The organism is Streptomyces iranensis (assembly GCF_017874715.1).
In the GTDB taxonomy this organism is placed as follows: Bacteria; Actinomycetota; Actinomycetes; order Streptomycetales; family Streptomycetaceae; genus Streptomyces; species Streptomyces iranensis.
Genome location: NZ_JAGGLR010000005.1, coordinates 170,489 through 285,831, shown reverse-complemented (window position 1 = coordinate 285,831; position 115,343 = coordinate 170,489). Strand labels below are relative to the sequence as shown.

Annotated in this window: 63 protein-coding genes, 1 tRNA gene and 2 pseudogenes (2 of these 66 running past the window's edge); 24 read left to right on the top strand and 42 right to left on the bottom strand. The window is 71.6% G+C overall.

The genetic code is table 11. The features are described from left to right. The 5 genes in view from J2Z30_RS11245 to J2Z30_RS11225 are tightly spaced (at most 46 nt apart) and all read right to left on the bottom strand, a layout consistent with a single transcriptional unit that may run on beyond the window. Nucleotides 1-409, bottom strand: partial view of a DNA-3-methyladenine glycosylase I gene (locus tag J2Z30_RS11245; RefSeq protein ID WP_044568848.1) — the 5' portion only. The gene continues 152 nt to the left of window position 1, outside the view; only the first 409 of its 561 coding nucleotides appear in the window; the start codon lies at nt 407-409; the stop codon falls past the left edge of the window. After that, nucleotides 406-1,887, bottom strand: a complete 1,482-nt coding sequence (zwf, locus tag J2Z30_RS11240; protein WP_044568849.1) for a glucose-6-phosphate dehydrogenase — start codon at nt 1,885-1,887, stop codon at nt 406-408. Before zwf ends, J2Z30_RS11245 begins: the two co-directional genes overlap by 4 nt. Further along, nucleotides 1,884-2,918: a phosphogluconate dehydrogenase (NAD(+)-dependent, decarboxylating) gene (gene gnd / locus J2Z30_RS11235; RefSeq protein ID WP_044568850.1), complete on the bottom strand. Its 1,035-nt coding sequence runs from the start codon at nt 2,916-2,918 to the stop codon at nt 1,884-1,886. The genes zwf and gnd overlap by 4 nt, the downstream gene beginning before the upstream one ends. 27 nt (nt 2,919-2,945) lie before the next feature. Further along, nucleotides 2,946-4,994, bottom strand: a complete 2,049-nt coding sequence (tkt, locus tag J2Z30_RS11230; RefSeq protein WP_044568851.1) for a transketolase — start codon at nt 4,992-4,994, stop codon at nt 2,946-2,948. 46 nt (nt 4,995-5,040) lie between these two features. Next, nucleotides 5,041-6,438 (bottom strand): FAD-dependent oxidoreductase, encoded by a 1,398-nt coding sequence (locus J2Z30_RS11225; protein WP_044568853.1) that lies wholly within the window; start codon nt 6,436-6,438, stop codon nt 5,041-5,043. 142 nt (nt 6,439-6,580) lie between these two features. Here J2Z30_RS11225 and J2Z30_RS11220 point away from each other — a divergent pair, with 142 nt between their 5' ends. Further along, nucleotides 6,581-7,255, top strand: coding sequence for an HAD family hydrolase (locus tag J2Z30_RS11220; RefSeq protein WP_044568854.1), 675 nt, complete (start codon nt 6,581-6,583; stop codon nt 7,253-7,255). Here the strand turns inward: J2Z30_RS11220 and J2Z30_RS11215 are convergent. Continuing rightward, nucleotides 7,221-7,694, bottom strand: a complete 474-nt coding sequence (locus J2Z30_RS11215; protein ID WP_245387860.1) for a winged helix-turn-helix transcriptional regulator — start codon at nt 7,692-7,694, stop codon at nt 7,221-7,223. The two genes, J2Z30_RS11220 and J2Z30_RS11215, sit on opposite strands and share 35 nt — an antisense overlap. A gap of 195 nt (nt 7,695-7,889) precedes the next feature. Between J2Z30_RS11215 and J2Z30_RS11210 the strand changes: the two genes are divergently transcribed. The 3 genes from J2Z30_RS11210 to J2Z30_RS11200 all read left to right on the top strand — a co-directional run bounded on the left by J2Z30_RS11210 (nt 7,890) and on the right by J2Z30_RS11200 (nt 11,537). Beyond that, on the top strand, nt 7,890-8,750 hold the full coding sequence (locus J2Z30_RS11210; RefSeq protein WP_044568856.1) for an SDR family oxidoreductase: 861 nt from the start codon (nt 7,890-7,892) through the stop codon (nt 8,748-8,750). A gap of 175 nt (nt 8,751-8,925) precedes the next feature. Further along, on the top strand, nt 8,926-10,416 hold the full coding sequence (locus J2Z30_RS11205) for a sensor histidine kinase (protein WP_044568858.1): 1,491 nt from the start codon (nt 8,926-8,928) through the stop codon (nt 10,414-10,416). 125 nt (nt 10,417-10,541) lie between these two features. Further along, on the top strand, nt 10,542-11,537 hold the full coding sequence (locus J2Z30_RS11200; protein ID WP_308279910.1) for a LacI family DNA-binding transcriptional regulator: 996 nt from the start codon (nt 10,542-10,544) through the stop codon (nt 11,535-11,537). Between the two features lie 31 nt (nt 11,538-11,568). Here J2Z30_RS11200 and J2Z30_RS11195 read toward each other — a convergent pair whose 3' ends face one another. After that, nucleotides 11,569-12,486, bottom strand: coding sequence for a LysR family transcriptional regulator (locus J2Z30_RS11195; RefSeq protein ID WP_044568862.1), 918 nt, complete (start codon nt 12,484-12,486; stop codon nt 11,569-11,571). 41 nt (nt 12,487-12,527) lie between these two features. Between J2Z30_RS11195 and J2Z30_RS11190 the strand changes: the two genes are divergently transcribed. Both J2Z30_RS11190 and J2Z30_RS11185 read left to right on the top strand, forming a co-directional pair. Next, nucleotides 12,528-13,499: an EamA family transporter gene (locus J2Z30_RS11190; protein WP_078956548.1), complete on the top strand. Its 972-nt coding sequence runs from the start codon at nt 12,528-12,530 to the stop codon at nt 13,497-13,499. Continuing rightward, nucleotides 13,496-14,128, top strand: a complete 633-nt coding sequence (locus J2Z30_RS11185; RefSeq protein WP_044568864.1) for an NAD(P)-dependent oxidoreductase — start codon at nt 13,496-13,498, stop codon at nt 14,126-14,128. The genes J2Z30_RS11190 and J2Z30_RS11185 overlap by 4 nt, the downstream gene beginning before the upstream one ends. 308 nt (nt 14,129-14,436) lie before the next feature. Here J2Z30_RS11185 and J2Z30_RS11180 read toward each other — a convergent pair whose 3' ends face one another. Then, on the bottom strand, nt 14,437-16,332 hold the full coding sequence (locus J2Z30_RS11180; protein ID WP_044568865.1) for an amidohydrolase: 1,896 nt from the start codon (nt 16,330-16,332) through the stop codon (nt 14,437-14,439). Between the two features lie 141 nt (nt 16,333-16,473). Then, on the bottom strand, nt 16,474-17,712 hold the full coding sequence (locus tag J2Z30_RS11175) for an Acg family FMN-binding oxidoreductase (RefSeq protein WP_078956549.1): 1,239 nt from the start codon (nt 17,710-17,712) through the stop codon (nt 16,474-16,476). A gap of 252 nt (nt 17,713-17,964) precedes the next feature. Between J2Z30_RS11175 and J2Z30_RS11170 the strand changes: the two genes are divergently transcribed. Then, on the top strand, nt 17,965-18,639 hold the full coding sequence (locus tag J2Z30_RS11170) for a CBS domain-containing protein (RefSeq protein WP_044568866.1): 675 nt from the start codon (nt 17,965-17,967) through the stop codon (nt 18,637-18,639). Between the two features lie 29 nt (nt 18,640-18,668). Continuing rightward, nucleotides 18,669-19,535, top strand: coding sequence for a universal stress protein (locus tag J2Z30_RS11165; protein WP_245387859.1), 867 nt, complete (start codon nt 18,669-18,671; stop codon nt 19,533-19,535). A gap of 26 nt (nt 19,536-19,561) precedes the next feature. On the opposite strand, the gene J2Z30_RS11160 is transcribed toward J2Z30_RS11165, so the two are convergent. From J2Z30_RS11160 to J2Z30_RS11130, 7 genes are all read right to left on the bottom strand, one after another. Then, nucleotides 19,562-20,695, bottom strand: a complete 1,134-nt coding sequence (locus J2Z30_RS11160; RefSeq protein ID WP_044581199.1) for an enolase C-terminal domain-like protein — start codon at nt 20,693-20,695, stop codon at nt 19,562-19,564. Nucleotides 20,696-20,705: 10 nt separating this feature from the next. Further along, nucleotides 20,706-23,771 carry an FAD-binding and (Fe-S)-binding domain-containing protein gene (locus tag J2Z30_RS11155; protein ID WP_044568867.1) on the bottom strand — a complete coding sequence of 1,022 codons (3,066 nt, stop codon included), beginning with the start codon at nt 23,769-23,771 and terminating at the stop codon, nt 20,706-20,708. Between the two features lie 20 nt (nt 23,772-23,791). After that, entirely contained in the window at nt 23,792-25,594 is a 1,803-nt protein-coding gene (locus tag J2Z30_RS11150; protein WP_044568868.1) for a thiamine pyrophosphate-requiring protein, read from the bottom strand. 109 nt (nt 25,595-25,703) lie between these two features. Beyond that, nucleotides 25,704-26,465: a class I SAM-dependent methyltransferase gene (locus tag J2Z30_RS11145; RefSeq protein ID WP_044568870.1), complete on the bottom strand. Its 762-nt coding sequence runs from the start codon at nt 26,463-26,465 to the stop codon at nt 25,704-25,706. Between the two features lie 10 nt (nt 26,466-26,475). Beyond that, nucleotides 26,476-27,291, bottom strand: a complete 816-nt coding sequence (locus J2Z30_RS11140) for a MerR family transcriptional regulator (RefSeq protein WP_044568873.1) — start codon at nt 27,289-27,291, stop codon at nt 26,476-26,478. A 37-nt stretch (nt 27,292-27,328) separates the two neighbouring features. Further along, nucleotides 27,329-28,138 (bottom strand): alpha/beta fold hydrolase, encoded by an 810-nt coding sequence (locus J2Z30_RS11135; RefSeq protein WP_245387857.1) that lies wholly within the window; start codon nt 28,136-28,138, stop codon nt 27,329-27,331. 157 nt (nt 28,139-28,295) lie between these two features. Continuing rightward, complete coding sequence (locus J2Z30_RS11130) at nt 28,296-30,572, bottom strand: serine/threonine-protein kinase (protein WP_044568875.1); 2,277 nt, start codon at nt 30,570-30,572, stop codon at nt 28,296-28,298. 179 nt (nt 30,573-30,751) lie between these two features. Between J2Z30_RS11130 and J2Z30_RS11125 the strand changes: the two genes are divergently transcribed. The 8 genes from J2Z30_RS11125 (at nt 30,752) to J2Z30_RS11090 (ending at nt 41,396) form a co-directional block, all read left to right on the top strand. Then, entirely contained in the window at nt 30,752-32,059 is a 1,308-nt protein-coding gene (locus tag J2Z30_RS11125) for an ATP-grasp domain-containing protein (RefSeq protein WP_308279909.1), read from the top strand. Between the two features lie 173 nt (nt 32,060-32,232). Further along, nucleotides 32,233-34,272 carry a CocE/NonD family hydrolase gene (locus tag J2Z30_RS11120; RefSeq protein ID WP_044568878.1) on the top strand — a complete coding sequence of 680 codons (2,040 nt, stop codon included), beginning with the start codon at nt 32,233-32,235 and terminating at the stop codon, nt 34,270-34,272. A 78-nt stretch (nt 34,273-34,350) separates the two neighbouring features. Continuing rightward, entirely contained in the window at nt 34,351-35,004 is a 654-nt protein-coding gene (locus J2Z30_RS11115; RefSeq protein WP_044568879.1) for a HemK2/MTQ2 family protein methyltransferase, read from the top strand. A 37-nt stretch (nt 35,005-35,041) separates the two neighbouring features. Beyond that, nucleotides 35,042-35,215, top strand: coding sequence for a CDGSH iron-sulfur domain-containing protein (locus J2Z30_RS11110; RefSeq protein WP_078957277.1), 174 nt, complete (start codon nt 35,042-35,044; stop codon nt 35,213-35,215). A 144-nt stretch (nt 35,216-35,359) separates the two neighbouring features. Continuing rightward, nucleotides 35,360-36,397, top strand: a complete 1,038-nt coding sequence (locus tag J2Z30_RS11105) for a Ppx/GppA family phosphatase (protein WP_308279908.1) — start codon at nt 35,360-35,362, stop codon at nt 36,395-36,397. 62 nt (nt 36,398-36,459) lie between these two features. After that, nucleotides 36,460-37,377, top strand: a complete 918-nt coding sequence (locus J2Z30_RS11100; protein WP_044568881.1) for a DMT family transporter — start codon at nt 36,460-36,462, stop codon at nt 37,375-37,377. 96 nt (nt 37,378-37,473) lie between these two features. Next, the gene (locus J2Z30_RS11095; RefSeq protein ID WP_044568884.1) at nt 37,474-39,819 is read left to right on the top strand and encodes a glycoside hydrolase family 65 protein; all 2,346 of its coding nucleotides are present in this window, start codon (nt 37,474-37,476) and stop codon (nt 39,817-39,819) included. 113 nt (nt 39,820-39,932) lie between these two features. Continuing rightward, a complete protein-coding gene (locus J2Z30_RS11090; protein ID WP_078956551.1) occupies nt 39,933-41,396 on the top strand; it encodes an MFS transporter in 1,464 nt (487 codons plus the stop codon). Between the two features lie 52 nt (nt 41,397-41,448). Here J2Z30_RS11090 and J2Z30_RS11085 read toward each other — a convergent pair whose 3' ends face one another. Further along, a complete protein-coding gene (locus tag J2Z30_RS11085; protein ID WP_044568885.1) occupies nt 41,449-42,138 on the bottom strand; it encodes a M24 family metallopeptidase in 690 nt (229 codons plus the stop codon). A gap of 129 nt (nt 42,139-42,267) precedes the next feature. Between J2Z30_RS11085 and J2Z30_RS49465 the strand changes: the two are divergent. Continuing rightward, nucleotides 42,268-42,665: pseudogene (locus J2Z30_RS49465) on the top strand (ANTAR domain-containing protein); the annotation flags it as partial. Between the two features lie 48 nt (nt 42,666-42,713). Here J2Z30_RS49465 and J2Z30_RS11080 read toward each other — a convergent pair. The 8 genes and pseudogenes from J2Z30_RS11080 to J2Z30_RS11045 all read right to left on the bottom strand — a co-directional run bounded on the left by J2Z30_RS11080 (nt 42,714) and on the right by J2Z30_RS11045 (nt 47,551). After that, complete coding sequence (locus J2Z30_RS11080) at nt 42,714-43,481, bottom strand: alpha/beta fold hydrolase (RefSeq protein ID WP_044568887.1); 768 nt, start codon at nt 43,479-43,481, stop codon at nt 42,714-42,716. Beyond that, entirely contained in the window at nt 43,481-43,858 is a 378-nt protein-coding gene (locus J2Z30_RS11075; protein ID WP_044568889.1) for a DUF1330 domain-containing protein, read from the bottom strand. The genes J2Z30_RS11080 and J2Z30_RS11075 overlap by 1 nt, the downstream gene beginning before the upstream one ends. A gap of 81 nt (nt 43,859-43,939) precedes the next feature. Continuing rightward, nucleotides 43,940-45,235 carry a PP2C family protein-serine/threonine phosphatase gene (locus J2Z30_RS11070; RefSeq protein WP_245387856.1) on the bottom strand — a complete coding sequence of 432 codons (1,296 nt, stop codon included), beginning with the start codon at nt 45,233-45,235 and terminating at the stop codon, nt 43,940-43,942. Between the two features lie 91 nt (nt 45,236-45,326). Further along, nucleotides 45,327-45,701 carry a fluoride efflux transporter CrcB gene (gene crcB / locus J2Z30_RS11065; RefSeq protein ID WP_044568891.1) on the bottom strand — a complete coding sequence of 125 codons (375 nt, stop codon included), beginning with the start codon at nt 45,699-45,701 and terminating at the stop codon, nt 45,327-45,329. After that, the gene (locus J2Z30_RS11060; protein ID WP_044568892.1) at nt 45,698-46,045 is read right to left on the bottom strand and encodes a DUF190 domain-containing protein; all 348 of its coding nucleotides are present in this window, start codon (nt 46,043-46,045) and stop codon (nt 45,698-45,700) included. Before J2Z30_RS11060 ends, crcB (J2Z30_RS11065) begins: the two co-directional genes overlap by 4 nt. After that, nucleotides 46,042-46,476 carry a fluoride efflux transporter CrcB gene (gene crcB / locus J2Z30_RS11055; protein WP_044581202.1) on the bottom strand — a complete coding sequence of 145 codons (435 nt, stop codon included), beginning with the start codon at nt 46,474-46,476 and terminating at the stop codon, nt 46,042-46,044. The genes J2Z30_RS11060 and crcB (J2Z30_RS11055) overlap by 4 nt, the downstream gene beginning before the upstream one ends. 312 nt (nt 46,477-46,788) lie before the next feature. Continuing rightward, nucleotides 46,789-46,914: pseudogene (locus tag J2Z30_RS11050) on the bottom strand (hypothetical protein); the annotation flags it as partial. Nucleotides 46,915-47,152: 238 nt separating this feature from the next. Further along, entirely contained in the window at nt 47,153-47,551 is a 399-nt protein-coding gene (locus J2Z30_RS11045) for a winged helix-turn-helix transcriptional regulator (RefSeq protein ID WP_044568894.1), read from the bottom strand. A gap of 116 nt (nt 47,552-47,667) precedes the next feature. Between J2Z30_RS11045 and J2Z30_RS11040 the strand changes: the two genes are divergently transcribed. Then, entirely contained in the window at nt 47,668-48,306 is a 639-nt protein-coding gene (locus J2Z30_RS11040) for an NAD(P)-dependent oxidoreductase (RefSeq protein WP_044568895.1), read from the top strand. A gap of 196 nt (nt 48,307-48,502) precedes the next feature. Here the strand turns inward: J2Z30_RS11040 and J2Z30_RS11035 are convergent, their stop codons facing one another. From J2Z30_RS11035 to J2Z30_RS11000, 8 genes are read right to left on the bottom strand one after another with little or no spacing between them, the layout of a single operon-like run. Further along, on the bottom strand, nt 48,503-49,165 hold the full coding sequence (locus J2Z30_RS11035) for an O-methyltransferase (protein WP_044581203.1): 663 nt from the start codon (nt 49,163-49,165) through the stop codon (nt 48,503-48,505). A 55-nt stretch (nt 49,166-49,220) separates the two neighbouring features. Continuing rightward, entirely contained in the window at nt 49,221-54,545 is a 5,325-nt protein-coding gene (locus J2Z30_RS11030; RefSeq protein WP_044568896.1) for a type I polyketide synthase, read from the bottom strand. Beyond that, nucleotides 54,545-59,884: an SDR family NAD(P)-dependent oxidoreductase gene (locus J2Z30_RS11025; RefSeq protein ID WP_372453268.1), complete on the bottom strand. Its 5,340-nt coding sequence runs from the start codon at nt 59,882-59,884 to the stop codon at nt 54,545-54,547. Before J2Z30_RS11025 ends, J2Z30_RS11030 begins: the two co-directional genes overlap by 1 nt. A 48-nt stretch (nt 59,885-59,932) precedes the next feature. Further along, nucleotides 59,933-66,421 carry a type I polyketide synthase gene (locus J2Z30_RS11020; RefSeq protein ID WP_044568897.1) on the bottom strand — a complete coding sequence of 2,163 codons (6,489 nt, stop codon included), beginning with the start codon at nt 66,419-66,421 and terminating at the stop codon, nt 59,933-59,935. Continuing rightward, nucleotides 66,418-83,322, bottom strand: a complete 16,905-nt coding sequence (locus tag J2Z30_RS11015) for a type I polyketide synthase (protein WP_044568899.1) — start codon at nt 83,320-83,322, stop codon at nt 66,418-66,420. The genes J2Z30_RS11020 and J2Z30_RS11015 overlap by 4 nt, the downstream gene beginning before the upstream one ends. Next, nucleotides 83,319-83,912 (bottom strand): nuclear transport factor 2 family protein, encoded by a 594-nt coding sequence (locus J2Z30_RS11010; RefSeq protein WP_044568900.1) that lies wholly within the window; start codon nt 83,910-83,912, stop codon nt 83,319-83,321. Before J2Z30_RS11010 ends, J2Z30_RS11015 begins: the two co-directional genes overlap by 4 nt. Next, on the bottom strand, nt 83,909-89,296 hold the full coding sequence (locus J2Z30_RS11005) for an SDR family NAD(P)-dependent oxidoreductase (RefSeq protein WP_052701294.1): 5,388 nt from the start codon (nt 89,294-89,296) through the stop codon (nt 83,909-83,911). Before J2Z30_RS11005 ends, J2Z30_RS11010 begins: the two co-directional genes overlap by 4 nt. Nucleotides 89,297-89,331: 35 nt before the next feature. Next, nucleotides 89,332-94,293: a type I polyketide synthase gene (locus J2Z30_RS11000; RefSeq protein ID WP_372453267.1), complete on the bottom strand. Its 4,962-nt coding sequence runs from the start codon at nt 94,291-94,293 to the stop codon at nt 89,332-89,334. A gap of 380 nt (nt 94,294-94,673) precedes the next feature. On the opposite strand from J2Z30_RS11000, the gene J2Z30_RS10995 reads away from it, so the two are divergent. Genes J2Z30_RS10995 through J2Z30_RS10980 form a run of 4 tightly spaced genes read left to right on the top strand, consistent with a single transcriptional unit; the run spans nt 94,674 to nt 98,085 of the window. Beyond that, on the top strand, nt 94,674-95,540 hold the full coding sequence (locus tag J2Z30_RS10995) for a 3-hydroxyacyl-CoA dehydrogenase family protein (protein ID WP_044568901.1): 867 nt from the start codon (nt 94,674-94,676) through the stop codon (nt 95,538-95,540). Further along, the gene (locus J2Z30_RS10990) at nt 95,537-95,812 is read left to right on the top strand and encodes an acyl carrier protein (RefSeq protein ID WP_044568903.1); all 276 of its coding nucleotides are present in this window, start codon (nt 95,537-95,539) and stop codon (nt 95,810-95,812) included. The genes J2Z30_RS10995 and J2Z30_RS10990 overlap by 4 nt, the downstream gene beginning before the upstream one ends. Continuing rightward, nucleotides 95,805-96,926 carry an acyl-CoA dehydrogenase family protein gene (locus J2Z30_RS10985; protein ID WP_044581207.1) on the top strand — a complete coding sequence of 374 codons (1,122 nt, stop codon included), beginning with the start codon at nt 95,805-95,807 and terminating at the stop codon, nt 96,924-96,926. Before J2Z30_RS10990 ends, J2Z30_RS10985 begins: the two co-directional genes overlap by 8 nt. Continuing rightward, a complete protein-coding gene (locus J2Z30_RS10980; protein ID WP_078956553.1) occupies nt 96,919-98,085 on the top strand; it encodes an HAD-IIIC family phosphatase in 1,167 nt (388 codons plus the stop codon). The genes J2Z30_RS10985 and J2Z30_RS10980 overlap by 8 nt, the downstream gene beginning before the upstream one ends. Nucleotides 98,086-98,099: 14 nt before the next feature. Here the strand turns inward: J2Z30_RS10980 and J2Z30_RS10975 are convergent, their stop codons facing one another. The 3 genes from J2Z30_RS10975 to J2Z30_RS10965 form a co-directional block, all read right to left on the bottom strand. Beyond that, nucleotides 98,100-98,492 carry a hypothetical protein gene (locus J2Z30_RS10975; RefSeq protein ID WP_209468640.1) on the bottom strand — a complete coding sequence of 131 codons (393 nt, stop codon included), beginning with the start codon at nt 98,490-98,492 and terminating at the stop codon, nt 98,100-98,102. 1,298 nt (nt 98,493-99,790) lie between these two features. Continuing rightward, nucleotides 99,791-104,056: a caspase family protein gene (locus J2Z30_RS10970; protein ID WP_209468639.1), complete on the bottom strand. Its 4,266-nt coding sequence runs from the start codon at nt 104,054-104,056 to the stop codon at nt 99,791-99,793. Between the two features lie 10 nt (nt 104,057-104,066). Beyond that, nucleotides 104,067-104,921, bottom strand: coding sequence for a lipase family protein (locus J2Z30_RS10965; RefSeq protein WP_209468638.1), 855 nt, complete (start codon nt 104,919-104,921; stop codon nt 104,067-104,069). A gap of 121 nt (nt 104,922-105,042) precedes the next feature. On the opposite strand from J2Z30_RS10965, the gene J2Z30_RS10960 reads away from it, so the two are divergent. Further along, on the top strand, nt 105,043-105,339 hold the full coding sequence (locus J2Z30_RS10960; protein ID WP_044568905.1) for a 3'-5' exonuclease: 297 nt from the start codon (nt 105,043-105,045) through the stop codon (nt 105,337-105,339). 14 nt (nt 105,340-105,353) lie between these two features. Here the strand turns inward: J2Z30_RS10960 and J2Z30_RS49460 are convergent, their stop codons facing one another. Continuing rightward, nucleotides 105,354-105,635 carry a hypothetical protein gene (locus J2Z30_RS49460; RefSeq protein WP_245387855.1) on the bottom strand — a complete coding sequence of 94 codons (282 nt, stop codon included), beginning with the start codon at nt 105,633-105,635 and terminating at the stop codon, nt 105,354-105,356. A 137-nt stretch (nt 105,636-105,772) separates the two neighbouring features. Then, nucleotides 105,773-108,871: an AfsR/SARP family transcriptional regulator gene (locus J2Z30_RS10950; RefSeq protein WP_372453266.1), complete on the bottom strand. Its 3,099-nt coding sequence runs from the start codon at nt 108,869-108,871 to the stop codon at nt 105,773-105,775. Nucleotides 108,872-109,252: 381 nt separating this feature from the next. Here J2Z30_RS10950 and J2Z30_RS51320 point away from each other — a divergent pair, with 381 nt between their 5' ends. Continuing rightward, nucleotides 109,253-111,313 carry a tetratricopeptide repeat protein gene (locus J2Z30_RS51320; protein WP_052701297.1) on the top strand — a complete coding sequence of 687 codons (2,061 nt, stop codon included), beginning with the start codon at nt 109,253-109,255 and terminating at the stop codon, nt 111,311-111,313. A gap of 15 nt (nt 111,314-111,328) precedes the next feature. On the opposite strand, the gene J2Z30_RS10940 is transcribed toward J2Z30_RS51320, so the two are convergent. The 4 genes from J2Z30_RS10940 to sucD all read right to left on the bottom strand — a co-directional run. Beyond that, nucleotides 111,329-112,252 carry a carbohydrate kinase family protein gene (locus J2Z30_RS10940; protein ID WP_044568914.1) on the bottom strand — a complete coding sequence of 308 codons (924 nt, stop codon included), beginning with the start codon at nt 112,250-112,252 and terminating at the stop codon, nt 111,329-111,331. A gap of 685 nt (nt 112,253-112,937) precedes the next feature. Continuing rightward, nucleotides 112,938-113,022: transfer RNA gene (locus J2Z30_RS10935), tRNA-Leu, on the bottom strand. Nucleotides 113,023-113,156: 134 nt separating this feature from the next. Then, on the bottom strand, nt 113,157-114,701 hold the full coding sequence (locus J2Z30_RS10930; protein WP_044568915.1) for an aldehyde dehydrogenase family protein: 1,545 nt from the start codon (nt 114,699-114,701) through the stop codon (nt 113,157-113,159). Between the two features lie 172 nt (nt 114,702-114,873). Then, nucleotides 114,874-115,343, bottom strand: the 3' portion of a protein-coding gene (gene sucD / locus J2Z30_RS10925; RefSeq protein WP_044568916.1) for a succinate--CoA ligase subunit alpha. 427 nt of this gene lie beyond the right edge of the window; the window shows 470 of its 897 coding nt (coding positions 428-897); the start codon falls outside the window, past its right edge; the stop codon is at nt 114,874-114,876.

The window sequence follows — 115,343 nt, the reverse complement described above, 5'->3', positions numbered from 1 at the left end:
GCCCGTCGCCGGGCGCCGGGTGGTTCACGATCGGTGTGCCCTTCACCCAGTCCCACAGATAGGTGTCGAACGAGCCGAAGGCTGCCCGCACTTGGAGGAAGGCGCGGGCGTTCGTCACCGTCGAGGCGATCTTGAGTCGGTTGCGGATGATGCCGTCGTCGGCGACCAGCTCGTCCAGCTTCGACTGGCCGTAGGAGGCGATGACCGTGGGATCGAACCCGTCGAGGGCGCGGCGGTAGTTCTCCCGCTTGTTCAGGACGGTCGCCCAGGAGAGCCCCGCCTGGGCGCCCTCCAGGAGCAGCATTTCGAACAAGTGCTGATCGTCGCGCGAGGGGCGGCCCCACTCCGTGTCGTGGTACGCCCCCATCGCCGCGGAGCTCAGCGCCCATGGGCAGCGAGGATCGGTCATGTGCCGGTTCCGGGCGTCCCGGACGTACCGGATGTCCCGGGCAGGATCTCGGCGGCGTCCGGCAGATACCACGGGTAGGGCGCGATCAGTTCGCCGACGGCCGGTTCGGGGCCCCAGGAGCCGGGGGCGTAGGGCTGGACCGGCGGGGGGTTCTCCAGGAGGGGGGTCGACGCGGCCCAGATGTGTTCGATGCCGCCTGCCCGGGTGAACAGCGACTGATCGCCCAGCATGGCGTCCAGGATGAGGCGTTCGTAGCCCTCGAGCCCGTTCTCCTCGCAGAACGACCCGGCGTAGCCGAAGGCCATCGTGGCCGGTTCGAGCCGCATCGCGGGGCCGGGCTCCTTGGTGAGGAAGCGGGCGGCGATCCACCCGGGGTCCCCGAAGTCGATCACGATCTTGTTGCCCCGGTTCCGCTCCTGGCCGGCGAGGTCGGTGGGGAACATCCGCAGGGGCGGTTCGCGCAGTCCGAGGGTGATCACCTGGCGGCGCTGTGCGAGGTTCTTGCCGGAGCGCAGATGGAACGGGACCCCGGCCCAGCGCCAATTGTCCACCTCCACCCGCAGCGCGGCGAACGTCTCGGTCGTCGAATCGGGGGCCACACCGGGTTCGTCGCGGTAGCCCTCGTACTGGCCGCGCACGACATCCCCGGGCTCGATGGGGCGCAGCGCCTCGAAGACCTTGTCCTTCTCGTCGCGCAACGGCCCGGCGGCGAGCGAGACCGGTGGATCCATCGCCACGATGCCGAGCACCTGGATCAGATGGGTGACGATCATGTCCCGGAAGGCTCCGGTGCCCTCGTAGAAGTGGGCACGGCCCTCCAGGCCGAGCGTCTCGGGCACATCGATCTGCACATAACTGATGTGGTCCCGGTTCCAGTTGGGCTCGAACATGCCGTTGGCGAACCGGAGGGCGAGGATGTTGTCCACCGACTCCTTGCCGAGGAAGTGATCGATGCGGAAGACCCGGGATTCGTCGAAGACGGCGTTGATCGTCTCGTTGAGCGCTCGCGCCGACGCCAGATCGGTGCCGAAGGGCTTCTCCACGATCACCTTCGCGTTCTCGGCCAGGTCCGTGTCGCCGAGCATGCCGATGGTGGACGCGAACGCCGAGGGCGGAATGGCCAGGTGGAACAGTCTGCGGGACGGCCCGCCGAGGGAGTCCTCCGCCGCCCGTACGGCCGCGAGCAGCGGGCCGGGATCCTCGGGGTCGGCGGCGCCGAACGACAGCGACTCCTCGAAGGACTTCCACACCGGCCCGGTCGGCTTGGACCGTCCGAAGGCGGCGACCGCGTCATGGGCGTGGGTGCGGAACGCGTCGTCGCTCATCGCGGACCGGTGCGGGGCCGAGCCCACGATGCGGTAGCCGTCGGGCAGCAGGCCCGCGGCGGCGAGGTGGAACAGCCCGGGGAGCAGCTTGCGCTTGGCGAGGTCGCCGGTGGCGCCGAAGAGCACGATCACATGGTCGTCCGGTGCCGTCATCGCCCGCTCCTCTTCTCGGCGTGTCCGCCGAACTCGCTGCGCATGGCGGACAGCGCCCGGTCGGCGAACTCGCCGAGGCCCCGGGACTGGAAGCGGTCGGTGAGCGCCGTGCTGATCACGGCGGCGGGCACGCCCTCGTCGATCGCGGCCCGTACCGTCCAGCGCCCTTCGCCGGAGTCCGAGACGCGCCCGGTGAACTCGTCCAGCTGCGGCGACCGGGCCAGCGCGTCGGCGGTGAGGTCGACGAGCCAGGAGCCCACGACCGAGCCGCGGCGCCACACCTCGGCCACCTCGCCGACGTCGATCTCGTACTGGTACGCCTCCGGCTCGCGCAGCGGGGTGGTCTCCGCGTCGGCGGCGCGCTTGCGCAGCCCGGCGTCCGCGTGGTCGATGATGCTGAGCCCCTCGGCGATCGCGGCCATCATGCCGTACTCGACCCCGTTGTGGACCATCTTCACGAAGTGGCCGGCTCCGTTCGGACCGCAGTGGAGATAGCCTTCGGGCGCTGTCCCGTCGCCGTGTCTGCTCGGTGTCGGCTCGGCGGAGCCGGTGCCGGGCGCGATGGTGCGGAAGATGGGGTCGAGCCGGGCGACGGGCCCGTCCTCGCCGCCGATCATCAGACAGTAGCCGCGCTCAAGTCCCCAGACTCCGCCGGAGGTTCCGCAGTCCAGGTAGTGGATGCGGTGCGGGACGAGCTGTGCCGCGCGGGTGATGTCGTCGCGGTAGTAGGAGTTGCCACCGTCGATGATGGCGTCGTCCGGGTCGAGGAGCTCGGCGAGCTGGTCGAGGGTGGGCTGTACGACGGCGGCGGGCAGCATGAGCCACACGGCCCGTGGCGGCTCCAGCTTCGCCACCAGGTCGCCGAGCGAGCGGGCGGCGACGGCGCCCTCGCCCTCCATTTCCTGTACGGCGCTTTCGTTGACGTCGTAGACCACACAGCGGTGGCCGTCGCGCATCAGCCGGCGTACGAGGTTCGCGCCCATCCGGCCGAGCCCGATCATGCCGAGCTGCATGGGGGTGTCGGTAGCCATGTGCTCTCCTGTCGCGTCGTTGCCCGCTCAGCCCGGGGCCACCAGCTCGCGCGCCACCTGCGCGACGCGCTCGGGGGTGAATCCGAACTTCGTGAGCAGCTGTTTGAGGGGTGCGGAGGCGCCGAAGGTGTGCATTCCCACCACGGCCCCGTCCGCGCCGACGTACCGGTCCCAGCCGAACGTGGAGGCCTCCTCCACCGCGACCCTGCGCGTGACCGCGGGCGGCAGCACCTGGTCGCGGTACTCGCGCGGCTGACGGTCGAACAGCTCCCAGCACGGCATGCTCACCACCCGGGACGCGATGCCCCCGGCGGTGAGCTCCTCGTGCGCGGCCAGGGCCAGCGCCACCTCGGAGCCGGTGGCGAGCAGGATCACCTCGGGCTCGCCCCGGTCCGCGTCCGCCAGGACGTAGGCGCCCCACGCGACACCGGTGGCCGCCCCGAGCCGGGCGCGGTCGAGGGTGGGCAGGGGCTGGCGGGAGAGGACCAGCGCGGCCGGCGCCCGGCGGAGGCCGGCGACCACCCGCCACGTCTCGGCGACCTCGTTCGCGTCGGCGGGGCGGAACACCAGCAGTCCGGGCATGGCGCGCAGCCCCGCGAGCTGCTCGACGGGCTGGTGAGTGGGTCCGTCCTCGCCGACCCCGATGGAGTCGTGGGTGAAGATGTGCACGGTGGGGATCTCCATCAGCGCCGAGAGGCGAATGGCCGCCTTGGCGTAGTCGGAGAAGATCAGGAACCCGGACCAGTACGGTCGGAGCTTCGTCAGCGCCATCCCATTGGCCACCGCGGCGGCCGCGTGCTCCCGGACGCCGAAGTGCAGATTGCGCCCGGCGTGGTCATACGGCTGGAAGTCGCCCGCACCGCCGAAGGTGAGGCGGGTCTTGGTCGACGGCGCCAGGTCGGCGGATCCGCCGAGCAGCCAGGGCACCGCCTTGGCCACCGCGTTCAGCACCTGGCCCGAGGAGTCGCGGCTCGCCAGGCCCTTCGGATCGGCCGGGAAGGTGGGCAGCGCGGTCTCCCAGCCGTCCGGCAGCTCACGGCGCTGGATCCGCTCCAACTCGTCGGCCAGCTCGGGGTATGCGCCGCGGTAGGCGTCGAACGTCTTCTCCCAGTGGCTGCGCAGCTGGCCACCGCGTGCGCCGATGCCCCGTGCGAACCAGTCGGGCACACCGTCGGGGATGTGGAAGTCGGCGTCGGGTGGCAGGCCGAGGGCGCGCTTGGTGGCCTTGACCCCCTCCGGCCCGAACGGTGACCCGTGTGCTTTCGGTGAGTCCTCGACCGGCGAGCCGTACCCGATGTGGCTGTGGACGAGGATCAGGGTCGGGCGCGCGGCCTCGGCGCGGAAGGAGTGGAAGGCGCGGCCGATCCGGCCGAGGTCGCCTGCGTCGGCCACGGTGGTCACGTTCCAGCCGTAGGCCAGGAAGCGCGCGGCGACGTCCTCGGTGAAGGCGATGTCGGTGTGGCCCTCGATGGTGACCCGGTTGGAGTCGTAGATCCAGCACAGATTGGACAGCTGCAGATGTCCGGCGAGCGAGGCCGCCTCGGAGGAGACGCCCTCCATCATGCAGCCGTCCCCGGCGAGCGCGTACACATCGAAGTCGAAGAGCGTGAAGTCGTCGCGGTTGTACCTCGCCGCCAGCCACTGACCGGCGATCGCCATGCCGACGGAGGTGGCGACGCCCTGACCGAGCGGCCCGGTGGTCGTCTCCACGCCGCTCGTCCACCGGTACTCGGGGTGGCCGGGGCACCGCGAGTCGAGCTGCCGGAAGGACTTCAGATCGTCGAGGGTCACCGCCGGACGGCCCAGCACCTCGTACTCGGGGTCGACCGTACGCACGCCGGTCAGGTGCAGCAGCGACCAGAGCAGGGCGGAGGCATGGCCCTCGGAGAGCACGAAGCGGTCGCGGTTCGGCCAGATGGGATCGGCGGGATCGAAGCGCAGAAACCGCTGCCACAGTGTGTATGCGACGGGCGCCATCCCCATGGGCGTTCCGGGGTGCCCCGAATGCGCCTTCTGGACCGCGTCCATGCACAGTCCGCGGATCGTGTTCACCGACAGCGTGTCCAGGTCGGTCATGGCGACGCCGCCCTCCGTGCGCTCGATGGATGTCTGCGAAGCCTCGCTATGTGTCGGATCGGACGATCGTCGCGAGGACGTCATTGAAGGCCTCGGTGGAGGTGGGGTGGGTGTAGACGGCGTTGCGGAGCTCGGCCGCCCGGATGCCGTGGCGCATGGCGAGCGCGACGGTGTTGATGATTTCCTGCGCGTCCACGCTGAGCAGGGCGGCGCCCAGGATCTCGTCGGTCTCGGCGTCGAGCACGAACTTCATCACCCCACGGGTGTCCTCGACGATGTACGCACGCGGCATGGCGACGATCTCGGCGACCGGCTGGCTCGCGACCTTCACCCGGTGCCCGGCCGCGCGGGCCTGTTTCTCGGTGAGCCCGACGGTGGCCAGCGGCGGGGTGATGAAGACGGTGTGCGGGATGGCGACCCGGTCGTCGGTGGAGCGCTTGCCCTCGCCGAGCAGCTGGTCGAGGACGATACGGCTGTCGTCGAGGGAGATATAGGTGAACTGCGGGCCGCCGTTGACATCTCCGAGGGCGAAGATGTGCGGCCGGCTGGTGCGCAGATGCTCATCGACCTCGACCGCGCCGCGCTCGGTGGTGCGCACACCGGCGGCGTCCAGCGCCAGATCGCGGGTGGCCGGTGCGCGGCCGGTGGCGGCCAGGACGGCGTCGGCTTCCAGCGTGTGCTGTTGGCCGTCCGTCTCGTAGACGACGGTCGCGGATGCTTCGCCGTCCCGGATTTCGGTGACGTCGGCCCCCGTGACGATCTCGATGCGCTCCTCCACCAGGATGCTCTCGGCGACGGCGGCAACGTCGTCATCCACCAGGCCGAACACCTTCGGGGCCGCCTCGAGCACGGTGATCTCGGAGCCGAACTGCCCGTAGATGGAGGCGAATTCGAGGCCGAGGTAGCCGCCGCCGATGATCGCCAGCCGTTCCGGAAGGATGGTGGAGTCGATCAGTTCGGTGCTGGTGACGGTGTACTGGCTGGTCCGCAGGCCGGGGATGTCGAGGACGATCGGCTCCGATCCGGTGTTGATGAGGATCGTCTCCGCGGTGATCGTCAGGGGGCCGTCGGCGGTCTCGACGCGCACGGTGTGCGGATCGGTGAACGCGGCGGTCCCGGTGATCACCGATACGGTGTCCATGCCGTTCAGCCCGTCGTAGTTGTCACCGCGGAACTGCTTCGTCAGCGCCTGCACCTCGCCGACGGAGCGCTCGTACCACTCCTGGGGCACATCCTCCGGCCGGCGCTTGCGGGAGTGGTGGACCAGTGCCTTGGTCGGCACACAGCCGACATTCGGGCAGGTGCCGCCGTACATCCGTGCCGACCGCTCGACCAGCACCACGCGCTTGCCGAGTCCACCCATCGTGGCGGCCACCGTCTTGCCGCCCTTGCCGAAACCGATCACCAGCACGTCGGCTGGCAGGCTGCGGTTGGTGGTGCCCATGGTCGCTTCCCTTCTCGGCCCTGCGGGGGGGGGTGCCGGCTCCTTCATTTCAACGGCACCACCAACACCGCGGCCCCGCAACTGGCCGCCCCCGGTACCACCGCGCACCCTGGAAGCAGGCGGAACCGGAGGAGAAGGTGTGATGGCCGGACCGACAGCAGTGCTCTTCGACATCGACGAAACCCTGGTCCACACCGGAGGCTCGGGGGCCCGGAGTTGGGCCTGGGCCTTCGACCGGTTGTACGGCGTGGCCGCCGACATCGGAGAACACACTTCGGCCGGGGAGACGGATCCGCAGGTCGGCCGGGAGACGTTCCGGGCCGTGCTCGGCCGCGAGCCCGGTCACGATGAGATGGCCCGCCTGTACGCGGCGTATCTGTGGCATCTCTCGGAGGACATCCGGACCTCGGAGGGGTATCGCGTCATGGACGGTGTCGAAGACACCCTGCGGCGGATCACGGACGCGGGGATCATCCTCGGGCTCATCTCCGGCGCGATGGAGGGCGCGGCCCGGATCAAGATGGAACCGGGCGGGCTGGGCCGCTATTTCGTGTTCGGCGCCTACGGCTCGGACTCCCCGGACCGGGCGGAGATCACCCGCCTGGCGATGGCGAAGGCCGCCCGGCTGCATGGACACGATCTGGGCCGCTCCGATGTCTACGTGGTCGGGGACACACCTCGTGACATCGAGGCCGGGCACGCCGCGAACGCGACGGCGGTGGGGGTCGCGAGCGGCCACTACTCCGCGGCGGAGCTGCGGGCCGCGGAGGCCGACCATGTGCTTACCTCGCTGACCGAGCCGTTCCCGCACACATGAAAACGGCGTACGAACGAGCGGGGCCGTGACGCCGCCCCCGGCTCAGCCTTGTGCGGCGGCGTCCTTCTCCCGGTCGTAGGCGGCCCGCGCCGCCAGCACCTCGTCCATGTGACGCGTCGACCAGTTCTTTCAACGCCACCAACGGCTCGCGCAGCGTGGCGCCCAGTTCGGTGATCTCGTACTCGACCCGCGGCGGGATCTCCGGATGGACGGTCCGCCGGACCAGCCCGTCCCGCTCCAGCGCGCGCAGCGTCTGCGTGAGCATCTTCTCGCTCACCCCGTCCAGCTTCCGGCGCAGTGCCGTGTACCGCCTGGTGCCGGATTCCGCCAGTTCACCGAGGACGAGGACGGTCCACTTGTCGCCGATACGGTCCAGGACCTCACGGGACGGACAGCCGCCCGCGTACGGGTCCCATTCGGTGCGCGGTGGATTCGCCATGCCGTGTTCTCCTCCGCCTCGTCCGCTCTCACCGGAGCTGGCAGCATACCGATGCCCTGGTGACTCTCCATAGGAGAGTAGCCCCACCAAAAAGTGGTCACTTCCCAATGGGGAGCCGCTCCGGTGTACTTCTGACGGGGCGTTCGAGCCCCCGTTGAACCAGGTGAAACACGTACCGGAAACAGGAGTACAGACATGTCCATCGCCGTTACCGGAGCCACCGGCCAGCTCGGCCGCCTCGTCGTGGAGGACCTGCTGCGCCGTGGAGTAGCGGCACACGACATCATCGCCACCGGGCGGAACACCGACCGGCTGGCCGATCTGGCCGAGCGCGGCGTCCACGTGCGGCAGGCCGACTTCACCGACCCCACCGGCCTCACCGAGGCGTTCAAGGGGGCCCGGAAGGTTCTGCTCGTGTCGACGACCACCGTCGGTGAGCGGTTCGACAACCACACCCGCGCCATCGACGCGGCCGCGCTTGCCGGTGCCGAACTGATCGCGTACACCAGCACGCTCAACGCGCACACCGCGAGCATGATCCTCGCCGACGCCCATGCGAGGACCGAGCGGTATCTGCGCGACAGCGGTGTGCCCGGGGTCGTTCTGCGCAACGGCTGGTACCTGGAGAACTACACCTCCCAGATCCCGCTCTATCTGCGGTCCGGAGTCGTGCCCGGCAGTGCCGGTGCCGGGCGGGTCAGCGCCGCGTCGCGACGCGACTACGCGGAGGCCGCGGCCACCGTCCTGACCGCCGAAGGGCATGCGGGCTCCGTGTACGAACTGGGCGGGGACACCGCCTTCTCCCTCGCGGAGCTGGCCACCGCGCTGTCCGCCGCCACCGGCCAGGAGGTGGTCTACGGCGACCTCCCCGCCGAGCGGTTCCGCAGCGCGCTGCTCGACGCCGGGCTGCCCGCCGAACTGGCCGAGGTGCTCGCCGACTCGGACCTCGGGCTGAAGCGCGGTGAGCTCTTCACCGACTCCCCGGATCTGAGCCGTCTGATCGGTCGGCCCACGACCACCCTCACCGACGCGCTCACCGGGGCTCTCGGCTCCTGACAGCGGGGCCACCGCGGCGGCGGTCGCCGGTGCCGCGCCGGTTCGGTGTGGAGACACCGGCCATGTCGATGCTTTGATCTGTTCCTCGGACGGACGCGTTCGACCGCCGCGGAACAGAGGTGTGCATGGCAGGCAACGACGGACTGCCCGGGGAAACGTCATCCGGGGAGGCGCCATGAGGCTGTCCACCCGCATCGCGCTCGCGGTCGGCGTGAGCGTGCCGCTGCTGGTGCTGGCCTCCGGCTGGCTGCTGCTGCATCTGGTCGGCGACGACCTGCGCGCACACCAGAACTCACAGTTGCGCGCTCGCGCCACGGTCGTCGCCAAGAACGCCAAGGCGTTCCTCGATGTCGCCGGCACCGGCCATCCGGTCATGGAGGAGGCCCGGCAGCGGCGGCTGGTCAACTCCGCGCGGGACGTGGGCATCCGGCTGACCGCGCCCGGGGGCACGATCTCGGCCGGGCCGCAGCCCGATCCGTTCCCCTCGCTGCCCGGCAACGCCCCGAAGCCGACCACCGTGACCTCCGATGACACGGACTGGCTGGTCGTGTCGCTGCGTGTCGGTGCCGCGAAGGAGGGCACCGCGCCGAATCTGTGGCTGTTCTCGCCGGACACCGCCGAGGAGGAGCTGGCGCTGGTGCGCCAACGGGTCGTGTTGGGGGCGCTGTTGGCCGCGCCCCTGGCCGGGGCCACCACCTGGGCCATCGTGGCACGGGCGGTCCTGCCGCTGCGGCGGTTGCAGCGGCGAACCAGCGGCCTGGACCCGAGGACCAGCACCGTACGCCTGGAGCACACGCCGACCCGTATCGGCGAGGTCGACGACCTGGCGTACACGCTGCAGACCGTGCTCGCCCGCTACGACGAGCAGGTCGAACGCACCGGGGAGGCGCTCGCCACCGCCCGCGCGTTCGCCGCGACCGCGTCCCACGAGCTGCGCACCCCGCTGATGAGCATGCGCACCAACATCGACATCCTCGCCGACCACCCCGGCCTGGACGCCGTGGACCGGGCGGAAGTACTCGACGACCTGGGCCGCGAACACACCCGGCTGCTGGGGTTGCTGGTGATGCTCAGGGCACTCGCGCAGGGCGACCTGGTCGAGGCGGACGCGTTCACGTCGCTGGACCTCACGGAGGTGCTCGACGCGTCCGTCTCCGGCCTGCGGCGCACCCACCCGGACGCCGAGGTGTCGGTGCGCACCACCCCGGGGCTGCTGGTGCACGGCTGGGAGGAGGGGCTGCGCTCGGCGGTGGACAACCTGCTGACCAACGCCTGGACCCATGGCCGCGCCACCGACGGCACGGCCCACGTCGAGGTGACCCTGCGCCACTCCGGCGACCCGCGGCAGCCGCTCGCCGTGCTCACCGTGGACGACCACGGCCCCGGCATCCCACCCGAGCGCCGCGAGGAGGTCTTCCAGCGCTTCCGGCGTGGCACGGACAGCCCCGGCTCCGGTCTCGGCCTGACCCTGGTCGCCCAGCAGATCGCCCTGCACCGGGGCCGGATCGACGTACTGGACCGGCCCGACGGACACCCCGGCACACGCTTCGAGGTGCGGCTGCCGGTCACCGGCGTCCGGGACGTGGAGAGCACTCTGCCGCTGCTGCCCCGGGACTGGCTGACCGGCCGCCACCCGCTGCCGACGAGGTCCGATACGCGGGTGTGAGGAACGTTCGCCGGGACTAGGGGCCTTCCGACGGACCTCCGCGGCGTCGCGACGCCCGGCGCGGACGGTGGCCATTGCAGTGCTCCCTGCGCCCGGGGCGGGTGCGTCCGGCTATTCTGCCGGACGTGTCGAGGGTGACGATCGGGGATGTGGCACGGGCGGCGGAGGTGTCGACCGCGACGGTGTCCTACGTGCTCAACGGCACGGGCCGGGTCTCGGAGGCGACGCGGGCCCGGGTGAGGGCGGTGGCCGGTGCGCTCGGTTACGGCCCGGTGGGGAGCGGCGGACGCACCCTGGGGCTCGCGGTGACCGCTCATGGCGACAGCGCGTGGGACTTCGCGAGCGTGCCGTATTTCGCCCAGGCCATCAGCGCGGCCACCGTCGCCGCGCATCGGCGTGGCTATGCGCTGATGGCGATGCCCTCGGGCCCTGCCGGGCACATGTGGCGCACCCTCCCGGCCGCCGGGGTGGTGGTGCTGGACAGTCCGACCGGCGACCCCGTGGTGCGGCTGCTGCGCGCTCGCGGTCTGCCCTTGGTGTTCGACGGCCGTCCCGACGATCTGCGGGCGCGGGAGACCTGGGTCGACAACGACCACGAGGCCATGACCCGCCGAGTCCTGGAGCATCTGGCCGGGCAGGGCGCGGAGCGGATCGCGCTGATCGCCGGGCCCACCCAGGAGTACTACAGCCGCGCGAGCGCGACGGCCTACCGGCGGTGGTGTTCGCAGGCCGGTGTGCGGCCGTGCGTGGTCCCGTTCGACGAGGACGACCTCACGGGACGGGGTCTGGACGCCCTGCTGACCGCGGAGGGCGGGCCGGACGCGGTGTTCGGCCTGTACGACCCGTGCGGCCGTCAGATCCTGGCGGCGGCCGCGCGGTGCGGGCTTTCGGTGCCGGAGGACCTGATGGTGGTGTGCGGCAGCGAGGATCCGGCCTACGGGCGCACGGCGCCGCCCGTGTCGACGGTGTCGCTGGCCCCCGAGGAGGCCGGAACGGCGGCTGTCGACGCGCTGGTGACCCTGGTGGAGGATCCGCCGCACACACCGCCGCCCGTGGTGCTCGGGACTCGTCTGGTGGTTCGTACGTCCTCGACGCGCCGATCCCGCCGGCAGGCATCATGAGGGCGGGGCGGCCCGGGTCCCGTCGCGTGCGTCAGGATTCCGTGGGCGCGATGTCCAGCGCGGTGAGGAAGGCGGTCGCCGCCGGTGTGCGGCTGAAGCGGCTCCAGATGATGTACTCGACGCGGGCCGGTGCGTCGGCGACCTCGATGGTGACGACGCCCGCCAGATGAGGCGCGTAGGCGGTGGGAAGCATCGCCACGCCGAGTCCCGGGCCGACGAGCCGGGCGATGAAATCCGCGCTGGTCACTTCGAAGGCCACGTCACGGGTGAGTCCGGCGGCTTCGAAGGCCAGGTCGGACTGGGCGCGTCCGGCGGTCCCCGCGGGGAGGTCCACGAACACCTCGGAGGAGAGCCTGCGCAGATCGACCTGTGCTTCCTCGGCGAGGGGATGGTCCGGCGCGACCACGGCGACGAGCCGGTCACGCGCGAGTTCATGGGCGCCGACACCTCGCGGGCGGGCGGTGGTCGGCAGGCCGAGGAACGCCACGTCGAGGGCGCCTTCCCTGACCTGCTCGACGAGGTCGTCGCTCGCGCCCACCCGCAGGCTGATGCGCACACGCGGATACCGCTCGCGGAAGTCGCGCAGCGCGCCCGGGATGTCGACCGCGGTGACGGTGGGGATCAGGCCCACGGCGAGCCGTCCGCGTACCTCCCCGACGGCCGCGGCGACCTCTGCAGCCGCGCGCTCGGCGGCGTCCAGGCACTGGCGGGCGGCCGGGAGGAAGGCCGCACCGGCCGGTGTCAGCCGCACCCGGCGGCTGGTGCGCTCGAAGAGTCTCGCGCCCAACTCCTTTTCCAGACGGGCGATTTGGTGGCTGAGGGCGGACTGGACGACCAGACACCGTTCCGCGGCGCGCGTGAAGCTGTTCGTCTCGGCGACGGCGACGACGTACCGCATCTGCTGAAGCTTGGATCCATCGTGGATCGAGATCGATGAGGTGACAAACATGTGTTGGACTCATCAATGGTCCCGGGACGAGACTCCGGGGCATGACACGGCACACCACAGAAGTGGTTTCCGGCGGGGCCGGCGGTGTCCGCCACGGAAACCTGCCACGCACCGCCCTGACGGCGCTCGCTCCCTCGGTGTGGGGCACGACATATGTCGTCACCACCGAGCTGCTTCCCGAGGGACATCCGCTCTTCGCGGGGTTCCTGCGCGCGTTGCCCGCCGGCCTGATCGCGCTGGCCCTCACCCGGACGCTGCCGCGCGGCGCCTGGTGGGGGAAGGCCGCGGCGCTCGGCGTGCTGAACATCGGGCTGTTCCTCCCGCTGCTGTTCGTCGCGGCCGAACGTCTGCCGGGTGGCGTGGCCGCCACCTTGGCGGCGGCCCAGCCGCTGGTCGTGGCCGTCCTGGCGGTCACCGTGCTCCATGAGCGCTTTTCGCTGTGGCGCCTCCTGTGGGGTATGACGGGCGTCGTCGGCGTCGGTCTTGTGGTGATCGGGCCGAACGCGGCGCTCGACACCGCCGGGGTCGTGGCGGGCCTCGCGGGCGCCGTCACGATGGCGCTCGGCGTGACGCTCACCAAGCGCTGGGGGCGCCCCGCCGGGGTCGGTGCCACCACCTTCGCCGGGTGGCAACTCACCGCGGGAGGGCTCTTCCTGCTGCCGCTCACCTTCCTCGCCGAGGGGGCGCCTCCCGCGATCGACCTGCCCGCCGCGCTCGGCTACCTCTGGCTGGGGCTGGTCGGCGGTCTGATCACCTACGCCCTGTGGTTCCAGGGCATCACCAGCCTGCCCGTGGCCTCGGTCGCGGTTCTCGCCCTGCTCTCACCGCTGGTGGCCGCCGTTCTCGGCGCCATCGTGCTCGACCAGACGCTCGGCCCGATCCAGCTCGTGGGATTCGCGCTCTCGCTCGCCGCGATCGTCGCGGGACAGCTTCCGCCGCGCACCCGCACCCGCACCCGCACCCGGACGCCCGAACACGACTCCGTCTCCGCCCCGGAAGGGACACCTCGATGAAGATCGCCGTCGTCGGAGCCGCCGGCATGGTCGGCTCGCGTGTCGTCAACGAAGCCGTGAGCCGGGGCCATGACCTCGTCGCGGTGTTCCGCAAGGAGCCGACGGCCGCGCCGCCTCCCGGAGTGATCGCCGTGCGGGGCGACGCCAACGACCCCGACCACATGAGCCGGCTGTTCGCCGGCACCGACGCGATCGTGGCCGCGACCCGCCCCGCCCCCGGTCACGAGGACACCGCCGTCGGGACCACGACGGCTCTGCTCACCGCGGCCGAGACGGCCCGGACACGCATCCTCGTCGTCGGTGGCGCCGCGCCCCTGCGGAACCCGGGCCACCCCGACCGGCTCGTCCTCGACAGCCCGGAGTACGTCCCGGAGCCCTTCCGCGCCATCGCCGCCGCCAGCGCCGCGCAGCTGGACGTCTGCCGGGCCCACTCGGCGGACTGGACCTATCTCAGCCCGCCCGCCCTCCTCGAGCCCGGACACCGCACCGGAAAGTACCGGCGCGGCACCACGACCCTGATCACCACCGCCGACGGCGCGTCCCGCGTCTCGGCCGAAGACCTCGCCGTGGCGGTCCTCGACGAACTCGAAATCCCCGGCGAGGACACGCACTTCACCGTCGGCTACTAGGGGGTGGGCGACGGTACGCGTACGCCTGCGGCGGGCCACGCGGCGGAGCCGCATGTCGATGCTTTCCCCTCCCCGCCCCTTCCCACAACTGGGGCTCCGCCCCAGACCCCGCTCCTCAAACTCCCCCAGCTACCGCTGGGAGGTGCCCCCTGGAAGGGCTGGAAGACGGGGCTCCGCCCCGAGCCCGGGGTCCAGGGGCGGAGCCCCTGCCACGCGGCGGAGCCGCATATCGACGCCGCGGGAAGGGGCGGGGAGGGGCAAACCGCCGGACACCCCGTAGCGGGTCGGGCGAAGGACGGCGACGGCCGTCAGCGGTGGCAGCCACAGGCGGCGTGACGGCCGTGCACGGTGGCGAGGGAGGCGGGCCGGGCCGCCGGGAACGACGTGGCGGCCGCCTCGGCGCCGGGCCGGTCCGCGTCCCAGACGCGCCTGCCGCCCACCAGCGTCAGACGGACCTCGGTGCCGGTGATGTCCTTGACCGGCACCCGGGTCACATCCCGGTCGAGCACGATCACATCGGCGGCCCGGCCCGGGGTGAGCACACCGGTCTCGTGGTCGATACGGAGCTGATGAGCCGAGCCCGCCGTGTGCATCCGCAGGCTGGTGGAGCGGCTGACGCCCTCCCGCTCCGGGTACAGCGCCCCGTCCTCGCCCTCCCGGTCGATCGCGGTGCGGATCTGGTTGAACGAGTCGAGGGGGTCCACCGGCCAGTCCGATCCCCCGGCCAGCGCCGCGCCGTGCCGCTCCAGGCTGCGCGCCGGATACATCAGCCGGTGGCGGTCCGGGCCGATGTAGGGCAGGAGGGCGTCCATCGTCCACACATTGCGCATCGCCCACTGCAACTGCATGCAGGCGACCACGCCCAGCGGTGCGAAGCGCCGGTAGTCGTCCGGGTGCACCAGTTGCAGATGGGCGATGGTGTGCCGGTTGCCACGGCGCCCGTTGGCGCGTACCGCCGCCTGGTAGCCGTCCAGCGCGGTGCGCACCGCACGGTCGCCGATCGCGTGTGCGTGCAACTGCCACCCGGCCCGGTCCAGTACGGTCGCCAGCCGCCCGTACTCGGTGGCGGTGGCGTACAAGTCCCCCCGGTTGTCGGTGGGTTCGCCGTCGCCGTCGAGGTACGGCTCCAGCAGCGCGGCGGTCTGCGCGGGGTGCTCGATCACGCCGTCGAGGAAGACCTTCGCCGTCCCGAAGCACAGGCCCGGCACCTGTCCGTACGCCGTGCGCTGTTCGTCGACGTGGGCCAGCGCGGCTTTCGGGTCGCGGACGAGGTCGATGTCCAGGCGCAGCGCGGGGATCACCCGCTGCGGCAGCCGGTCGGAGGCGGCCAGGTCGGCGTAGGCACGCAGTCCATCGGTCTCGGTGGCCGCGTCCATGTACGTGGTGATGCCGTTGGACGCCGCCCGGCGGAGGGCCTTCGCCGCGGCGGCCAGCGCCTTGCCCTTGTCCGGTGGCGGAATCACCGCCGCGACGATGTCCTGCGCGGTGTCCTTCAGCAACCCGGACGGTGCTCCGGCCGCGTCATGGACGATATGCCCACCGGCCGGATCCGGGGTGCTCGCCGTGATCTTCGCCAGCTCCAGGGCCCGCTGGTTGACCCACATGTTGTGGGCGTCCGAGCCCTTGAGCGCGATCGGCCGGCGGGTCGGCAGCGCGTCCAGGACGCGGTGGTGGGTCTCGGTCCCGGCCGGCAGGGCCACCGGGTTCCAGTCCTCCACCACCAGCCATCCATCGGGCTCCTGGTCCTTGCTCGCGTTCAGGAAACCGGTGAGCTTCGCCCGGAGCGCGGCGACGGTGTACGTCTCATTGCCCAGGGACGGGTTGAGCGAGCGCCACCCGGCCTCCAGGCAGTGGGCATGGGCGTCGATGATCCCCGCCATGACGGTGCCGCCGCGGGCGTCGACGAACTCCGTGTCCCTCCCGGCCAGGCGCCGCACCACGGACGCCGGGCCGACCGCGAGGATCCTTCCGTCCCCTCCCACGGCGAGGGCCTCCTGCTGCGGCACATACGGCAGCCCGGTCAGCACCCGCCCACCGTGGATGATCGTCGCGGCCGGACGACGGGAGCCGGACGGACGACGGGAGCCGGACGGACGACGGCCGGAGGCCGCGAACGCGGCGGAGGGGGCCGGCCCGAGTGCGCCCGCGACACCCACCGCGCCCGCGGCCGACAGAAGACGACGACGCGCCAGGTCAAGGCTCATGCTCACTCCCTGAGTGTGATGAGGTGTGACGCGTCAGCCTTGGTGATTAAGCCCTTAAGCACCAGCCGCCCAGCACTGCCGATATGGCCCGTGGACGGGGGTCTCCACAACGGATTTCGCGGCGGGCCGTCGCGGCCGGGGCTATGGCTCGATGTCCAGGACGTCGTGGACCGGCCGCCGCGGGGTCTGCCTGCCCCGGGGGCCGTACCCCAGCCGCAGCACCATCTGCACATGGGCCATGGCCGATGTCGGGTCGCGAAGTGGCCAGCGCAGGTCGTGCCATTCGAGGGCCTGGGTGACGAACGAGGCGGACAGTCCCGCCAGGGTGGCGCGCAGCAGCACCCGCTCCACCGCCTGGCCGGTGCGCAGCCAGTCCACGATCCGGTCGCGGGAGGTGCTCAGCAACACCAGGTGGGGGAAGGTCTCGAAGTCGGCGGCCGGGCGGCCGGGGATGGACTTGCCGCCCGCGAAGTCACGTACCGGGACCTTGCCGATCCGGCGGCGGGGCCCGAAGGCGTACTCCGGCACGCCTTCGGTGGCCGGCCGCGTGTCGTCCGTGGTGCGGGTGAAGCGGGCCAGGTCCGCGGCGACGCCCGGGTCGGTGAGGTTGCGGGCCTCGGCCTCCAGCGCCAGGTCCACGACGTACTGGAGATGCCAGCCGGAGACGAAGGACAGCGAAACGTGCTCCCGGTGCGCGGCGTCGACGAGGGCGCTCCGCACGGACGCGGGGATCTCGGTCTCGGCGAAGGGGTACCGGCTGGTGTGGCGGGTGCGCACGGCCGGGTACAGGGCGGCCGGATCGGCCTCGTCGCCGAGCGGGCGGGTCAGTGTCACGGAGGCCAGCAGCATCGGGTCCACGGGGTCGGGCAGCAGCCGGGTCGCCGCCTCCCAGCCCTCGTGCGCCACCGCGACCCGCAGGTTCATCAAGGCGGCGCCACAGCCGATGTGCAGGGCGCGGAGCTCGGGGTCGGAGTGCGGCAGGGCGCCGCGCAGGTCGGCCCTGAGACGGAAGACGCGGCTGCGCCGGGAGTACTCGAACCGCCAGGGCTGGGCGTTGTGCATCGAGGGCGCGGCCGTGGCGTCTTCCACCAACGACATGACCACCGCTTCGGAGAGCGAACGAGCGCCGCTGTGTGTCGTCGCGGAGCCGCGGCGGCCCGTCTCCTCCCGCTGGGGTTCCGGTTCGTCCCCGGTGGGGTGAATGTGTGCGTCCGGGCCGGGGAACACAAGGGTGATCCGGTCCGAGTCCGACCACCGCACGTCATAGGGAGGTGTCCCGTCGTCATGGTGGAGTCCGACGATCTCACCGTCCCGTTCGGTGGCACCGGTGGTGGGGCTCTCGACAATCAGTTGGTCGCCGACATGGGCACGCATCGACATCCCGCCTCTCCTGCCTGACGTCGTCCACTGTGACACCGCCGGTGAGCGGTGTCCTGGGGGCGGAACGCCCTCGACCGAGGGGCCGGATGGCCCCGTGGTGGGCCGTGTGGCCGGGAGAGGGAGCCATGAGGCTCATTCGGCGGCGCGGGCGGGCCGGCAGGCTCGGAGGAGGAGCCGGGCTCGACGAGGGAGCCGGGCTCCGCGACGGAGACACCGGCCGGCCCGCCGCGAGCGTGCGAGAGGAGTCGGAACATGCACCACAGAACGGTCGGAGACCTCATGACACGCCCGGTGGTCCGGGCGCCCCGTGACATGCCGTTCAAGGAACTCGTGGCGCTGCTCGCGGAGAGCGATGTCACCGCCGTGCCGGTCGTGGACGGTTCGGGACGCCCGATCGGCCTGGTGTCCGAGGGCGATCCGCTGCGCAAGTCGTCCGGCCGGGCGGACCCCTCCGGCCTGCTGCCGGTCCCGCGTCTGGAGGCGTGGGAGCGCGCGAAGGCGGAGGGGGCGAGGGCGGAGGAGCTGATGTCGGCGCCCGTCGTGTGTGCGCGTCCGGAGTGGACGGTCGTCGAGGCGGCCCGGGTGATGTCGGACCGGGGCGTCAAGCGGCTTCCCGTGGTGGACGAGACCGACAAGCTGCTCGGCATCGTCAGCCGTGGCGATCTGCTGCGGGTGTTCCTGCGCCACGACGACGCGATCCGCGACGAGATCGAAAGGGATCTGCTGCTGCGGACCCTGCGGCCGGCGCCCTCTGCCGTGACGGTCGACGTGACCGAGGGCGAGGTCACGCTGGACGGATCGGTCGAGGCCAGGAGCCTGGTGCCGGTCATCGTGCGGCTCTGCCGGGGCGTGGACGGGGTGGTCTCGGTCACCGAGCACATCGCCTACGGCACCGATGACACCGGCGGCTCCGCCCTGGCCGCGTGAAACCCGGAAACCCGGCGGGAGGCACTGCCATGGAACAAGCCGTCATGGAACAAGTGGTCACCGTTGGTCTCGACGGCTCGGCCGAGAGCCTGGCCGCCGCGCACTGGGCCGCCGACGAGGCGGAGCGGCGTGAGCTGGCGCTGCGCCTGACGCACGCCTGGATCCTGCTGTGCCCGCTCACACCCGACAGCCCCGCGGCGGACGACCAGAACTACTGGTCGAAGCGGATCGTGCACGACGCGCACACCGAGCTGGTCCGTGACCATCCGAAGCTGACCATCATCGAGGATCTGGTGGCGGACGAGCCCGGGACGGCCCTGCTCGACGCGGCGGCGCACTCCCGCATGCTGGTGCTCGGATCGCGGGGGCTGGACCGGGTGGCCAGCTTCTTCCTCGGTGACATCGGGCTGCACACCATCGTCCGCGCGGAGCGGCCGGTGGTGCTGATGCGCGCGGGGCGGGAAGCGAATGGACACGGGCGGCGTGTGGTCGTGGGCCTGAGCCTGCACGGCCCGCAGGACAACCTCCTGGAGTTCGCCTACGTCACCGCGTTCACCCGCGACGTTCCCCTGCACGCCGTCCACGGCCGAAGGCCCGACCGGGCCCACACCGCCGCCGGGGGCGATGGCATGGCCCGGGACACCATGGACCGGGCGCGGCGGGAGCTGGACGAGGTGCTGCGGCCGTGGCGGGAGAAGTTCCCCCGGGTGCGGGTCATCGACGAGATCCGGCTGGAGAGCCCGGCCCGCGCCGTCGTCCAGGCCGCGGCCGACAGCGCCCTGCTGGTGGTCGGACGGCGGAAGCACCCACCCGCGCTGGGGCCCCGCCTGGGGTCCGTGGTGCAGGCGGCGGTGCACCACGCGAACTGTCCGGTGGCCGTCGTCCCGCATGAATGAGTGTGCTCGACGTCTTGTGGTGCGGCTCAGGCCACCCGATACGGCCGGGCCCGTTCGCTGTTCAGCGTAAGCCCCAGCCCGGACGCTCCGTCGTGGCCCGGGGTGAGGCCGCCACCGTCGGGCGCGAGGACGCCGTCGAACAGAAGGCGCTCGACGCGCACATGGTCGTGGAACCACTCCAGGTGGCGCAGATTGGGCACGGACGCGGCGGCGTGGGCGTGGGCGTGTGGGGCGCAGTGGCCGGAGATCTGAAGGCCCTGGCCGTGGGCGAGGGCGGCGGCGCGCAGCCAGACGGTGATGCCGCCGCAGCGGGTGACATCGGCCTGGAGGCAGTCCACGGCACCGGCGGCGAGCATATGCGCGAAGTAGGGCAGGGTGTAGCCGTATTCACCGGCTGTGACCTCCATCGGGACCCGGTCGCGGACGGTGGCGAGGGTGGTGAGGTGGTCGGAGGAGACGGGTTCCTCGAACCAGGTCACACCGTGGTCGGCGAGCGTGTCGGCAATGCGTACGGCCTGTTTGGCGGCGTAGCCGCCGTTGGCGTCCACGTAAAGCGCGGTCGTGTCGCCGATGCTCGCACGGGCCTCGGCGACGCGTTTCCGGTCGCGGTCCTCGCACCGCCCCCACGACTCGCCGATTTTGATTTTGACGCGCGGGATGCCCGCTTCCTCGGTCCAGCCGCGCAGTTGCCGGTCCTGCTGCCCGGCGTCGTACGTGGTGAAGCCGCCGCTGCCGTACACGGGCACCTCGTCCCGCGCCCTGCCCAGGAGGTGGACGAGGGGCAGGTCGAGCAGGCGGGCCTTGCAGTCCCACAGGGCGATGTCCACGGCGGCGATGGCCTGTGCGGCCACGCCGGGCAGTCCGGCGTTGCGCACGGCGCGGTGCATGGCCTCGTTCGCACGTGGCACATCGAGGGCCGGGGTGCCGGTGACCACGTCGGCGAGCAGATCGTCGACGACCAGGGCCGTGGCGGCGGGGGCGTAGGTGTAGCCGAGTCCGGTGACCTGGCCGCACCGGACGGTGGCGAGGACGAGGGTGGTGCTGTCCCAGCCGAGGGTGGCGTCGGCCTCGGGGGCGTCGGTGGGCACCGTGTAGACGGCGCTGTTCACCCCGTCCACGACGTGCTCGCCCGCGCCTCCCGCCACGACGCGCCCCGTCACCACCGTGCGGTCACCTTCCCCCGTGGCGCGTGCGTCGCGAGGCGGCGCGGCCGGCCCCCGCCGCGGCTCCCGCCACGGCCGTCGCCGTGAGGGCGGCGGCACCGGCGGCGGTCGCCCAGCGGGCCGTGCGCGAGGGCGGGGCCGCGCGCTGTGCGAGGCGTTCGGGGCGCTCGCTGGGCAGGGTGGTGTCAAGGCCCAGGGCCAGCGCCTCGGCCAGATGGAGGGCCCCGCGGCCGGTGTCGCCCTGCTCGATCTGGGTGCGGCAGCTGAAGCCGTCCGCGAGCAGCAGGCTGCCGGGGGCGGCCGCACGCACGGCGGGCAGCACGCCCTGTTCCGCGATGGCCATCGAGACCTCGTGGTGGCCGCGTTCGAAGCCGAAGTTTCCGGCCAGGCCGCAGCAGCCCTCGTCCAGGACGTCGGTGACGAGATGGGCGCGGCGCATCAGTTCGCGGTCCGCGTCGTCCTTCATGATGGCGTGCTGATGGCAGTGGGTCTGGACGACGGCCTGCCGACTGAGCGCGGGTGGCCGCCAGCCGTCGGGGGCGTGGTGGACGAGGTGTTCGGCGAAGGTGCGGAACTGCCCGGCCAGCCGCCGCACCTCCTGGTCGGCGGGCATCAGTTCGGGTGCGTCGGCCCGGAACACCGCGGTGCAGGAGGGTTCGAGGCCGATGACCGGGGTGCCCGCCTCGAGGTAGGGCCGCAGCACCCGCAGCGTACGCCGCAACACCCGCTTCGCCGTGGCCAGTTGCCCGGTGGAGATCCAGGTCAGACCGCAGCACACGGGCTCGGTCGGTACGGCGACCCGGAAACCGGCGTCCGCCAGCACCCGGACGGCCGAGATGGCGACCGAGGGGTGGAAGTAGGTGCTGAAGGTGTCGGGCCACACCACCACGGTCCGCGGATCGGCCGGGTCCGGCTCCTCGGTGGCGCGGGCGCGCCACCACTGGAGGAAGGACCGCGGTGCGAACACCGGCGCCTGGCGCGCGCCGTCCACACCGGCCAGCCGCTTGCCGAGACCGGCCACACCCGGCGCCCGTGCCACGGTGTTGACCAGCGAGGGCGCTATACGGGAGAGCCGGGCCCACACCGGCAGCCACCCCATGGAGTAGTGCGCCGCGGGGCGCGGGCGGCCCGCGTAGTGGTGGGCGAGGAACTCGGCCTTGAGCGTCGCCATGTCGACACCGGTCGGGCAGTCGGACTTGCAGCCCTTGCACGCAAGGCACAGGTCCAGGGCGTCACGGACCTCGGTCGAGCGCCAGCCGTCGGTGACGGCGGAGTCCGGGTGGCCGTCGAGCATCTCGAACAGCAGCCGGGCCCGGCCGCGGGTGGAGTGCTCCTCCTCGTTGGTGGCCCGGTACGACGGGCACATCACGGCGCCGTGGTGGCCGCGGCAGTTGCCGATGCCGACACAGCGCATGACCGCGCGGGTGAAGGAGTGGTCGTCGTCGGGGTAGCCGAAGTGCGTGTCGGGGGTGGCCGGCCGCCACCCCGGGCCCAGGCGCAGCTGACCGTCGACCGGATTCGGGCCGGTGACCTTGCCGGGGTTCATCCGGTTCTCCGGGTCGAACACCGCCTTCACCTCGCCGAACGCGGTCACCAGGCGCTCACCGAACATCCGGGTGAGCAGTTCGCCCCGCGCCTGCCCGTCCCCGTGCTCGCCGGACAGCGAGCCGCCGTACGAGACCACCAGGTCGGCGGCGCGCTCCAGGAAGCGGCGGAAGTCGGCCACGCCGTCGGCGGTCTTCATCCCGAACGGGATGCGGGTGTGCACACAGCCCTGCCCGAAGTGGCCGTACAGCGACGGATGGTCGTAGCCGAACTCCGCGAACAGATCCTTGAGATCGCGCAGATAGTCCCCCAGGCGCTCGGGCGGGACGGCGGAGTCCTCCCAGCCCTCCCAGGTCTCCCGGTCGTCCGGCGGGCGCGCGGTCACCCCGAGGCCCGCCTCGCGGGCCCTGAGCATCCGCTGCTCGCGCCGGGGGTCGTCGGAGAAGGCCACCGTGGCGTCCTGCTCGTCCCGCCCCACCGAGCGCAGCAGCGCGTGCGCCTGCTCGTCGGCGTCCTCCTGAGTGTCCCCGCCGAACTGCAGCATCAGCCAACTGCCGCCATCAGGGAGGGAGTTGAGGGATTCGAGGTAGGCGTGCTCCTCGCGCATCAGCTGGGCCATCCGCCCGTCGAGGGCCTCCAGTTCGCCGGGGGTGCAGTGCTCCAGGAGCCGGGGCACGTCGTCGGCGGCGGTACAGATGTCGTCGTAGCCGAGCACCAGCAGCGACTGGTACGGGGGCACCGGCACCAGGTCCACTTCGGCGCGCACCACCGTCACCAGCGTGCCCTCGCTGCCCACCAGGGCTCGGGCCACGTCGAAGCCGTTCTCCGGCAGCAGTGAGTCCAGGTTGTAGCCGGAGACCCGGCGCGGAATCTTCGGGTAGCCGCGCCGGATGTCCGCGAGGTACTCGGCGACGACGCGGTCCAGCCCGTCGTAGATCTCGGCCCGGCGGCCGCCCTCCGCCGCGATCCGCGCCCGCTCGGCCTTGGACGTCGGCCCCACCCACATGCGCACGCCGTCGTAGGTGAGGATCTCCAGGCGGCGCACGTTGTCCACGGTCTTGCCGTACGCCTGTGCCGAGGCGCCGCACGAGTTGTTGCCGATCATGCCGCCCAGCGCACAGTGGCTGTGCGTGGACGGCTTCGGCCCGAACTGCAGCTTGTGGTCGGCCAGTTGGCGGTTGAGCTCGTCCAGCACCAGCCCCGGCTCCACCACACAGGTACGCGCCTCGGGATCCACCGAGACCAGGGCGTGGCAGTACTTGCTCCAGTCGATCACCACGGCGGTGTTGGTGCACTGACCGGCCAGGCTGGTGCCGCCACCCCGGGACGACACGGGCGCGCCGAAGCGGGCGCACACCTCCACCGCCCGCGCCCCGGCCTCCACACTGCGCGGGACGACGATGCCGATGGGCACCTGGCGGTAGTTGGAGCCGTCCGTGGCGTACGCGCCCCGGCTGCCCGCGTCAAACCTGACCTCGGCATCCACCTCCGCACGCAGCGCCCCCTCCAGCCCGTTCGCGGTACGCATGCCGCGCTTCCCCCCTTCCGTCAGGCGTGCCCGCGTCCCGGCAGGCGCTCGGCGTACTGGGCGACCTTCTGCCGGATGCCCCGGTGGGCGATTCCGGCCAGCTCGGGATCGTGCAGCGCGGCCTTCACGGTCTTCTTCGCCATGGGGACCATGAGATGGGGCGGGATCGGGGCGATCTCCTGGTCGACCATGAACTCCAGGACGACCGGGCGGTCACTGGCCAGCGCCTCGTCCCAGGCCCTGCCGACCTTCTTCGGGGACTCGCAGCGGATCCCCCGCAGCCCCAGCAGCTCGGCGTACGCCCCGTAGGGGATGTCGGGGATGACCTGGGAGGCGGGGTACTTCGGGTCCCCGGCCATGGCGCGCTGCTCCCAGGTGACCTGGTTGAGGTCCTGGTTGTTGAAGACGCAGAAGACGAGCGGCGGGCCGCCCGCCAGCCGGTCCATATAGCGCTTGACGGTGATCATCTCGTTCATGCCGTTCATCTGGAAGGCACCGTCTCCCACGAAGGCGATCACCGGGCGGGTGGGATGGGCGAAGCGCGCCGCGATCGCGTACGGCACCCCGGGGCCCATGGTGGCCAGCGTCCCGGACAGCGAGGCGTCCATTCCGCCGCGCAGCCTCAGATGGCGCGCCCACCAGTTGGTGGCCGATCCGGAGTCGGCGGTCAGGATCGCCCGGTCCGGCAGCCGCGAGGAGAGCTCGGCGGCCACCGACTGGGGGTTGATGGTGTCCCCGAAGTGCTGCCCGGCCCAGGTGTCGCAGATGGTGAGCCACTCCCGCACGTCCTTCTCGACCTTCTTCCGCCAGGCCCGCTTCTCCTTGCGCCGCAGCAGTGGGAGGAGCGCCTTGAGGGTCTCCTTCGCGTCGCCCACCAGATGGGCGTCCATGGGGTAGCGCATACCGATCATGCGGCCGTCGATGTCGATCTCGACGCCGCGCGCCTGCCCCTCGTCCGGCAGCCACTCGGAGTACGGAAAGCTGGTGCCGATCAGGAAGAGGGTGTCGCACTCCTTGATCATCTTGTCGCTGGCGGTGCTGCCCAGCAGACCGATCGGCCCGGTCACATAGGGCAGGTCGTCGGGGAGGACATCCCGGCCCAGCAGCGCCTTGGCCACCCCGGCGCCCAGCAGCTCCGCCACTCCGACGACCTCGCCCGCGGCATCGGCCGCGCCCTGGCCGACGAGGATGGCGACCCTCTCGCCCTCGTTGAGGACATCGGCGGCGCGGCGGAGCTCATCGGGGTCGGGCAGGACGCGGGGGCGGCTCCAGCCCACGCTGGAGAACACCGATCCGTGCGCCTTGGGCGGGGAGGGCTGGGCGTCCTCCTCCTGGATGTCGTTGGGGATCACGATGGTCGCCACGCCACGAGTGGTCAGCGCGGTCTTGAAGGCACGGTCGATGACATGCCGTGCCTGGCCCGGGTGGGTGACCATCTCGCAGTACTCGGAGACGTCGTCGAACAGCCGGTCCAGATGGATTTCCTGCTGGTAGTGCGAGCCCAGGCTGAGCCGCTTCTGCTGGCCCACGATGGCGACCACCGGCTGGTGGTCCAGCTTGGCGTCGTACAGGCCGTTGAGCAGGTGGACGGCGCCGGGCCCCGAGGTGGCGGCGCAGACTCCGACCTCGCCGGTGAACTTGGCGTGGCCGCAGGCCATGAACGCGGCCATCTCCTCGTGCCGGACCTGGATGAACTCGGGGTCGCCCGTGGCGCGGTCGAACGCCCCGAGCAGACCGTTGATCCCGTCCCCCGGATAGCCGAAGACCCGCGCCACCCCCCACTCCCGCAGCCGAGCCAGTACGAAATCCGATACCTGAGCCACGGCACCTCCTCGGTAGTGCTGCATGAAGCACCTCACAGGAGTAGCCGCCGACCGGGCCGGTAAACGTGGCGCGCACGGGCCGTGGCCGGGCGGGGCACCCGGGCGCTGGTCAGGGACGGGCGGCCACCAGCAGGTCCACCAGATAGGTCTCCTCCACCTTCTCGTCCGGGAAGAGCTCGCGCAGGCGGCCGCGCTCGGCGGTGAGAAACGCCTGGGTGCCTGCCTCGCCGAGGACGAGGAACGCCGAGTGGCTGGTGATGTTGGCCAGGTGGGTGTCGAGGGAGACGACGCGGCTCCAGCGCACATGGCGGCGTGTGACGTCGAGATCGGAGAGGCCCGCGAGCCGGGCGGCGCGGCTGTCGTCCGCACCCACCTGGGGGGTCGACGTCACACCGGAGTGGGCCGCGACGCGCTCGGCCTGGGCGGCGATCCACGGCACGTCGAAGGCGGTGGTGTTCCACCAGACCGCCAGCGCGCCACCCGGGCGCAGCACGCGCAGCGCCTCAGGCACCGACCGGTCGGTGTCGGTCCAGTGCCAGGACTGCGCATACGTGATCAGGTCGCGGGAGGCGTCGGCGAGGGGCAGGGCGTCACCGTCGCCCCGGACGATCGGCACGTCCGGAAGCGTCCGGCGGAACTGGGCCGCCATGCCCGCGCCCGGTTCGACGGCGATCACATCGGCGCCGCGCTCGCGCAGGACGGCGGTGGCGATTCCGGTGCCCGCGCCCACGTCGGCGACGCGGGCGCCCGCGAGGGGACGTCCGGCGAGCTCCTCGACGGCGTCGAAGAGGGCGGGCGGGTAGGAGGGGCGGTTCGCGCCGTACTGGGCGGCGGCCGCGTTGAACGAATGGGCACGCGAGGTGGCGGTCATCCGCCCATCCTCACCCGTCCGGCCCCTTCTGCCGAGCCCCCCTTGGTCCGGCCGCAGCCCGGCCGACGCGCCCGACCTTGGTCCAGCCGGTCCAGCCCCGCCGCCTCAGCAGCTCGATCAGCCGGCGGGCCGACGGCATGGTGTCGAACGCGTGGGTGTCCATCACCCTGACCAGCGGTGGCTCGATCTCGGCATCGTCGATGTAGTCCTCGCCCCGCTCCTCGGCCATCCCCGTGAGGTAGCCGGCCAGCTCGTCGGCCAGCGACTCCAGCCGAGGGTCGTCGTCGGCGCGGTCGAGCGCCTGGCCCAGGGTGCGGTAGAAGCCGATGAACCGCGGGTCGGCGATCTGCTCCCGCTTGCGCGCCATCCACTCCGGGACCCGCTCGGGTGCGTGCGCGGCCAGCGGGATCCAGCCGTCGCGCTCCACCTGGACGATCCGTTCGTCGACCCCGAGCGCCCGCAGCCGGTCGAGAAACTCCACCACCTCCGGGGGCAGCGCCAGGCTGTCCCCGGCGGCGAGGCGGGCGATTCGCGCGCGGTGCCGCTGCCGCTCCCGGATCTCCGCCCGCAGCCGCTGGTCGATCTCCGCGACCGCCGCGGCGAACTCCTCCTCACCGGCCCGGAGCAACTGCCGTACGCGTGCCAGCGGAACCCCGGCCTCGGCGAGGGTCCGGATCCTGATCAGCTCGACGACGGCGTCGGCGCCGTACCGCCGATAGCCGGAGTGGTCCCGCTCCGGCTCGGGCAGCAGCCCCTTGGCGTGGTAGTGCCGCACCGCGCGCACCGTCACTCCGGCGTACGACGCCAGCTCGCCGATGGTCAGCATCGGACCAGTCTCCTGGAAGTCGCTTATGAAGCCACCTCTATGAAGACACCTCGTCGGCCGGGTGGTGCCGGATGATCTCCGCGATCTCCCGGGCGTGGGTGAAGACCAGCCGGTGGCCGGTGTCGAACCAGGTCGCGGAGGTGTCCGGCCGCTCGTGCACAAGCCGGTCGACGCCCGCGCGCCAGAGCCGGTTGTGCCGGGGCGCGCGCCCTTCTGTGCTGTCGCCCGCGATCGCGGCCGACATGATCATGTGGATCGGGCGGTCGACCTTCCGGTACCGGTCGAGGATTCCGGCCCGCACCATATCCATCTCCACCTGCAGACCGAGGATGTCCTGGGGGCTGAGCAGCACCTGCCGCGCGGTGCCCCTGGCCCGCTCGATCTCCCGCCACATGGCCGGGTCCTCCGCCATCGCGCGGAACTCCGGCAGATCGGCGTCGGTGATGAACGGTTCGGGCAGCGGGTTGGCCCCGTCGATGAGGACCAGCCCGGCAACGGCGTCAGGGCGCTCGGAAGCGTAGTGCACGGCCAGGTCCGCGCCCAGCGAGTAGCCCACGAGCACGGGCGGCGAGGGCAGATCGAGGCGCCCCGGCTCCGCCAGCACGGCGAAGAGATCGCTCCGAAACGCGTCGAAGGAGTACCGGTCGGCGGCGGAGGCGAGGCCGTGGCCCCGGAGGTCGAAGGCCACCACGTCGTGGTCGCGCCGCAGGAGTTCGATCAGCTCGCGCAGATCGGCCTGGGTGGAGTTGAGGCCGGGGCACAGGACCAGCGGCCGTCCCCGGCCGCCACGGGACACCGGGATCGTGACGCCGTCGTGGTGGACCGTGAAGTGCTGCGTCGTCGTCATGCCGACCATGCTGCGGGGTTGCCCCTGCGTCAGGGTCAACCGCCACGTGGCTGGGGCTTCGCCCCTGGACCCCGGGGTCTGGGGCGGAGCCCCAGTTTCGGGAAGGGGCGGGGAGGGGAGCAGCCCGCCGCAGGCGTACGCGTACCGTCGGACACCCCTAGCGCGCCCGGTACGGGTTCTTCCACAGGTACACCCTGCGGTGCTCGCTGTCGTTGCCCGCGATCAGCCGACCGTCCTTGCTGAAGACGACCTCCTGCATCACATTGGCTGCCCCCTCCGCGCTGCTCGACAGGATGGCGCGTGGTTTGCGGGTGGCCACGTTCCACAGCAACAGTCCGTATTCGGAGGGGGTGGCGAGCGTCTTGCCGTCCGGGCTGAAGGCCAGGTGGTTGACCTCCGACGCGACGAGGGAGTCGCTGAGGGTGGCTCGCTGATGGCCGGTCTTCGCATCCCACAGCCGCACCTTGCCGTCGTAGCTGCCGGTGGCGATTGTCCTGTCGTCCGGGCTGAACGCCAGGCTCAGGACTCCTTGCGCGGGGGAGATGGTGACCCGTGGATCGCCCTGGCCGTAAGGTTCCGGATCGCGGTGTGCCACGTCCCACAGCCGCACCGAGTGTTCCGGGGTGATGTTGCTGTCGGAGTCGTCGCTCGCGGAGGCCAGCGTCCGGCCGTCCGGGCTGAAGGCCACGCCCGTGACTTTGGCCTCCTGGTCGTAGTAAGCGAGTATCTCGTCCTTCTTGCGGCTGTTGGTGTCCCACAGGAACACCGAACCGGCCTGAGTGCCGGTGGAGAACAGCTTGCCATCCGGGCTGAAGGCCACCCTTTCGCCGCCGTTGACGCCGTCGAGGAGGCGAATCTGCCGGTGCTTGGCCACGTCCCACATGGCCAGCCAGCCGGTCATATTGGTGGCGGCGAGGGTCTTGCCGTCGGGGCTGAACGTCACCTCGCGGGTCTGGAACCCGCTGTCGGGTCCCGTGAAGGTGGTGCGTGGCTTACGGCCGGCGACATCCCACAGCCGCACCTTCCCCTCGGAGTTGCCGGTGGCGAGCGTCTTGCCGTCCGGGCTGAACGCCAGGCCCTCGGCCGTCCTGGCCCGGCCGGTGGGGCCGAGGGAGGCCGTGGGCCCGATCGAGCGATAGGGGAGGCTGGGGCCGCGGTCGGGGGAAGAGCCGGGGAGATAGACGGCGATCAGGACGACGGCGAGGACGAGGATCCCGACCCCGCTGAGCAGGACGGGCAGCCCCGGGGCGGGCGTGGTGAGCGGGTCCGGGACCGGCGGGTTCGGTGAGGTGTCCGCGCCCGGTGGGGTCGCGGGACCGCTGGGGGCGGCGGCCCGCGCCGGGTCGTGCGCGGCCGGAGCGGACGGCGGCGGTACGGGGGCGGCGGGCCCCGACCCTCGCGGCGGCAGTGATGTGCGTGTCTCGTCGTCGGGCGAGCCGGGGGTGTTGGGCGAACCAGGGGCGCCCCGCGCGCCGGGTGTCCCACGCTCGGGCCCCGCCGGTGACACCACGGTACGGGTGTGGGCGTCGGCGATACCCGTCGTGTCGGCCCGGCCGCACCGCTCGATGACCTGGGCCGGGGTCGGCCGCCGCGCCGGGTCCTTCTCCAGGCAGTGGGCGGCGATGGCCCGCAGAGGCTCGGGGCAGCCGTCGAGGTCGGGATCCTGCTCCAGGATGCGGTAGATGACGCTGTGGTCGGAGCCGCCGCCGAAGGCGAGCCGTCCGGTGGCGGCGAAACCGGCGATCACGCCGAGGGCGAACACATCACCGGCCTCGGTGACGTCCTGCCCCCTGATGTATTCGGGCGCCATGTAGGCGGGCGTTCCGGTGCGCATCCCGGTGGCGGTCACCGCGGTGACATCCGCCGCTCGGGCGATACCGAAGTCGATGACCTTCGGTCCCTCGGCGGTGAGGATGATGTTGGAGGGCTTCAGGTCACGGTGGATCACATCGGCGGCGTGGATGGACTGCAGGGCCTCGGCCACCCTGGCGACCAGCCCCAGCGCCGCGTCGGCCGACAGCGGCCCGCTCTCGGCGACCGCGTGCTGGAGGGACGGCCCGGGTACGTACGCCGTGGCCAGCCAGGGCTCTTCGGCCCGCAGATCCGCGTCCACGACCGGCACGGTGTAGAGGCCCTGGACCCGCCGGGCCGCGGCGACTTCCTGCTCGAAGCGCTTGCGGAACGACGCGTCGCCCGCGTATTCGCGGTGGACGACCTTGACCGCCACCGCGCTGCCGGCCGGTGTACGCGCCAGGTAGACGCGGCCCATTCCCCCGGCGCCCAGCACCGCCTCCAGCCGGTACTTACCGGCCGTGGCGGGATCGGCGGCCCCCAAGGGGCGGTGTGGTGGCGGAGCCGTCGGCCACCCGGGTCGCTGTCCCGCCCCAACGGGTGGAACCGCCAATCGACCATGGTCATGGTCCGGTCGGGACATGTTCCCCGTCACCCCGTCTCTCGCCGTTCGAGCGAGCGACAGCGTAAACGAACCCACCACCCCGTAACAGCTCCCCCCACTCGCAGGCGTCCTCGCATCGGATGGCCCGTCAGGGTTGGCGGCCCGCAGACGGGTACTCAGGACGCCGGAAAATGTCGGCGCAGGGAGGGAACACGCCCGTGGACGAGAAGAACATCTTTGTGATCGGCCTGGACGAGGCCAACGTGCCCATCCTGGAAAGCGGGCCCGGTGCCGGCCGGTTCCGGTTCCACCACCTGCTCACGGTCGAGGATCTGCAGAGCGGCGAGGTGTCCGTTGCGGACCTGATCGCGAAGGCGGAAGGTGTTCTGGACGCCTTTGAGGGCAGCATCGACGCGATCGTCGGCTACTGGGACTTCCCGGTGAGCACACTCGTGCCGATTCTCGGCGAGCGCTACGGCACGCGCAGCACCAGCCTGGAGTCGGTGGTCAAGTGCGAGCACAAGTACTGGAGCCGGCTGGAGCAGCGGAAGGCGATCGACGAGCATCCGCCGTTCGGCCGGGTGGATCTGGAGGCGCGGGACCCGCGGCCGCCGGAGGGCGTCCGCTTCCCGATGTGGCTCAAGCCGGCCCTCGCGTACTCCTCGGAACTGGCCTTCTCGGTCAAGGACGAGGAGGAGTTCCGTACCGCGGTGAGCCGGATCCGTGAGGGGATCGGCCGCGTCGGCAAGCCCTTCGACGCCGTCCTCGAACGGCTCGAGCTCCCGCCGGAGATGGATGGTGTCGGCGGTCAGGTGTGCCTCGCGGAGGAGGCGCTGAGCGGGGTGCAGGTCGCCGTGGAGGGCTATGTCCACCAGGGCGAGGTCACCGTCTACGGTGTGCTGGACTCCATCGACTACCCCGACAGCTCGTCCTTTCTGCGCCACCAGTACCCCTCCGCGCTGCCCGAGCCCGTGATCCGGCGGCTGCATGACGTCTCGCGGCGGGTGATGCGGCAGATCGGCATGGACGGGGCGACGTTCAGCATCGAGTACTTCTACGACGCCGCCACGGACGAGATCAACCTCCTGGAGATCAACCCCCGGCACTCCCAGTCGCACGCCGAACTCTTCGCCTATGTCGACGGGGTGCCCAACCACCACCGCATGCTGAGCCTGGCCCTCGGCGAGGATCCCGCCCTGCCGTACCGCGAGGGCCCCTACGCGATGGCCGCCAAGTGGTACTACCGGTGGTTCGCCGACGGTGTGGTCCATGACGCCCCCGTCGACGAGGAGATCGAGCGCGTCGAGCGCGAGATCCCGGGCGTACGGATCGATGTGGTGCCCGAGGAGGGACAGCGGCTGTCGCAGATGGAGCAGCAGGACAGCTACAGCTTCGAACTCGCGCACATCTTCACCGGCGGGGACAGCGAGGAGGACCTGCGCGAGAAGTACGACCGCTGTGTCGCCGCCCTGAACCTCCTCTTCGACGCCACCGCCCCGGGCGCCCGGCGGGAGCAGCACGGCTGAGCCCCGACCGCCCGACCGCCCCGACCGCCCACGGACGCGACCGGCGCCACGGACACCGCCGGTGTGCCGGTCGCGTCCGTGGGCACCCGTGCACCCCTGCCAACAGGACCGCCACCAAGGCCACCACCATGGCCGCCACCATGGCCACCGCCAGGGAAGGAGCATGTCGGCCTATGCGCCTCGTGAGCAATCTGCCGTGCGCCACGAAGGAAGAGGAACACATCACCATCCCCATGTCCGACGGCGTTCGGCTGTCGGCACGCATCTGGCGTCCCACCTCGTCGGACGAGGAGCCGGTGCCCGCGGTGCTGGAGTACATCCCCTACCGCAAACGGGATCTGACCTCCGTGCGCGACTCCGTCCACCACCCCTACATCGCCGGTCACGGCTACGCCTGTGTCCGCGTCGACCTGCGGGGCACCGGGGAGTCGGAGGGGGTGCTGACGGACGAATACCTGGGGCAGGAGCAGACGGACGCCGAGGAGATCCTGGCGTGGCTGGCCGAGCAGCCCTGGTGCGACGGCGCCACCGGCATGATGGGCATCTCCTGGGGCGCCTTCGCCGCCCTTCAGGTGGCCGCCCGGCGGCCACCGAGCCTGCGCGCCATCGTCATCGCCTCCTTCACCGACGACCGGTACGCCGATGACATGCACTACATGGGCGGCGCGCTGCTGTCCGACAACCTCGCCGAGGCGGGCACCATGTTCGCCTACGCCACCTGCCCGCCGGACCCGGCGGTGGTCGGCGAGCGCTGGCGCGGGATGTGGCACGAGCGGCTGGAGAACGCCCGCCCCTGGGTGGTGGAGTGGCTGCGCCACCAGCGCCGCGACGACTACTGGCGGCATGCCTCGGTGTGCGAGGACTACCAGGCCGTGCGGTGCCCCGTGCTGGCCTCCAGCGGCTGGGCGGACGGCTACTCCAACGCCGTGACCCGGCTGCTCGGCAATCTGGACGTACCGCGCAAGGGCCTGATCGGGCCGTGGTCGCACAAGTACCCGCACCTGGGCGAGCCGGGGCCGGCCATCGGCTATCTCCAGGAGGTGGTCCGGTGGTGGGACCACTGGCTGAAGGGCGTGGACAACGGCGTCATGGACGGGCCCATGCTGTGGACGTGGATGCAGGACAGCGTGCCACCGTCCACCGCCTACGAGGAGCGCCCCGGCCGCTGGATCGCCGAACCCCGGTGGCCTTCCCCCAACGTCGAGCCGGTGGTGCACCCGCTCACCGGATATCGCATCGCCGACCCCGGTGACATACCTCCCGGCCAGGAGCCGCGGGGTGAGCCGCTGACCGTCCAATCGCCGCTGTCCGTCGGCCAGTTCGCGGGTAAGTGGGCCTCGTACAACGCGCCTCCGGATCTGCCGTACGACCAGCGGGAGGAGGACGGCGGTTCGCTGGTGTTCCAGACCGATCCGCTCACCGAGCGGGTGGAGATCCTCGGCTCGCCCTCCGTCGAACTGGAGCTGTCGGCCAGTGAACCGGTCGCCATGGTCGCCGCCCGGCTCTCCGATGTGGCTCCGGACGGCCGCGCCACCCGGATCACCTACGGTCTGCTCAACATCGCCCACCGCGGGACCATCGGCGACCCCGAACCGCTGGAGCCCGGCCGGCGCTACCGCGCCCGGGTGCGGCTCAATGGCGTGGCCCAGGCGTTCCCGCCCGGCCACCGCATCCGGTTGTCGCTCTCCACGTCGTACTGGCCGCTCGCCTGGCCCCCGCCCCGGCCGGCGCTGCTGACCGTGTACGAGGCCGACAGCGCCCTCACGCTGCCGCTGCGCCGGGCCTCCGCGGACGAGGACCAGGCCCAGCGCGCGTTCGGGGAGCCAGAGGGCACGCCGCCCGCCGCCACCACCCGGATCACGCCCCACGAGGAGCGCTGGGACGTCAAACGCGATCTGGTCGGCTACCGGTCCGAGCTGGAGATCGTCAAGGACGCGGGCACCCTGCGCTTCGACGACATCGGGCTGGACGTCGGCCGCCGGGCGTACGAGCGTTATACGGCGGTCGCGGACGACTTCACCTCGGTCGGTGGCGAGTCGACCTGGACCATGCGCTTCCACCGCGACGACTGGGATGTGCGGGTGGTGACGAGCACGGTGCTGCGCTCCAGCGAAACGGATTTCTTCGTGGACGCCACCCTGGACGGCTACGAGGGCGACCGGCGGGTCTTCTCGCGCACCTGGAACGAGACGCTGCCCCGGGACGGCCTGTGACTCCGCTCGGACACGGCCTGTGGCTCCTCTCGGACATCGCACGCGCACGTCACCCCCTGCCGGGGGTACTCGCCGCTGATGGTCTTCAAGACGCCTCCAGGTGTGTACGCCCCGCAGGACGACACATGGCTGTTGTCCGAGGCCCTGCTGCGGGAGGACATCACGGCCGGCACGGCGGTGCTGGACGTGGGGACCGGCAGCGGAGCCCTGGCCCTCGCCGCGGCCGGACGCGGCGCGGCCCAGGTGACCGCGGTCGATGTCTCACCGCTCGCCGTGGGCGCCACATGGCTGCGCGCCCGCCTCAAAGGGCTGCCGGTGCGTGTCCTCCAGGGCGACTTGCTGACGCCGGTCGCCGACCGCGGGTTCGATCTCATCGTCGCCAATCCGCCGTATGTGCCGGTGGCGGGGCGGCGGATCCGCCGGGGCCGTGGCGTGGCCTGGCGGGCCGGTGGAGACGGGCGGGCGGTGGTCGACCGGATCTGCCGCGACGCGCCGCCCCTGCTGCGCCCCGGCGGTGTGCTGCTCCTGGTGCACTCGGGGCTGTGCGGCCCGGATCGTACGGTGGAGCGGTTGGCGGCGGCGGGGCTGCGGACGGCCGTGGCCGACCGCCGCACGATCCCCTTCGGGCCGGTGCTGCGCGAGCAGGCCCCCTGGCTGGAGGCCCACGGGCTGATCGCCCCGGGCGAGACGAAGGAAGAGCTGGTGGTGATCCGTGCCGAACGACAATTGTGATCACGCGGTGAGCGTGCGGATCGGGACCGATGGCCCGATGCTGATCGAGGGACCGGTCGAGGTCACCCTGCCCGATGGCGGCGTGGTGCGCTCCGACCGCTTCACGGCGGCCGTGTGCCTGTGCGGCCGCAGCGCGCGCTACCCGTGGTGCGACACCAGCCACCGCCGCAGACCGCCGAGGTCACGGCGCGGAGCGGACTCGGAGCAGTAGCCCCGGAGCGGGCCCGGAGCGGGCTCGGAGCAGACTCGGAGCGGGCCCGTAAGTGCGGACCACCGCCGGATCTCCGGACAGCGCGCGGTCCTCCGACGTCTGGAATACGTCACGTGGGGGCACTCATCACGGATGCGCTGTGGAGTGCTCGACATCGGATCCCGTACCGTCCATCTCAAGATCGCCGACCTTTTTCCCGGTAGCCCCCCGGAGCCGGTGGCCTCGTGGAAACAGCCGGTGCGCCTGGCCGACGCGACCGATCGCCAGGGGGTGATCCCCCGCGAGGCGATCCGGTCCCTGGTCGGCGCCGTCACCGCGAGTGCCGCGGCCGCGTCCGCCCACCACGTCGACCACCTGATCCCCTTCGCCACCTCGGCGGTGCGGGACGCGACCAACCGGGACGCGGTGCTCGACGAGATCGAGGCCGCCACCGGTATCCGCGCGGGTTTCATGAGCGGCGTGGAGGAGGCACGGCTGACGTTCAGGGCGGTGCGCGGCTGGCTCGGCTGGTCGGCGGGGCGGATACTGCTGCTCGACATCGGCGGTGGCTCCCTGGAGATCGCCTGCGGAAGCGGCACGGACCCCGCTCTCGCCATCTCCCTCCCGCTGGGAGCCGACCGGCTCACCCGCCACCATCTGCCCGATGCCACGCCGGTGAAGAAGCGGGACGTCAAGGCGTTGCGCCGGCACGTACGCGCCACCCTGGGCCAGAGCACCGCCGAACTGCGCGCACAGCCCGCGCCCCTCTCCTGCGTCGCCACGTCCAGGACGTTCGCCCAGCTGGCCCGCCTCGCCGGAACCCCACAGCCCGGCAGCGGTCGGCCCACGGTCCACAGTCTCAGCCGTAAGGAGCTGGTGCCCTGGGTGTCACGGCTCGCGGGCAAGACGGACCGGCAGCGAGCGAAGCTGCGCGGAATCTCCGCCTCCAGGGCGCGTCAAAGCCTGGCCGGTGCCATCGTCGCGGAGGCCGCCATGGAGGTCATGGCGGTGAAACGGCTCACCATCTGCCCATGGGCCTTGCGCGAGGGCGTTCTGCTCGACCGTCTCTCCCACCTCGAGAGCAAACATTCGGAGCTCATGACCGCGCCGTTCACGACCACGCCGTTCGTGACCACGCCATTCATGACCACGCCGTTCGTGACCACGCCGCGCGCCATCCACGCGCTCCCCCAGGAGGCGTAACCTGGCCGAAGGGCCGAGGGAGCGCACCGCGACGAAGAAGCGCGTACCCGGGAGTGGTGCCCATGGTGACGATCGCACTGTCGATCATGTTCGCTCTGCTCGCGGCCGCCAGCAATGCGCTCGGAACGGTATTGCAGCGGCGCGCGGCGCTCACCGTTCCCGCGTCACGGTCATTGCGCCTCGGGCTGATCCGCGACCTTGTGCACACTCCCGTCTGGTTCGGCGGAATGCTCGGCGTCGTCTTCGCCGCCCTCTTTCAAGCGCTCGCTCTGGCCACCGGATCACTGGCCGCCGTACAGCCCATTTTCATTCTTGAACTCCCCCTCGCCCTGGTGATCGGAGGAATGGTCTTTCATGTCGGGCTGTCACGGAAGGCATGGCTCTGTGTGGTCTGCATCGTCGCCGGACTGGCGCTGGTCCTCCTCTCGCTGGCTCCCACCGGAGGGCGCGAACAGGTGCCCGGGATCTGGTGGCTGCCCGCGCTCGCGGTCACCGGAGGGATCGGGGCCGCCCTCGTGCTCACCGGTCTGCGGCGCCCCGCCGGTCTGATGCGTGCGGCCTCGCTCGCGGCGGCGGCGGCCATCGGAAACGCCGTCACCGCGGCATTGGTGAAGTCGGCCATGAACATCCTCTCCGCTCAGGGCGCCGTCGCCTTCTTCACCGCATGGCAGACGTACGGCTTCGCGGCCGTCGGCGCCTTTTCGCTGTTCCTGCTCGGCGTGGCCATGCAAGGGGGCCCGCTCATCGGCTCGCAGCCCGCTCTGACGCTGGGCGACGCCTCGGTGAGTTTCTGTCTCGGTGTGACGCTCTACGGAGAGCAGCCCCGCGCCGGATTCTGGCTCGTACCGGCACTGATGGGATTGGGTGTGCTCCTCTACGGAATCCTCGGGCTGTCCCACACTCGCTGCCTCGCCCAGTGCCTCGACCCGAGCCGGGATGAGTCCGACGCCATGGGGCAGCCCGCCACGGCGCGCGGGTGATTTCGCCGGTAGAATCGTCAATACGGCGAAGTTGGGCATCCCGGACACAGCGCGCGGCGTGGCATCGGACCTCTACGAGCTGCTGGAGGATCGCAAGTGATCAGCCATCATGCCTATGCCGTCGAGCCCTGGTGTCTGCGCGAGACCGAGCTCAACCTGGACGTACTGGCCCAGAGCGAATCCGTCTTCTCCGTGTCCAACGGGCATGTCGGCTGGCGCGGCAACCTCGACGAGGGCGAGCCGCACGCCCTGCCCGGCAGCTATCTCAACGGTGTGCACGAGCAGCATCCGCTGCCGTACGCGGAGGGCGGATACGGATTTCCCGAGTCCGGCCAGACGGTCATCAACGTGACCAACGGCAAGCTCATCCGGCTGCTGGTCGACGACGAACCGTTCGACCTGCGCTACGGGCGGTTGCGCTCCCATGAGCGGGTGCTCGATCTGCGTACCGGACTGCTCCACCGCGTCTGCGAGTGGATCTCGCCGGTCGGCAAGGCGGTACGGGTGCGCTCCACCAGGATGATCTCCTTCAGCCAGCGCGCCATCGCCGCGGTCGCCTACGAAGTGGAGCCGCTGGACGACCGGACGAACGTGGTCGTGCAGTCGGAGCTCGTCGCCAATGAGCAACTGCCCACGCTCAGCGGCGATCCCCGGGTCGGCGCCGCCCTGGAGTCATGTCTGCTGCCCGAGGAGAACTTCGCGCTCGACCTGCGGCTGCGCCTGGTGCACCGTACGGCGGCGAGCGGGCAGCGGGTCGCGGCCGCCGCCGACCATGTGGTGCGGGGCCCCGGATCCACCCGTACCTCCAGCGAGAGCACGGACGACGTGGGCCGCGTGACCGTCACCGCGGTGCTCGACCCCGGCGAGCGGCTGCGGGTCGAGAAGTTCGTGGCGTACGGCTGGTCCGGATTCCGCTCGCTGCCGGCCGTCCGGGACCAGGTCGAGGCCGCGCTCAGCGGTGCGCGCAACACCGGCTGGCAGGGCCTGGCCGATCAGCAGCGCGAGTTCCTCGACGGCTTCTGGCACCACTCCGACATCGAGGTCGACGGGGACGCGGAGATCCAGCAGGCCGTGCGCTTCGCCCTCTTCCACGTACTCCAGGCGGGCACCCGGGCCGAACAGCGGGCGATCCCGGCCAAGGGCCTGACCGGCTCCGGCTACGACGGACACGCCTTCTGGGACACCGAGGCGTTCGTGCTGCCGCTGCTCACCTACACCTCGCCGAACTGCGTCGCCGAGGCCCTGCACTGGCGGCAGAACACCCTGCCCGCGGCGCGCGAGCGCGCCCGGCAGCTCGGACTGCGGGGTGCGGCCTTTCCGTGGCGCACGATCGACGGCGCGGAGTGCTCCGGGTACTGGCCGGCCGGCACCGCGGCCTTCCACATCAACGCGGATATCGCGGCGGCCGTCGTGCGCTACGTCCGGGCCTCCGGCGACACCGACTTCGAGCGGCGGACCGGGGTGGAGCTGCTGGTGGAGACGGCCCGGCTGTGGCATTCCCTCGGCCATCACGACTCCGGGGGCCGCTTCCACATCGACGGCGTCACCGGCCCCGACGAGTACAGCGCGCTCGCGAACGACAACGCGTACACCAACCTCATGGCCCGCGCGAATCTGCGGGCCGCCGCCGACGTGGCCGAGCGCCACGCGGCGGAGGCCGCGGCGCTCGGTGTCGACGAGGCGGAGGCCGCCGCATGGCGCGACGCCGCCAGGGCGATGTCCGTGCCGTACGTCGACGCGCTGGGCCTCCATGAGCAGTCGGCGGGCTACACCGGGCTCGACGTATGGGACTTCAAGGGCACGCCACCCGAGCACTATCCGCTGATGCTGCACTTCCCGTACTTCGACCTGTACCGGAAACAGGTGGTCAAACAGGCGGACCTGGTGCTGGCGATGTTCCTGTGCGGCGATGCCTTCGAACCCGACCAGAAGGCGCGGAACTTCGCCTACTACGAGCCGCTGACCGTCCGGGACTCCTCGCTGTCGGCCTGTGTGCAGTGTGTGATGGCCGCCGAAGTGGGCCATCTGCGCCTGGCCTACGACTACTTGGGCGAGGCCGCGCTGATGGACCTGGCCGATCTGGAGAAGAACACCCGCGACGGGCTGCACATCGCCTCCCTGGCAGGCACCTGGGTCGGACTGGTCGCCGGTTTCGGCGGCCTGCGCGACCACGGGGACGTCCTGTACTTCGCGCCCCGGCTTCCCGAGAGCCTCCACCGGCTGGCCTTCTCGCTGCGGGTCCGGCAGAGCTGTCTGCGGGTCGACATCACGGGCTCGCAGGTCACCTATGCGTTGCGGCACGGCGACCCCGTCCGGATCAGCCACGGCGGCGAGGTCATCACCCTCTCCAAGGACGCCCCGCAGACCCGCCCGCTCGACCCGCCCACCGCCCTCCCCGAGCCCGCCCAGCCACCGGGCCGGCGTCCGGCACCACGCCGCTGACGCCCGAGCAGTGAACTGACGGCCCGCAGCGCCGCGTCCGAATCCCGCCAGCACCACGGTGGCCGTTCGCCCAGGATGGTCGGCAGCCGACCAGTGAGGACGGTCTCGTCAATATGCGTCGTTCTGCCGCGCCACGGCCCGAAGCCGTACCGGATCGGGCCCCTCTTCCCGGGACTCCGTCGCAAGGGGCCCGGCCCTGGCCGCTGCTGGCGGTGTTGCTGGCCGCGCAGTGCATCGCCAACGTGGACACCGCCATCGCCAACGTCGCGGTGCCGTCCATCCAAGCCGATCTCGGTGCCTCCGGTGGTGAGGCCGGTCTCGTGATCTCGGGCTATGTGGTCGCCTTCGCGGTGCTGCTCGTCACCGGGGCGCGGCTGGGAGCGTCGCACGGCCACCGCCGCGTCTTCATACTGGGGATGGCCGTGTTCACGGCGGCCTCGCTCGCCTGCGCCGCCGCCTCGGACCCCGTCGTGCTGATCGTCGCCAGGGTCGTCCAGGGCTCGGGAAGCGCGCTGATGGTTCCCCAAGTGCTCAGTGGCATCCAGTTGCACTTCGCCGGCCGGGACCGGATCCGGGCCATGGGCTACTACGCCATCGCCCTGTCCGGCGGCGCCGTCGTGGGGCAGAGTCTCGGTGGCGTGATGATCGCGGCCGACATCCACGGAATGGGCTGGCGCCCCATCTTCCTGATCAACGTCCCGCTGGGGCTGCTGCTCATCGGGGCGGCGCTGCGCTTGATGCCCGCCGACGACACCTCTGGCCGGACGCGACAGCTCGACCTGCGGGGCATGCTGGTCCTGTCGATGGCCGTCATGCTGCTCATCGTGCCGCTGATGCTCGGCATGGATCGCGGGTGGCCGGTCTGGACATGGCTGTGTCTCGGGGCGAGTGTGCCGGTGTTCGTGGTGTTCGGACGGGGCCAGCGGCGGCTGTCCGCCGCCGGAGGACGGCCGCTGATCGCCGAGCGGGTGGTCCGGGAACCGGCCGTGCGCTGGTCCCTCGTGGCACACGGGGTGACCACCATGACCTACTGCGCACTGCTGTTCGTGCTGGCGCTCTACCTCCAGGACGGCCTCGGACGCGGACCCGCGTACGCCGGGATGGCGATGGTCTCGTGGGTCGCCGCGTTCGGCACCGCCGGTCCCCTCCTGGCCCGCCTACCGCAGAGCAGCAGGTCGATCCCCGCGCTGGGCTGCCTCGTCCTCGCGGTCGCCTACACCTCGGTGTGCGTCTACCTCCTGACCGGCCACCGCACCGGACCGATGCTGTTCGCGCTGCTGGGCGTCGGCGGACTCGGGCTCGGCATCAGCTCCAACTCCCTCATCAGCCTCATGACGTTCACCCTGCCCAACCGCTACGCCGCCGACCTCTCCGGCGTCATCAGCACCAACGGCCAGCTGTGCGGGGCACTCGGCGTCGCGGTCCTGGGCAGCGGATACCTGGCCCTGGCCCAGAGCCATTCGCTCCCCCACGCGGCGCGAGCGCTCGAGGCGGTCCTGCTCGCCTCCGCGGCGCTCTCCTCGCTCGCCGCGGCGGCGGCGCACAGAGCCACGCGCGCCGCGAAGGCCGGTGCATAACGGCTGTGGGCCGGTGCGTAACGGGGACGATCGGCGCGCCGCCGGGGACCGATCACAAGGTGAGCAGTTCCTCGTGGAATCCGCCGAACCCCCGCTCCCGGTCGATGAGGTGGATCTCCAGGATCCAGTGGCAGCGGCGCCCGGTCTTGTCGATGCGCCGCAGCGGTGTGCCGTTGGCAGGCGTGATGTACGACTCCATGTCCGCGCCGTCGATGGTCTCGTGCGGGAACTCCCCGACCAGGTGCCCCGCGTGCCAGCCGCCCAGCTCCCAGCCGGCCTCGGCGGCCAGGCGGCCGACCTCGGCGTGCAGCCGCTCGCCGATGATCTCCGGGTCGCCCTCGAAGAAGGCCTTCCCCGCGGCGAACACCCTGGGCAGATCGTCCCGCAGCCGGTGCTTGACCGGGTCATCGCCGAGGACGAACGTCCTTCCGAAGTCGGCCTCGTACTCTTCGAAGATCGGCCCGAAGTCGGCGAACGCGATGTCATCCGTACCGATCACCCGGTCCGGCGGATTCTCCCGGTACGGCAGGAGGGTGTTCGGCCCCGAGCGCACGATCCGCTTGTGCCAGTGCCGGGTCGTACCGAACATCTCGTTCGCCAGGTCCCGGATCCGGTCGCTGACCGCCCGCTCCTCCACCCCGGGCGCCACCAGCCCGCGCTCCTCGATCTCCGCGAAGAGCCGCACGGCCTTGGCCTGGGCATCCACCAACCGTGCCGCGCGTGTGCCTTCATCGTCAGCCATGGGGCCGAACGTAGCCATCCGGATCACTTCCGGCAACGCGATACCTGCCCACCGGCCGCTGCTGTGCGGGGGTGCTCGCGCACGGGTTCCACGGTGCGCGAAGTGGTACCCGTGCGGGCGTAAGAGGCCATGCCGCGTCGTCCGAGACCGACGTCAGGCGGTGGTCGCGACGGCCGCGACATCACGCAGTGGCTGCTGGATACCGACTCACTCGAAGACTTCCTGCAGACACCGGCCGACGCGTCCCTGGAATCGTCCCGCGCCCAGGGCGCCGGCCTCACGCCGCAGCGGGACGGCCGGCCCCTGACCGTGGTCAGCTCCGGTACCGCGGCACCGGAGCTGGACGAGAAGCAGTACGGCCAGGACGACGGCCCCTGTCACTCGCCGCTCAGGCGACCGGTGCCATCGCTCTGGCCCAGCGCATCGCCGACACCCAGGAATTCGCCGGTCAGCTGCAAGACGCCATGACGCACCGCAGCGTCATCGACCAGGCTCTCGGCGTCATCATGGGCCAGCGCCGGTGCACCGAGCTGATCACCAACCTCACCGGCAGGCCCCCCACCGCGTCCATGCCGCTACCCGTGGTCCAAGGACGCCCAGAAGCGGGTGAGCACCTCGGCACCACGGCGCGGGTCATGCGTCATCCACCAGTGGCCCAGCCCGTCCAGGACCTCCACCCGGGCACCGGCCCGGCGCGCACCGCGGCGTCGCTGCTCGACGGTCCCGACCACGTGGTCCTCGGTGGCGAGCAACACGAGCCCCGGCCGCCGGGCCGCGTTCTCCAGGTCCCGGCCGAGTTCATCCATCACCGGCCGCGTGGCGGAGGTGTAGAGCGCGATCACGGCCCGGCCCATCGCCTCGTTCTGGCCCTGGGCGACCCGCTCGGCCACCGCCTCGCCCATCCCCCGCTCGACGAGCGTCGCGATCCGCTGATCGAGGGGCGCGCCGAAGCGTGCGGCCACATCGGCTTCGCCGACTCCCGGGGTCTGCCATCGCTGGGCGAGCTCATGCCAGACGTAGTCGGGATCGTAGACCCCGATCGTGTCGCTGACCCAGCTGCGTACGAGGTCCGGGCGGCTCATCACCGCGTTGAGGACGTGTCCGCCGCCCCAGTCGTGGCCCACCAGGTCGACGGGCTCGGCGAAACCTGTCAGCTCGCCGATCAGCCAGTCGCGATACTCCCGGACGGTCGCCCCGAACCCGGCCGGCAGCGGCGCGCCGAACCCGGGCGGGGACAGCCGGATCAGGTCGGCCGGAGCCGTACCGGCGGCCTCCAACTCGGCGAGCAGGAGATCCCAGACGGCCGCCGTCTCGGGATTGCCGTGCACGAAGACCGCGGGCATCAGGCCACACCGCCCTGGAGCGGCACGGTCGGCTGAAGGACCGACTCCACCAGCGCCTCGGAGCGGAGATGGGCCACCGCCCGATAGTCGGGGTCACGGGCCATGTCGGCGAACGCCTGGCGGCTGGGGTAGCGCACCAGGAGCACCGCGTCCCATGCCTGCCCGTCCTCGGCGACCAAGGCCCGGCCCCCGTCCCCCAGGTACTCCACCCGCAATCCGTACCGTGCGTGGATCTCCTGGCCCAGCGCCTCCGTGTAGCGCTGGTAACTCTCGCGGCCACCGTCCGGACGGAACCGCAGCAGGTTCAGCATCACCACGGGGCCGCCGGGGTCCTCGGCCAGCAGCACATCGAGGGCCCGTTCATCCATTTCGATCATCAAAACCTCCCTCAGGATGAAGAGCAGCGTATAAACTTGTTGGCCAACACGCAAGTTAATTGAGGGGAGAGGGCGGTCGGTTCAGGGGGCGCGCAGGGCCAGGACGGCGATGTCGTCGTGCTGGTCATCGCTCAACCGGGTGAGCAGTTCGTCGCGGAAGACGCCCAGCGGTTCGCGGGCGAGCATGGCCGCGTGCTGGCGCAGCCGTGTCAGGCCACGGCCGATGTCCTCGCCGGGGCGCTCGATGAGGCCGTCGGTGTAGAGGAGCAGGGTGGCACCGTGGGGCAGGGCGATGGTCGCCGTCGTTCGTTCGAGTGCGGGGTCGACCCCCAGGATGGGGGCATGGCCTTCTTCCAGGAGGAGGGTGCGGCCGTCGGGCTGGGCGAGCAGGGGCGGAAGGTGACCGGCGTTGGTCCAGTGCAGTCGCCACGCCCCCTCGGTGGGTGTCTCGATGCGGGCGATGACGGCTGTGACCAGTTCGATGCTGGTCAGACCCAGCATCACCGTGTCCAGGCGGCTCATGATTCCGGCCGGGTCGTCACCGCTGTCGTAGGCGAGCGCGCGCAGCATGTTGCGCAGCTGTCCCATGCGGACGGCGGCCGCCAGGTCATGGCCGACCACGTCCCCGATGGCGAGGATCGCCGAGCCGTCGGGGAGCGGGAAGGCGTCGTACCAGTCGCCGCCCACCTCGGCCCGCTCGCGGGCGGCCACGTAGCTGGCGGCGAGCCTGAGGTGGGCCAGGCCGGTCAGGTCCGGCAGAAGGGAGAGCTGGAGCTGCTCGGCGGTGTACTGCTGCAACGCGTACAGACGTGCGTTGTCCAGCGCGAGACCCGCACGGTGTCCCAGGTCGGCGGCGAGGGTCCGCTCCTGCTCGTCGAAGGGGACGGCCGGGGCACGGCGGAGGAAGGTGAGTGCGCCCAGTGCCTGCCGTCGCACGCGCATGGGCACGATCAGCGCGGTCTCGGCGCCGAGGGTGCGGTACAAGCCCCGCTGAGCGGCGAGGAAGGAGTCGTCCGGATCGGGCGCGCCGAAGTCGGTCACCACCACAGGTCCCGCGCCACGCAACACCTTCGCCAGGGCGGCGGCCGAGTCGTCCGGCCCTGGCACAAACCCGCCGGGCACCACGCGCAGCGCTCGCTCGGGGTCTCGGTCCGTGACCGTGAGACGGCGCACTCCGTCGCCCTCGACCAGGTCGACGGCGCAGGCGTCGGCCAGGTGCGGTACGACCAGCCGGGCCAGCCGGCGCAGCGACTCCTCCGCGTCCAGGCCCGAGGCCAACGCGCGGCTCGCCTCGGAGAGCAGACGCAGCCGGGCCGCGGCGATCTCCGGTGCGGACTCTCCGGATGGTCCTGTCGGCTGTCGGGGCTCCCGCTTCATCACGCTCCTCCCAGGTGTCCCTGTCGAGCAGCCTCCGCTCTCAGTTTGGGCGCCCGGTCGGCGGATGTCCCGCTACCGGCCGGGGGAAGTGTTACCTCCACAGGACCTGGGCGAGTGCTGTCCCGGTGAACGCCGCTCCCACTCCGGCCACCACGCTTCCCACCACGTTCGCCGCCGCGAAGAAGGCCGCGCCTTCCTCGGCCAGGCGCAGCGTCTCGTAGGAGAAGGTGGAATACGTCGTCAGAGCGCCGCACAGCCCGGTGCCGACCAGCAGCTGGACCTGCGCGGAGGCCGCTCCGGCAGCAACCGCGCCGGTGAGCAGGCCCAGGAGCAAACAGCCGATGACGTTGACGACGAAGGTGCCCCAGGGGAAGACGGCGTCGTACCGGGACTGGATCGTGCGGTCGGTGAGATAGCGAAGCGGGGCCCCGACCATCGCGCCCGCGAGCACCAACAGCCAGTTCACAGAGTTCCCTTTGCCCGTCCTGTGTAGCGGATGACTTCGACCGCGTCGAGGATCACCTGGCCCTCGCCCGCCAACTGGTCCAGTTGCGGCAGGAAGGCGCGGATCCTCTCCTCGCTGTCGACGATGACGATCGCCACCGGCAGGTCCTCACCGAGTGACAGCGGGTGGGAGGTGTGGATGAGTGAGGAGGCGCCAATCCCCTCGCAGCCGCGGAAGACCGAGGCGCCGGCCAGCCCGGCGCTGTGTGCCCGGTGCACAATCTCAGTGAACAGGGGCTTGTGATGCCAGGTGTCGTGCTCCCCGATGAAAATCGTCAGACGCAGCGCGCTGCCGGCCGGCCTCATCGCTGCCTCCGCTCGATCACCCGGCGTGTGCATGCCGCCGCGAGCCACACCGAGGCCAGGGCCGTCAGCAGCGTCCCCGCCAGATACTCCAGGCCCGTGTGTGCCTGGCCGTCGTCGACCAAGTGCTGGATGTCCACCGCGTAGGTGGAGAAGGTGGTGAACCCGCCCAGCACTCCGGTGCCGAAGAAGGGGCGCACCAGTCGGTGCACCGCCCACACGTCGGTGATGACCACCATGAACACGCCGATGACCGCGCAGCCGATGGCGTTGACCGCCAGCGTGGTCCATGGGAAGGCACCCGCGGAAGTTGGCCACAGGAGCGACGCTCCGTAGCGGGCTGAGGCGCCCAGGCCGCCGCCGAGCGCCACCGCCGCCACAATTGCCCTCTGCCCGCGCGGCGCATGCCGTCGTATGGGGGCAGAGAGATCCATATCGGGATCGGTGAGTTCGCTCACCACTCCGGTCCGGGCATGTCCCACGTAAGTCTCCTACTCGCTCAAGGGCGCCCTGGAGGTACCGGGCGCGCGTCATCGCAAGTAGGGACCGTTGGCGGCATCGTCGCCGCGGTTGGGTGCGGTGGGCCCCACTACCGCGCGGCAGCATGCGCAAGGACGGCTGCCGCAGACAACCAGAATACAGGCGCCGTCGGCGGCCGCGGCACCGAGGTCAGGGAGAGCAGGGCGGCGGGCGCCTGCTGCCCGACCGCTCGCTGGTCGTCGGCGCGGTCGGAATAGACCTGCCGATCAGCGCATTGGCAGCCCGTACGGGAGCGCGGTGGGCGCGGTGTCGGCGATGTCGGTCAGCCGGTTGTATTTCCCGATGCGTTCGCCGCGCGCCGGGGCGCCGGACTTGATCTGGCCGCAGCCGGTGCGCTTCGGTGAGCCCCATCACCGGGATACCGGATGTGCGTGGCGGGCTGGTCGGTGGCGCGCTCGCGGGAGGCGTCGATCTCGGCGTACGCCTTCTCGCGGCCTTCCCAGTGCGAGCCAAGGGGCGTCCCGGGACCCGCGTGTGGCTCATCCGGCGGTATCGGCGCCCTGGTCCGGGATCAGCCCCGCCAGCTCCCCGAGAAGTTGGCGCAGGTCGGCTTGGCTCGTTCTTGAACGATCAGTTACCTCTGGTGCCTTGGCCAGGGCTACGGCGCTCGTACGACTCCCTCGCGTCGAGCAGCTCGTCCCAGTGCGCGGCTGCCCACGCACACGCCACGTCCATCGGCTCCAGCATGCTGCGGCCCAGTGGCGTCAGCGCGTACTCCACTCGCGGTGCCGGGTCGGCGTGCACCGTGCGTGACACGAGCCCGTCGCGTTCCAGTCCGCGCAGCGACTGCGTCAGCACCTTCGGAGTGACCCGGCGCAGCGGCACGCGGAGTTGGGAGAAGCGGCGCGGGCCGTCCTGGAGGCAGCGGATGATCAGGGCCGCCCACTTGTCCCCGAAGCGGAAGGGCAGCAGTGCGGACGGGCACAGCTCGTCGAACATGTCGGGGGGCAGCGGCTGCCGGTGCGTCATGCTGGTCTCCTGCCTCGCGCTGGTGGTCAGCGGTATCCAGGTTCAGTGGTATCCAGGTGGTAACTGCCCTCACGGGTACTTTCCGGAGCATCGACTCACCGGGAGGTATTCCGAAGATGAGCAGGATCGTGATTTTCGGCGCGGGCGGCCGGGCCGGCCGACAGGCCGTCGCCGAGGCGCGTCGGCGTGGTCACGAGGTCACCGCGGTGGTACGCGAACCCTCGCGCTACAGCGGCCTGGCGGACGGTGGCGTACGGATCGCAGCTGGTGACGTCACCGACGCGGCGGACGTCGCCGCCCTCGCTGACGGCCATGACGCCGCGATCAACGTGGCCGCGGTGTACGGCGCGGGCACCGACCCGGACGCATTCTTCAGGAGCGCAGCGCACGCACTCGTCAAGGGCCTGAGCCAAGCCGGAGTGGACAGACTCATCGCTGTCGGACTCTCCGCACTGCTGCCGGCCCCGGATGGGACCCGGCTGCTGGACACACCCGGCTTCCCCGCGGAGTTTCGGCCCTTCTGCCTGGCCCACGCCGCCGGTCTGGAGATCCTCCATACCCAGGGCGGCGCACTGGACTGGCTGTATGTGAGCCCGGCCGGCGACTTCGACCACGAGGGCGAGCGCACCGGCCACTACCGCACGTGCGAACAGGGCGACATGGCAGCCCGAATTTCCTACGCCGACTTCGCCCTCGTCCTGCTCGACGAAACCGAGACTCCGCGGCACCGACGGAGCCACCTGGCCGTGACATAGCGACACACGGCGATCTACGAGCCCGGAAAACAGCTCGTGCGGGCCGAGGCGACGCTCGACCCGCACAAGTTGCGGAAGGAACGTGGCCTATGGCCCGCGTCGATCTCCTGCTGCTTCACCCAGTTCCGCGGACGAGGGGAACGGTGTGTTCCCACTCTGCCGGATGGCGCGGCCGAACGCATGAGCGACGGTCCGGTCACCTCTTGCGGGCCAGGGTGACACCGTCGGCCATGGGCAGCATCGCCAGGTCCACCCGCTCGTCGTGCAGGAGGACGGCGTTCAGTTCGCGCACGGCGACGGTGTCCGCGTCGCGCGCGGCCTCGTCCAGGACACGGCCGAAGAAGACCGTGTTGTCCAGCACGATCAGCCCGCCCGGACGCACCAGCCGCAGTGCCTTCTCGTAGTAGAGGGGGTAACCGGCCTTGTCGGCGTCGATGAAGACCAAGTCCGCGCCGTCGGGGCCGAGTTCGCTCAGCAGGGTGGTCAGGATCTCTGCCGCCGGGCCGATGCGGGCCTCGATCCGCTCGGCGACTGCGGCGCGCTTCCAGTACGGTTCGGCGATCATCGGCCATTTCCCGGAGATGTCCACCGTGATCAGACGCCCGTGTGCGGGCAGGGCGCGTGCCATGCAGAGCGTGCTGTAACCGGTGAAGGTCCCGATCTCGACGACCGTCCTCGCCCCCGTCAGCGCGACCAGCAGGGCGAGGAACTGGGCTTCCTCCGCCATGACCTGCATGGCCTGGCCCATGGGCAGTTGGGCGGTTTCGTGTCGCAGGCCGCTGAGGATCTCGTCGTCCCTCAGCGACACCGTCCTCACGTAGTCCAGCAGGGTGGACGAGAACTCCGTTTGCTGTGCCATGTTCATCCCATCCGTCAGGCGGCGGTCGGGGCTCCGGCCCGGCGCGCCTGACTTCTCATTGCCGGTCGGGCAGTGCGAACTTGCTGTCGATGAGGTCGAGTACCTCCTGCGCCGACGCGTCGGCGAGGTCCAGGCCGGACGCCTGGCGTTGCCCCAGGTCCGACAGAAGACGGCGCAGACGGCTGCTGACCTGCGCCGTGGTCTCGTCGTCCGGTGCCAGAGCGGGCGTCAGGGACTCCAGACGGTCCAGCGCCTCCAGGACCGGCTGAACGGGGGTCGGGGGTTCGGTCAGCGTGTCGAGGTGCGTGGCGACTTCGGCTGCGGTGGGCTGGTCGAAGATCAGTGTCGGCGAAAGCCGCAGCCCGGTCGCGGCGTTCAGCCGGTTGCGCAGTTCGATCGCCATCAGCGAGTCGAAGCCCAGGTCGCTGAAGGCCCGTTCGGCGCTCACCGACTCCGGCCCGGGATGCCCCAGCACCTCGGCCGCCAAAGAGCGCACCACGTCCAGCAGCGCGCGCCGGCGCTCCGCCTGCGGCAGCCCGGTCAACCGGTGCAGCACCCTCGGGGGTTCGGACGTACGGCGCGGTGCCCTCCGGACGACCAGTTCGCGCATCAGCGGCGGCACGGTCCCGGCGGCGGCCAGGTCGAAACGTGCCGGCACCAGCAGTGCGTCGTCCATGCTGAGCGCGGCGTCGAGCAGCGCGAGCCCCTCCTGCGGCGACAGGGCCGCGGCGCCCGTCCTGGCCAGTCTGGTCCGGTCGGTCTCGCTCATCGCCGCGGTCATCCCGAGGGCACCGCCCCACATGCCCCAGGCCAGTGACTGGCCCGGCAGGCCCTGCGCCCGGCGCCGCGCCGCCAGGCCGTCGAGCACCGCGTTCGCAGCGGCGTAGGCGCCCTGGCCGGGGTTGCCCATGATCCCGGCCGCCGAGGAGAACATCACGAAGAAGGACACGGGCTGGTCCTCGGTCAGCTCGTGCAAGGCCTGCGCGGCGGTCGACTTGGAGCGCATCACCTGCTCGATGCGCTGCGGGGTGAGCGACTCGATCACCGCGTCGTCGAGTACGCCCGCCGCGTGGATCACACCGCCGACACGGATGCCGGCCAGCGCCTGGGCCAGGGCGTCACGGTCCGAGACGTCCACGGCGGCCACGCGCGCCCCCAGTTCGGCGGCCAGGTCCGCGGCTCCCTCGGCGGCCATTCCCCGGCGGCTGAGCAGCAGGAGCTTCCGGACACCGCATGCGGTCGCCAGGTGGCGGGCCACGAGAGCGCCGAGTCCGCCCGTGCCGCCGGTGATCACCACCGTCGTGTCCGGGTCCGCCAGGGGTTCGGGTGGGGTGAGCGGTGCGGCGGCCGCGGCCCGGACCAGTCTCGGCGCCAGCATCCGGCCCGCGCGGACCGCGATCTGGGTCTCACCCGCGGCAGCGGCGCCCAGCAGCGCCGTGTCGTCGTGCGTGCCGTCGGTGTCCACGAGCAGGAAACGGCCTGGGTGTTCGGACTGTGCCGAGCGCACCAGGCCCCACACTCCCGCGCCCGCCAGATCGCTGACGTCCTCGCCCGGGGTCACCGCCACCGCCGCACCGGTCATGATCACCAGCCGCTCGTGCGCGGGCCGATCGCCGGCCAGCCACTCCTTCAGCAGCCCAAGCACCCGGCCGGCCTCGGCAGGCTCCGAGCCCCCGCCGCAACGGCGTACGACGAGAGAAACGCCGGAGGTATCGCCGGATGTCGTCGCCGGGCGCCAGTCGAGCGTGAACATCGCCTGGTCGGCAAGCGGTGCGGCGCCCAGTGCGCCGGGCACCACGGGCCGTACGGCCAGCGACTCGACGCAGACGACCGGGCTGCCCCTCTCATCGCTCGCCTCCAGGGTCAACGCGTCCTGGCCCGCACGGGCCAGCCGCACGCGCAGCACGGAGGAGCCGGTGGCGTGCACCGAGACCCCGCTCCACGCGAACGGCAGCCCGCCCCGGTCGTCGGCCGCCCGCAGGAACACCGACGCGTGAAGGGCCGCGTCCAGGAGGGCGGGATGCAAGCTGTGTGAAGCGCCGTCGTCGACACTCACCTCGGCGTACACGGCGTCGTCCGTCCGCCATGCCGAGCGCAGCCCCTGGAAGGCCGGGCCGTAGTCGTAGCCCTGCTCGTACAGACTCTCGTAGGTGCCGGCGAGGGGGATCTCGGTGGCGCCCGGGGGCGGCCAGTGGGCCGTGCCCTGGTTCGGTGTGGTTTCCCGGTCCGACAGGGCGCCTGACGCGTGGCAGGTCCAGTCGGGGCGTTCTGGTGTGCGGGCGTACACCTTCACCGGGCGGGCGCCCTGCGTATCGGCCGGGTCCAGGACGACCTGGAGGTCGACCTCGCTTTCCTCGGGCATGGGCAAGGGCGCCTGGACGGTCAGTTCCGCCAGCACCGGGCAGCCGGCCAGCGCTCCGGCCGTGACCGCGAGGTCCACGAAGCCGGCACCGGGGAACAGGACCACGCCGCCGAAGGCGTGATCGGCCAGCCACGGCTGGGCGTGCCGGTCCAGCCGGCCGGTCACCACCAGCCGACCGGAGTCCGGTGACTCGACCATGTGGTGAAGGATGCCGTGGTCGAGAGCGTCGGCGGTGCGGTGCGCGTGCCGGCCGCGCACGGCCGCGGCGGGCCAGTACCGCTTGGGCTGGAAGGCGTACGTGGGCAGTGGTACGCGGCGTCCGGCACCGGCGAGCCAGGCCGGCCAGTCCACCGTCGCTCCCTGCACGTACAGGCTGCTCAGCGCGGTGAGCAGCGCCGTCGGCTCGGCGAGGTGCTTGCGCAGTACGGGCACCCACGGCACGGCCGACCGCGCCATGGGTGCGAGGACGGCGTCGGGCCCGATCTCCACGCAGCGTGCGACGCCCTGGGTGGTGAGGCTGTCCACGCAGTCGCCGAATCTGACCGTTTCACGGATGTTCGCAGTCCAGTAGTCGGGTGAGCACAGCTCGGCCGGCGTCACGGGTGTGCCGGTGACGGCGGACACGAACGGGATGGCCGGCGGGGCGAAGGCCACTGTCCGCGCCACGGCCCGGAACTGGGTGAGCATTCCGGCGACCAGGGGCGAGTGGAAGGCGTGGCTCACCGCCAGGCGTTTCGTGCGGATGCCGTCGGCGGCCAGTCGGGCGGCGGCCGCGAGGACGGGCTCCTCGGGGCCGGAGAGGACCACAGCGTCCGGTCCGTTCACCGCGGCAAGGGCGACCTGCTCGTTCAGGAAGGGCAGCACCGCCGATTCCCCGGACCCTACCGACACCATCGCCCCGCCGGCGGGCAGCGCCTGCATCAGCCGGGCCCTGGCGGCCACCAGCATGGCGGCGTCGGGCAGGGACAGCACCCCGGCTGTGTGCGCGGCGGCGACTTCGCCGACGGAGTGGCCGAGGACGACGTCCGGCCGTACTCCCAGGGACCGCAGCAGCGCGGTCAGCGCCGTCTCCACGGCGAACAGTCCGGTCTGGGCGAACTCGGTCTGCTCCAGCAGGTGCGCGGTGTCTCCCCAGATCACCTCGCGCAGCGAGCGGGACAGATACCGGTCCAGTTCGGCGCTCACCTCGTCGAACGCCGCGGCGAACACCGGGAAGGCCTCGTACAGTTCCCGGCCCATGCCCAGGCGCTGCGAGCCCTGGCCGGTGAAAGCGAACGCCGTGGGCCCGTCGGACGCAGCCGCTGCGACGCTCGTACCCGGGGTGGTGTCGCCTGTGGCGAGCGCGGCGAGGCCGGACAGCAGTTCCGCGCGGTCCTTGCCGGTCACCACCGCGCGGTGGTTGAGCACGGAGCGGGTGGTGAGGGAGAGGGCCACGTCGACGGGACGCAGGCCGACGCCGTCGCCGTCCTGGAGGTGCGACAGGAGGCGGCCGGCCTGTGCGCGCAGGGCCTGTGGGGTGTGCCCGGACAGCGGCCAGGGGACGGCCGCAGGATGGGCGTTCGACGATGCGGCCGGTCCGGCCCCGGACCCGGGCTCCGGGGCCGGCTCCGGCTCCGGCTCCGGCTCCGGCTCCGGCTCCGGCTCTTCGACGATGACATGGGCATTGGTGCCACTCACACCGAACCCGGAGACCCCTGCCCGCCGGGGCCGCCCGCCCCGGGGCCAGTCCCTGGCCCCGGTCAGCAGTTCCACGGCTCCTGCCGACCAGTCGACCAGGTGGCTCGGCCGGTCGACGTGCAGGGTGGCGGGCAGGACTCCGTGCCGCATCGCCAGCACCATCTTGATCACCCCGGCCACACCCGCGGCGGCCTGTGCATGACCGAGGTTGGACTTGACCGAGCCCAGGAGCAACGGCCGGTCACGGCCCTGACCATAGGTCGCCAGCAACGCCTGTGCCTCGATGGGATCACCGAGCCGCGTGCCCGTGCCATGGGCCTCCACGGCGTCCACCTCGGACGGTTCCAGCCCGGCGCCGGCCAGGGCCTGCTGGATGACCCGCTGCTGGGAAGGGCCGTTGGGCGCGGAGAAGCCGCTGCTCGCACCGTCCTGGTTGACCGCGCTGCCGCGTACGACCGCGAGCACGGGGTGCCGGTTGCGGCGGGCGTCCGAGAGCCGTTCGACCAGGAGGAGGCCGACGCCTTCGGACCACCCCGTGCCGTCCGCCGCGTCGGCGAACGACTTGCACCGGCCGTCCGCCGCCAGGCCTCGCTGCCGGCTGAACTCGATGAACGGCCGGGGGTCGGCCATGACCGTCACGCCGCCGGCCAGGGCGAGCGTGCACTCCTCGCGCCGCAGGGCCTGGCCGGCCAGGTGCAAGGCCACCAGCGACGACGAGCAGGCCGTGTCGATGGTGACGGCGGGCCCTTCCAGGCCCAGTTCGTAGGCGACCCGGCCGGACGCCACACTGCCGGCGTTCGCGCTTCCCACGTGGCCCTCGAAATCCTCGGCCGACTGTTCGAGGAGGGCGCCGTAGTCGTGGTACATCACCCCCGTGAACACGCCGGTCCTGCTGCCGCGTACCGCGACGGGATCGATACCGGCGTGTTCGAAGGCCTCCCACGCGGTCTCCAGCAGCAACCGCTGCTGCGGATCCATCGCCAACGCCTCGCGCGGCGAGATCCCGAAGAACTCGGCGTCGAACAGGTCGGCGTCGTGCAGGAATCCTCCTTCCCGCGCGTACGACGTGCCGCGGTGGTCCGGGTCCGGGTGGTACAGGCGGGTGTGGTCCCACCCGCGATTGACAGGGAAGCCGGAGACGGCGTCCTCGCCGTCGGCGAGGAGTCCCCACAACTGCTCCGGGGTGCGCACACCGCCCGGATAGCGGCATGCCATCCCGACGATTGCGATCGGCTCCCGCTCGACGGACTCGGCCGCGCGCAGCCGCTCCCGACTCTCGTGCAGCTCGGCCGTCACCCATTTCAGGTGTTCGAGGAGGGTGTCCTCGTTCATCGCGCCCATTACCTGCCGAACTCCTTCTGAATGAAGGCGAGGACTTCGTCCGCCGACGCCGACTGCAACTTCGCCGTGACCGCGCTCTTGTCCAGCCCCCTCTCCGGCTCCCTGCCGGGCTCCTCCGTCGTGTGCGCCCCTTGCGCGAGGCCGTCCCATGTCGTCATCAGTTCACGCAGGCGGCCGGTGATCCGCGCGTATCCGTCCTCACCCGGTGAGCATGCGGACAGCAGCCCCTCCAGCCGGTCCACTTCGCTCAGGACGGTGAGCGCCGCGGCCGGCTCGCCCGGATTGTCGCCGCTGCGGCCGCGCCGTAGTTCCGCCGCGACATGGCGGCCCAGGGCTGTGGGGGTCGGGTAATCGAAGACCAGGGTGGCGGGCAGCCGCAGGCCCGTGGCGGTGTTCAGCCGGTTCCGCAGCTCGACCGCCGTCAGCGAGTCGAAACCCATGTCCACCAGGCCCTGTTCGGTGTCCACTCGCTCGGGGCCCAAGAATCCGAGGACCGCGGCCACATGCGTGCGGACCGCTGTGATCACCCTCCGGTCCTGTTCGTCCGCGGGGAGAGCGGCGAGCTGCTCCACCAACCCGACCGTCGTCACCTCGCGCAGGGTCCGTCGCGAGGCCAACCCGCTCAGCACAGCAGGCACGTGACCCCGCAGCGCCGAGGTGTCCAGCCGCATGGCCACGACCACCGCCTCGTCCGCCGTCACCGCCGCGTCGAAGGACGACAGGGCGTCCTCCGTGGTCAGTGCGGCGATGCCCAACCGTGTCAGCCGCGCACGGTCCGCCGCCTTCATACCCCGCGTCATCCCGCTGAGTTCCTCCCACGGGCCCCATGCCACAGAGGTCGCCGGCAGCCCCGAGGCGCGCCGGTGCTGTGCCAGGGCGTCCACGTAGGCGTTCGCCGCCGCGTAGTTGGCCTGGCCCGCCGAGCCCAGGGTTCCCGCCGCCGACGAGAACAGCACGAAGGCGTCCAGGTCCCCGGTCAGCTCGTGCAGATGCCGCGCCCCGTCCGCCTTGGCCCGCAGCACCGTGTCCACCTGCCCCGGCGACAACGACGACACCACGCCGTCGTCGACGACACCGGCGGCGTGTATCACGCCGGTCAGCGGACGGTCGGCCGGGATTGATGCGAGAACCTCTGCCAGTGCCGCACGATCGCCCACGTCACATGCGAGGACCGAGACCTCGGCGCCGAGGTCGGAGAGGTCGGACAGGTCGGGGGCGCCCGCCGGCCCGCCACGGCTCACCAGCAGCAGATGACGTACATCGTGTGCCGTGACCAGGTGGCGAGCCACCGCCTTGCCCAGCACACCGGTCCCACCGGTGATGAGTACCGTGCCGCCGGGGCGGAAGGGTGAAGGATCCGGTTCGGACCGTCTCACCCGCTCCAGCCTCGGCACCGACGCCCTGCCGAGACGGACGGCCATCTGGGGCTCGGCGCAGGACAGGATCGCGGGCAGCGCGCGCAGTGACGCGTCCTGGCCGTCCAGGTCCACCAGGACGATACGGCCCGGGTGCTCCAGCTGTGCCGAGCGAAGCATGCCCCACACCGCCGCGCCGGCCGGGTCCGTGGCGTCCGGTCCCACTGCCTCCCGGGTCACCACCACCAGGCGCGACGCCGCCGGCCGGTCGTCGGTCAGCCATGCCTGTGTCAGCCGCAACACCCGGTCGAGCAAGGCGCGGAGGTCCGAGCCGCCGGCCGCGCAGGACACCACCAGGTCGGACACCGAGCTGTCGGCCGAGGCGAGCTCCGCGACCTGTGGGACGCCGAGCGCGTCCGCAAGACCCAGCTCGTCCGGGCCGAGCACCACGCGTGTTCCCGAGAACGCCCCGCCGGTCGCCGGTGCGTTCTCCCAACACACCCGGAACAGCGTCTCCTTGGCGCGGGCCGCCTGCAGCCGTCCCGCCGACACGGGCCGCAGGGCCAGGGTGCCGATCGAGAGCACTGCCGCCCCGGACTCGTCCGCCGCGGACACGGTGAACTCCTGCGGGCCGACGGGCGAGAGGCGAACCCGCAGGGACGTCGCCCGTACGGCGTGCAGACGCACTCCCCGCCACGAGAAGGGCAGCCGTATGCCGTCGTCGGCGAGGGTCAGCGCGGCCGCGTGCAGTGCGGCGTCCAGCAGCGCGGGATGCACCCCGTACCGGCCGACGTCCGCGGTCACGTCGTTGGGCAGGGCCACCTCGGCGAGGACGTCGTCGCCGTGCCGCCACACCGCCCGCACGCCCTGGAACGTCCTGCCGTAGGCCAGACCGGCCGTGCGCAGGCGTTCGTAGAGTTCGGACACATCGGCCGGTTCGGCGTCCTTCGGCGGCCACTCGGCCAGGGCGGGTTCTGGTTCCGGCCGGCCTTCGGCGAAGGCGCCGCTCGCGTGCCGTGTCCATTCGCTCGCTCCGACGGGGCGTGAGTGAATGCCGAACGTGCCGCCGTCAACGGTCACTTGCAGTTCCACACGCCCCTTCTGCGGCAGCACGAGCGGCACTTCGAGCGTGAGGTCCTCCACTCCGTCCCCGCCCGTGCGGTCGGCCGCGTGCAGCGCGAACTCCACCATGGCGGCTCCCGGCAGTACGACGCTGCCGAGCACCTGGTGGTCGGCGAGCCACGGATGGGTGGCGGTCGAGAGCCGTCCGGTGAACACCGCGTCGCCGCCCCCGGCGAGTTCGACCGACGTCTCCAGCAGCGGATGCTCGGCGAGGGAGCGGCCGAGGCCGGCGGGCAGCCAGTACCGTTCGTGCTGGAAGGCGTAGGTGGGCAGGTCGACGCGCCGGGCGCCGGTCCCTGCGAAGAGGCCCGGCCAGTCCACGTCGACGCCGCGGACGTGCAGTCGCGCCAGTGCCGTCAGCGCGGTCTCCGGTTCCGGACGGTCCTTCCTCAGAAGTGGGATCGTCGCGGCATCGTCGGCCGTCGCCGCCAGCACGGCGTCGGGCCCGAGTTCGAGGAACGTCGTCACGCCCTGCGACTCCAAGGTGCGCAGCCCGTCGGCGAAGCGCACCGTCTCACGCACGTGCCGTACCCAGTGGTCGGCCGTGAACTCCGTTACCGGTTCACCGTTCACGTTGGACACGACCGGGATCTGCGGGGGGCTGTACGACAACGTCCGGGCCACCCGGCGGAATTCGTCGAGCATGGGTTCCATAAGGGGCGAGTGGAACGCGTGGCTCACTGATAGCCGCCGCGTCCGCCGGAACCGCGAGGCGATGGCGAGTACGGCTTCCTCGTCGCCCGAAATCACCACCGACGAACGGCCGTTCACCGCTGCGATCGACACGCGCTCGGTCAGCAGCGGCGTCACGTCGGACTCCGGGGCAACGATCGCAATCATCGCCCCCTCGGCCGGCAGTGCCTGCATCAGCCGCCCGCGTGCCGCGACCAGCGCGACAGCGTCGTCCAGCGACATCGCGCCGGACACATGGGCCGCCACCAGTTCGCCGATCGAGTGTCCTGCCAGGGCGTGGGGGCGCAGACCCCACGACCGCGCCAGCCGGAACAGCGCGACCTCCACCGCGAACAGCGACGCCTGGGTGCAGACGGTCCGATCCAGCAGAGCGGCGTCCGACATCGCCTCCCGCAGCGGCCGCTCCAGATACCCGTCGAACCGGGCGCACACCTCGGCGAACGCGGACTCGAACACCGGGAACCTCGCCGCCAGCTCCCGGCCCATACCGACCCGCTGGGAGCCCTGGCCGGAGAAGAGGAACGCCAGCTTCCCGCTCCTGGCCACGCCCCGCACCACACCGGCCGCCGTGTCGTCACCGGACCTCAGAGCCTCCAGCCCACGCAGGAAACCGTCCCGGTCCCCGGCGACCACGGCGGCGCGATGCTCGAACGCCGAGCGGGTCGCGACCAGCGACGCCCCGACATCGCTCAGGCCGAGGTGCGGCCGGGCCGCGACCGACTCGCGCAGCCGCGAGGCCTGCGCGCGCAGCGCCGCTTCGCTCTTCGCGGAGAGCACCCAGGGCAGCACCGGTGCCGGGGTGCCGACCGGAGCGCATTCCGCTGCCTCGACAGCCTCCGCGGCCTCCGCGGCCTCCGCGGCCTCCAGAATGACGTGCCCGTTCGTCCCGCTGATCCCGAACGACGACACGCCCGCCCGCCGCGGTCGGCCCGTGTCCGGCCACGGCTGCGCCTCGCTGAGCACCCGGACCTTTCCGGCCGACCAGTCCACATTCCTCGACGGCTCGTCCACGTGCAGCGTCCTGGGCGCCACGCCCTCGCGCAGCGCCATGACCATCTTGATCACACCGGCCATCCCCGCCGCGGCCTGGGTGTGGCCGATGTTGGACTTGATCGAGCCGAGCAGGAGCGGCCGGTCCCGGTTCTGTCCGTAGGTGGCGAGCAGCGCCTGTGCCTCGATCGGGTCCCCGAGTGCCGTACCCGTGCCGTGTGCCTCCACCACGTCGATCTGCGCGGCCGACAGTCCGGCGTTGGCGAGGGCCTGTCCGATCACCCGCCGCTGCGCAGGGCCGTTCGGCGCCGTCAGTCCGCTGCTCGCGCCGTCCTGGTTGACCGCGCTGCCCCGCACCACGGCCAGCACCGGATGTCCCTCGCGGCGCGCCACGGACAACCGCTCGACCAGCAGCACGCCCACACCCTCGGCGAACCCAGCCCCGTCCCCAGCGGCCGAGAATGCCTTGCACCGGCCGTCGGGGGCAAGACCGCCCAGTCGGTCGAACTCGGTGAACACGACCGATGAGGCCATCACGGTCACCCCGCCGACCACGGCGAGCGAGCACTCGTCACGGCGCAGCGCGTGGCTCGCCAGGTGCAGTGCGGTCAGCGAGGACGAGCAGGCCGTGTCGACGGTCACCGCCTGCCCCTCGAAGCCGAAGGCGTAGGCCACCCGGCCGGACAGCACGGCCGAGGACGCCCCGGTGAGCAGGTATCCGTCGACGCTTGCCGGGGCCTGGCCGTTCGTCGGGCAGTAGTCCTGGCTGCCGCTGCCGACGAAGACGCCGACCGGGGCGCCGCGCAGCGACTCGGGGTCGATTCCGGCCCGTTCGAGGACCTCCCACGTGGTCTCCAGCAGGAGCCGTTGCTGCGGATCCATGGCCAGCGCCTCTCGGGGGCTGATGCCGAAGAACTCCGCGTCGAACCGGTCGGCGCCCCGCAGGAATCCACCGACGGACGGACGCACACCTGGGTCAACCGCTTCGTTCAGATCCCAGCCCCGGTCCGTCGGGAACGGCGTGATCGCGTCCTCGCCCCGCTCGACCAGCCGCCAGAGGTCCTCGGGCGAGACCACGCCGCCGGGGTAGCGGCAGGCCATCCCGACGATCACGATCGGTTCCCGGTCCCGGTCCTCCAGTTCGCGCACCCGCCGGTGTGCCTGTCGGGCGTCGGCGATCGACCGCTTGAGGTACTCGCGCAGCTTCTCATCGTTCGACATGCGGCGTCACCCTCCGGCCTGGTCGTCGACCATGTGGAACAGTTCGTCATCGGTCGCCGAGTCGAGGTCGCTCCCGTCGGCGGGCGGGGCACCGCTCTCGGCCGACACGAGGGCTCTCAGCCGCGCCATCACCTGGGCGCGAGCCGCGGCGTCGGAAGCGAGCCCGGCCAGGGTGCTCTCCAGTCCGTGCAGCGCGGCGAGCACGTCCTGCCCGTCGGCCCTTCCGTCCGGGACGAGTTGTGCGTGCAAGAACTCGCCGAGTGCGAACGCGCTCGGGTGGTCGAACACGAGGGTCGCGGGCAGCCGCAGGCCGGTCGCCGCCTTGAGCCGGTTGCGCAGTTCGACCCCGGTCAGCGAGTCGAAACCCAGCTCCTGGAAACCGCGCCGGGCCGCGATCTCGTCCGGCCCTGCGAAGCCGAGCACCGCCGCCGCGTGGCCGCGCACCAGGTCCACCAGCGTCTGGTGCCGTTCGCCGGGCGGCAGTCGGAACAGGCGTCGGGTCAGCGAGTGCGGATCCCCCGCGCTCCGTACGGCTCGCCGGGCGGGCGCGCCCAGGACGCCCTGGAGCATCGGGAGCCGGCTGCCGCGCAGTGCGGTTGTGTCGAGTCTGACCGGTGCCGTCACCGGTTCTCCGGTTCCCAGCGTGGCATCGAACAGGGCGAGGCCTTCCTCGGTGGACAGTCCCAGCACTCCGCGCTGGGCCTTGCGCCGCAGTTCGGCGGCGCCCAGGTGGCTCGTCAGGCCGCTGCGCTCGCTCCACAGACCCCAGGCGAGCGAGACCGCCGGCAGTCCGTGCGCGGTCCGGTGGTGGGCGAGCGCGTCCAGGAAGGTGTTGGCGGCCGCGTAGTTCCCCTGTCCCGGCGCGCCGAGCAGTCCGGCGGCGGAGGAAAACAGGGCGAAGAACGCCAGGTCCGCGCCCCGGGTCAGCTCGTGCAGATGGCGCGCGGCGTCGATCTTCGGGCGGGTCACCGTGTCGAGCCGTTGCGGTGTCAGCGACTCGACCACACCGTCGTCGAGGGCTCCCGCAATGTGCACGACCGCGGTGAGCGGGTGGCCGGCCGGCACGGTCGCCAGGACGTCCGCGAGGGCGGCGCGGTCGGTGACGTCGCACGCGGTCACGGACACGTCCGCGCCCAGCTCCGTCAGTTCGGTCGCCAGGTCGTCCGCTCCGGGAGCCTGCATGCCCTGCCGGCTGACCAGCATCAGTCGCCGTGCGCCGTGTTCGGTGACGAGGTGGCGGGCCATCGCGCGGCCGAGCGTCCCGGTGCCGCCCGTGACGAGTACGGTGCCCTGGGGGTCGAGCGCGGCGGGGACCGTGAACACGATCTTGCCGATGTGCCGCGCCTGGCTCATGTGCCGGTACGCCTCGGGTGCCTTGCGGATGTCATAGGTGGTCAGCGGCAGATGCCGTAGAGCTTTCTTCTCGAACAGCTTTACGATCTCGTCGAGCATCTGCCCGATCCGTTCCGGGCCCGCGTCCAGCAGGTCGAAGGCGCGGTACGTCACGCCCGGGTGCGCGGCGGCCACGTCGGCGGGGGGCCGGACGTCGGTCTTGCCCATGTCCAGGAACCGGCCGCCTCGCGGCAGCAGCCGCAGTGACGCGTCCATGAGGTCCCGGACCAGCGAGTTGAGTACGACGTCCACGCCCGCGCCCGCGGTGACTTCGCGGAACCGCGCCTCGAAGTCGGTCGTACGGGAGGAGGCGATGTGCTGCTCGGGCAGCCCGGAGGAGCGCAGCACGTCCCACTTCGTGGGGCCGGCGGTGCCGAACACCTCGGCGCCGAGGTGCCTGGCCAGTTGGACCGCCGCCATGCCCACACCGCCGGCTGCCGCGTGCACCAGGACGGACTGCCCCGCCCGCAGACCCGCCAGGTCGACCAGACCGTAGTACGCCGTCAGGAAGGCGGCGGGCACGGACGCCGCCTGTACGAACGACCAGTCGTCCGGCATCACCGCGAGCGTGCGCCGATCGACCACCACGACCGGTCCGGCGCCGCCGGCCAGCAGTCCGAACACCCGGTCGCCGGGTTGGAGGTCGGTGATGCCGGGAGCGGTCTCCAGCACGATCCCGGCGCCCTCGGTGCCCATGGCCGCCTCGCCGGGATACATGCCCAGGGTGATCAGCACGTCGCGGAAGTTGAGCCCGGCGGCGCGCAGGGCAATTCGGACGTGCCCGGCGGGCAGCGGCTCGCGTGCCTGCGGGTGGTCGACCAGGGCGAGGCCGCCGATGGTGCCGGTCCGCGCTGTCTCCAGGCGCCAGGTGGGTGAGTCCGACGGCGGTGTCAGGCGGTCGGCCGAGTCGGCGCGGACCAGTCGCGGGGCGAGCGGGACGCCACCGCGGACGGCCACTTGCGGCTCACCGGTGCCCACCGCGTCGGCCAGCGCCCGGCCGCGGTCCGTCGCCGTGCCGTCCAGGTTCTCTGAATCTTCTACGTCTTCTACGTCGATCAGGACGAACCGGTCCGGGTGCTCGGATTGCGCGGTTCGCAGCAGGCCCCACGTCGGCGCGGCGGCGAGGTCCGGCACGTCCTCTCCGGCGTGCGTGGCGACGGCGCCGCGTGTCACCACCACGAGCCGCGACCCGCCCGACGCCTCGTCGCCGAGCCACCGCTGGGCGAGTTCGAGCGTCTCGCGCAGGGTCGTCCTCGTGTCGCCGTCGCGACCGTCGACCGGCACGACCACGACATCGGGTACGGCCTCCCCCAGCACGTCCAGTCCGGGGCACACGTCCACCTGGGCTCCCGCCGCTTCGAGTCCCGCGCGCAGGCCGAGCGCGTCGGGCCCCAGGACCGCGCACCGGCCGGCGTACGGCGGCCCGGCCGCGACGGGTGTCCACTGCACCCGGTACAGCGAGTCGCCCGCCCCGCCCAGTTGTCCGGTGGTGACCGTCCGCGTCACGAGCGACCGCGCCGACGCCACCGGCTGTCCGGAGTCGTCGGTCACCTCGACGGCCACCGAACCGCGGGCGTCGGGCGAGATCCGAGCGCGCACGCGGCCGGCCCCGACGGCGTGCAGGCTCACTCCGGCGAAGGAGAACGGCAGCCGGACCTGTCCCGGTCCGGTCCCGGCGGCGCCCGGGGCGAGCAGGTCGGGCAGCAGGGCCTGGAGTACGGAGTCCAGCAGGACGGGGTGCAGCCCGAAGCCGCGGGTCTCGGCGTTCTCCGGCAGCTCCGCCTCGGCAAGGATCTCGTCACCGAGCCGCCACACGGCTCGCAGCCCCCGGAACGCGGGGCCGTAGCCCAGTCCGGCGTCGCCCAGCCGGTCGTAGAAGCCGTCCAGGTCCACCGGTGTGGCCCCGGTGGGCGGCCATTCCGTGACCGACGGCGCAGGCTCCGCCGGCTCACTCGACGTCAGGGCTCCGACCGCGTGCCGGGTCCAGCCGGTGCCCGGTGGTGCGTCCTCGGGGCGGCTGTGCACGCTCAGTGGCCGGTCGCCCGACTCGTCCGCGGCCTCCACCGACACCCTGATGTGGACACCCGCGGTCTCCGCGAGCATCAGCGGTTTCTCCAGGGTGAGTTCGCGGAGGTGACCGCAGCCGGCCTCGTCCCCGGCACGGATGGCCATGTCGATGAGCGCGGTGCCGGGTACCAGTATCGAGCCGAACACGGTGTGGTCCGCCAGCCAGGGGTGGGAGCGCGGCGAGAGCCGTCCGGTGAGTACCACGCCGTCGGACTCCGGCAGTGCCAGCGCGGCGCCCAGCAGCGGATGTCCGGTGGTGTCGAGCCCGTGGCCGGCCGCGTCGGCGGGTTCGGCGGTGTTCGCCGGCCAGTAGCGCTGTCGCTGGAAGGCGTAGGTGGGCAGGTCGGCATGGGGCCTGGGAGTGTCGCCGAACGCCCTGGTCCAGTCGATGCGGACGCCGGCGACATGGGCGTCGGCCAGTGAGGTGAGCAGACGCCGCAGCCCGCCCTCGTCACGGCGCAGCGAGCCCACGGCGGCGATCTCCACGCCCATGGCGTCGGCGGTGTCCTGTATGCCGACGGTCAGCACGGGGTGCGCGCTCGACTCGACGAAGGCGGTGAACCCGTCGTCGATCAGTGCCCGGACCGCGGGCTCGAAGCGGACGACGTGCCGCAGGTTGCGGTACCAGTACTCCCCGTCCAGCACGGTCGTGTCCAGCCGGGCCCCGTCCACCGTGGAGTAGAACGGGATGTCACTCTCGCGCGGCGCTATGCCGGTGAGGCCGGCCTCGATCTCGGCCCGGATGTCGTCGACGTGCGCGGAGTGCGCGGCGAAGTCCACTCCGGCCAGTCGCCAGCGCAGTACGCCCCGGCGGGACAGCTCGCGTTCGAACTCGTCGAGGGCGTCGGCGTCGCCGGAGACCGCCACCGCGGCGGGGCCGTTCACCGCCGCGACCCACAGCCGACCGTCCCACGGTCGCAACAGGGCCGTCACGTCGGCGGCCGGTGCTCCCACCGAGAGCATCCCGCCCCGGCCGCACAGTCGCCGCAGCGCCCTGCTGCGCGTCACGACCACCCGTACCGCGTCGTTCAGTGACAGAGCTCCCGCCACACAGGCGGCCGCGATCTCCCCCTGGGAGTGCCCGACGACGGCCTTTGGCACGACGCCGTAGGAGCGCCATACGTCCGCCAGCGACACCATGATCGAGAACAGCACGGGCTGGACCACGTCCACCCGGTCCGGTACGGGCGCGCCTTCGGCGCCGCGCACCACGTCGAGGACCGACCAGTCGACGAACTCGCCGACCGCTTCGGCGCACTGCGCCATCCGGGCGGCGAACACCGGTTCCGTCTCCAGCAGTTCACGAGCCATTCCGGTCCACTGCGTGCCCTGGCCGGGGAAGACGAGGGCGACCCGGCCGGTCGCCGGCGCGGCGCCGCGCACCACGTGGGCCGCGGGCCTGTCCGTGCCCAGCGCGTCGAGCCCGCGCAGCAGTTCCTCGCGGTCGTTCCCGACCACCACGGCACGGTGTTCGAGTACGGCACGGGTCGTGGCCAGGTTGTACGCGACGTCCGCGACCGGCACATCCGGCGCGGCACGCAGGGACTGCGCCAGCCGGACCGCCTGGCCCCGCAGCGCGTCCTGCGTCCTGCCGGACAACATCCACGGCACCAGGTCGGGGGCGGTGGCGGGCGGTGCCTCTTCCGCTCCGGGCCCGGCCTCTTCGAGAATCACATGGGCGTTCGTACCGCTGACTCCGAAGGACGAGACCGCGGCCCGCCTCGGGCGTCCGTCGTCCTGCGCCCACGGCACGTGCTCGGTGAGCAGCGCGAGCTTCCCTGACCAGTCCACGTGCGGCGACGGGTCGTCCGCGTGCAGCGTCCTGGGCAGGGTCTGGTGTCCGAGGGCCATCACCATCTTGATCACGCCCGCCGCGCCCGCGGCGGCCTGGGTGTGCCCGATGTTCGACTTGACCGACCCCACCCACAGCGGCCGCTCCCGCCCCTGGCAGTAGGTGGCGAGGAGTGCCCGTGCCTCGATGGGGTCGCCGAGCTGGGTCCCCGTACCGTGCGCCTCCACGGCGTCCACGTCGGACGCGGCCAGCCGGGCGTCGGTCAGCGCCTGTCTGATGACCCGTTCCTGAGCCGGTCCGCTCGGTGCGGTGAGCCCGTTGGAGGCGCCGTCCTGGTTGACCGCGGAGCCACGGAGCAGCGCGAGGACGGGGTGTCCGTTGCGGCGGGCGTCGGAGAGGCGTTCCAGCAGGAGCAGGCCGACGCCTTCGGCGGAGCCGAAACCGCCCGCGTCGGCGGCGAAGGAGCGGCACCGGCCGTCCTGCGACAGTCCGCGTTGCCGGCCGAACTCGACGAACATGTCGGGCGAGGCCATCACCACCACCCCGCCGGCCAGGGCCAGCGAGCACTCACGGGAGCGCAGTGCGTGCGCCGCCCAGTGCAGTGCCACCAGGGACGACGAGCACGCGGTGTCCAGGGTGACCGCGGGGCCTTCCAGGCCGAAGCTGTACGCCACGCGGCCGGACGCGACGCTCGCGGTGTTCCCCGTCACCAGATGGCCCCGGAGTTCCTCGGGCACCTGCCGCAGACGGGACCAGTAGTCCTGGTAGGTGACACCGGTGAACACCGCGGTGTCGCTTCCGCGCAACGACACCGGGTCGATCCCGGCGCGTTCGAACGCCTCCCAGGAGGTCTCCAGGAGCAGCCGCTGCTGCGGGTCCATGGCCAGGGCCTCGCGGGGGGAGATATCGAAGAACGCGGCGTCGAAGTCGGCGGCGTCGTGCAGGAATCCGCCTTCGCGGACGTAGGTGGTGCCGGGGTGGTCGGGGTCCGGGTGATACAGAGCGGACAGGTCCCAGCCGCGGTCGGCGGGGAAGAGCGAGATGCCCTCGCGTCCCGCCTGGACCAGCTCCCAGAGGTCTTCCGGGGAGCGCACACCGCCCGGGTACCGGCAGCTCATCGCGACGATCGCGATCGGCTCCCGGTCCTGTGACTCCGCTTCGAGCAGCCGTTGACGGGTCCTGTGGAGATCCGCCGTGACCCTGCGGAGGTAGTCGCGGAGCTTTTCCTCGTTACGCGTGGTCATGACACTCCCAGGTCCTTGTCGATGAACGAGAACAGCTCGTCGTCGTCGGCCGTCCGCAGGGACTCGGCCGGGTCCGTGCCGTTCTCGTCAAAGTCGCCCCACTTCACGAGCAGGGAGCGCAGCCGCATGGTGAGGTGGGCGCGCTCGGCGGTGCCCGCCGACGAGAGCCTCGCCGTCAACCGGTCGAACTCGTCGCTCGGTGCCTCGGCGCCGTCGGCGAACCGGCTCGCGAGGTAGCCGGCCAGCGCGGTGGGTGTCGGATGGTCGAACACCGTGGTCGCCGGGAGCGTCAGACCGGTCGCGGCGCCGAGCCGGTTGCGCAGTTCGACTCCCGTGACCGAGTCGAGGCCGAGCTGCTGGAAGGCACGGTCCGTCGCCACGTCTCCTCGTGCGTGCCCCAGTACGGCCGCGACGTGCGCATCGACCAGGTCCAGCAGCCGGCGGGCACGGTCCTCCTCGGACAGCGCGGTGAGCCGAGCGGCCAGGGACGTCTCGCCGGAGCCGGGTTCCGCCGCGGCCGTCGTCTCCGCCGTGGTCTCGCGGACCTCGGGCACTTCCCGCAGCAGCGGGCTGGGCCGCAGCGCGGTGAAGGCGACGTGGAAGCGCCGCCAGTCGACGTCGGCGACGGCCACGTACGTCTCGTCGGCCGCCAGGGCCCGGCCCAGTTCGGTGAGTGCCGCTTCCGGCTCCATCTCCGGCAGCCCGTGCCGTCGCAGGGTTCCCGCGACCGCGCCACGGGCCATGCCGCCGCCGGCCCACGCTCCCCAGGCCACGGAGGTCGCGGGGAGACCGAGGTCCCCGCGGTGCCGGGCCAGCGCGTCCAGGAAGGCGTTGCCCGGCGCGTAGTTCCCCTGTCCGGGCAGCCCGATCGTGCCGCCGAACGACGAGAACATGACGAACGCGGAGAGCCGGCGGTCCCGGGTGAGGTCGTGCAGGTTGAGCGCGCCGCCCATCTTGACCCGCAGCGAGCGGCCCAGCTGGTCCGGCGTGAGGGCGCCGACCGTGCCGTCGTCGAGCACGGCGGCCGTGTGCACCACCGCCGACAGCTCGGGCGCCGTGGCGAGCAGTTCGGCCAGGGCCGCGCGGTCGGACACGTCGCACGCGGCCAGGGTGACCCGGACGCCGAGGCCGGTCAGCTCCGCCTCGAGTTCCGGCGCGCCCGGTGCGTCCGGGCCGCGGCGGCTCACCAGCAGGAGGTGTTCGGCTCCCTGGCGTGCCAGCCAGCGGGCCACCTGCGACCCGAGCGCTCCGGTGCCGCCGGTGACCAGCACCGTCCCTCGGGGGGACCACGGCGCGTCACTGTCCGGGGCACGGCCGGCGGGTACCAGCCGGCGCACGGACACCCCGGAGGGGCGCACCGCCGCCTGGTCCTCGCCCGTCGTCGCAGCGAGCAGCGCGCACAGGCCCGCCCCGGCGCGGGCGTCCATCGTCTCGGGCAGGTCGACCAGTCCGCCCCAGCGATCGGGATGCTCTACGCAGGCCACCAGGCCCAGCCCCCACACCAACGCCTGCCGGGCACTGGCGAGGGGTTCGCCGTCGCCCACCGCCACGGCGCCGCGCGTGGCGCACCACAGCGGAGCGGTCAGGCCCGCGTCGCCGAGCGCCTGCACCAGGGCGACCGTGCCGGTGAAACCGGCCGGGACGACGGGAGTCGGCCGTTCGTCCAGCGACAGCAGCGACAGCACACCGTTCACGGGGGAATCGGTGGCTTCCCGGAGCCGGGCGGCGAGTGCCTTCCGGCCGGTGCCGGCGGGGTCCACCTCGACCGGGACGACCCGTGCGCCCGCCGCGATCAGCGCGTCCAGGCATCCGTCGGCCCATTCCCGCCGTACGCCGTGCAGCGGGACCACCACGAGCCAGGTGCCGGACAACGACGCCGACGGTGTCCCGGGCATCGGCCGCCAGGCGATCCGGTACCGCCACGACTCCACGGCCGTCACCTCGCGCCGTTTCCGCCGGTAGGTGGACAGCACGGACATCACCGTGCGCAGCGCCTCCGGGTCGTGATCCGCGTCCGGCGGCAGCGTCCGGCCCAGCTCGTCGACGTCACCACTGTCCACCGCCGTCCAGAACGCGTCGTCCGCGGGAGTCTCCTCGCCGCTCGGCAGCCAGTACCGCTGCCGTTGAAACGGATACGTCGGCAGATCCACCCGGCGCGGGTCCAACCCGGCGAAGGCCTTGGACCAGTCCACGTCGACGCCACGCGCATATGCCTCGGCCAGCGCGGCGAGGAACCGGCCCTGGCCGCCGTCGTCCTTGCGCAGCGAGCCGATCACGGCCGTGTCGCTCGCGGTTTCCCGTACGGCGGCCGTGAGGACGGGATGCGGGCTCACCTCGATGAAAGCACCGATGCCGGCCTCGGCGAGCCCGCGCACGACCTCGTCCAGGCGCACCGTCAGGCGCAGGTTTCGGTACCAGTACTCGGCGTCCATGACGGTGGTGTCGATCTGCTCGCCGGTGACCGTGGAGTGGAGCGGAATCTCCGCCGGGCGCGGGGTGATCGGCGCGAGGTCGGTCAGCATCTGTTCGCGGACCTCTTCGACCTGCGCCGAGTGGGAGGCGTAGTCCACCGCGATCCGGCGGGCGCGCACTCCGTCGGCCCGGCACTGGGCGAGCAGCCCTTCGAGGGCCCCGGTCTCGCCGGACACCACGACTGCGCTCGGCCCGTTGACCGCGGCCACGGACAGCCGCTCGCCCCAGGTCTCGGCGCGGGCCCGGACCTGGTCGAGCGGGAGCGGGACGGAGAGCATGCCGCCCTTGCCGGACAGCGTCGCCAGGGCCCGGCTGCGCAGGGCGACGACACGCGCGGCATCCCGCAACGACAGCGCGCCGGCCACGTACGCCGCGGCGATCTCGCCCTGGGAGTGTCCGGCCACCGCGGCGGGACGGACTCCGTAGGAGCGCCACAGCGCGGCCAGTCCCGCCATCATGGCGAACAGCGCGGGCTGGACGACGTCCACCCGGTCCAGGCCGTGTCCGTCGCGCAGCACGTCCGTCAGGGACCAGTCCACGTACGGCGCCAGCGCCTCGGCGCACGCCTCGATCTCCTGCCGGAAGGCCGGGGACGAGTCGAGCAGTTCCGAGGCCATCCCGGGCCACTGCGAGCCCTGGCCGGGGAACACGAACGCGGCCTGTCCGCCGGTGTCGGCCACGCCCTGCACCAGGGCCGGGTCGGCACCGCCCCCGGCGAGCGCGGCCAGCCCGCGGCGCATCTCCGCCGCGTCCGTACCGAGGACGACCGCCCGGTGCTCGAACGCCTTTCGTGTGGTGGCGAGCGAGTACCCGATGTCCGGTACGGCGCAGTCGGCGGCCGGCAGCAGACGGGCGGCCTGGGCGCGCAGCGCGGCCTCGGTGCGCGCGGAGAGGATCCACGGCAACGGCGCCCCGGCAGCGGGCCGATCGGCAGCCCGCACGTCGGTCGGCATGTCGGTCGGCACGTCGGCCCGGTCGTCGGCCGGAGCCTGCTCCAGGACCACGTGCGCGTTGGTGCCGCTGATCCCGAACGAGGACACCGCGGCGCGTCGCGGACGGCCGTCCTCGGGCCACGGCCGGGTCTCGGTCAGCAGCCGTACCGAACCGGCGGACCAGTCCACGTGGGGTGTCGGCGTGTCGGCGTGCAGGGTCCGGGGCAGGGTCGCGTGCCGCAGGGCGAGGACGGTCTTGATCACTCCGGCGACACCGGCGGCGGCCTGGGTGTGTCCGATGTTCGACTTGACCGATCCGAGCCACAGCGGGAGCTCCCGGTCCCGGCCGTAGGTCGCCAGCAGCGCCTGCGCCTCGATCGGGTCGCCCAGGGCCGTGCCGGTGCCGTGCGCCTCCACCACGTCCACGTCGGACTCGGAGAGCCGGGCCGCCGTCAGCGCCTGACGGATCACCCGCTGCTGGGCGGGGCCGTTCGGCGCGGTCATCCCGTTGGAGGCGCCGTCCTGGTTGACCGCCGACCCGCGGATCACCGCGTAGACGGTGTGCCCGTTGCGCCGGGCATCCGACAGCCGCTCCACGAGCAGCATGCCCACGCCCTCGGCCCAGCCGGCCCCGTCGGCCCTCTCGCCGAACGACTTGCACCGGCCGTCGGGGGACAGCGCCCGCTGTCTGCTGAACTCGACGAACAGGCTGGGCGTGGACATCACCGTGGCCCCGCCCGCCAGCGCCAGCGAACATTCGCCGTTGCGCAGCGCCTGCGCGGCCAGGTGCAGCGCCACCAGCGAGGACGAGCACGCGGTGTCGACGGTCACCGCGGGGCCTTCCAGGCCGAACGTGTAGGCCACGCGGCCAGAGGCCACACCGCCCGCGCTGCCGATGCCGACGTACGCCTCCAGTTCCTCGGGCACCGTGCGCAGGCGGGAGCCGTAGTCCTGATGCATCACCCCGGCGAAGACCCCGGTTCGGCTGCCTCGCACCGTCTCGGGGTCGATCCCGGCCCGTTCGAACGCCTCCCAGGAGGTCTCCAGGAGCAGCCGCTGCTGCGGGTCGGCGGAGAGCGCCTCGCGCGGGCTGATGTCGAAGAACTGCGGGTCGAAGTCCGCGGCATCGTAGAGGAAGCCGCCGGTGCGCGTGTAACTCTTGCCGGGCCGGTCGGGATCGGGGTGGTACAGCTCGCCGACGTCCCAGCCGCGGTCGATGGGGAACTCGCCGATGGCGTCCTCGCCCCGGAGCAGCAGCTCCCACAGGTCCTCGGGGGAGCGCACACCGCCCGGGAGCCGGCACGCCATCCCGATGATCGCGATCGGTTCGTCGGCCGCCGGCACCACGTCGGCGCTCCGCGTGGCACGGGCCTCCGCCACGGGTGGTTGCCCGCCGAGGAGTTCACCGCGCAGGTGGGTGGCCAGCGCGAGCGGGGTCGGGTGGTCGAACGCCACGGACGCGGATATCCGCAGCCCGGTCTCCGCGCCCAATCTGTTCCTGAGCTGCACCGCGCTGAGCGAGTCGAACCCGATCTCCCTGAAGGCCCGGTCCATCCGGATGGCGTCGGGTCGGTCGTGGCCCAGCACCAGAGCCGTCTGCCGCTGCACCAGATCCATCACCGTCCGTTCGCGCGCGGCCTCCGGCAGGGCGGCCAGGCGTTCCGCCAGGCTCGACCCGGCCGCGCCGTCGTCCACCACGCGCCGTAGGGGGGCCGGCATCAGGCCGCGCAGCATGGGGCTGGTGTCGGCGGAGCGGGAGGCGGCCGTGTCCAGCCGGGCGGTCACCAGTACGGCGTCCGGCCGGCCGAGGGCCGCGTCGAGGAGCGCGATGCCGTGCGATGTGGACAGGGGGGAGACGCCGGTCCGGGCGATCCGTCGCCGCAGCTCGGTGGGGTCGAGGTGCTCAGTCATCCGGCCGGCCTCGGCCCACAGTCCCCACGCGAGCGACTGGGCCGCCAGCCCCTGACCGCGACGCAGTTCGGCGAGCGCGTCCAGGAACGCGTTCGCCGCCCCGTAGTTGCTCTGGCCCGGGTTGCCCAGCACCCCGACCACCGAGGAGAACAGGACGAACGCGGACAGGTCGGCCTCACGGGTCAGCTCGTGCAGCCACCACGCGGCGTCCGCCTTCGGCCGCAGCACCCGGTCCATCCGCTCGTCGGTCAGCGACGAGAGCACGCCGTCGTCGAGCACGCCCGCCGCGTGCACCACCGCGACGAGGGGGTGCTCTGCCGGTACCGTCGCCAGCAGCGCGGCCAGGGCGGCCCGGTCGGAGACATCGCACGCCACGAGGCGGACCTCGGCGCCCAGGGCGGTCAGCTCGGCTTCCACAGCGGCCGCGTTGTCGCCCGCCTGGCCGCGTCGGCTCACCAGCAGCAGGTGCCGTACACCGTATTCGGCGACGAGATGGCGGGCGACCAGGTTGCCCAGCGCGCCGGGGGCTCCCGTGATCAGGACGGTGCCGGTGGGGTCCATCGGCGATACAGCGCCGGTGCCTTCGGGGTCCGTCGGCGATACGGCCGTTTCCGCGGGCGCCGGTTCGAGCCGGGGCGCGCTGACCGTGCCCTGCCGTATCACCAGTTGGGGTTCGCCCAGGTCGAGCGCGGCCGGCAGAACGGCGCTCGTCGCCTCGTGGTCGTCGAGGTCCACCAGCATGAACCGGTCCGGGTGTTCGACCTGGGCCGAGCGGACCAGTCCCCACACCGGTGCCGCCGCCACGTTGTCGCCGGGGCCCATGGCACCGCGCGTCACGACCACGAGCCGTGCGGAGGAGAACCGCTCGTCCTCCATCCAGGACCGCAGCAGCGACAGGGCCCAGTGGGCCGACTCGTGCACGCCCGTGACCACGTCTTCGGACACCGGGCAGACCGCGAGCACCACGTCCGGCGCGGCCCCGGCCGCCGCGTCGAGGTCCGCGAAGGACTCGCCGGGCAGTGCGCCGTCCGCGCCGAGGACCGCCCACCGCGCGGCAGGAGGCATCGTCGCCGCCGGTGTCCGCTCAACCCAGTTCACGCGGTACAGCGAGTCCACGCGAGGCCTCTCCCCCGCCGGCGCCCGGGTGCTCAGCGAGTCCATCGAGATCACCGGCGCGCCGGTGCGGTCGACGGCCGTCAGCGCCATCCCGCCGGTCCGGCCGGGGCGTAGCCGGACCCGGAGGACCGAGGCGCCGGTGGCGTGCAGGCGGAAGCCGTTCCAGGAGAACGGCAGAAGCGGTGTGCCGTCCTCGACGGCGGCCAGTTCGAGGGCGTGCAGCGCGGAGTCCAGCAGGGCCGGGTGCACACCGAACCCGTCCGCTTCCACGCCGTGCGCCAGCTCGACCTCGGCGAACAGTTCGGCGTCGCGCCGCCACACCGTGCGAAGGCCCCGGAACGCCGGCCCGTAGGCGAGGCCGATGTCCGCCAGCCGCTCGTACAGCCCGCTCACGTCGACCGGCGCGGCATCGTCCGGTGGCCACGCCAGCGGGTCCACGGCGTACGGCCCGGAGGTCGTGAGGGAGCCGCCGGCGTGCAGTCGCCAGTCCTCGTCGGCCGATCGGGAGTGCACGGTCAGTTCACGGCGGCCGATCCCGTCCGCCGCGCCCACCCGTATCTGCACCCGGACACCGCGCTCCGGCACCTCCAGCGGCGCCTGGAGGACCAGTTCCTCGACGAGGTCGCACCCGACCTGGTCGCCCGCCCACACGGCCAGCTCCATCAGCGCCGCGCCCGGCACCACCACCGAGCCCAGCACCGTGTGGTCGGCGAGCCAGGGATGCGTGGCCGGGGACCAGTCGCCGGTCAGCACCAGGCCCGCGCCGTCGGCGAGGACGACGCAACCGCTCAGCAACGGGTGACCGGCCGGGTCCCCTGTCGGCGCGGTGCCCTGCTCCAGCCAGTAGCGGCGGTGCTGGAAGGCGTAGGTGGGCAGGTCGACCCGGCGCCCGCCGGAGGCCGCCGGTGTCCAGTCGACCGGGACGCCGTGCACATGCGCCTCGGCCAGTGACGTCAAGAACCGCTGCAGCCCGCCTTCGTCGCGCCGCAGCGAGGGGATCACGGCACCGGGCACACCGGCCGCATCCACGGCCTCCTGGACCGCGGGCAGCAGCACCGGGTGCGGGCTCACCTCGACGAAGTGCGTCAGTCCCCGGCCGACCAGGTCCCCTACGGCCTCGGCGAACCGCACCGGCTCACGCAGGTTGCGGTACCAATAGGCGGCGTCGAGGGTCGAGGTGTCGTGCCGCCGGCCGGTGACGGTGGAGTGGAAGGGGATGGTGGCCGTCCGGGGTGTGACGGCGGCGAGGGCGGTCTCGATCTCCTCCTGGAGGGATTCGACCTGTGGCGAATGGGAGGCGAAGTCCACTCCGGCCAGTCGCCAGCGCAGTGTGCCCCGGCGGGACAGCTCGCGTTCGAGTTCGTCGAGCGCGCCGAGGTCGCCGGAGACGATCACCGCCTCCGGGCCGTTGACCGCCGCGATCGACAGCCGGCCCTCGAAGGGTTCCAGCAGCCGCGCAGTCTCGTCGGCCGGGAGCGTGACCGACAGCATCCCGCCCGTGCCGGACAGCCGGCGCAGGCACTTGCTGCGTTCCGCCACGATCCGGGCCGCGTCGGTGAGGGACAGCGCGCCCGCGGCGCAGGCGGCGGCGATCTCGCCCTGGGAGTGTCCGACGACGGCGGCCGGGGTCACTCCGTACGAGCGCCACAGCTCGGCCAGGGACACCATGACCGCGAACAGGGCCGGCTGGACCACATCCACCCGGTCCAGTTCGGACGGGTCCCGGACGACGTCGAGCAGGGACCAGTCGACGAACGGGCTCAGCGCGGTGGCGCACTCGGCCATCCGGGCGGCGAACACGGGTGAGGCGTCGAGCAGTTCGGCCGCCATTCCGGCCCACTGCGTGCCCTGCCCGGAAAACACGAACACCACCTGGCGGTCCTCGCTCGCCGCGCCGGTCAGCACGCCCGGCACGTCCCGCCCCTCGGCCAGGCCCATGAGTCCGGCCCGCAGACGGGCGCGGTCCGCGCCGACGACAACGGCACGGTGTTCGAACACCGTGCGGGTGGTCGCCAGCGACAAGGCGACGTCCCCGACGTCCCGTTCGTCGACGACGTCCAGGAGCCGGGCGGCCTGTGCGCACAGTGCCTCGGGGGACTTGGCCGAGAGCACCCACGGCACCGGTGCCGTCTCGCCGGTGCCCACCGGTGCGGCGGTCTCGGCGGGTTCCGGGGCTTCGAGGACGACGTGTGCGTTGGTTCCGCTCACGCCGAACGAGGACACCGCCGCCCGCCGTGGCCGGTCCGCGTCCGGCCACGCCTGTGGCTCGGTCAGCAGCCGCAGCGATCCCGTCGACCATTCCGCCTGGGACGTCGGCCGGTCGACATGCAGGGTCCGCGGCAGTACCCCGTACCGCATCGCCTGCACCATCTTGATGAGGCCGGCCACGCCCGCGGCGGCCTGGGTGTGACCGATGTTGGACTTCACCGAGCCGAGCCAAAGGGGGCGGTCCGCCGGCCGGCGGCGGCCGTAGGTGGCCAACAGCGCCTGCACCTCGAGCGGGTCGCCGAGCCGGGTTCCGGTGCCGTGTCCTTCCACGGCGTCGACGTCGGAGGCGGTGAGACCCGCGTTGGCCAGCGCCCGCCGGATCACCCGCTGCTGGGCCATGCCGTTCGGCGCGGTGAGCCCGTTGGACGCGCCGTCCTGGTTGACGGCACTTCCCCGGACCACCGCCAGCACCTGGTGTCCGTTGCGCCGGGCGTCGGACAGCCGTTCCACCACCACCATGCCGACGCCCTCGGACCAGCCGGTGCCGTCGGCGGCGTCGGCATAGGACTTGCACCGGCCGTCCGGCGACAGCGCGCCCTGCCTGCTGAACTCGACGAACGTCTGCGGCGTGGCCATCACGGCCACGCCGCCCACCAGGGCCAGCGAGCACTCGCCGGAACGCAGTGCCTGCGCGGCCAGGTGCAGCGCCACCAGGGACGAGGAACAGGCCGTGTCCACGCTGACCGCGGGCCCCTCGCAGCCGAGCACGTACGCCACCCGGCCGGAGGCGACGCTCGCCTGGTTGCCGATCAGCAGCTGGCCTTCCAGGTCGTCGGGAGCGGAGAGCAGCCTGCCCGCGTAGTCGTGGTACATGACGCCGGTGAAGACACCCGTGTCGCTGCCGCGCAGGGACGCCGGGACGATCCCGGCGTGCTCCAGGCCCTCCCACGCCGTCTCCAGCAGCAGGCGCTGCTGCGGGTCGGTGGCCAGCGCCTCCCGTGGGGCGATGCCGAAGAAGGAGGCGTCGAAGTCGGCCGCGTCGTAGAGGAAGCCGCCGTGCCGGGTGTAGCTGGTGCCGGTCGTCGCCGGATCCTCGTCGTAGAGCGCTGCGAGGTCCCATCCCCGGTCGGCGGGGAAGTCCGAGACCGCGTCGGTGCCCTCGACGACCAGTCGCCACAGGTCCTCCGGGGAGCGCACCCCGCCCGGATAGCGGCAGGCCATGCCGACGATGACAATCGGATCGTCGTCGGTGGAAGTGGAATGGGAAGGCGCCACGGGGGTGCGGTCCGGCTCGTCGGCGGCGGACCCGGTTCCGGCGATCTCGTCCAGCAGATGACCCGCCAGCGCGGTGGGGGTCGGGTGTTCGAAGGCGACCGTGGCGGGGAGCCGGATCCCGGTGAGGGTGTGCAGCCGGTTGCGGAACTCGACCCCGGTGAGGGAGTCGAACCCGAGGTCCCTGAAGGAGCGGTCCGGGTCGAGGGTACCGGGATCGGAGTGGCCGAGCAGGGCCGCCACTTCCGTGCGGACGAGGTCGAGGGCCGCGCGGGCGCGCTCGGGCTCGGGGCGTGCGAGCAGACCGGGCAGGCCGTCGCCCGGCGTGGGCGTGGACCGTGCGGGGCGGCGGCTGGTGAGCCTGGCCGGCAGCACATGGGCGTGCCCGCCGGACAGGGCCACGTCGAAGAGGGCGAGCCCTTCTTCTGTGGTGATCGCCCCCAGCCCGCCGCGTCGCATACGGGCTTCCTCGGCCGGAATCAACTGCCGTGCCATGCCGACGCCGTCGGCCCAGAGTCCCCAGCCCAGTGACAGCGCCGGCAGGCCCTGTGCCCTGCGGTGCCGGGCGAAGGCGTCCAGGAACGCGTTGGCCGCCGCGTAGACCGCCTGCCCGGGGTTGCCGAGCGCGGCGACCGCGGACGAGAACACGACGAACGCGGACAGGTCGCGGTCGCGGGTGAGCCGGTCCAGGTGTACGACGGCGTCCACCTTGGGGCGCAGTACGGTGTCGATCTGCTGCCGGGTGATCGACGTGAGGGTCGCGTCGTCGAGCACACCGGCCGTGTGGACGACGGTGTCCAGGTCGGGCAGTGTCGCGAGCAGGTCCGCCAACGCGTCCTCGTCCGCCGCGTCGCACGCCGCAACCGTCACGGTGGCGCCCGATTCGGTCAGCTCGGCCTCCAGTTCGGCCGCGCCGGGCGAGTTCCGCCCGGCCCGGCTGGTCAGCACCAGGTCGCGTACCCCGTGGGCGGTGACGAGGTGCCGGGCGAGCAGTGCGCCGAGGCCACCGGTCCCGCCGGTGATCAGGACCGTGCCGCTCAGGCTCCGCGGGTCCTCGCGGACGGGGCGCAGACGGCGAACGCGCGGCACGAGGAGCCGGCCGTCGCGCAGCGCCAACTGGGGCTCGTCGGCAGCCAGAGCGGCATGGACGTGCGCCCGGTCGACCGGCTGACTGTCGATGAGCAGGAACCGCCCGGGATGTTCGAGCTGGGCCGTGCGCACCAGGCCCCAGACCGCCGCACCCGAGGGATCCTCGATCTCCGTGTCGGACTCCACGGCGACCGCGCCACTGGTGAGCACCGCCAGCCTGGTGTCCGCGAACCGCTCCTGGGCCAGCCAGTCCTGGATCAGGGCGGTCAGCCCGGCCGTCAGGGCGTGCGCGCGTCCCACGACGTCGTGTGAGGGCCGCTCGGACGTGCAGTCGACGAGCAGGACGTCCGCGGTGGAGGTGGAGGCGTCGAGACCGGCGGACACGGTCGTCTCCGCGACCACCGGTGTCCGGCCCCCGGCCGAGACGTCCGTACCGTCCGTGGTGCGGGGCACCCACTCGACCGTGTGCAGTGCGTCGGGCACGCTCGTGTCCATGGCCAGCAGCGCCAGCGACGCAACGGCCAGGACCGGTTTCCCGGAGGTGTCGGCGACGGTGAGCGCGACGGTGTCGTCACCGGTCGTGGTGAGCCGGACGCGCAGTGCGGTCGCGCCTAGGGCGTACCGGGTCACGCCGGTGAAGGAGAAGGGCAGCAGACCGGTACGGGCCCGGCCGAGCAGTCCGAGCACCACGGGGTGCAGACAAGGGTCGAGCAGGGCGGGGTGCAGACCGAACCGGCCGGGCTCGGCGGCCAGTTCGACCTCGGCGTAGACGTCGGCGCCGGAGCGCCACGCGGCGCGCAGGCCCTGGAAGCCGGGGCCATAGTCGTAGCCGAGCCCGGCCAGTCGCGGGTAGGCGTCGGTCAGGTCCAGCGGCTCGGCACCGGCCGGCGGCCACTGCTCGGGCATGGGGGACGGCGGTGCGGCGGTACCGGGGGCCAGGGCGCCGGTGGCGTGTCGGGTCCAGTCGGTGTCGTGCTCGCCCCGGGCGAACACGCTGAACGGGTACTGGCCGGAGGCGTTCAAAGTCCCTACGGCTACCTGGAGGTCCGTGCCGTCCGCTTCGGACACGATGAGCGGCCGCTCGACGGTGAGTTCGGCGATGTGTTCGGCGCCGGCCCGGCCGGCGACGTACAGGGCCAGTTCGGCGAAGGCGACCGCGGGCAGCAGCTCCCGGCCGGCCACGACATGCTCCGACAGCCACGGGGTGTCCTGGGCGGACAGCCGTCCGGTGGCCAACCAGCCCTGCTCGTCGGCCAGTTCGGTCACGTCGCTCAGCCAAGGATGCCCGGCCGCCGCGGAGGCGGCGCCGGTGAGCCAGAAGCGCCGGCGCTGGAAGGGATAGGTCGGCAGCTCGACCTGGCGCGGCTCCCGGCCGGCGAAGTACGCCGGCCAGTCGACCGGCACACCGCGGGCGTTGAGGTGCGCGACGGCGATGGCGAGGGTCCGCGCCTCGGGCCGGTCGTGCCGGAGCGCGGGGACGGCGACGGCGGTGGCATCGGTGGCGACCTCACCCGCCGGTACGGCGAGCACCGCGTCCGGCCCCAGCTCCAGATAGCCCGTCGTGCCCTGGGCGTCGAGGTGGCGCAGGCCGGCCTCGAACTGGACGGTTTCACGCAGATGCCGGGCCCAGTAGTCCGGTGAGCCCAGTTGCGCGGGTGTCGCGAGGACGCCGGTCAGGTCGGAGACGACGGGGATATGCGGGGCCGTGGCGTGGAGTTCCCCCAGTTCCCGGCGGAAGTCCTCCAGCATCGCGGCCGTGTGCGGCGAGTGGAAGGCGTGGCTGGACCGCAGCCGCCGTACCCGGCCGCCCAGTTGCTCGGCGATACGGCGCGCCGGGCCCTCGTCGCCCGAGATCACCACGGAGTCGGGGCCGTTGACCGCGGCGATGCCCACCGAGTCCTCGTGGCCGTCGAGCAGCGCGGCGACCTCCTCGGCGGAGGCCCGTACGGCGAACATCGCGCCGCCGGCGGGCAGCGCCTGCATCAGTCGGCCGCGCACCTCGACCAGCCGGACCGCGTCCGGCAGCGACAGCGCGCCGCCCACGTGCGCGGCGACGATCCCGCCGACCGAGTGCCCCAGCAGGTGGTCCGGTCGCAGGCCCCAGTGCCCCACCAGCCGGAACAGGGCCACCTCCAGGGCGAACAACGCCGCCTGGGTGTAGCGGGTCCGGTCGAGCAGTCCCGACTCGTCGGTGAACATCACCTCGCGCAGCGAGCGGTCCAGGTGCGGATCGAACAGCGCGCACACCTCGTCGAGCGCGTCGGCGAAGGCCGGGTACGCGACGTACAGCTCATGTCCCATGCCCACCCGTTGGCTGCCCTGGCCGGTGAACAGGAACGCCGTGCCGCCCGCGGCCTTCGCGCTCGCCCGCAGCACGTCCGGCGTGGACCTGCCCTCGATGAGCGCGGACAGTCCGGCCTGCAGTCGCACCCGGTCCTCGGCCACGATGACGGCCCGCTGGGCGAAGGCGGTACGGGTGGTCGCCAGCGAGAAGGCGAGGTCGACCGGCTCGGCGTCGAGCGTGGACAGCCGGGTGGCCAGCTCGCGCAGGGCGTCGTCGTCCTTGGCGCTCATCACGACGGGTACGGCGCCGGGTGCGGACCGCGGCGGCTGCGGGCGCTCGTCGGGCGACGGCTCCTGGAGGATCACGTGCGCGTTGGTGCCGCTGATGCCGAACGAGGACACCCCGGCGCGGCGCGGCCTGCCGGACGGGGGCCACGGCACGGCCTCGCACAGCAGCGCGATGTCGCCCACCGACCAGTCCACGTGCGGCGACGGGGCGTCCGCGTGCAAGGTTCTCGGCAGCGACCCGTGTCCCATGGCGGTGATCATCTTGATCATGCCGGCGACGCCGGCCGCGGCCTGGGCGTGTCCGATGTTGGACTTCAGCGAGCCCAGCCACAGCGGATGTCCGGCGGGCCGGCCCTGGCCGTAGGTGGACAGCAGCGCCTCGGCCTCGATCGGGTCGCCGAGGGCGGTGCCGGTGCCGTGCGCCTCCACCGCGTCGACCTCGTGAGCGGCCAGTCCGGCGGCGGCGAGGGCCTGGCGGATCAGGCTTTCCTGGGCGGCGCCGTTGGGCGCGGTGAGTCCGTTACTCGCGCCGTCGGAGTTGATGGCCGAGCCGGCGAGGACAGCGTGCACCCGGTGGCCGTTGCGCCGCGCGTCGGACAACCGCTCGAGGACCAGCACACCTGCGCCCTCGGCCCACGCGGTGCCGTCGGCGCTCGCGGAGAAGGGCTTGCAACGGCCGTCCGGTGCCAGCCCGCGCTGACGGCTGAACTCCACGAACATGCCCGGGTTCGCCATGACCGTGACCCCGCCGGCGAGGGCCAGCGTGCACTCGCCCTGGCGCAGTGCCTGCGTCGCCAGGTGCACGGCCACCAGCGACGAGGAGCACGCGGTGTCCACGGTGACGGCCGGGCCGAGCAGGCCGAGCGTGTAGGCGACCCGGCCGGACAGGACGCTGACGGTGCTGCCGGTCAGCCGGTAGCCATCGGTGCCGTTGTCGGCGGCGTCCAGTCGGGGGCCGTACTCCTGGGAGGTCGCGCCGACGAACACCCCGACGCGGCTGCCGCGCAGGGTCGTCGGGTCCGTCCCGGTCCGCTCGATGCTCTCCCAGGACACCTCCAGCAGCAGGCGCTGCTGCGGATCCATCGCGCCGGCCTCGCGTGGGCTGATGCCGAAGAAGTCGGCGTCGAACCGGTCGGCGTCGTGCAGGAAGCCGCCGTGCCGGGTGTAGGAGGTGCCCGGACGGTCGGGGTCGGGGTCGTAGATCCGCTCGATGTCCCAGCCTCGGTCGGCGGGGAAGGGGGTGATGGCGTCGCGGCCCTCGCTGACCAGCTGCCAGAGGTCCTCCGGCGAGCGCACGCCACCGGGGTAGCGGCAGGCCATGCCCACGACCACGATCGGGTCGTCCGAGGTCGGGGCGTCCGCCGTCGGGGCCGGGGCCGGGGCCGTCAGGGCGGGCATCGGTTCGGACGGCCGGGCGTCCGCCAGTTCCGCGAGCAGGAAGCCCGCGAGCCGTGCGGGGGTCGGGTACCGGAACATCGGGCGGTACGTCAGGCGAAGGCCGGTGGCCCTGCTGAGGCCGGCGCTGATCTCCGTCAGGCCGAGGGAGTCGACGCCGAGGTCCTCGAAGGTCAGCTCCGGGTCGATCGACTCGCCGGTGACGAAACCCAGTTCGATCGCGACATGGGTGCGGACCAGCTCCAGCAGGTCCTTCGGCGCGGCCCGTGGCACGGGCGCGCTCTCGCCGGCCCAGTACCGCTGCCTGGTGAAGGCGTACGTGGGGAGGTCGGTGAAGCCGGCCGGGTCGCGGGGCAGTCCGGTCAGCCACTCGGTCCCGGTGCCGGCCGGCGGCCGGCCCTCCGCGAGGTCGGCCAGTCCGCGCCGGTACTCGGCGAGGCCCGGACCACGTACGACGGCACGGTGCTCGAAGTGCGTCCTGGTCAGGGCGAGCGACAGCCCGACGGCACGGGGTTCGGCGCCGGGGCAGGCGTCCAGCCAGGACAGCAGGGCGGACGCCTGGGCGCGTAGGGCCTCCGGCGTGGGGCCCGAGACCAGCCATGGCACCTCACCCTCGGGGCGACTGCGCGGTGCGCTGTCGCGGGCCGGAGGTTCGGCGAGCACGAGATGGCAGTTCGTGCCGCCCATGCCGAACGAGCTGACTCCGGCGAGGAGTCGTCGCCCGGACGGCCAGGCGTCCAGTTCGGTCTGCACGCGCAGGCGCAGTTCGGACAGCGGGATCTCCGGGTTCGCCGTCTCGAAGTGAAGGCTGGGCGGCAGCTGCCGGTGCCGGATGCTCAGCACCACCTTGAGCAGGCCCGCGATGCCCGCCGCGCCCTCCAGGTGGCCGATGTTGGTCTTGGCCGAGCCCACCAGCAGCGGCTGGTCGGGCGGACGGTGTGCGCCGAGTGCCGACCCGAGCGCCCGCGCCTCGACGGGGTCGCCGACCCTGGTGCCGGTGCCGTGCAGTTCGACGTAACTCACGTCCGAACGGTCGACGCCCGCCTGCCGGTGCGCCTCTTCGACGACCTGTCGTTGGGCCGCCGCGCTGGGTACGGTGAGCCGAGTGTCGCCGCCGTCGTTGTTGACGGCGCCGCCGAGGATGACGCTGTGGATCTCGTCGCCGTCGGCGAGCGCGTCGGACAGCGTCTTGAGCACCAGCAGAGCGCCGCCCTCACCGCGCGCATAGCCGTCGGCCCGCGCGTCGAAGGTGAAGCAGCGGCCCTGCGGCGACAGTCCGCCGAACCTGGCCGCTCCCAGGGTGGTCTCGGCGAGGATGTTGAGGTTCACCCCGCCGGCGATGGCGGTGGAGGACTCGCCGCGGCGCAGGCTCTCGCAGGCCAGATGCACGGCGACCAGCGAGGACGACTGGGCGGTGTCCACGGTCATGCTGGGGCCGCGCAGCCCGAGCGTGTGCGAGACACGGTTGGCCATGACGCCCCGGCCGGTGCCCGCCATCGTGTGCTGGTCGATCGCGTCCGTACCGGCCCGGAGCAGCACGGTCGCGTAATCGTCCCACATCGCGCCGACGTACACGCCCGTCGCGCTGCCGCGCAATCGTGCCGGCACGATGCGGGCGTGTTCCAGGGCCTCCCAGCTCAGTTCCAGAAGCAGCCGCTGCTGCGGGTCCATCGCGGCGGCCTCACGGGGGGAGACACCGAAGAACGCCGCGTCGAAGGTGGCGATGTCGTCGAGGAAGGCGCCGAAGCGGTGGGGCAGCGCGGAGCCGGGCCAGCGGTCCGGGGGCGCCTCCCCCACCGCGTCCACGCCGTCGCACAGCAGCTGCCAGTACTGGTCGGGCGTGGCGGCCTTCGGCACCCGGCACGACATGCCCACCACGGCGATGGGTTCGCCGGGGTGGCCGGTGCGGGAGGCCGGGTCGTTCGTCGCCTTCATACCACCGGCTCCTGCGCCGGCTCGGAAACCGGCTGTTCCGGACCGAGTTGCTCAGAGCCGGGCTGATCAGTGTCGGGCTGATCAGTGTCCCGCCCGTCGGCGGGCCACACCGGCGGCGGCCCCTGCATGTACAACCGGCGATGCGCGATGCGCCACGCCGTGCCCTCGCGGTGCAGCAGGTCGACGTAGTTCCCCAGCCGGCGCAGTCCGAGCCGGCCGTCGGTGTAGATGCCGGTGACGGTGAAGATCGAGTACACCTCGGCCGTGTCCGCGCCCAGCCTGGTGACCAGCAGGTTGGAGGTGGCGTGCCGGGAGTGGACGCCCACCGTCTCCCGGTTGTGCTGCCAGAGCCGGGCCAGCCCGTCGGTGATCTGTTCCCGGGTGGAGACCGTGGCGGGAAAGCCTTCGGGCGCGGGGCGCATCTCGAAGAGCGCGTCCGCCGTGTAGAGGGTACCGAGCGTGTCGAACTCGCCGGAGTCGAACAGCAGCCCGGCCGCGACGACGACATCGGTGACGGCGGCCCGCTCGATCAGCGTCCGGGGGTCGAGCTGGGACGTCTCGCCTGGCCGCAGCCAACTGGTCTCGCTCACGGAGTGCTCCTCGTGTTGCTGTTCTGCTTGTCGTTCTGCTTGTCGTTCTGCTTGTCGTTCTGCTGGCGAGCGGACAGCCAGGACCACACCGCCGCCGCCGTGGTGTCGGAGTGATCGCCGACCATCGTGCAGTGGTCGCCGGGGACCTCACCGGCCTCGTGGCCGGGCGGCCAGTGTGAGCGCCAGTCCGTGACGGCGGGCTCGTCCGGCGAGCCGGGTACGCAGTCCCGCGGCCGTAGGAACAAGGTCCGTGCGGCGACCGGGCCCGGCTGCCAGTCGCGGAACAGGCGCCGGTAGGTGCCGTACGCGGTGATGGCGGTCACGTCGGGCCGGGCGAAGGTCTCCCGGCGCACCACGAGTTCGTAGTTCATGGCCCGGCGCAGCGCCGGGGACATGCCGTCGGGCAGGTAGGTGTCGAGCAGCACCAGGGCGGAGGGCGGTTGGCCGGCCGCCTCCAGTCCTTCGGTCACGGCGTGGGCGAGCCAGCCGCCGGACGAGTAGCCGAGGATGACGACCGGCGCGTCGCCGCGAGCGTGCAGCACATGCCGGACGAGCACCCCGACGAGCGCGTCGACCGTGGCCGCCAGCGGTTCACCGGCCCGGTAGCCCGGGATCGGGACCACCGCGAGGTCGGTGCGGCCCTGGAAGTAGTCGGCCAGCCGGGCGAACTGGATCGCCGGCTCGACGGGGGCGAACGGCGGGAACGCGAACAGGGTGGGTCCGTGGTCGCCGCGGGCCATGCGTACGAGGCGGGGTGCCGGAGCGAAGTCGGCGGGGTCGTCGTAGGTCTCCCGTAGGCCCGCCACCCCGACGCACAGCGACTCGATCGCCTGCATCTTTCCCAGCAGCGCCAGTCTGCGGTACAGCGCGTGCAGCCCGCCGCCGTCCTCGGTCCCGGTGTCCGGGCCGGTCAGCGTCTCCTCGCGCAGCAGCGTGGTCAGGTGCTCGGCAAGCGCGGCCGGCGTCTCGTGGTCGTAGATCAGGCCGGTGGGCAGCGGGTGGTCGGTCGCCTCGGTCAGCCGGTTGCGCAGTCCGACCGCGCGCAGCGAGTCGAAGCCCAGTTCACGGAACGGCCGTTCGGGCCCGACCGCGTCGGCCGAACCGTGCCCGAGTTCCGCGGCGACCTCCCGCCGCACGACGTCGAGCAGTGTGTCCCGCTGTTCCCGGCCGGACCGTTCGGCCAGTCTCGCGCGCAGGTCGGACCGGGGGGCGGGGCCGGCGGGCGCGGGTCGCGGGACCAGGTCGGCGATCAGCGGGCGGGGCCGGGCCGCGGTGTAACCGGCCGCGAACCGGGTCCAGTCCACATCGGCGACGACCTGTGCCGGGGCGCCGCTCGCCACGGCCCGGTGCAGTGCCCGTACCGCCAGGTCGGGGTCCATCGGCCGCAGGCCCCGGAGGGCGTACCGGTCGCCGGCTCCTTCGGCCATACCTGGACCGGCCCACACGCCCCAGGCGATCGAGGTGGCGGCCCGGCCGCGCGCGTGCCGCCGTTGCGCCACGGCGTCGAGCACCGCGTTGGCCGCGCAGTAGCCGCCCTGTTCGCCGCTCCCCCACACTCCGGCAGCCGACGAGAACAGGACGAAGGCTTCGAGGTCGTCCTCGGCTGTCAGCTCGTCGAGCAGGACGGCTCCGGCGGACTTGGCCGCCATCACCTCGGCGAGTTGTCCGAGGCCGGTCCGTGCGATCGGCAGGGCGGGTTGCGGGGCCCCCGCGGTGTGCACGACGGCCCGGACCGGGCTGCCGTGGGCGCGCAGTCCGGCCAGTACCGAGGCGAGCCGGTCGCGGTCGAGCACGTCGCAGGCCACGATGGCGACCTGGGCGCCCAGCGCGGTCAGTTCGTCGCGCAGTGCCTGTGCGCCCGGTGCGTCCGGGCCGCGTCGGCTGAGCAGGACCAGATGCTCGGCTCCGCTCTCCGCCAGCGAGCGAGCCACGTGCCCGCCGAGTCCGCCGGTGCCGCCGGTGATCAGCACGGTTCCGGTGGGCCGCCACGGCTGTCGGCCCAGGGGTACGGGGGTGCGGGTGAGGCGGCGTGCGTAACGGCCCGACGGCCGGATCGCCAGCTGGTCCTCGCCGGGGGCGAGGGCGAGTACTTCCGCGAGGGCGGTCAGGTCCGCGCCGTCCGGTGCGGCGGGCAGATCGACCAGGCCGCCCCACCGTTCGGGGTGCTCCAGTCCCACCACCCTCGCCATTGCGGCGACCGCCGCGCCCGCCGGTCCGGTGACCGCTTCCCCGGACACCGAGACCGCGCCGGTGGTGACGCACCACAGGGGTGCGGTGAGGCCCGCGTCGCCGAGCGCCTGCGCCAGGACCAGGGTGGCGGCCAGGCCGGTCGGCACGCCCACGAGTTCGGGGAGCGGGTCGGTGGCGCCGTCGAGCAGGGACACGATCCCGGTGGGCGCCGTGGGCAGCGCACCGAGCCGGTCGGCCAGCGCCGCCCGGTCCGGGTCGGCGACCGTCAGCCGCGACACGTGAGCGCCGGCGGCGGTGAGGGCCGAGGCGACTCCGCCGCCGGCGCCGTCCTCCGGGACGGCGAGCAGCCAGGTGCCGCCGAGGGTCGGGGCCTGGTGCGCGGACGGCAGCGGCTCCCAGGTGATCCCGTAGTGCCAGTCCGGCCCGTCGTCGGCGGGTGCGGCATACGAGAGCGTCGAGCCGAGCCAGTACCGGTCGCGCTGGAACGCGTACGTGGGCAGCTCGACGTGCCGGCGCCGGGCGCCCTCGGCCCGACTCGGCGCCGGTGGCGGGCCGCCCCGCACGATCAGCCGGGCCAACGCCCGCTCGAACGTCTCCGCCTGGCCCTTGTCCCGGCGCTGCGTGGCCACGAACACGGCGCGCCGGGGATCCGGGACGCAGTCCTGCGCCAGCGAGGACAGCACCGCGTCCGGGCCGATCTCCAGGTAGGTGCCGACGCCTGACGCGTCGAGTGCGCGCACCGCGTCGGCGAACCGTACCGTGCGGCGCACGTTGTCGAGCCAGTACTCCACTCTGCCCAGTTCCGCGCCGGACACCACCCGGCCCCAGGTCGTGGACACGAACCCGGTGACCGGCTCGCCGAAGGACACCTCGGACAGCACCTCGGCGTACCGGTCGAGCATGGGGTCCATCAGCGCCGAGTGAAAGGCGTGCGTCACGGCGAGCCGCGTGGTCTTCCAGCCCCGGGTGGACGCGACGTGCTCCACCAGGGCCACCTCGTCCTCGGCGCCGGACACCACCACCGAGTCGGGGCCGTTCACGGCGGCGATGTCCACCGGCCGGCGCAGGTCCCTCAGTACCGCCAGTACGTCGGGCTCGCCCGCGCGCACCGCGCTCATGACCCCGCCGCCCGGCAGTTCCTGCATCAGGGAACCGCGCGCCGCGACCATCCGCGCCGCGTCCGGCAGGGACAATACGCCGGCCACGTGCGCGGCGGAGATCTCGCCGAGCGAGTGCCCGAGCACGAAGTCCGCGGTCCGGCCCAACGACTCGTACAACCGGTACAGCGCCACCTCTACGGCGAAGAGCGCCGGCTGTGCGAAGCCGCTGCGGTCGAGCGCGGCGGCCTCGGGGGTGCCGGGCTCGGCGAAGACGGTCTCGCGCAGCGGGGTGGGCAGAAGCGCGTCGAACCGGTCGCACAGCGCGTCGAACGTCTCAGCGAACACGGGGAACCGCTCGTACAGCTCACGCCCCATGCCGGGCCGCTGCGAGCCCTGCCCGGTGAACAGCGCTGCCGTCCGGGCCCGGCCGGCCACGCCGGTGACCACCCGGTCGGCCGGCGTCCCCTCGGACAACGAGCGCAGCCCCGCCAGCAGTTCGCCCCGGTCGTGGGCGGTGACCACGGCCCGGTGGTCGAACAGCGACCTGCTGGTGACCAGCGCACGGGCCACATCGGGCACGGTCGCCGCCGGCCGCCGGTCCAGGTGGTCGTACAGCTTCGCCGCCTGCGCGCGCAGCGCGGGCTCGCTCTTCGCCGACACGACGACCCACGGCAGCGGCAGCGGGCCGGGGGATTCTTCGTCCACGGCGGTTTCGGCTATGGCGGTGTCGTGCGTGTCGGTCGCGGGCGCTTCTTCGAGTACGACGTGTGCGTTGGTGCCGCTGATGCCGAACGAGGACACCGCGGTCCGCCTGGGCCTGCCGGTCTCGGGCCAGGCCCGCTGTTCGCGCAGCAGTTCCACCGCACCGGCCGTCCAGTCGACATGGGACGACGGCTGTCCGACATGCAGGGTGCGGGGCAGTACGCCGTGCCGCATCGCCTGCACCATCTTGATCACCCCGGCCACGCCCGCCGCCGCCTGGGTGTGACCGACGTTCGACTTCACCGACCCCAGGTACAGCGGCCGTTCGGCCGGCCGGTGCTGTCCGTAGGTGGCCAACAGCGCCTGGGCCTCGATGGGGTCGCCGAGGCTGGTCCCGGTGCCGTGGGCCTCGACCGCGTCCACGTCTGCGGGAGACAGGCCCGCGTCGGCCAACGCCTGCTGGATCACGGCGCGCTGCGCGGTACCGCTGGGCGCGGTGAGGCCGTTGGACCCGCCGTCCTGATTGGTGGCGCTGCCCCGTACCACGGCCAGCACGGGGTGACCGTGCCGCTGGGCGTCGGAGAGCCGCTCGACCAGCAGCAGGCCGGTGCCCTCGCCCCAGCCGATGCCGTCGGCGGTATCGGCGAACGCCTTGGACCGCCCGTCCGCCGCCAGGCCGCCCTGCCGGGCGAACTCGGCGATCGGCGTCGGCGATCCGGTCACGGTGACTCCGCCGACCAGCGCGAGGTCGCACTCGTGCGCGCGCAGCGAGCGGATGCCGAGGTGCAGTGCGACGAGCGAGGAGGAGCAGGCGGTGTCCAGGGTGACGGCGGAGCCGGCCAGTCCGAGGGTGTAGGAGATCCGGCCGGACAGCACGGCCGTCGAGCTGCCGGTGACCGCGTCGCCCTCCGACCCGTCGAAGGCTCCCATGGTGCTGGGCGCGTAGCCGGTGAAGGCGCCGCCGACCACCACGTCGGTCCGGCTGCCGCGCAGGGTCGAGGGATCGATCCCGGCCCGCTCGACGGCCTCCCACGCGGTCTCCAGCAGCAGTCGCTGCTGGGGGTCCATCCCGGTCGCCTCCTTCGGCGAAATGCCGAAGAACTCCGGGTCAAACCCGCTCGCGTCGTGGAGGAACCCGCCCTGGTCGAGTCCGGCGCCGAGCGGCCGCCAGCCGCGGTCGGCGGGGAACGCGGAGATGGCGTCGGCTCCGGCGGTGACCAGCTCCCACAGCCGTTCGGGCGAGTCGGCGCCGCCGGGGTAGCGGCAGGCCATGCCGACGATCGCCACGGGTTCCAGCGGTTGGGCCCGGGACTCGGTGAGCAGCCGCCGGGTGTGGTGGAGTTGTGCGGCGGTCTCGCGCAGGAGGCGCCGGAGACGGTCGTCCTGGGACATGGTCGCTCCTCGGGCGGTGGGTCGGCCGGGTGGTGTCAGGAGATGCCGAAGTTGTCCTGCAGGTAACGGAACATCTCCTCGTCGCCGGCCCCGTCCGGGATCACGTCGGCCGCCTCGCCGCCGGGGGCTGCGGCGGTCCAGTTGGCCACCAGGGCGGTCAGGCGGGCGGTGACCCGGGCCCTCGCCTCGACGGTGAAGGCAGTGGTGTTCAATCCGGCTTCCAGCCGGTCCAGTTCGGCGAAGGTGGCCACCGGCACGCCGGTGTCGTCCGTCGGCGCGAGTTCGGAGCGCAGTCGGCGGGCGAGGTCCTCCGGGGTCGGGTGCTCGAAGACCACGGTGGTCGGCAGCCGCAGTCCGGTAGCGGCGTTGAGGCCGTTGCGCAGTTCGACGGACATCAGCGAGTCGAAGCCCAGGCCGCGGAAGCTGCAGTCGGCCTCGACCGCTTCCGGTTCCGGCTGGTGCAGCACGCCGGCGGCGCGTTCGCGCACCAGGTCGAGCAGGATGTCCTCCTGCTCGGCCGGGGAGTGCCCGGCCAGCCGTTCCCGCAGCGGCGCCGCCCGGTCCGGCTCGTCGGTGCCAAGGCCGCGGGCGAAGTCCGCGACGAGCGGGCTCGGCCGTAGGGCCGTGAACGCGGGGATGAAAAGCGACCAGTCCAGGTCCGCCACCACCGACGTCGGCGTGCCGTCCGCGACAGCCCGGCTCAGCGCGGTGATCGCCGGGCCGGGGGGCATGGCCCTGACCCCGAGCCGGTGGAACAGCTCCCGGAGTTCGTCCGGGGTGTCCGACAGACCGGTCTCGGTCCAGCCGCCCCAGGCGATCGACGTGGCCGGCCGTCCGGCGGCCATGCGCCGTTCCGCCAGGGCGTCGAGATGGGCGTTGGCCGCGCTGTAGGCGCAGTGGCCGCCCCCGCCCAGTACGCCGGAGAGCGATGCCATCAGGACGAAGGCGTCCAGCGGGGTGTCGGCGAGCAGGGCGTCCAGGTTGGCCGCGCCCACGGCCTTGCCGGTGACCACCTCGGCGAACTCCGCGACCGTCGTCTCCGAGGCCGGCGCATGGTCGCCGCTCACGGCGGCGGAGTGCACCACCGCGCGCAGCGGTGTCTCCCCGGGGATGCGGGCGAGCACCTCGGCGAGCCCGGCGAGGTCGGCCGTGTCGCAGGCTTCGAACGCGACCGTGGCTCCGGACTCGGCCAGTTCGGCGGCCAGTTCGGCGGCACCCGGGGCCTCGGCCCCCCTGCGGCTGAGCAACACCACGTGCCGGGCGCCGTTGCGGGCCGCCCACCGGGCGACGTGTGAGCCCAGCGCGCCGGTGCCGCCGGTGACCAGGACGGTGTCCCGTGGCCGCCACGGCTCGCCGTCGCGCTCCGGGGCACCGGCCCTGACCAGTCTGCGGGCCATCGCGCCCGACGCGGTCAGCGCGATCTGGTCCTCACCGGTCCCGCCCGCCAGGACTGCGTTCAGCCGTGCCTCGGCGGCGGGGTCGGGCGCGGCGGGCAGATCGACCAGGCCCGCCCACAGCCTCGGGTGCTCCTGCGCGACCGCGAGTCCAAGTCCCCAGATCTGCGCCTGGGCGGGGCTGGGCGCCCGGCCGGTGGCGGACGTCGCGCCCCAGGTCAGACACCACAGTTTCGCCGTGCTCCTGGCCTCCGCCGTCATGGCCTGCACCAGGGCCAGCGTCAGCGCCACTCCGGTGGGGAGCGCGGGGTGGTCCGGGTGCGGTTCCTCGGCCAGGGCCAGCAGTGACACCACCCCGGCGACCGGCTGGGAGCCGCCGAGCGCGTCCCGCAGCGGTTCGGCGATCCGCCGGCGGTTCGCGTCGTACGCCGACAGCGTCACCGTCGTGACCTCCGCGCCGCCGTCCTCCAGGCGGGCGAGCACGGCTCGGACCCGTTCGTCCTGCTCGTGCGCCTCCGGTACGACGATCACCCAGGTGCCCTGCGGGGCCTGTGTCCCGGTCGACGCCAGTGGCGTCCAGGCGATCCGGTACCGCCAGGAGTCCACGGCTGCCCGTTCCTGGGCCTGCCGGCGCCAGCCGGCGATGGCGGGCAGGGCCGCCTCCAGCGGGGTGTCCCCCGTGACGCCGAGCAGCCGGGTCAGCGCGTGCAGGTCGCCGCGGTCCACGGGGTCCCAGAACGGCCGGGCCGCCGCTTCCGCCGTCAGCGCCGCGGGCGCGGTCTCCTTCCGTTCGCGCTCGTTCCGTTCGCGCTCGCCGGCCAACCAGTAGCGCTTGCGCTGGAAGGCGTAGGTGGGCAGGTCGACGACCTCGGCGTCGGTGAAGGCGGCGCGCCAGTCGAGGGCGCCCCCGCGCACATGGACCTCGGCGACGGCGGACAGGAACTGCTCCCGGCCGCCGTGGCCGCGCCGCAGCGTGCCGACGACGGCGGCATCCCGGCCGGACTCGTCGATCAGGTCCTGTATGCCCATCGTCAGCACGGGCTGCGGGCCGACATCCACGAACAGGCCGTGTCCATCGTCGAGCAGGGCGCGTACGGCGGTGTCCAGCCTGACGGTTCGGCGCAGGTTGCGGAACCAGTAGCCGGCGTCGAGGCCCGATGTGTCCTGCCGGCCGCCGGTGACCGTGGAGTAGAACGGGATCTCGGCCGTACCGCGCGGTGCGATGCCCGCGAGGGACGCCTCGATCTCCTCCCGGAGCAGGTCGGCGTGGCCCGAGTGCGCAGCGAAGTCCACTCCCGGGACGCGCCAGCGCAGCATGCCCCGGCGGGAGAGTTCGCGCTCGAACTCGTCCAGGGCGTCGGCGTCGCCGGAGACCGTCACGGCCGTCGGCCCGTTGACCGCCGCGACCCACAGGTGCTCGCGCCACGGCTCCAGCAGCTCCGCCGTCTCGGTGGCCGACGCCACCGTGGAGAGCATCCCGCCGAGGCCGCACAGCCGCCGTAATGACTTACTGCGCAGGGCGACCACGCGCGCCGCGTCCCGCAGGGACAGCGCCCCCGACACGCATGCGGCCGCGATCTCGCCCTGGGAGTGCCCGACCACGGCCGCGGGCGTCACCCCGTACGACAGCCACAGGCCCGCCAGCGACACCATCGTCGCGAACAGGACCGGCTGGAGCACATCCACCCGGTCGAGTCCCGGCGCGCCGTCGGCACCCCGCACCACGTCGAGCAGCGACCAGTCGACGTACTCGCCGACCGCGGTGGCGCACTCGGCCATCCGGGCGGCGAACACCGGTTCCGTGTCCAGCAGTTCGCGGGCCATCCCGTCCCACTCCGTGCCCTGGCCGGGAAAGACCAAGACCGGCCGCCGCGCCGCCTCCGCCCGGCGCCCCCGGATGAGGTGAACGCCCTGCCGGGACTCCTCGGCGAGCGCGCCCAGACTGTCCAGGAGGGACGTCCGGTCGTTTCCGAGTACGACGGCACGGTGGTCGTGGGCCGTGCGGGTCACCGCGAGCGAGTAGCCGACGTCGGCCGGGTGCCGGTCGTGTTCGAGTACGTGCGCGCGCAGACGCTCGGCCTGGGCGCGCAGTCCCTCCGGTGAACGGGCCGAAAGCAGCCAGGGCACGACGACGTGCGGTGTGCGGCGTCGCTCGGCGGGGGGCGGCGGCGCCTGTCCGAGCACGGAGGCTGGTGGCGCCTGTTCGAGTACGGTCGTCGGCGGCGCCTCTTCGAGCACGACATGGGCGTTGGTGCCGCTCACCCCGAACGACGAGACTCCCACCCGCCGTGGCCGGTCCGTCTCCGGCCAGGCCCGTGAGGCGGTGAGCAGTCGGACCGCGCCGCCCGACCAGTCCACCTGGTCGCTGGGTTCGTCCACGTGCAGGGTGCCGGGCAGCACTCCGTGCCGCATCGCGAGCACCATCTTGATCACGCCGGCCACGCCTGCCGCCGCCTGCGTGTGGCCGAGGTTCGACTTGACCGACCCCAGCCACAGTGGCCGTTCGGCCGGCCGGTCGCGGCCGTACGTGGCCAGCAGCGAGCGCGCCTCGACGGGGTCGCCGAGCCTGGTACCCGTGCCGTGCCCCTCCACCGTGTCGACGTCGTCCATGGAGAGTCCGGCCGCGGCCACCGCCGCCTCGATGACCTGTTGCTGCGCCGTCCCGTTCGGGGCGGTGAGGCCGTTGGACGCGCCGTCGGAGTTGACCGAGGAGCCGCGCAGGACGGCCAGTACCCGATGTCCGTTGCGTTGCGCGTCCGAGAGCCGTTCCACCAGCAGCGCGCCGACCCCTTCGCTCCAGCCGGTTCCGTCGGCCGCGGCAGCATAGGACTTGCAGCGCCCGTCCGGCGCGAGGCCGCCGTGCTGGGCGAACACGTCGAAGATGGACGGGGTGCACATCACCGACACCCCGCCGGCCAGCGCCAGATCACACTCGCCCGAGCGCAGGGACTGTGCCGCCAGGTGCAAAGCGACCAGGGACGAGGAACAGGCGGTGTCCACGGTCATCGAGGGGCCGCGCAGACCGAAGGTGTAGGAGATGCGCCCCGAGACGACACTGCCCGAGGCCCCGGTGATGAGGTGCCCGGTGAGATCGGTCGGTATGGGGACCGCGGAGAGGGCGTAGTCCGAGCCCATCGTCCCGGCGAACACCCCGGTGCGGCTGCCCCGCAGCGACTCGGGGTCGATCCCGGCCCGTTCGAAGGTCTCCCAGGCGATCTCCAGCAGCAGCCGCTGCTGCGGATCCGTCGCGAGCGCCTCGCGCGGTGCGATGCCGAAGAAACCGGCGTCGAACTCGTCGGCACCGGCCAGGAACCCACCGCGGCGGACGGGGACGGCCGCGGGTTCACCGGGCAGTACGACGGCGTCCGGAGACGCGAGCGGCCAGCCGCGGTCGGTCGGGAAGTCCGACACGACGTCCCGGCCCTCGGTCACCAGTCGCCACAGGTCTTCCGGTGAATCCACCCCGCCGGGGAAGCGGCACCCCATCCCGATGATCGCGATCGGCTCGCGCCCGCGTTCCTCGGTCGCCCGGAGGCGTTCGGTGGTCAGGTCGAGTTCCGTGGTGACCCGCTTGAGGTAGTCGAGCAGCTTGTCGTTGCCCACCATCCGAGTCCTCCTGGAAGTCGCACAAGGTACCCCGCAAGCAGAAAAGCAATCCCGCGCAAGTAGAAAAGCAATTCTGCGCAAGTAGAAAAGCAAGATGACGACGATGCATTCCTGACAGGGCGTTTCACAGCGAATACTGAGCGCGAGGATCACGAGCGAGCCACCCTTCGCACCGGACGGCAGGCTTTTCTTCGCAGGTCAACGCTAGCATTGTCCAGATCAAGGAAAGTACCGCCCTGACCAGAGAGTCTGCCGACGGTCCACCGTCACGTCAATTACACCACCCACCTTGATCCAAAACCTTTTCCACTGCTATCGTCCGCCGAGTTCATCCTCAGTTAGCGAGTGGTAATCCGACGCGATTTACGGAGGCGTATATGGCGGCTGATTGCCGGCCAGGTCCGGTTGCCGTATTGGGTGCGGGTGTGATGGGGACGGCCATCGCGACGACCGTGTTGGGCAGCGGACTGCCGGTCGTACTTCTCGATGTCGGACAGGCCGAGCTGGACCGGGCCGAGCGCACGATCGAAACCCAGCTGCGGCACGCCCGGATGATGGACGCGCTGCCTTCCGGGCGCACGCCGGGCCGGCTCGTGACCACCACGTCGCTGAGCGCGCTGGCCGGTGCGCGCGCAGTCGTCGAGGCCGTCGTCGAGCACCAGGCCACCAAGGTAGGGGTACTCGTCGATGCCGCCGGCGTCATCGACGCCGACACCCCCTTGATCTCCAACACCTCGGGCATCCCGATCGACGCGCTCGCCGATTCGCTGCCCAGGCCACAGCAGTTGATCGGCACACACTTCATGAACCCGGCATACCTCATCGACCTGGTCGAGGTGATCCGGGGCCCCCGCACGGACGAGGCCACGGTGACTGCCGTGACCGAGCTGCTGGCGGCGCTGAACCGCCGGGCCGTCGTGGTCCGCGACTCCCCCGGATTCGTCACCAGCAGGCTGTTGCACCCCATGCTCAACGACGCCGCGCGCCTGGTCGACGAGGACGTGGCTACGGCGCAGGACGTCGACAGGCTGATGGTGGGGTGTCTCGGGCACCGGACCGGGCCGCTGCGCACCGCCGACCTGATCGGTCTCGACAACCTCGTCGACTCGCTGGCGGCGCTGTACGAGCGCACCGGCGAACAACGCTACCGACCGTGCGAACAACTGCTGGCCAAGGTCCGCGACGGCGACCTGGGCCGGAAGTCGGGGCGCGGTTTCCACGACTACAGGGAGACACTCTCGTGACGACGCACCAGGGGCCGGGTACGGACTCGGCCATCGAGGAGACGTTGAAGTCGTACCTGGTGGACAGGCTCAAGACCGAAGTGACGTTCGACCAGGACCTGTTCGAGTCCGGCCTGGTGAGCTCGATGTTCGCGATGGAGCTGGTCGTCCACCTGGAGAAGACGTTCGAGGTGTCGATCGTGGGCAACGACTTGCGGCTGGCCAACTTCCGGTCCATCAGGTCGATGGCGGCGCTGGTGCGGGGGCTTCGAGACGGTGACGGCCGTGGTTGAACGCCTTGCCGGCGCCCGGACGCTGGTCGGTGAACTCGTCGGTGACCGGGCCGACGCCTGGGACCTGGCCGGCGAACTGCCACTCGCGGTGCTGCGCGAGCTGGGCGGCCTGGGGGCGCTGTGCGCACAGGTGCCCCCGGAGTACGGCGGGCTCGGCCTGAGCAGCCTGGACAACGGCGAACTCACCGCGCACACCGGCAGCCTGTGCAGTTCCGTGCGGAGCGTACAGACCTCGCAGGGGATGGCGGCCTGGACCATCGCCCGGTTAGGCACCGCCGAGCAGCGGCGTGCCTGTCTGACGGAGCTGACGAGCGGCGGCCTCGCGGCCATGGCCTTCAGCGAGCCGGACGCGGGCAGTGACCTGTCCGCCATCGAGACCCGTATCGAACCGGACGGCGACGAGGTCGTGGTGACCGGCCGGAAGGTCTGGGTCACGGCGGCCGCCTACGCCGATCTGATCGTGGTCGTCGGCCGGTTCGGGCCGGACGCGGCGGTGGTCGTCGTACCCGCCACCGCGCCGGGTGTGCATGTGGAGCGTGTCCCGGACCCGGTCGGCTGCCGGGCCGCCGGACACGCCGATGTCCGCCTCGACTCGGTCCGGCTGCCGGCCGGCGCTGTGCTGGGCGGCGGCGGGCAGGCACTGTCGATGGTCGTCACCACGGCGCTGACGTACGGACGGATGTCGGTGGCCTGGGGATGTGTCGGCATCCTGCGCGCCTGTCTGCGCGAGTCGACCGCGCACGCGAGGTCGCGCTCGCAGTTCGGCAGACCGCTCGCCGAGCACCAGTTGGTGGCCAGACGTCTCGCCGAACTCCTGGTCGCCGAACGGGTAGCGACCACGACCTGCGAGCACGCCAGCGGGTGCTGGGACTCGGGTGATCCCGACCTGGCCGTGCAGGCGGTGCTCGCCAAGCACGTCAGCTCGGGCAACGCGGCCCGGGGCGCGGCCTCGGCGGTGCAGATGCTGGCGTCCCGCGCCGCACAGGACGGCACCCCGGTGGCACGCGCGTACCGGGACGCCAAGCTCATGGAGATCATCGAGGGCACCACCGAGATCTGCCAGATCGTGCTGGCCCAGCACGCGATGGCCACCGCGGGGAGGAATCATGGCTGACCAGGCCGTACCGGTGAAGTGCCTTGTCTGGGACCTGGACAACACCCTGTGGCGGGGAACCCTCCTCGAAGGGGACGACGTCCGGCTGTCGGACGCGGTGCGCGAGGTGATCGTCATGCTCGACTCGCGCGGCATCCTCCAGTCGGTGGCCAGCAAGAACGACCACGACCCGGCCTGGCGGAAGCTGGAGCGGCTCGGTGTTGCCGAGTACTTCCTGCTGCCGGAGATCGGCTGGGGGCCGAAGTCCGAGTCGGTACGCAGGATCGCGGACGAGCTGCGTTTCGCGCACACGGCCGTCGCTTTCGTCGACGATCAGCCCGCCGAGCGCGCGGAGGTCGCCTTCCATCTGCCCGAGGTGCGCTGCTACTCCCACGAACAGGTGCTCGGCCTGCCCGGCCTGCCCGAGTTCACACCGGCCACGGTCACCGAGGACTCCCGTCAGCGGCGCCGTATGTACCAGGCCAACTTCCGCCGGACGGCCGAGCAGTCCGCCTTCACCGGCCCGGACGAGGACTTCCTGCGCTCGCTGGAACTGGTCATGCGGATCTCCGGCGCCGGTGCGGACGACCTGGCGAGGGTCGAGGAACTGACCCTGCGCACCAGCCAGATGAACGCGACCGGCGTGCACTACTCCGACACCGTGCTGCGCGAGCTGTGCGCCGACCCCGCGCACGACGTGCTGGTCATCAGCATGGCCGACCGGTTCGGTCCGCACGGTGCGGTGGGAGTGCTGCTGCTGGCTCGGAACGCCGGGTTCTGGCACCTCAAGCTGCTGGCCACGTCCTGCCGAGTGGTGTCGTTCGGCGCCGGCGCCGTGATCCTCAACTGGCTGATCGACCAGGCCTTCGAGGCGGGGGTGCACCTCGTCGCGGACTTCCGGCAGACCGAACGCAACCGGATGATGGAGATCGCCTACCGCTTCGCGGGATTCGCCACCGACCCGTGCGCGTGTACGTCCGCATACGGTATACCGCCGGACCCGGACGTACAGCGCCTGCACCTCGTACCTGACCACAGAAACGCACCGTCCACCATGCGGCTGGTGTCGGAGGGCCTGCCCACCTCCTGGACACCACGGCCACGCCACTCCCGCCGCGTATCCGAACGCAGAGACGAAGAGGACCACGTCGTGACCTCCACCCCCACGGACACCCTCTGAATCCGCCGCCGCGGCTATCGGCCGCGGCTATCGCGAGTACCTCGTGTCCAGCCATGCCTCGCTGCGGAACCGCCCTCGGGCCGGGTACGGAATGGCTTGCCTCCTGGAGGCGGGGTGACGGGCAGGCCGCCCGGCCGGGCCTTGGCCGAGCCGCTGCCGGATACCGCCAGGCGCGCCGTACCGGCCTTCGGCCAGGTCAGCTTCCTGGCCTGGTCGCGGCGCACCGCCTCGGCGGCCGAGCGGTCTGCCGCCTCGCTCTCCTTCACCAGGGCGGCAGTCCTACGGTCCATCTTCGGGGAGAGGGGTATGACCTCGTCCGCCCGCGGGGCCTCCAGCTCGGGTCTGCCGAGCCCATTGGCTTCTGACTCGAACGTGACCGGTGACAGCAGTCCCGGCACCAGCGACAAGCCGGCCACCGCGGCGACGCGCCCCGGCCGGCGGCCTGCCGGAAATTATGTCATCGGGGCTGACCTGCTGGTTCGGATCTGCCAGACCTCAGGAGCAGCGAGCCGTTCTGAGGCAGCGTGCCGGTCGTGGTGATACGGCTCATCTACCTACTCGCCGACCAGACCTTCCAATGGCTTGCCCTGCTCGCTCGTTCGGACGCTTCGAAGGACATGGAGATCTTGAGGCTCCGGCATCAACTCGCCGTCGCACGACGCACCCAGCCACGCCCCCGCTTCTCCTGGAGCGACAGGGCCGTCATGGCGGCACTGCTCCGGCTCGTCACCAAGCAGCGGCGATCACAACTGGCCTTGCTGGTCTCTCCGCGATCGGTCCTGCGCCGGCACGCACGACTCATCCCGGCATCACCCGACACCCGACCGGCCCCTGGATCACCCAGCAGGCACGGAATTACCTCGCTGGATCGGATCGTGTCGCCGTGAGGCCACCGACCGCATCCTGATCACGGGACAGAACCACCTCCGCCTCGTCGTCAACGAGTACGCGCAGCACTACAAAAGTCATCGGCCGTACCGATCCCTCGGACAACGACCACCAGACCAACTGACCGCCCCTGAACCGCAGCCCGCTCACAACCGCACAGCGGTTTCTCGGCACGATCGGCTCGGTGGCCTCCTCCGCGAATACAAGCAGGTCGCGTAGGGTGACACCGTTTCCGGCACCCAAAGGCTCACCGACGCCGGCCCACACCCCAACCCAGCCAAGGCCGCCGACGGCAAACGCCTCCACCGTCTCGAACCCGACCCCCAAACCGCGCCCATCGTGGTCCGCATCTTCACCGAGTACCTTCGCGGAACGGGCCTATACGCCATCGCCGAAGGCTTGACCCCCACTGAACGGATGCGCAGGTCCGAGTCCTCAGCGAGGCGCTCGGGACGTGGGAAGCGAATCCACATGTCAGCGGCCGTGGCCCGACTCTCCAGACGGTCGTCCAGCTGAAGCGCCGACCCATTCGCCGACCCATTCGGCAGGGTCGTTCGGATGCGATGGCAAAAATTAGCTGCCGATGCCGTGGAGGGCTCTCGACGTGGGCGCGGCTGCGGCCACGGCTTGTACGGGCCGGTATCCCCTACCACTCCTAACCGATTCCGAAAGTTCCGCCACCCCGGGCAGCGCACGGGCGGGGGCACCACTGACGGTGGTGGCCTGGGCTGGTTGCCGGCCGTACCTCCAACTGGCGCCCCTGGTTCCGGCACGCCGCGGCCGGCTGGTGGAGTACCCGGCCCCGGCTACGGCATCGTCACTTGCTGACGCGCGGGCCCGAGGCGAGGACAGCGATGTGATCGCCGAAGCAGCAGATCAGGTGCCCCTCTTCGCTGAGCGCCACCGCGCGGCAGGGGGCCATGAGGTGCACCACACCGGTCTGCCGGCGCGTCGTCAGGTCCCAGACTCGCACCGTCCCGTCACCGGAGCCGGTCACCGCGACGGGGCGGTCGTCCAGGGACGCGCAGGCGACGGCGGTCACCGGGCCAGTGTGGCCGGCCAGCGGCCCTCCGATGGGAGTTCTCGTGTCCAGGTCCCACACCCGCGCCGTCTGGTCATCCGAGCCGGTGACTGTGACCAGTCCACCGGCAAGCGCGGCGACGGCCAGCGCGCGCACTGCGCCCGGCCGGTCGTGGTCGCCGAGCGGGGACGTGCTCCCGGTGGCCGGATCCCACACCCGCAGCTCCCCGCAGGCGGAGGCGACGACGCCAACCGGCCGACCGTTCAGCGCCCCGCATGCCACGGCGCGCAGTGGGCCGTCGGACACGCTGACCGGCTCGCCGAACGGTTCCCCGGTCGCCAGATCCCACGCCCGCGCCGTTCCGTCCTCGGCCGCGCCGACCACGAGGGGCCGACCGTCCAGCGTCATGCACGCCACCGCCGTGACACCGCTCCCGCCCCGGGCTGTCCGGGTGGCGAGAGCCTGCCCGCTCGCCAGGTCCCAGACCCGCAGTGTGCCGTCATCCGAGCCGGTGACCGCGACCGAACGCCCGTCGAGCACCGTGCATGCGACCGCGACCACCGGGGCGATGTGCCCGGTCAGGGGCTTGCCCAGGGCCTGCCCTGTCGACGCGTCCCACATCCGAACGGTCTTGTCGCTGGCGCCGGTGACCGCCACAGGCCGGTCGCCCAGCCGGGTGGCCACGGCCACGGTGACTTCGCCGGTGTGGCCAGTGCGCCATGCACCGACCCGCTTCCCGGCGGTCAGCAGGTCCCAGACCCGCAGAGTCCGGTCGTCGGACGCCGTCACGGCGACGGGGCTGCCGTCGAGGACCAGGCAGGCCACCGCGTTCACGCCTCCGGTGTGTCCGGTCATCGGCTCCCCGGCGGACTCCCCGGTGGCCAGTTCCCAGGCCCGCACCGTCCCGTCGCTGGAGGCGGAGACGGCGACCGGCCGCCCGTCCAGCACCGCGCAGGTGATCGCGATCACCGCCCTGGTGTGCCCGAACATCGGCCCGTGGACCAACCGGCCGGTTCCCAGGTCCCATACCCGAAGCGTCCCGTCGCTGGAGGCGGTGACCAAGACCGGGCGACCGCCCAGCCGCGCGCAGGCCACCCCGTTCACCCAGGCCCCGTGCCCGGTCTGCATCGGGTCCAGGACCGGCTGGCTGGTCCCCAGGTCCCACACCCGCACCGTACGGTCACCTGAACAGGAGATCGCCACAGGGCGGCCGTCCAGCTCGGTGCAGGCGACCGCCGCGACTGTGCTGGTGTGCCCGGTCATCGGCTGCCCGATGGCCTTGCCTGTGGCCAGATCCCACACCCGTACCGTGCCGTCGTACGAGCCGGTGACGGCGACCGGGCGGCCGTCCAGCTTGGTACATGCCGCCGCGACCACGGGCGCAGTGTGTCCGGCCAGTGGCCCGCCGGCCGGCCTGCCCGTGTTCAGGTCCCACACGCGCACCGTCCGGTCGCCGGACCCGGTGACGGCGACCGGCCGCCCGTTCAGTTCGATGCACGCTACGGCGGTCACCGCCCCGGTGTGACCGGTCAACGGTTGCCCGACGGACCTGCCGGTGGCCAGCTCGTGCACCCGGACCGTGGTGTCGCCGTGTCCGGTGACGGCGACCGGATGACCGTCGACCAGTGCGAGTGCCATGGCACGCACCGGCCCGGCGGCGCACGCCAAGGTGTCGCGCAGCGTGGGGGAGAGCGTACCGCCCGACCCCCACAGGGGTTTCCACATGTGGTCCGCGGCACGGCCGTTGAGCGCCGCGAGGAAGGGCGAGACGTTGTACCGGGCCGCGTCCAGGGCGAGGATCTGGCGTCGTTCGTCGGTGCCGGTGCGGCGGTGGGTGCCGAAGGAGGTGCGGTAGATGGTGGCGGGGAGCTGGGCGGTCGGGGACCGGGCCATGGGTAGGTGGGGCATCAGCCCGGCCGGGTCGGCGTGCACCAGGTACTCGGGGTCGGTGACCAGTTCGTCGAGCAGCCCGCCGTGCGCGGCGTGCCCGGCCAGGTGGCGCCGGGTGTACGGGTGGGCGCGGCTCCAGTCGCGGGCGCCGTCAGGGCCGTAGGGGACCCGGGAGACCAGGGTGCGCGCGAACGCGGCGTGTACAGCGGCCGTTTCCACGCCCTCGCGCAGATGCTCGGCAAGCGCGCGGTGGTAGAGCCGGTAGGCGGAACGGCCGTCCTCGGTGACCTCGACCACGTAGGCCCCGGCGGCCTCGCGCAGCCACAGCAGGTCGTCGTCGACGCAGGGGCGCGCGGACACCGCCTCGGCCAGCGGTGCCCAGATGTCCTCCCAGGGCAGCCCGCGGCCCTCTGCGAAGGCCAGCGGGCGCAGCAGGTCGGTGGCGCGGGCTGCGTCCGCACCCAAGCGCTGCCGCAGGTCCCGGCGCATGGCCTCGCTGGGCAGCTTGGGCAGGCCGGCCCGCCAGGCAGGGTCGGCCGGGTCGGGCAGCGCGGGGTCGGCCGCCAGGGTGCCTGCGGAGATCCGGGCGACGAGGAACGACCGGCCGGCCGCCGCGGCGATCCCGCGGGCGACGGCCATCCGCAGTGGAGACGGGCAGTTCTCGTAGGGAGAGCGGGGGTGGGCCCTGATGAGGGTGCGGATCGTATACTCCAGCAGGGCGTCCGGGTCCGCGTACCGGTCGGCGTCGAGATCGACGACGTCGATCCGCCCGGTACGCTCCAGTTCAAGCCAGGGCAGCAGGTGCGGGCGGGTGCCCATCAGCAGCCGGACCCGGCCGCTGGCGTGTGTGATCAGGGGGCGCAGTACCTGGCTGCACAGGAGGATCGGGGTGGCTGCCTCGTCGAGGGCGTCGATCAGAACGGTGAACGGCCGATCGTTGCTGGACTTCCGGGGCCCGAGGGCCTCCAGGAACTCCCCCAGCGTGCCGGCCCGGACCCGGGCGCCCGCGGCCAGGCCCTGGAGCACTTGATCGTTGGTGAGGTTCTGGGCGTGGATGCTGACGTCGACGGCGTGCTGCGGCAGGGACTGCGGGTCCAAGGCCAAGCTGTCGAAAGGGACGGTGCGGCGCCGCTCGGGGTGGGTCAGGGCGGCGATCAGACCGAGGACGGCTGTCTTGCCCGAGCCTGGGTCCCCGGTGACGGCCAGCGCGGGCTGCGCGGGACTGTGGGCCACAAGCCAATCGGTGATCGTGCCGAGCGCCTCCCGGCGGCCGGCGAACAACCAGCCGGCGTGGTCGGGGGTGGCGCCTTGGGCTCCGGCCAGCAGCCGGGTGCGGAACTCGGTCTCCCGCCGCGCGGCGTGCTCCTCCCACTGGGCGGCCTGCTGAAGCTCCAGGTCAACCTCGGTACGGCGGAATTGGTGGCGGGGGTTGGCGAGGAAGGGCGGCACCTCGCCGGTCAGGCCGATTTGTGTGAGGCCGATGCGCTGGTGGGGAGGCCGGTCCGGGTGGTCGTTCATCCGCTGAACCACGGAGTCCAGCGCCAGGGTGCGCGGGCCGTAGCCGGCGGTGGCCAGGCTGGTCACGGCCTGTTCGAGTAGATGGGGGAATGCCCCGGTCTCGGCTTGTTCCTGGGGCTGGGTGGCGGAGATGACGATCAGACCGGAGCCGGTCTCCTCGCCCCACTGGTGGTTCATCCGGGCCAGGGCGGCGGCGGCTAGTTCGTTGCCGCCCCGGCCGGAGTAGCAGGTGTCCAAGAGCATGAGTAGGCGGCGCACATTGGTGCGGCGCAGTATCTTGCGGGCCAGGCGGCGGGTGGGCAGAGCGTCGTCGATGTCCTTGGGGTCAGTGTCCGCGGTGAGCAGGACGTGCTCACCGTCGTCGTCGAGGACTTCGCCGTGTCCCGCGATGTAGACGGCGACCAGGTCGTCGGGTCGGCGCTCCGCAGACATGCAGAACGCGCGCAGTCCAGTGGTGAGCTGATCGCTGGTCGGATCAAGTCCGAGATCGGTGACGTGACGGTAGCCGAGGCGATTGGTGAAGAGTTCGACAACGCGCCGGCGGGCGTCGGCCAGGTCGGGGCGGTCCCAGCCGAGATGGGTGGCCTTCGGGTACCGGGTGATTGCCGTTGCTATCAGGAAACGGCGGGGCGCCGAGCCGTCCTTAGCCGACACCGAGCCGTCCTTAGCCGGCACCGAGTCCTCCGGCGATGGCCGCGCCGGTGCGGGCGTCCGTCAGATAGGCGGTCGCGTCGTGAGCGTGAGCTCCGTTGTGAACCACCACGCCGGTCACTCGCGGGCCGAACGCCGGGCGCAGATCCTTGACCAGAGCCACGACATCGCCGTGGTCCACCACGTTCGTCCACGCCAAGTCCGCACCGCCCGGCCACCGGTGGACCGGGCCGGGGTCCGGCTCGAGCCGGTCGAGCACCATGCGCATCCCGAGCGGCGAGCCGAGGGTGACCAGCACCCGCACCGGATGGCCGGGCAGGGCACACAGCGCCTCATAGGCCACCACCGAGCCCAGCGAGTGTGCCACAACGACCCGGGTGTCGTCGCCGATGGCCGCATGCACCCGGCCCCGAGCCGCCTCGCGCAGCCCCGACTCGGTCAGGTAACGGCGGGTCTGCTTCAGGTCGAAGACCAAGGCCCGGAGTGCCAGGCCGGAGAAGAACCGCGACCGGGACAGGGCGCGCAATGCGGCCTGCACCGGCCGGGGAGTGCGCGCCAGGGTGTTGCCGCGCGGCGGCGCCACCCGATCGTCCACCGCCGCAGCAGCCTCCCACCAGGCGAGGAGTAGATCCTGCTCGAAGCCCTCGGCCACGTCGGCGGAGGTGTAGGGCGGGTCGCCCACCGCCAGAGGGCGCCCGGCCGGCCGGAACAGGTCGCCGTAGAAGCCCATGGCCAGATCCCCCTCCCCCAGCGGTGCGGCGCCGGCCTGCCGCAGGCCGTCCCGCAGCGCCGGTCGCCATTTGCTCAACAGGCTCTCTTCCCCCAGCACTTGTTGGCCCACCCCGTGTACCCCGACCACACGCGCCATGCCACCCTCGCGTCCACATCGCCCCACCGAGAACACTATAGGAGGGTGCCCCGGCGGCCCGTCTGCATCCGGCGACCGTAAGCGATGGGAAGGCGGGGGAGCACGCCCAGAAGCGGCAGCCTTGATCAAGGAGCGCCACGACACCCATGGCACGCCGTACTCCGCGATGGCCATCAGCGTGCCCGACGGAGCTTCGGCCCAGCAGTTCGCGAACATCCTCGCCAGGAACCCCTTTTTCGTTCCGTCGATTGAACTGGGTAAGGACGGACTGCGCTCAGATGCGGACGCCGTCCGCATCGGCACCATGCACCGCTTCAAGGGCCTTGAATTCCAGCGAGTCTTCCTGACGTCCGTCAGCGAGGGCCAGGTGCCCCACCAGCGCATCGAGCAGTACCCGCCCTCGAATCCGGACCGCTAGCGCCACGGAACTCCTCAGGGAGGATGGGCCGCCGTCCGGCTCATCGGGATCTTCCGCCGCCTGAACAGCACTCGCCCCTCGGAGCCCGCCAGGACCATCGCCTTCACCGCGGTTCTGCTTGGTCTTGCCGGAGACGAACTTGTCCCGGTCTCTGTGTCCGGCGGCCGGACCCGGATCTCGGTCCCGTCGACGATCCCAGTCCGCCCGCTGGCACCCAGGTGCTCGATGACCTCGACGAAGGTGCGCCTCACCAGTGCGGCCAGCAGCCGGTCGACGAAGACAAGCTTGCGCTTCACCCCGGCCCCTACAGCCCGCCGCCGCGGATGACCCGTGAGCCGAGCCTGATGCTGCTCGTGCCACAACGACCCCACCTCAGCGGCGAGTACAACGAGCCACCCAGGCGCCATGCCACGGCCAATCGTGCACGAGCTCGTTAGCGGGGCCCCGGTTGCTCCGAGCCGTCGATGTGCTCCTGCATCGAGTGGGCCTGCCGTTCAAGCCCTAGCTCAAGGTAAATCTCCAGCGCATCGGTCCAGATTTTCTTAGCAGAGTGCGCTCCCTGTATCTCTTCAGTGATTTCAGCGATGATCTCCAGGGTGTGCGCCTCTTCGTACCTCTGCTTCAGCTTCCGAGCGGCTTGCAAAGATTTGCGGTACGTTTTCAGCGCCGCCTCGCCCTGACCGAGTCGATAATAGACTGCCGCAGTTGCCGACAGGATACGCTGCCGTTGATGCTGATCATCGATTTCCTGAGCGATCTCGTGGGCACGCGCCAGGCGATCTTGCGCCGCAGCATATTGCCCCTGCCCTTGATACGCAATTCCGAGATTAACGAGCGAGTCCGCCTGTCCCGCCCGATCACATATGGCCTCGTAGTTCTCCAAGGCCATTCGGAAGTAACTCAAAGCCTGCGGCACATCATTTCCATCTCTACACACATTGCCAAGATTATTGTAGAGGATTGCAAGTTCTTGTCTGCCGCCTAATTTTTTAACAAGTGCGAGCGATCGCTCATAGTATTCCCGAGCCGTTTCTTGTTGCCCTTGCAGGGCATACACCTCACCGATATTATTGAGCGCCTTTATCTGTCCATTCATATTGTCACTGCCCTGATGTATTGCGAGTGCGGCGTGGAACTGGCGCGAAGCTTGCGGAAGATGGCCGAGGTGAGCCAAGGTGATCCCTTGATGGCTGAGGGCCTCTGCCTCTCCAGTCCGATTCCCCGCCCGCTTGTGCAGCGATAGCGCCTCTCGAAAGCGCTCCAACGCATCGGATAATCGTCCCGACACAAGGTCGACGATGCCGGTTTGCTCCAGTGCTTCGCCCTGGAGCCAGACATCGCCCGTCGCCTGACCATGCGCCAGTGCTTCTGTGGCATGTTGCAGGGCTTCTTGGTGGGCTCCTTGGGGGCGGAGCATAGCGGCACGCTCGATCAGAATCTGTGCGGTCACCGCGGGGACACCATGGGTGCGGGCATGGACCAGTGCCGTGCTATTGAGGCTGGCGGCAGCTTCCCACATGCCCCATACATGGAAGGCGCGATCCAGGACATGAGGAAAGTACATGGCGTGCTCCGGGTACTCTGCTGCCGCCAATTGTGCGGCCGCCAGTAGATTTCCGCGATTCAGATCGAACCAAGCTAATGCCGTTTCCGCACTGTCAAGTTCTGGTATGGCACTCGAATACCCAGAGGGGACTTCCAAGCGCCGACGTTGCGGATACGCCAACCTGTCGCTCTGATCAGCGGCGGCAAGATAGTGGTCAAGGATGCGTCGCACCGTCTCGCGTCGCTCGTACGTGGTGTCGTGGTGCTCGCTGGCTGTCCGTGCGATATCGCGGACCACGTCGTGCAGCCGGTATCGGTGCTTGATGGGTTCCTCGAGCAGGTGGGCACCGACGAGTTCGTCGACACTTCGGCGGGCTTGTGCGACGTCGACGCCGGCCAGGGCAGCTATCACATCGAGGGTGAGGTCAGGGCCGGGGTGGAGAGCAAGGGCGCGGAAGAGCCGTTGATCGGCTGCGCGGAGTTCGGCGTAGGAGAAATCAAATGCGGTCGCGATTCCGGATTGGGTGTCGATCTCGTCGAGCGGGCTGACCGATCGTGCCAGCCGTTCGGCGAGGTCTTGGGTGTCCCAAGCCTCCCGATGCAGGAAGCGGTTGGCGGCAAGACGGATGGCCAGGGGATATCGCTTGCAGAGGTTCACGACCTGCCGCACGGCTGACACGTCGGATGTGCGTTGGGCGCCGGCGATGCGGGTGAACATGCCCGAGGCTTCCGTGGTGTCGAGAACGTCGAGCGCAAGCGAGTGGACGCCTTCGAGGTCGGCCAGCCGGTAACGGCTCGTGACGAGGACCCGGCAAGTAGCCGTGCCGGGCAGCAAAGGACGGATCTGTGCGGCATCACGGGCATCGTCGAGAAGCAGCAGAACCGAGCGATGAGCGGTCCGCCCGCGCCATAGGGCCGCCCGCGCGTCGATCGCGGCGGGGAGTTCCTCCGAAGTCACGCCGATGGCCTGAAGCAGGATGGCGAGCGCATCGGCGGGGTCGACCGGTGGCTGTTCGTGGTGGGCTCGCAGGTGAACATGGAGGCGTCCGTCAGGATATTGAGCCCGCAGCCGGTGGGCGGCGTGAGTAATCAGCGCGGTCTTGCCCACGCCGGCCATTCCATGGACGACGGTGAGGGGCAACGCGGTCGTCTCCGAACGAGGCATCGACAGCAGTCCCGCCAGTTCGTGCTCGCGTCCGCTGAAGTCGCTGAGGTCCCGTGGCAGGTTGTCCGGCGGATGAGCGGACGCGGGGCGGTGCCGCTCAGGGCGGGGTCCCTGAAGGGCGACGTCCCGCGCCAGGATGCGCTGATGCAGCCTTTCCAGTTCCGGGCTGGGGTCGGCGCCCAGCACCTGGCTGAGACGCCGTCGTGCTTGCGTGTAGACGGCTAGCGCGTCTCCATGGCGGCCACATCGGTGGAGGGCAAGCATCAGATGCTGAGCGAAGGGTTCAGGGTCACGTTCGTGGGCAAGCAGGTCGTACAGCTCGGCCACAAGGTCGGCATGGCGCCCAAGATCTAGCTCCCAGGTGATGCGCTGCTCCCTGACCTGCCGCAGGTTTTCGGTCAATCGGCGTCTCGTGGCGGCCACCCAGCCTCCGGTGAATTCAGCCAGCGGTTCGGCGCGCCACAGGGACTCCGCCTTGTGCAACAAGGCAGCCGCACTCTCAATGTCCCCGTCAGCGGCCGCACTTCCGGCCTGGCGCCGCAGATCCCGAAAGCGCCGGAGGTCGACGCACTCGGACGGCACATGGAGGCTGTAGCTGCGAGCGCTGAAGTCAATGCGAGTCTGATCTCCGGTCGCAGTCCGCAGCCGGGACCGTAGGCGCGAAATGTTGCTCTGCAGGGTCGCCGTACCGCTGGGCGGCACGTCGGCCCATGCCCGCCTCATCAGAGTGTCGGCCGGGACGGGAGCTCCTTCCGCGCACAGCAGGGCAGCTAGAAGACACCGCTCTTTGACCGAACCGAGGTATTGCCGGGTACCGCCCACCCACAACTCCAGCGGGCCCAGTAATCGGAAATCCACCAGCGTCCCCTTCGCGCCGGTTGCTCCCTATGCTGCTTTGAAACCTCTCTTCGAGAGTGTGGCACGCACGTGACCGAAACGGCAGGGGGAGCGTTATCCGGCCGGGTGGGCCGGGCACATCGAGTTCGGGCACATGCCGCACTACCGCGGTCGACCGAGGCATCACCGGTCACAAGATCCGCTTACGCGTTGGAACAAACGAACGAATAGAGTGTGCGTGCTGAATGCACGCGTCTCGATGATGTGGGGGCTGCCTTGAGGGATGAAGACGCGGAGATGCCACACGAGGCGACTGGCCCCAACCGGCATACGAATACACTGTCAGGGGCGGTCCACGGACCCAGCGTGCAGGCGGCAACCATCCATGGGGACGTGTTCATCGGCGCCCATCCCACTCCCCGCTCCCACTCCGTGCCTCGCCAGCTTCCGCAGGCTCCGCGTCACTTCACCAACCGGACCGACAACCTCGCGGCTCTGAATCACCTGCGGGACCCCGCCGCCCCCTCCATGGCCGTTGTTACCGGACCCGCCGGCGTCGGCAAGACGTCACTAGCGCTGCGGTGGCTGCAGGAGCACCGTGACGACTGGCCCGATGGTCAGCTATACGTCGACTTACGCGGACATCTGTCTGAAGTTCCGATCAGCCCTAGCACGATTTTGCCGCAGTTCCTGCGGGCATTGGGTGTGCCTGTCGGGGAGATCCCGACCGATCTTGCCGAACAGACTGCTCTCTACCGCACCGTGATCGCCGATCAGCGCATCGCCGTGCTGTGCGACAACGCCCTGTCGGCCGCGCAAGTGCGTCCGCTGAGACCGGCGTCCGAGGCCTCCGTTTGCCTGGTGACCAGCCGATGGCATCTGAGCTCCTTGCTTCTGGACGGAGCCGCACTCGTGCCCCTCGGCCCGTTAGATACCGACTCCGCAATCGAACTGCTCGGCCAGATTGCCGGACAGGAGAGAATCGCGGCAGACCGCGTGGCCGCGCGGAGCATGGTGACCGCCAGCGGCTGCTTCCCCCTCTCAGTGGCCGTGGGCGGAGCACTGTTGCTTACCCGTCCCGAGTGGACCCTGGCCTCAGTCGCCACGCAGCTGACCGCCCGTCACACCGCAGACCTCGACGGAGAGGTTTCCATGAGCGCCAGCCTCGACCAGTCCTATGCCGCGCTCTCCGAGGCGGCCGCGCGTCTGTACCGTCGTCTGAGCCTTCACCCAGGTGCCGTGTTCAGCAAGCACATCGCCCAGGCAGTGGCCGCGACACCACCAGCTGTCGACAACACGGAAGACTGCCTGGCTGCTCTTGTCGATGCGAATTTACTCACCGCCCCCGATCCGGAACGCTTCCGCTTTCACGATGTCATCCACCAGCATGCCCGGGATCGTGCCGAGAGCGATGAGACCGGGGAGCAGCGACACGAGTCCGTCGAGCGCATCATCGATGCCTATCTGACCTGGGCAAATGCGGCAGATCGCGTTCTTTATCCACAGAGACGACGTCCTCCGGCAGAATACGCGCATGCCTCCAGTGCACGCACCGAGTTCGCCAATGCCGCTACCGCGCTTGCCTGGTTCGACCTCGAACGCGAAAACCTACTCGCTGTTCAGCGCCTGGCGGTAGAATCCGGCCTTGATGGGGCAACTTGGCAGCTGGCCGACGCGATGTGGGCCCTGTTCATCTACCTCCGTTACCGTGATGACTGGATCTCCGTCCATGAACTCGGCGTCGCCGGGGCGGCCCAATGCGGCCATCGACTCGCGGAGTCCCGAATGCACACCGGACTCGGCATCGCATTAAGGGACGCGGGCCGGCTTCGGGACGCGCTGCGCGCCTTCACTGCGGCACTCGCCCTGCGCCGTGAGATCGCCGACCGCCGCGGCGAAGGTCTTGTACTGCACAATATCGGTATCACACACCGGCGAATGGGTGACTGGGACACGGCCCGATCCGTCCTGAAGACGGCGTTATCGATCCGCGAGGAATCCAATGACATCCGTGGAGTGGCCCGAGTCCACGGCACGCTGGGTGAGGTGGAAAGCCTGACCGGCAATCATGAGACGGCCTTAGCCCACCTGACGCGGGCGCGAGCGGCGCTCACCCATACACAAGACCCGTACGAGGCCCTGACGGAACGGCTGCTCGGCGAAGCGCACCTGCGCTCTGGCAATCTCCATGCCGCACTCACCCACCTCACCGCGGCCCTGGAAGCACTGCGACACACCGGAGAAGTGTTCGAAACAGGCGCGATCCACGAAGCGTTCGGCGAGCTCGCCGAATGCGAGCACGACACGGTTTCGGCCCGGAGCCACTACGCCCGAGCCGAAGCCATCTATACCCGTCTCAGTGCCGGACGCGATGCTCACCGAATCGCAAACCGTCTCCGTAACCTCGACTCGGCAACCGGCGAATAAGTCCTCGCGTTCCCCCTACCGCCATGTCCCCACCCGAGTCCGGACCGCATACACGCGGCGCAGAGCAGCAAGCTCGCTCTCACTCAGGAACCCATCGGCTGCAGAGCTCGCACCGACCTTCCAGCCAGCGAATATCACCGCCGACTCCAACGCCTCCACCGGCTCCCCGGACGCCAGCCATCCGTGCAGGAAGGCGGCGAGCAACGCGTCCCCCGCACCGTCGGTGCTGCACACCGGCCGCGGCGCCGCCGCCAAGATCTCGACGAATCTGCCGTCGCGCAGGCCCATCACGCATCCCTGGTCGCCCCGACCCACCACGGCTATACAGCACCCCGGGTACCTGCGGAGCACGTCTGCGACCCACTCCCGCGGGGAACAGGTAAGTCCCTCATGACTTCGGAAGATGACGTCGGCACACTCGAGCCACGGTTGCCTGCTGAGCCCATCGCAGTCCCGGCACGCGTGCAGGTCTGTAGCGATCGGCAGCTTCAGCAAGTCCTTCGCCACCTTCAAGAAGGGTTTCCCGAACGGATTACTGGCGATCACGGCCAGATCGGCGCCCAAGGCCTGCTCGATGAACCGTTCCATCGGATAGTTGACGGGCCCGCCGGTCCATCCGCTTCGCGCCACCTGCCCGTCTGGCTCGACAAGGATCACAGTCTTGGCCGACTCCGGCACCGTGACGACACCACGCCCCTCCAGGCCGGCACGCTTTAGTGTCCCCCTGATCACCTGACCAGCGTCGTCCGACCCAACGGTGGTGCACAGCCGGGGAGTGTCTCCCAGACGTAAGACCGCGCTTGCCACGTTGTACGCACCGCCCACCACGGCACACCGCATCCAAGGTGCCTGCTGGTAAGCACTGAAATCCACCGGAAACTGCTCGACAGGCATGATCATCGATAATCGAGTCACACCCACAGTAACTATCTGCGCCATTACTACCTTTGTCCCCCTTGTTGATCTCATCAGACGCGGATCACGGACTCCGAGAACGCCAGGCAAGGCCCAGCATGAGCCGGTCCGTCTCGTTAGAGAGTGAGGGACGAGACTGGACAGAACACTTGCAAAGTGCATGCAGAATCCCACATGCGGGCGGATGCGATCATCAAGTGCGTCCACGCATGGGAGGGGTCCAAGGGTGAGGGATAGCCGGCGACCCCGCCCGAAAAAGAGCCCCCTCGTCCTGTTCGCGACAAGGGGGCCGATTTCTGCATCATCCACAAGGCAAGCCGTTGCGACTCATATCATGAAGCGCAGGATGTCCATCATGATTGGAACGGCGTATGCGACAGTCAACGTCATCACCAAAATCGCTTGGAACACCTTGTACGGCCGGGGCATGTCTCTCCTGGCAAAATCAATGATACTGGAATGCGGCGGTGATCTTCTGAGGAGAATCTAGCATCCGACCGGCACTTCTCCGCACACACCAGCCCCGCTCTACCGGGGGTCTGACGTGCCGCCACCCATTCAGCATTTGCTCGCCATCGCGCCACCCCGGTGCCGACCATCTTAACCAGCATCGGCTGGGTGCCCGTCGGACAGGCCCCGGGAAATGTAAAATGCTGGCCGAGATGAGACTCGACCAGCACTCTCATGGAACCCATGGGCTACCCGCACGTGTCCGAGGGGGGACTTGAACCCCCACGCCCGATAAAGGGCACTAGCACCTCAAGCTAGCGCGTCTGCCATTCCGCCACCCGGACCAGGTGTGCTCCGCGGCTCGGCCGCGGCGACACGGACCACGATACCAAGGTTTCGGAGTGCGTTTCACCTGCGTATGCCGGGCGCCCGCCCCCGCGCCGACCTGGAGGGACGCGGGGGTGGGCACGGAGGGTGGTCAGTCCGGCATCAGGTGGTAGTCGGGGAAGTTGCCGGGGAGGCGTTCGGGGTCCGGGCCCTCGGTGACGGCGCGGACCAGGAGGTCTCCGCCGACGAAGGCGCCGCGCCAGGAGGCGCCGAAGCCGCCGAAGAGCTCGTCGCGGTCGCCGCGGGAGCGGGGCTTGCCGTGGCCGGTCTTGAAGGCGCGGATCTGGGGGGCCAGGCGGTCATAGGTGTCGGGGTCGTCGCAGGAGAGGGTGGCGACGAGGGCGCCGTTGCTGGCGTTCATGGCGGCGAGCAGTTCGGCCTCGGTGTCGACCAGGACGAGGGTGTCGACCGGGCCGAAGGGCTCGGCGTGGTGGAGCGGGGAGGTCGAGGGCGGATTGAGGAGGGTGACGGGGGCCGCGTAGGCGGAGAGGTCCTGGCCGGGGAGGAAGTGGCCGTGGGCGAGGTCGCCGCGGTGCAGCGGGACGGCGCCGCGGTCGATGGCCTCGGACACCTGGTCGGCGAGCTCCTTGGCCTTGGCCGCGTTGATCAGCGGGCCGAAGTCCAGGTCGGGGAGGGGGTCCGAGGGGTTCTCCACCGCGAGGGGGTGACCCACGCGGATGGAGCGCGCCGCCGGGAGGTAGACGGAGAGGAAGTCGTCGAAGGACGAGCGCTGGACGACGAAGCGCGGATAGGCGGTGCAGCGCTGCTTGCCGTAGTCGAAGGTCTTGCGGATCAGCGGGGCGAGGGCGTCCCAGTCGGTGAAGTTCCAGATGCCCCAGGCATTGAGGCCCTCCTGCTCCAGGATGTGGCGCTTGCCGAGGTCGGCGACGGCGGTGGCGACCCGGGCGCCGGTGTCGCGGCCGCCGACGAAGGAGACGCAGCCGATCTCGGGCGAGCGGACGAGGGCCTCGGAGAGCTCGCCGCCGCTGCCGCTGAGGAGGGTGATCGGGATGCCCTCGCGGGCGGCGAGTGCGCAGGCGAGGGTGAGGCAGGCCAGCCCGCCGTCGGTGGGCGTCTTGGCGATGACGGCGTTGCCGGCCAGCGCCTGGACGAGCATGGCGTGGGCGAGGACGCTCATCGGGTAGTTCCAGCTGGCGATGTTGGAGACCGGGCCGGGCAGCGGGGTGCGGCCCTCGGCCATGCGGTCGATCTCGTCGACGTACCAGCGGACGCCGTCGATGGCCCGGTCCACATCGGCCTGGGCCAGCCGCCAGGGCTTGCCGATCTCCCAGACGAGGAGGAGGGCGAGGAGTTCGCGGTGTTCGGTGAGCGCGTCGAGGGTGGCGGCGACCCGTGCCCGGCGCTCCGGGAGGGCGATGTGGCGCCAGCGGCGGTGCTGGTCGAGGGAGGCGCGTACGGCCTGGTGGGCGGTGGTGGCGTCCAGCCGTGGCGGGCCCGCGATGGGGGTGCCGTCCACGGGGGTGGTGGCGGGGAGGGCCCGGCCGTCGCGGTGCCAGGTGCCGTCCCAGAGGTTGAGGACTCGGTCGTCCTGGAACGCCTCGGGGGCGACGGCCAGGCAGCGCTGCCAGGCGTCGCCCCAGGCGGTTCCGGGCTTGAGGGTGAGGGTGGGTGCCATCGGTGATCTCCGCTCTCGTTGCACAGGCGGGGCGGGATGTGGCGGCCGTACGGCGGGGACGCCCGTACGGCATGGGTGTGCGTATGGGAGGAAGGTAGTGGCACGGAGTGCCACAGTGACCCGGTCGCGAATCGGGTATGGCTCAGATCACGCGGATCGGGTATGGCTCACATCACGCGGGGTTGCCGGGTGTTTCGGCCAGAAGGGCCAATACCAGCCCGGCGGTCTCCGTGGGGGTCGCTCCCACGCTCACGCCCGCCGCCTCCAGCGCCGCCTTCTTCGCCGCCGCGGTGCCCGAGGAGCCGGAGACGATGGCGCCCGCGTGGCCCATGGTCCTGCCCTCGGGGGCGGTGAAGCCCGCGATGTAGCCGACGACCGGCTTGGTGACGCGGTCGGCGATGTACCGCGCGGCCCGCTCCTCGGCGTCGCCGCCGATCTCTCCGATCATCACGATCAGGTCGGTGTCGGGGTCGTCCTCGAAGGCGGCCAGGGCGTCGATATGAGTGGTGCCGATGACCGGGTCGCCGCCGATGCCCACACAGGTGGAGAAGCCGATGCCGCGCAGCTCGTACATGAGTTGGTAGGTGAGGGTGCCGGACTTGGACACCAGCCCGATCCGGCCCGGCTTGGTGATGTCGGCGG

Bases quoted from the DNA above. Each gene is read 5' to 3' on its own strand.
- J2Z30_RS11070 (WP_245387856.1), bottom strand. From the start codon at position 45,235: ATGAAGCGGGAGCCCCGACAGCCGACAGGACCATCCGGAGAGTCCGCA.
- gnd (WP_044568850.1), bottom strand. From the start codon at position 2,918: ATGGCTACCGACACCCCCATGCAGCTCGGCATGATCGGGCTCGGCCGG.
- J2Z30_RS11085 (WP_044568885.1), bottom strand. From the start codon at position 42,138: ATGGCTGACGATGAAGGCACACGCGCGGCACGGTTGGTGGATGCCCAG.
- J2Z30_RS11140 (WP_044568873.1), bottom strand. From the start codon at position 27,291: ATGCTGACCATCGGCGAGCTGGCGTCGTACGCCGGAGTGACGGTGCGC.
- J2Z30_RS11215 (WP_245387860.1), bottom strand. From the start codon at position 7,694: ATGGCGAATCCACCGCGCACCGAATGGGACCCGTACGCGGGCGGCTGT.
- J2Z30_RS11130 (WP_044568875.1), bottom strand. From the start codon at position 30,572: ATGTCCCGACCGGACCATGACCATGGTCGATTGGCGGTTCCACCCGTT.
- J2Z30_RS11195 (WP_044568862.1), bottom strand. From the start codon at position 12,486: ATGTTTGTCACCTCATCGATCTCGATCCACGATGGATCCAAGCTTCAG.
- J2Z30_RS11030 (WP_044568896.1), bottom strand. From the start codon at position 54,545: ATGGGCGCGATGAACGAGGACACCCTCCTCGAACACCTGAAATGGGTG.
- tkt (WP_044568851.1), bottom strand. From the start codon at position 4,994: ATGACCGACCTGGACACGCTGTCGGTGAACACGATCCGCGGACTGTGC.
- J2Z30_RS11090 (WP_078956551.1), top strand. From the start codon at position 39,933: ATGCGTCGTTCTGCCGCGCCACGGCCCGAAGCCGTACCGGATCGGGCC.
- J2Z30_RS10995 (WP_044568901.1), top strand. From the start codon at position 94,674: ATGGCGGCTGATTGCCGGCCAGGTCCGGTTGCCGTATTGGGTGCGGGT.
- J2Z30_RS11040 (WP_044568895.1), top strand. From the start codon at position 47,668: ATGAGCAGGATCGTGATTTTCGGCGCGGGCGGCCGGGCCGGCCGACAG.
- J2Z30_RS11060 (WP_044568892.1), bottom strand. From the start codon at position 46,045: ATGAGGCCGGCCGGCAGCGCGCTGCGTCTGACGATTTTCATCGGGGAG.
- J2Z30_RS11080 (WP_044568887.1), bottom strand. From the start codon at position 43,481: ATGCCCGCGGTCTTCGTGCACGGCAATCCCGAGACGGCGGCCGTCTGG.
- J2Z30_RS11115 (WP_044568879.1), top strand. From the start codon at position 34,351: ATGGTCTTCAAGACGCCTCCAGGTGTGTACGCCCCGCAGGACGACACA.
- J2Z30_RS11035 (WP_044581203.1), bottom strand. From the start codon at position 49,165: ATGGCACAGCAAACGGAGTTCTCGTCCACCCTGCTGGACTACGTGAGG.
- J2Z30_RS11135 (WP_245387857.1), bottom strand. From the start codon at position 28,138: ATGACGACGACGCAGCACTTCACGGTCCACCACGACGGCGTCACGATC.
- J2Z30_RS11175 (WP_078956549.1), bottom strand. From the start codon at position 17,712: ATGTCGATGCGTGCCCATGTCGGCGACCAACTGATTGTCGAGAGCCCC.
- J2Z30_RS11045 (WP_044568894.1), bottom strand. From the start codon at position 47,551: ATGACGCACCGGCAGCCGCTGCCCCCCGACATGTTCGACGAGCTGTGC.
- J2Z30_RS11210 (WP_044568856.1), top strand. From the start codon at position 7,890: ATGTCCATCGCCGTTACCGGAGCCACCGGCCAGCTCGGCCGCCTCGTC.
- J2Z30_RS11225 (WP_044568853.1), bottom strand. From the start codon at position 6,438: ATGGGCACCACCAACCGCAGCCTGCCAGCCGACGTGCTGGTGATCGGT.
- J2Z30_RS11020 (WP_044568897.1), bottom strand. From the start codon at position 66,421: ATGACCACGCGTAACGAGGAAAAGCTCCGCGACTACCTCCGCAGGGTC.
- J2Z30_RS11155 (WP_044568867.1), bottom strand. From the start codon at position 23,771: ATGCGTACCGCGAACGGGCTGGAGGGGGCGCTGCGTGCGGAGGTGGAT.
- J2Z30_RS11190 (WP_078956548.1), top strand. From the start codon at position 12,528: ATGACACGGCACACCACAGAAGTGGTTTCCGGCGGGGCCGGCGGTGTC.
- J2Z30_RS11100 (WP_044568881.1), top strand. From the start codon at position 36,460: ATGGTGACGATCGCACTGTCGATCATGTTCGCTCTGCTCGCGGCCGCC.
- J2Z30_RS11205 (WP_044568858.1), top strand. From the start codon at position 8,926: ATGAGGCTGTCCACCCGCATCGCGCTCGCGGTCGGCGTGAGCGTGCCG.
- J2Z30_RS11120 (WP_044568878.1), top strand. From the start codon at position 32,233: ATGCGCCTCGTGAGCAATCTGCCGTGCGCCACGAAGGAAGAGGAACAC.
- J2Z30_RS10930 (WP_044568915.1), bottom strand. From the start codon at position 114,701: ATGGCACCCACCCTCACCCTCAAGCCCGGAACCGCCTGGGGCGACGCC.
- J2Z30_RS11075 (WP_044568889.1), bottom strand. From the start codon at position 43,858: ATGATCGAAATGGATGAACGGGCCCTCGATGTGCTGCTGGCCGAGGAC.
- J2Z30_RS11180 (WP_044568865.1), bottom strand. From the start codon at position 16,332: ATGAGCCTTGACCTGGCGCGTCGTCGTCTTCTGTCGGCCGCGGGCGCG.
- J2Z30_RS11185 (WP_044568864.1), top strand. From the start codon at position 13,496: ATGAAGATCGCCGTCGTCGGAGCCGCCGGCATGGTCGGCTCGCGTGTC.
- J2Z30_RS11220 (WP_044568854.1), top strand. From the start codon at position 6,581: ATGGCCGGACCGACAGCAGTGCTCTTCGACATCGACGAAACCCTGGTC.
- crcB (WP_044581202.1), bottom strand. From the start codon at position 46,476: ATGGATCTCTCTGCCCCCATACGACGGCATGCGCCGCGCGGGCAGAGG.
- zwf (WP_044568849.1), bottom strand. From the start codon at position 1,887: ATGACGGCACCGGACGACCATGTGATCGTGCTCTTCGGCGCCACCGGC.
- J2Z30_RS11165 (WP_245387859.1), top strand. From the start codon at position 18,669: ATGGAACAAGCCGTCATGGAACAAGTGGTCACCGTTGGTCTCGACGGC.
- J2Z30_RS10940 (WP_044568914.1), bottom strand. From the start codon at position 112,252: ATGGCGCAGATAGTTACTGTGGGTGTGACTCGATTATCGATGATCATG.
- J2Z30_RS11110 (WP_078957277.1), top strand. From the start codon at position 35,042: ATGCTGATCGAGGGACCGGTCGAGGTCACCCTGCCCGATGGCGGCGTG.
- J2Z30_RS11015 (WP_044568899.1), bottom strand. From the start codon at position 83,322: ATGAAGGCGACGAACGACCCGGCCTCCCGCACCGGCCACCCCGGCGAA.
- J2Z30_RS10980 (WP_078956553.1), top strand. From the start codon at position 96,919: ATGGCTGACCAGGCCGTACCGGTGAAGTGCCTTGTCTGGGACCTGGAC.
- J2Z30_RS10965 (WP_209468638.1), bottom strand. From the start codon at position 104,921: ATGGCGCGTGTGGTCGGGGTACACGGGGTGGGCCAACAAGTGCTGGGG.
- J2Z30_RS11005 (WP_052701294.1), bottom strand. From the start codon at position 89,296: ATGTCCCAGGACGACCGTCTCCGGCGCCTCCTGCGCGAGACCGCCGCA.
- J2Z30_RS11145 (WP_044568870.1), bottom strand. From the start codon at position 26,465: ATGACCGCCACCTCGCGTGCCCATTCGTTCAACGCGGCCGCCGCCCAG.
- J2Z30_RS11170 (WP_044568866.1), top strand. From the start codon at position 17,965: ATGCACCACAGAACGGTCGGAGACCTCATGACACGCCCGGTGGTCCGG.